This window comes from Pantoea sp. BR_17, assembly GCF_041955125.1.
Taxonomy (GTDB): Bacteria; Pseudomonadota; Gammaproteobacteria; order Enterobacterales; family Enterobacteriaceae; genus Pantoea; species Pantoea stewartii.
The window spans coordinates 115,344-208,710 of the sequence record NZ_JAVAXT010000010.1 but is presented as its reverse complement, the minus strand read 5'-3'; the positions used below and the strand labels follow the sequence as shown (position 1 = coordinate 208,710).

The 93,367-nt window shown below is 53.2% G+C and carries 79 protein-coding genes and 3 pseudogenes; 35 read left to right on the top strand and 47 right to left on the bottom strand.

Going from position 1 to position 93,367, the window contains the following annotated elements; all coding sequences use genetic code 11:
- The 3 genes from RAC60_RS16355 to RAC60_RS16345 all read left to right on the top strand — a co-directional run.
- Positions 1-696, top strand: a 696-nt coding sequence (locus RAC60_RS16355; RefSeq protein ID WP_375094038.1) for an ABC transporter substrate-binding protein, incomplete at its 5' end; no start/stop codon positions are given.
- Between the two features lie 485 nt (positions 697-1,181).
- On the top strand, positions 1,182-1,592 hold the full coding sequence (locus RAC60_RS16350) for an ASCH domain-containing protein (RefSeq protein ID WP_375094037.1): 411 nt from the start codon (positions 1,182-1,184) through the stop codon (positions 1,590-1,592).
- Between the two features lie 556 nt (positions 1,593-2,148).
- Positions 2,149-2,433 (top strand): hypothetical protein, encoded by a 285-nt coding sequence (locus RAC60_RS16345; protein WP_205951030.1) that lies wholly within the window; start codon positions 2,149-2,151, stop codon positions 2,431-2,433.
- A gap of 273 nt (positions 2,434-2,706) precedes the next feature.
- Here RAC60_RS16345 and RAC60_RS16340 read toward each other — a convergent pair whose 3' ends face one another.
- Entirely contained in the window at positions 2,707-3,093 is a 387-nt protein-coding gene (locus RAC60_RS16340) for a nuclear transport factor 2 family protein (protein ID WP_375094043.1), read from the bottom strand.
- Here RAC60_RS16340 and RAC60_RS16335 point away from each other — a divergent pair.
- Both RAC60_RS16335 and RAC60_RS16330 read left to right on the top strand, forming a co-directional pair.
- Positions 3,016-3,447, top strand: a pseudogene (locus tag RAC60_RS16335) (hypothetical protein); the annotation flags it as partial. The gene RAC60_RS16340 and the pseudogene RAC60_RS16335 overlap by 78 nt on opposite strands.
- Positions 3,448-3,453: 6 nt before the next feature.
- Positions 3,454-3,976, top strand: a pseudogene (locus tag RAC60_RS16330) (AraC family transcriptional regulator).
- Between the two features lie 851 nt (positions 3,977-4,827).
- Here RAC60_RS16330 and ripA read toward each other — a convergent pair.
- From ripA to ripC, 3 genes are read right to left on the bottom strand one after another with little or no spacing between them, the layout of a single operon-like run.
- Positions 4,828-6,150, bottom strand: a complete 1,323-nt coding sequence (gene ripA, locus RAC60_RS16325; protein WP_375094036.1) for an itaconate CoA-transferase RipA/Ict — start codon at positions 6,148-6,150, stop codon at positions 4,828-4,830.
- A gap of 11 nt (positions 6,151-6,161) precedes the next feature.
- Positions 6,162-6,689, bottom strand: a complete 528-nt coding sequence (gene ripB / locus RAC60_RS16320; RefSeq protein WP_375094035.1) for a (R)-specific enoyl-CoA hydratase RipB/Ich — start codon at positions 6,687-6,689, stop codon at positions 6,162-6,164.
- Between the two features lie 21 nt (positions 6,690-6,710).
- On the bottom strand, positions 6,711-7,553 hold the full coding sequence (gene ripC, locus RAC60_RS16315) for an itaconate degradation C-C-lyase RipC (protein ID WP_375094034.1): 843 nt from the start codon (positions 7,551-7,553) through the stop codon (positions 6,711-6,713).
- A 91-nt stretch (positions 7,554-7,644) separates the two neighbouring features.
- On the opposite strand from ripC, the gene RAC60_RS16310 reads away from it, so the two are divergent.
- On the top strand, positions 7,645-8,523 hold the full coding sequence (locus RAC60_RS16310; RefSeq protein WP_375094042.1) for a LysR family transcriptional regulator: 879 nt from the start codon (positions 7,645-7,647) through the stop codon (positions 8,521-8,523).
- 343 nt (positions 8,524-8,866) lie between these two features.
- Here the strand turns inward: RAC60_RS16310 and dctA are convergent, their stop codons facing one another.
- The 11 genes from dctA to RAC60_RS16255 form a co-directional block, all read right to left on the bottom strand.
- Positions 8,867-10,216: a C4-dicarboxylate transporter DctA gene (gene dctA / locus RAC60_RS16305; RefSeq protein WP_375094033.1), complete on the bottom strand. Its 1,350-nt coding sequence runs from the start codon at positions 10,214-10,216 to the stop codon at positions 8,867-8,869.
- 68 nt (positions 10,217-10,284) lie between these two features.
- Positions 10,285-11,226, bottom strand: a complete 942-nt coding sequence (locus RAC60_RS16300; protein WP_375094032.1) for a D-2-hydroxyacid dehydrogenase — start codon at positions 11,224-11,226, stop codon at positions 10,285-10,287.
- Between the two features lie 11 nt (positions 11,227-11,237).
- Positions 11,238-11,621, bottom strand: coding sequence for a VOC family protein (locus RAC60_RS16295; RefSeq protein ID WP_375094031.1), 384 nt, complete (start codon positions 11,619-11,621; stop codon positions 11,238-11,240).
- Complete coding sequence (locus RAC60_RS16290) at positions 11,614-12,600, bottom strand: hydroxymethylglutaryl-CoA lyase (RefSeq protein ID WP_375094030.1); 987 nt, start codon at positions 12,598-12,600, stop codon at positions 11,614-11,616. The genes RAC60_RS16295 and RAC60_RS16290 overlap by 8 nt, the downstream gene beginning before the upstream one ends.
- Positions 12,597-13,784: a CaiB/BaiF CoA transferase family protein gene (locus tag RAC60_RS16285; protein WP_375094029.1), complete on the bottom strand. Its 1,188-nt coding sequence runs from the start codon at positions 13,782-13,784 to the stop codon at positions 12,597-12,599. The genes RAC60_RS16290 and RAC60_RS16285 overlap by 4 nt, the downstream gene beginning before the upstream one ends.
- 194 nt (positions 13,785-13,978) lie before the next feature.
- On the bottom strand, positions 13,979-14,899 hold the full coding sequence (locus tag RAC60_RS16280) for a LysR family transcriptional regulator (RefSeq protein WP_375094028.1): 921 nt from the start codon (positions 14,897-14,899) through the stop codon (positions 13,979-13,981).
- A 315-nt stretch (positions 14,900-15,214) separates the two neighbouring features.
- Positions 15,215-16,114 (bottom strand): LysR family transcriptional regulator, encoded by a 900-nt coding sequence (locus tag RAC60_RS16275; protein ID WP_375094027.1) that lies wholly within the window; start codon positions 16,112-16,114, stop codon positions 15,215-15,217.
- Between the two features lie 367 nt (positions 16,115-16,481).
- Entirely contained in the window at positions 16,482-17,834 is a 1,353-nt protein-coding gene (celB, locus tag RAC60_RS16270) for a PTS cellobiose transporter subunit IIC (RefSeq protein ID WP_375094026.1), read from the bottom strand.
- 29 nt (positions 17,835-17,863) lie between these two features.
- A complete protein-coding gene (locus tag RAC60_RS16265; RefSeq protein WP_375094025.1) occupies positions 17,864-19,177 on the bottom strand; it encodes a 6-phospho-beta-glucosidase in 1,314 nt (437 codons plus the stop codon).
- Positions 19,170-19,511: a PTS lactose/cellobiose transporter subunit IIA gene (locus RAC60_RS16260; RefSeq protein ID WP_375094024.1), complete on the bottom strand. Its 342-nt coding sequence runs from the start codon at positions 19,509-19,511 to the stop codon at positions 19,170-19,172. Before RAC60_RS16260 ends, RAC60_RS16265 begins: the two co-directional genes overlap by 8 nt.
- A 60-nt stretch (positions 19,512-19,571) precedes the next feature.
- Positions 19,572-19,877, bottom strand: a complete 306-nt coding sequence (locus tag RAC60_RS16255; protein ID WP_375094023.1) for a PTS sugar transporter subunit IIB — start codon at positions 19,875-19,877, stop codon at positions 19,572-19,574.
- A gap of 290 nt (positions 19,878-20,167) precedes the next feature.
- Here RAC60_RS16255 and RAC60_RS16250 point away from each other — a divergent pair, with 290 nt between their 5' ends.
- Complete coding sequence (locus RAC60_RS16250; RefSeq protein ID WP_375094022.1) at positions 20,168-21,130, top strand: MurR/RpiR family transcriptional regulator; 963 nt, start codon at positions 20,168-20,170, stop codon at positions 21,128-21,130.
- Between the two features lie 961 nt (positions 21,131-22,091).
- On the top strand, positions 22,092-22,796 hold the full coding sequence (locus RAC60_RS16245) for a nitroreductase family protein (protein WP_375094021.1): 705 nt from the start codon (positions 22,092-22,094) through the stop codon (positions 22,794-22,796).
- 518 nt (positions 22,797-23,314) lie between these two features.
- Here RAC60_RS16245 and RAC60_RS16240 read toward each other — a convergent pair.
- Positions 23,315-23,722, bottom strand: coding sequence for a DoxX family protein (locus RAC60_RS16240; protein ID WP_375094020.1), 408 nt, complete (start codon positions 23,720-23,722; stop codon positions 23,315-23,317).
- A 262-nt stretch (positions 23,723-23,984) separates the two neighbouring features.
- Positions 23,985-25,105, bottom strand: a protein-coding gene (locus RAC60_RS16235) for an IS3 family transposase (protein ID WP_375094019.1) whose coding sequence is annotated in 2 segments (ribosomal slippage) — positions 23,985-24,847 and positions 24,847-25,105 — 1,122 coding nt in all. Because the reading frame shifts where the segments join, the coding sequence is not laid out codon by codon here.
- A gap of 454 nt (positions 25,106-25,559) precedes the next feature.
- Between RAC60_RS16235 and RAC60_RS16230 the strand changes: the two genes are divergently transcribed.
- Positions 25,560-27,497, top strand: a complete 1,938-nt coding sequence (locus RAC60_RS16230; protein ID WP_375094018.1) for a methyl-accepting chemotaxis protein — start codon at positions 25,560-25,562, stop codon at positions 27,495-27,497.
- Between the two features lie 796 nt (positions 27,498-28,293).
- Here the strand turns inward: RAC60_RS16230 and RAC60_RS16225 are convergent.
- The 13 genes from RAC60_RS16225 to RAC60_RS16165 all read right to left on the bottom strand — a co-directional run bounded on the left by RAC60_RS16225 (position 28,294) and on the right by RAC60_RS16165 (position 43,823).
- Positions 28,294-29,547 (bottom strand): STY4528 family pathogenicity island replication protein, encoded by a 1,254-nt coding sequence (locus tag RAC60_RS16225; RefSeq protein ID WP_205951023.1) that lies wholly within the window; start codon positions 29,545-29,547, stop codon positions 28,294-28,296.
- Positions 29,548-29,625: 78 nt separating this feature from the next.
- Complete coding sequence (locus tag RAC60_RS16220) at positions 29,626-29,856, bottom strand: hypothetical protein (protein WP_164482831.1); 231 nt, start codon at positions 29,854-29,856, stop codon at positions 29,626-29,628.
- A complete protein-coding gene (locus RAC60_RS16215; protein WP_205951022.1) occupies positions 29,856-30,452 on the bottom strand; it encodes a DUF2857 domain-containing protein in 597 nt (198 codons plus the stop codon). The genes RAC60_RS16220 and RAC60_RS16215 overlap by 1 nt, the downstream gene beginning before the upstream one ends.
- 84 nt (positions 30,453-30,536) lie before the next feature.
- Positions 30,537-31,280: a DUF2786 domain-containing protein gene (locus tag RAC60_RS16210; RefSeq protein WP_205951021.1), complete on the bottom strand. Its 744-nt coding sequence runs from the start codon at positions 31,278-31,280 to the stop codon at positions 30,537-30,539.
- Complete coding sequence (locus RAC60_RS16205) at positions 31,270-31,527, bottom strand: TraR/DksA C4-type zinc finger protein (protein ID WP_205951020.1); 258 nt, start codon at positions 31,525-31,527, stop codon at positions 31,270-31,272. The genes RAC60_RS16210 and RAC60_RS16205 overlap by 11 nt, the downstream gene beginning before the upstream one ends.
- Complete coding sequence (locus tag RAC60_RS16200; protein WP_375094017.1) at positions 31,520-33,232, bottom strand: ParB family protein; 1,713 nt, start codon at positions 33,230-33,232, stop codon at positions 31,520-31,522. Before RAC60_RS16200 ends, RAC60_RS16205 begins: the two co-directional genes overlap by 8 nt.
- The gene (gene dnaB-PI / locus RAC60_RS16195; RefSeq protein ID WP_205951018.1) at positions 33,229-34,593 is read right to left on the bottom strand and encodes an SPI-7-type island replicative DNA helicase; all 1,365 of its coding nucleotides are present in this window, start codon (positions 34,591-34,593) and stop codon (positions 33,229-33,231) included. The genes RAC60_RS16200 and dnaB-PI overlap by 4 nt, the downstream gene beginning before the upstream one ends.
- On the bottom strand, positions 34,583-35,500 hold the full coding sequence (locus tag RAC60_RS16190) for a ParA family protein (RefSeq protein ID WP_205951017.1): 918 nt from the start codon (positions 35,498-35,500) through the stop codon (positions 34,583-34,585). The genes dnaB-PI and RAC60_RS16190 overlap by 11 nt, the downstream gene beginning before the upstream one ends.
- Before the next feature lie 1,325 nt (positions 35,501-36,825).
- Positions 36,826-37,821, bottom strand: a complete 996-nt coding sequence (locus tag RAC60_RS16185; RefSeq protein WP_110268053.1) for a glycosyltransferase — start codon at positions 37,819-37,821, stop codon at positions 36,826-36,828.
- Positions 37,822-38,192: 371 nt separating this feature from the next.
- Complete coding sequence (locus RAC60_RS16180; RefSeq protein WP_039338998.1) at positions 38,193-39,497, bottom strand: oligosaccharide flippase family protein; 1,305 nt, start codon at positions 39,495-39,497, stop codon at positions 38,193-38,195.
- Positions 39,494-40,492, bottom strand: a complete 999-nt coding sequence (locus RAC60_RS16175) for a glycosyltransferase (protein ID WP_133745494.1) — start codon at positions 40,490-40,492, stop codon at positions 39,494-39,496. Before RAC60_RS16175 ends, RAC60_RS16180 begins: the two co-directional genes overlap by 4 nt.
- 773 nt (positions 40,493-41,265) lie before the next feature.
- Complete coding sequence (gene feoB, locus RAC60_RS16170) at positions 41,266-43,599, bottom strand: Fe(2+) transporter permease subunit FeoB (RefSeq protein ID WP_375094016.1); 2,334 nt, start codon at positions 43,597-43,599, stop codon at positions 41,266-41,268.
- Positions 43,599-43,823 carry a FeoA domain-containing protein gene (locus RAC60_RS16165; protein WP_033739127.1) on the bottom strand — a complete coding sequence of 75 codons (225 nt, stop codon included), beginning with the start codon at positions 43,821-43,823 and terminating at the stop codon, positions 43,599-43,601. The genes feoB and RAC60_RS16165 overlap by 1 nt, the downstream gene beginning before the upstream one ends.
- A gap of 609 nt (positions 43,824-44,432) precedes the next feature.
- Here RAC60_RS16165 and RAC60_RS16160 point away from each other — a divergent pair.
- Positions 44,433-46,094 carry a methyl-accepting chemotaxis protein gene (locus RAC60_RS16160; protein WP_375094015.1) on the top strand — a complete coding sequence of 554 codons (1,662 nt, stop codon included), beginning with the start codon at positions 44,433-44,435 and terminating at the stop codon, positions 46,092-46,094.
- A gap of 43 nt (positions 46,095-46,137) precedes the next feature.
- Here RAC60_RS16160 and RAC60_RS16155 read toward each other — a convergent pair whose 3' ends face one another.
- The 3 genes from RAC60_RS16155 to RAC60_RS16145 are packed head-to-tail and all read right to left on the bottom strand — an operon-like array spanning position 46,138 to position 47,908.
- Positions 46,138-46,464, bottom strand: coding sequence for a YciI family protein (locus RAC60_RS16155; protein WP_058702368.1), 327 nt, complete (start codon positions 46,462-46,464; stop codon positions 46,138-46,140).
- 16 nt (positions 46,465-46,480) lie between these two features.
- Positions 46,481-47,107 carry an FMN-dependent NADH-azoreductase gene (locus RAC60_RS16150; RefSeq protein WP_054688366.1) on the bottom strand — a complete coding sequence of 209 codons (627 nt, stop codon included), beginning with the start codon at positions 47,105-47,107 and terminating at the stop codon, positions 46,481-46,483.
- A 24-nt stretch (positions 47,108-47,131) separates the two neighbouring features.
- Positions 47,132-47,908 carry an alpha/beta fold hydrolase gene (locus RAC60_RS16145; protein ID WP_375094041.1) on the bottom strand — a complete coding sequence of 259 codons (777 nt, stop codon included), beginning with the start codon at positions 47,906-47,908 and terminating at the stop codon, positions 47,132-47,134.
- 116 nt (positions 47,909-48,024) lie between these two features.
- On the opposite strand from RAC60_RS16145, the gene RAC60_RS16140 reads away from it, so the two are divergent.
- Positions 48,025-49,029 carry a GlxA family transcriptional regulator gene (locus RAC60_RS16140; RefSeq protein ID WP_375094014.1) on the top strand — a complete coding sequence of 335 codons (1,005 nt, stop codon included), beginning with the start codon at positions 48,025-48,027 and terminating at the stop codon, positions 49,027-49,029.
- Here the strand turns inward: RAC60_RS16140 and RAC60_RS16135 are convergent, their stop codons facing one another.
- On the bottom strand, positions 49,030-50,136 hold the full coding sequence (locus RAC60_RS16135; protein WP_262959767.1) for an endo-1,4-beta-xylanase: 1,107 nt from the start codon (positions 50,134-50,136) through the stop codon (positions 49,030-49,032).
- A 347-nt stretch (positions 50,137-50,483) separates the two neighbouring features.
- Between RAC60_RS16135 and RAC60_RS16130 the strand changes: the two genes are divergently transcribed.
- The 5 genes and pseudogenes from RAC60_RS16130 (at position 50,484) to RAC60_RS16110 (ending at position 54,723) form a co-directional block, all read left to right on the top strand.
- A complete protein-coding gene (locus RAC60_RS16130; protein ID WP_262959766.1) occupies positions 50,484-51,446 on the top strand; it encodes an aldo/keto reductase in 963 nt (320 codons plus the stop codon).
- A gap of 211 nt (positions 51,447-51,657) precedes the next feature.
- Positions 51,658-52,992: a carbohydrate porin gene (locus tag RAC60_RS16125; protein ID WP_033739112.1), complete on the top strand. Its 1,335-nt coding sequence runs from the start codon at positions 51,658-51,660 to the stop codon at positions 52,990-52,992.
- A gap of 175 nt (positions 52,993-53,167) precedes the next feature.
- Positions 53,168-53,479 (top strand): cupin, encoded by a 312-nt coding sequence (locus RAC60_RS16120; RefSeq protein ID WP_006121617.1) that lies wholly within the window; start codon positions 53,168-53,170, stop codon positions 53,477-53,479.
- A gap of 87 nt (positions 53,480-53,566) precedes the next feature.
- Positions 53,567-54,138: pseudogene (locus tag RAC60_RS16115) on the top strand (AAA family ATPase).
- Positions 54,139-54,198: 60 nt separating this feature from the next.
- Positions 54,199-54,723: a GNAT family N-acetyltransferase gene (locus tag RAC60_RS16110; protein WP_375094013.1), complete on the top strand. Its 525-nt coding sequence runs from the start codon at positions 54,199-54,201 to the stop codon at positions 54,721-54,723.
- A 36-nt stretch (positions 54,724-54,759) separates the two neighbouring features.
- Here RAC60_RS16110 and RAC60_RS16105 read toward each other — a convergent pair whose 3' ends face one another.
- Positions 54,760-55,572, bottom strand: coding sequence for an IclR family transcriptional regulator (locus tag RAC60_RS16105; RefSeq protein ID WP_006121620.1), 813 nt, complete (start codon positions 55,570-55,572; stop codon positions 54,760-54,762).
- Positions 55,573-55,891: 319 nt separating this feature from the next.
- On the opposite strand from RAC60_RS16105, the gene RAC60_RS16100 reads away from it, so the two are divergent.
- The 13 genes from RAC60_RS16100 (at position 55,892) to RAC60_RS16040 (ending at position 69,089) form a co-directional block, all read left to right on the top strand.
- Positions 55,892-57,418 (top strand): sugar ABC transporter ATP-binding protein, encoded by a 1,527-nt coding sequence (locus RAC60_RS16100; RefSeq protein ID WP_039339008.1) that lies wholly within the window; start codon positions 55,892-55,894, stop codon positions 57,416-57,418.
- A gap of 22 nt (positions 57,419-57,440) precedes the next feature.
- Entirely contained in the window at positions 57,441-58,541 is a 1,101-nt protein-coding gene (locus tag RAC60_RS16095) for an ABC transporter permease (RefSeq protein WP_006121622.1), read from the top strand.
- A complete protein-coding gene (locus RAC60_RS16090; RefSeq protein WP_033739103.1) occupies positions 58,538-59,638 on the top strand; it encodes a substrate-binding domain-containing protein in 1,101 nt (366 codons plus the stop codon). Before RAC60_RS16095 ends, RAC60_RS16090 begins: the two co-directional genes overlap by 4 nt.
- A 14-nt stretch (positions 59,639-59,652) precedes the next feature.
- Positions 59,653-60,483 carry an SMP-30/gluconolactonase/LRE family protein gene (locus tag RAC60_RS16085; RefSeq protein WP_006121624.1) on the top strand — a complete coding sequence of 277 codons (831 nt, stop codon included), beginning with the start codon at positions 59,653-59,655 and terminating at the stop codon, positions 60,481-60,483.
- 246 nt (positions 60,484-60,729) lie between these two features.
- Complete coding sequence (gene yiaK / locus RAC60_RS16080; RefSeq protein WP_033739101.1) at positions 60,730-61,743, top strand: 3-dehydro-L-gulonate 2-dehydrogenase; 1,014 nt, start codon at positions 60,730-60,732, stop codon at positions 61,741-61,743.
- Positions 61,740-62,207 carry a YhcH/YjgK/YiaL family protein gene (locus tag RAC60_RS16075; protein ID WP_054634626.1) on the top strand — a complete coding sequence of 156 codons (468 nt, stop codon included), beginning with the start codon at positions 61,740-61,742 and terminating at the stop codon, positions 62,205-62,207. Before yiaK ends, RAC60_RS16075 begins: the two co-directional genes overlap by 4 nt.
- Positions 62,208-62,221: 14 nt before the next feature.
- Positions 62,222-63,517, top strand: a complete 1,296-nt coding sequence (locus tag RAC60_RS16070; RefSeq protein WP_375094012.1) for an MFS transporter — start codon at positions 62,222-62,224, stop codon at positions 63,515-63,517.
- Complete coding sequence (locus tag RAC60_RS16065; RefSeq protein WP_039339013.1) at positions 63,514-64,995, top strand: FGGY-family carbohydrate kinase; 1,482 nt, start codon at positions 63,514-63,516, stop codon at positions 64,993-64,995. Before RAC60_RS16070 ends, RAC60_RS16065 begins: the two co-directional genes overlap by 4 nt.
- A complete protein-coding gene (ulaD, locus tag RAC60_RS16060; RefSeq protein WP_162286140.1) occupies positions 64,992-65,648 on the top strand; it encodes a 3-keto-L-gulonate-6-phosphate decarboxylase UlaD in 657 nt (218 codons plus the stop codon). The genes RAC60_RS16065 and ulaD overlap by 4 nt, the downstream gene beginning before the upstream one ends.
- Positions 65,645-66,505, top strand: a complete 861-nt coding sequence (locus tag RAC60_RS16055; RefSeq protein ID WP_006121631.1) for an L-ribulose-5-phosphate 3-epimerase — start codon at positions 65,645-65,647, stop codon at positions 66,503-66,505. The genes ulaD and RAC60_RS16055 overlap by 4 nt, the downstream gene beginning before the upstream one ends.
- A complete protein-coding gene (araD, locus tag RAC60_RS16050) occupies positions 66,502-67,200 on the top strand; it encodes an L-ribulose-5-phosphate 4-epimerase (protein ID WP_172913040.1) in 699 nt (232 codons plus the stop codon). The genes RAC60_RS16055 and araD overlap by 4 nt, the downstream gene beginning before the upstream one ends.
- 34 nt (positions 67,201-67,234) lie before the next feature.
- On the top strand, positions 67,235-67,753 hold the full coding sequence (locus RAC60_RS16045) for a DUF1440 domain-containing protein (RefSeq protein WP_058707847.1): 519 nt from the start codon (positions 67,235-67,237) through the stop codon (positions 67,751-67,753).
- 262 nt (positions 67,754-68,015) lie between these two features.
- The gene (locus RAC60_RS16040; protein WP_033739089.1) at positions 68,016-69,089 is read left to right on the top strand and encodes an acyltransferase; all 1,074 of its coding nucleotides are present in this window, start codon (positions 68,016-68,018) and stop codon (positions 69,087-69,089) included.
- Positions 69,090-69,199: 110 nt separating this feature from the next.
- Here RAC60_RS16040 and iutA read toward each other — a convergent pair whose 3' ends face one another.
- The 5 genes from iutA to iucA are packed head-to-tail and all read right to left on the bottom strand — an operon-like array spanning position 69,200 to position 77,166.
- Complete coding sequence (gene iutA / locus RAC60_RS16035) at positions 69,200-71,395, bottom strand: ferric aerobactin receptor IutA (protein WP_375094011.1); 2,196 nt, start codon at positions 71,393-71,395, stop codon at positions 69,200-69,202.
- A gap of 27 nt (positions 71,396-71,422) precedes the next feature.
- Entirely contained in the window at positions 71,423-72,757 is a 1,335-nt protein-coding gene (gene iucD, locus RAC60_RS16030; RefSeq protein WP_375094010.1) for an NADPH-dependent L-lysine N(6)-monooxygenase, read from the bottom strand.
- A 3-nt stretch (positions 72,758-72,760) separates the two neighbouring features.
- Positions 72,761-74,494 (bottom strand): aerobactin synthase IucC, encoded by a 1,734-nt coding sequence (iucC, locus tag RAC60_RS16025; protein ID WP_205952504.1) that lies wholly within the window; start codon positions 74,492-74,494, stop codon positions 72,761-72,763.
- Complete coding sequence (iucB, locus tag RAC60_RS16020) at positions 74,494-75,441, bottom strand: GNAT family N-acetyltransferase (RefSeq protein WP_033739081.1); 948 nt, start codon at positions 75,439-75,441, stop codon at positions 74,494-74,496. The genes iucC and iucB overlap by 1 nt, the downstream gene beginning before the upstream one ends.
- Positions 75,442-77,166, bottom strand: coding sequence for an aerobactin synthase IucA (iucA, locus tag RAC60_RS16015; RefSeq protein WP_375094009.1), 1,725 nt, complete (start codon positions 77,164-77,166; stop codon positions 75,442-75,444).
- A 132-nt stretch (positions 77,167-77,298) separates the two neighbouring features.
- Here iucA and RAC60_RS16010 point away from each other — a divergent pair, with 132 nt between their 5' ends.
- The 3 genes from RAC60_RS16010 to RAC60_RS16000 are packed head-to-tail and all read left to right on the top strand — an operon-like array spanning position 77,299 to position 79,879.
- Positions 77,299-78,504, top strand: a complete 1,206-nt coding sequence (locus tag RAC60_RS16010) for an MFS transporter (protein ID WP_375094008.1) — start codon at positions 77,299-77,301, stop codon at positions 78,502-78,504.
- A gap of 15 nt (positions 78,505-78,519) precedes the next feature.
- Entirely contained in the window at positions 78,520-79,410 is an 891-nt protein-coding gene (locus RAC60_RS16005; protein WP_375094007.1) for a siderophore-interacting protein, read from the top strand.
- Between the two features lie 37 nt (positions 79,411-79,447).
- On the top strand, positions 79,448-79,879 hold the full coding sequence (locus RAC60_RS16000) for a GFA family protein (protein ID WP_039339024.1): 432 nt from the start codon (positions 79,448-79,450) through the stop codon (positions 79,877-79,879).
- Between the two features lie 72 nt (positions 79,880-79,951).
- Here the strand turns inward: RAC60_RS16000 and RAC60_RS15995 are convergent, their stop codons facing one another.
- Positions 79,952-80,830 carry a LysR family transcriptional regulator gene (locus RAC60_RS15995; protein WP_205954027.1) on the bottom strand — a complete coding sequence of 293 codons (879 nt, stop codon included), beginning with the start codon at positions 80,828-80,830 and terminating at the stop codon, positions 79,952-79,954.
- A 98-nt stretch (positions 80,831-80,928) separates the two neighbouring features.
- On the opposite strand from RAC60_RS15995, the gene RAC60_RS15990 reads away from it, so the two are divergent.
- The 3 genes from RAC60_RS15990 to RAC60_RS15980 all read left to right on the top strand — a co-directional run bounded on the left by RAC60_RS15990 (position 80,929) and on the right by RAC60_RS15980 (position 82,807).
- On the top strand, positions 80,929-81,435 hold the full coding sequence (locus RAC60_RS15990; RefSeq protein ID WP_033739073.1) for a phenolic acid decarboxylase: 507 nt from the start codon (positions 80,929-80,931) through the stop codon (positions 81,433-81,435).
- 502 nt (positions 81,436-81,937) lie between these two features.
- On the top strand, positions 81,938-82,363 hold the full coding sequence (locus RAC60_RS15985) for a YeeE/YedE family protein (RefSeq protein WP_375094006.1): 426 nt from the start codon (positions 81,938-81,940) through the stop codon (positions 82,361-82,363).
- Between the two features lie 15 nt (positions 82,364-82,378).
- On the top strand, positions 82,379-82,807 hold the full coding sequence (locus tag RAC60_RS15980; protein ID WP_039339027.1) for a DUF6691 family protein: 429 nt from the start codon (positions 82,379-82,381) through the stop codon (positions 82,805-82,807).
- A 170-nt stretch (positions 82,808-82,977) separates the two neighbouring features.
- Here RAC60_RS15980 and RAC60_RS15975 read toward each other — a convergent pair whose 3' ends face one another.
- The 6 genes from RAC60_RS15975 to RAC60_RS15950 form a co-directional block, all read right to left on the bottom strand.
- A complete protein-coding gene (locus RAC60_RS15975; RefSeq protein ID WP_033739070.1) occupies positions 82,978-83,994 on the bottom strand; it encodes a substrate-binding domain-containing protein in 1,017 nt (338 codons plus the stop codon).
- A 29-nt stretch (positions 83,995-84,023) separates the two neighbouring features.
- On the bottom strand, positions 84,024-85,433 hold the full coding sequence (locus RAC60_RS15970; RefSeq protein ID WP_375094040.1) for a sucrose-6-phosphate hydrolase: 1,410 nt from the start codon (positions 85,431-85,433) through the stop codon (positions 84,024-84,026).
- A complete protein-coding gene (locus RAC60_RS15965; protein WP_033739068.1) occupies positions 85,433-86,803 on the bottom strand; it encodes a sucrose-specific PTS transporter subunit IIBC in 1,371 nt (456 codons plus the stop codon). The genes RAC60_RS15970 and RAC60_RS15965 overlap by 1 nt, the downstream gene beginning before the upstream one ends.
- Before the next feature lie 66 nt (positions 86,804-86,869).
- The gene (locus RAC60_RS15960) at positions 86,870-88,408 is read right to left on the bottom strand and encodes a carbohydrate porin (protein WP_033739066.1); all 1,539 of its coding nucleotides are present in this window, start codon (positions 88,406-88,408) and stop codon (positions 86,870-86,872) included.
- Between the two features lie 238 nt (positions 88,409-88,646).
- Positions 88,647-89,891: an MFS transporter gene (locus RAC60_RS15955; protein ID WP_375094005.1), complete on the bottom strand. Its 1,245-nt coding sequence runs from the start codon at positions 89,889-89,891 to the stop codon at positions 88,647-88,649.
- Positions 89,892-89,941: 50 nt separating this feature from the next.
- The gene (locus tag RAC60_RS15950; protein ID WP_375094004.1) at positions 89,942-93,028 is read right to left on the bottom strand and encodes a beta-galactosidase; all 3,087 of its coding nucleotides are present in this window, start codon (positions 93,026-93,028) and stop codon (positions 89,942-89,944) included.
- Positions 93,029-93,367: the final 339 nt, after the last annotated feature.

Below are 93,367 nucleotides of genomic sequence, written 5' to 3'. Positions count from 1 at the left end.
AAGGGATATGGCCTTGCATTTTGGGGCAATCAGACGGGGTTTGCATATGATCCAATGCAAATGAAAAATCAGAAACTTCCGCAAACGCTGGACGAGCTTCAGGTTTTCATTGACAGCAACCCAAAACTTTTTGGATACAATGATCCTCAAAATGGCGGAGCCGGTGAAGCTTATATACAAAGAGTTCTTACGCTAAAAGGAGAGGGTAAATATAACCTTGCAGATAAAACAGACCCTGCCATTTTGCAGCAATGGGAGAAAGGATGGCAATGGTTTATTAATAATAAAGATAAGATAACACTTACAAAATCCCAGGCTGACAGCCTGACCCGCATTAATGACGGAGAGCTTGCTCTTGCTCCAGCCTGGGAGGATCATTTGTTAACCCTTCAAAAAACAGGAGCAGTGACGTCACGTATCAAGTTTTACATACCTGATTTTGGCATGCCCGCAGGTGCTAATATTGTCGTTATGGCAAAAAACTCAGCGCACCCTGCCGCCGCCGCACTTTTCATAAACTGGTTAGTAAGTGAAAAGACGCAAAGTGAACTCAAAAATGTGTTCGGTTCCGTCCCTGTGAATAAAAAGGTCAGTAACGAATTCGAAAAAGCTCAAGAGAGGGTCAGCTTTTATAACAGTGCTTACAGCATTGAGCTCAGAAAAGAGTTTTCGAATCGCGTATTACTTGGGCAATAAAAGATTCCAAAAGGGATTTATCGGGCATACTGAAATCGCAGGAATTCGGAAAACCTAACCCCGGGCCTACTTTAAGTTAAAGAACAGTAACAGCCAACAGAGCGACGCCACTTGACCTGCTCCCGGTTGCGTGCGCTTCACAAAGAGCTGAACTCAGTTATTGTCTTTTTTACACCTTCCCTAGGAACGGTAATGCGGGAAGATTGGATTACCAGCAGAGGAATGAATGAGGTGCTAAGAAGCCTTACGATAATTTTACATTAGATGGAAACAGCTAAATATCTTTCGACACCTAAAGGGGACAGGAGTGTTCGATTACAGAGATCAGCACAACTACTTGCTGAAGCAGACTTATATAAGGTCAATGTCAGCTATGAGCCAGATGGAAACCCCTACACCCGAGTGAAAGCATCACTTTTAATGCCCGGAAAATTCATGTTAAAACTCTGTATGACATTTTTCATATACGATAAAAAGTGCTGTTAATGGCTACAGTTGAGGTATTAAAAGTAAAGTATCCAGGAGCAGTTGCCTGGCAGTTTGGTGACAACCCAGAGCTGGCAAGCAATCTGGCTGACCTGATTAAAAAAGGGATCAAAACGGCCTCCTGCTGCTCTCTTATCTCTTACCAGCAGGAAGAGCCTGCCCCGAAAATTGGTAGCTATAACATCATCCTTGATGGACAGAACGTCCCGGTCTGCGTGACCAGACTGGTTTCAATGAAACTGGTTCGTTTTTGTGATGTTACTGAGGACTTTGCCCGCAAAGAAGGTGAAGGCGATTTAAGTCTTGAATACTGGCAGCAAGAGCATAAGAGGTTTTTCTCGAGTGTAGGACATTTTTCTGACGATATGGAACTGATCACAGAAGAATTTGAGGTGGTTGAGTCGCTGTAAGATTCAATTAATACTCTGGCGTTTCAAACCTTATCATTTATTACAATGTCCGCTTCTGGCACAAAGCGGACTGACGCGGGAATGAAGTCTGCTAAGAGCGATCTGCGGACATTGCTGACAGTGTTCTGTATGAATCAACGGGGAGCAAGCATGTCACGGTCTGCAACGTGTTCCTCTTTAAAGTTATTTCTGTTGCACACCGCCTTCATACTTTCTCTTGTGCCGGACGGCGCGTTACAGCTTCCCTCTGGGGCGCTGTTCTGCACCCGCGCCATCTGGCCGTCCAGTCAAGTTCTCACTGCGCAATTTAATCAGGTCGATTTTTCAAACGGGTTCTTCTTAAACAAATTGATTTTCAGAGCCTGGGCAGTTCCTCAGCTAAACAGATTCAGAGCCTGAGCAGCGTCAAAGGTGGCGACAAGCTAATCAATATCCACCCGTATACAGCTAAACCGTTTCTGTTTGTAGGTATGACAGCATTTCATTCATCATCAATTTGTACGCTGCTTTAAAACGAACAACTCAGATGCATAACCCGAAACGTAAGGATGTACCTATGTCAGATACCGACGACGAGATTGAAAAACTGCAGAATTACAGTACGGTGCTCCGCAGTGCCGTTCTGGACAGCAATGAAATGCTAGGTTTAGGCATTGAAGTGCTCACGCTGGTCAAAAACGATATTGATAACGGCGCAGCTAAAAACATGGAAATTCAGACGCAATATCAGGTTAGACAAACGCTGATGTACATGAAAGAGCATAAAAAACAAAATGAGCAGTTCCGAGAGGACGGAGACCCGCCACCACGCAACTTCCAACAGATCGAGCATCCTTTTTAAATGAATGACCGCCTGCGGGCGGTTTTATGACATTATGCAGCGCTATAGACTTGCTCATGGACGACAATCTTTACCCTTTACTGTGATGAGAAAAATCTTTAAGGCGCTTTTCCTCCAGCTACTTTCAAGAGCATTTACCCCGGAGAAATTACGCCTTTGTGACCGGCTCCCCGTCAATCATAACAGAGTGGTTCTGGTTTCTTCCGCTAATGGCACGAACCGGACGCTTTTTTCAGGCCCGCTTTGAGCGAGAAGCGGACATTAAAAACTTTATTACTTGGCGCTACCTAAGTCGCGGTCACTTTCCAGACCTTTAAGCATAAGTGTTGCTTCTTCGATACGAATAAATCGCCCTGAATCATCTGTTTCAGCAAACATGTAAACCTCCATATCTACTTTTTCACCATTGCGCTTGTTTAACAGAACACGATGGCGGGTTGCATAGAGATTCCCATCACGTAGTTCGTCGTGCACCTCAATTTTACCGGAAGCCAGGATTTCCCGAAGTTTACGTGCATGGCGGGCAAAGCTATCTAAGCCCTCCCACTCGTTATCAGTGCGTTGCCGATAACCGGGACTAAAATGGCGATTGAGTATCACTTCCAGTGGCATCTCCTGTTTGTTGATAATCTCATCCAGTACGGTAGTAATCGAAATCATTGTCATGGCCAGTCCTCAGTGAAAGTTATGAGAACTCTACAATCGACTCAATGGCTTCGGTACGGTATAAAAGACAACAAATACCTCAAGTACGCCAATATGACCGATTCATTAATTCCATTAGCCCGGGCTCTTTCTTCAGATGGACCCACTTTGATTGTCGCGGCTCGCCAGTCTGAAGCAATAAGGCAAACACCAAGGCATCATCACACTCGCGGACAGTTGCTTGGCGCTGAGCATGGGCTGCTTACTATCGATGCCGAACATTGTCGCTGGGTCGTACCGGCAACGCATGCCGTATGGATACCGCCAGATGTTCCGCATGGTCTTCGCTCGCACGGCCCCTATTCAGGATGGAGTATTTATATATCTGTCTCTGCCTGTGATGAATTACCGGATAAGCCTGCAGTCCTCTCAGTCACAAATCTGCTGCGTGAAGCAATAACACGAGCGGCTTCATGGAAGAATGCAGAGCTTAATGCGCCTCAAAAACGTTTATGTGGCGTTATCCTCGATGAAATAGGAACTCTTCCTAAGGTTAATCTTGGGCTGCCAATGCCGCAAGGATATTCGGCTCCTCAGAGTTGCACAGGCGCTGTCAGATAACCCAGACGACGGCCGGAGACTGGAGGAATGGGCATACTGGGCTGGAGTGTCATCACGCACACTTACACGTCGATTCAGTGCTGAAACCGGTTTTAGCTTTAATGAATGGCGACAGCGCATACGGTTACTCAAGGCTCTTGAACTCCTGGCTGCGGGTAAGCAAGTGACGACAGTTGCACTGGAGCTTGGGTATGACAATGTTAGTGCCTTTATTGCGTTATTCCGCAGGGTATTTGGCACCACCCCCGCACGGTTTAAAGTTAAATATGTAAGCTGATAGCTAATGTCTGTTTTGTACCAAGAGCGGAAGGTTTAACTGAGCGATAAATGATCCAAGTGCAGTGCTTCAAAATTTCGTTCTCCGCTTAATAAGAACAAATTTTTTGAGTAAAATAGTATGTGTGCTCATTAAAAAAGCAGATGATTTAATTCGTATTGTAGACGTGAGGAGGAATCCAGACGAATCTGGATGCAGCTTATGTTTGCGGTTATTTCAGCTGTTCTGCCTGTCTGCCTGCCTATTCGCGAATTTCGCTGGCTATAACTGAAAAGCCCCTACGCGATGATACTGAGCTAATGGTCGAACCTGTGACTGGCTGTACGACCTGTGGCTGGCCAACTCTACCCGCAGTCTGCCGTGGAAGGCGCTGAGCAGTAATATCCAGGCTATGATGGATGGCCTTTGAAAGCAAAATCATTTCGACTGGTCAGGCGTAAAATGGGCGACCTTGAGTGAATGTCGGAACCAGGTCTGCCGTGGTGCCATTGCAGACGGCACGGCTGAGTCTGATATGCCCCTGCTGCTTTCTGCGCGTCCTGATGTGGAAATTAACGACTTTAAAGGTGGCCGGATGCAAGGAGTGCCGGGCGGCTATAAGTCTTATATCACGCAATATGGCGTGAGGTGCCCATGAGGTTATGCTCCGGAGGCGAGTAACAATCAATGAAATATTAGAGGGCCTCTAAGAGACCCTGATTTGTTCATATCGCACAAAAACACTTTTGATTTCTCTGTGACATCTGATTAGCTTTTGAGCATGACTCAGGCTCTCTGCCACATTGCTGATAAAACGTTTAGCATTCAATGAAGAGTTCTGGTTATCACCAGTTCAGGTCATTACCAATATCTTAAATCAGATACATTTTTCTGGCTGCAAGGGTCAGCTCATCCCTGAAATCAGGATGGGCCAGTTCGATGATACGCAGGGCCCGCTCCGTTGATGACAACCCCTTAAGGTTAGCACTGCCATATTCAGTCACAATGAAGTGTGTGTCTGTACGCGGTGTCGTAACCGGACCATCCAGCTGGGGAACTATGCGGGAAACAGCTCCTTTTGCCGCAGTCGACCGGGCCGCAATTATGGATCGACCACCTCTGGAGGCATATGCCCCTCTGACAAAATCAAGCTGCCCGCCTGATGCACTGTACTGATGACCGAGCATGTGTTCCGAATTACAGGCACCGGTCAGATCAATTTGCAGGGTGGCATTAATCGAGACGACATTGTCGTTCCGGGCAATGATGCGTGGATCATTAACATAATCCACCGGCCGGCTGAATACGGAAGGATTACCGTCAAGATAGTCATACATTGCCTTTTGCCCCATAGCAAAGGTAAACACCGACTTGCCACGGTCAATATTTTTTCGCCGGTTCGTTACTACGCCAGCTTTTACCAGTTCAACCAGCCCGGGATTCAGCGCTTCAGTATGAATACCGAGGTCATTTCTTTCACGTAAAGCTGCGCAGACAAGGTTTGGTAACGCACCTACGCCCATTTGCAGGCAGGCTCCATCCGGAACAAGCCCTGCTATTATGTTACTGATTGCCTTATCTTCAGTACTGGCAGAACGTGTTGGCAGTTCGATAAGTGAAACATGGTTTTCAACGACCGCATCAACTTCTGAAATATGTATCTCTGCGCCGTCTCCCTGTACGCGCGGCATGTGGCTATTGACCTCAAGGATAAGTTTGCGTGCGGATCGGGCAATACGGGAAGAATAGTCATTACCTGTGCCTAAACTGAAGTAACCATGCTGATCCATCGGAGATACGGTATGCACGAACGTATCGATTCCAATTTCATCAGTCAAAAGGCGGGGGGCCTGATGGAAATTCGAAGGCACATAGTTAATGACCTTACGTCCGCCATCCTCCAGGCCACAACGAATAAGGGCACGTTCTACGCCAGTGATAAACATACTGTAAGGCTTTATCCTGTCGTTTAATTCGTAACGAAGGATGGTGTCACCAGCGATCTTAGCTGTTTCATAGTAATACACCCGGAGATCACCTACTTCGCCTCGCTCAGCCCTTTTTGCCAGAGCATTCAGTAAGGCGGGGGGTTCTCCGGCATACATTCCCATTGACAGGCGCGAGCCTGACGGAATGACACATACAGCTTCATCAGGCGTGGTAAGTTTCTCTGCATAGAGTGCATTGATGTCCATAAATGAACTCCTCAGTATCCGGTTGCTTCTTCAGGTGAATGGCCGCGACGATAAACCAGCATGGTGCGCTCAAAGCTCATGACTTCAGTGCCTTTCTGATTAATTCCGCGCGTACTCACTGTCACAATTCCCTGTCCGGGGCGGCTTTTAGAGACGCGTTTATCCAGCACCGTACTTTCTGCATAAAGCGTGTCACCCGCAAAGACGGGATGCGAAGCTTTGACATTGTTCCAGCCGAGGTTTGCCACTACTTTAGCACTCACTGTTCGCACGCTCATTCCGGTGAGAAGTGCAAGCGTGAAGGTTGAGTCAACCAGAAGCTTTTGCCATTCCGTTTTACTGGCATAGGCCGCATCAAAATGGACCTGCTGGACATTGAGAGTGAGAAGAGTAAACCACACATTATCGGTATCAAGCACCGTCCTGCCTGGGCGGTGTTCAAATACATCGCCAGGAATAAAATCTTCCCAGTAGAGACCAGAAGTTTCGCGGAAGCGACGTTCGCCCACCGCCTTATACGCAGGTAGTAAAGAGTCCATAATTTCTCCAGGTATTTGAAATCAGGCTGACAGGCCTGCACGGGAAAGAATGCGTCGCGCCTGACGTGCAACAGCCTCATCAACCATCATCCCGTTCAGGATGCCAACGCCTTTGGCGTTTTCGGTCAGAGCTGAACGTGCCCGCGTGATTTCTGCTTCTGTGGGAGTAAAAAGAGTATTGATGGCACTTATGTGAGCCGGATGTATGGCAGCCTTTGCGGTAAAGCCAAACATAATTGCTTTATTAACTTCAGCTTCCAGCCCTTTCTGGTCATGAATATTGAAGAAAGGTGCATCGATAGCGATGATACCGCTGGCAGAACAGGCGTTGACGATACGGCTTCGGGCATTCATCAGTGGTTCCCAGATTACAGCTGAACCAATATCGGCAGCCATATCAGCAGCACCAAACATCAGTCCTGTTAGTCTGGGGGTAGCCTTTGCAATAGTTTCTACTGCGTTCAGGCCTCGTAAAGACTCAATCAGACCGATTAAAGAAGTATGTGCTCCCGCGGACGTCAGCAGGCGGTCCAGTATCTGTAAATGACTTGCAGACTCCGTTTTAGGCAGAATCAGATAATCCGGTTGTGATCCATGGTTAAGCAGGTCACAAAGATCCTCAATTCCGGCCAGTGTATCCAGCCCATTAATCCGGAGCGCCAGTGGCAGGTCTTGGGAACGGCGGGATTTTATGTGCGTTATCGCAGTTTGTCTCGCCGCTATTTTGTCTGCAGATGATACGGAATCTTCCAGATCGATGATTGCAATATCGGCACCAGTTTCAGCCGCGTGACTAAAGCGTTCTGGTCGGGTGGCGGGTGTGAATAACCAACTACGCATAGGGTATTTCGGATGTTTAGACATAACGTTCCTCCTGTAACGTTAAGTCTGCGCCCAAGTTTGGCATCTATCTAATATATGATATAAGCATTCTTGATATCTTTTGGAGATGATGATGGAACTGCGTCATATTCGCTATTTTCTGGCAGTAGCAGAGGAGCGGCACTTTACCCGAGCGGCTACAAGGATGGGTATAGCCCAGCCCCCACTCAGCCAGCAGATTAAAGATCTTGAAAATGAACTGGGTGCGATTTTGTTCAGGCGCATGCCTTATGGAGCGGAGCTGACAGAAGCAGGCGAGGCGTTTCTGTCGGTTGTTAAAGACATACCCGGCATTGCTGAACGTGCCACCCGTGCTGCACAGAGGGCTGTACGGGGTGAGCTGGGTTTACTGAGAGTCGGTTTTACGGCATCTGCAGCGTTTAACAGCCTGGTTCCGTCCGCTATCAGAGCATTCCGGCGTACTTATCCTGAAGTACGACTCCAGCTGGAGGAAGGTAATACGACCAGACTGGTTGATGGTTTAAGTGAAGGTTCGCTGGATGCAGTATTTCTGCGACCCGGGTTTACAGGTAGCGACCGCTTTCAGTTACACCTGCTCTCTGAGGAATCAATGGTGCTGGTGCTGCCAGAAAATCATCCTGCTGCATCGAAGACATCAATTGCACTTAGCGCATTGCACGATAACGATTTTCTGTTATTTCCACGGGAGATTGGCCCCACACTTTATGATTCTGTTATTGAAGCATGCCGCAAATCAGGATTTGAACCCAATATCGCACAACTTGTACCTCAAATCGCTTCAGTAATTAATTTGGTTGCAGCAGAAATGGGGGTGTCAGTAGTACCTGCCTCAATGGCGCAGGTTAAGGTCAAGGGGGTCGTATTCCGTAAGATTGATAATGAAGCACCGGTGGCTAAACTGGCTCTTGCGTTCAGACGGGCAGACACTTCTCCGGTGCTACGCAATTTTGTATTAAAGACTCTTGTGTGAGGCAGTAACCATATGGCCTGGCACAGTCGTGTTAAGTCAGGAGGGCGAACTGAAGCGTGCGATTCAGATTTGTCAGCCGGTATTGAACTATCTGGAAAAAATAATCGTATCAGTTGCTTGTTGCGTGAGTGCATTTTCAAAAGAAATTTACTGCGGCTCTGCGATGTTTCAGAGAGATTCCGGGTGACATACAGTGAAGACGGTGAACGGCAAACAGCCCCGTCGAAAGCGTTTCCCTGTATACCGGCCGGAAGTTAAGCGGGTTCAGGGATCAGCTTTCATATATGCATCAGAATTTTAGACAGCGATTAAGAAGTGGGGTTTCTGCTCATCAGGGCGATAATCAGTTCTCACCTTTAGAGTATTTATGCACCGATTCCGAGGTAACACAGTTTTTTTCAAGAGAACATCCCGCAACAGGGGTTCCCAGTTCACTGTGTAGTTTCGCTATATCAAGCGAGCCGTTCCACCGTGAGATCACGAGAGTAGCAATACCGTTGCCAATAACATTAATCAGCGCTCCGCCTTCGGAAATAAAACGATATACGCCAAGGACCAGTACCAGACCCGCAGCCGGAACACTATTCATCGACCCCAGAGTGGCGGCAAGCGTTATAAATGCGCCTCCGCTGACACTTGCCGCCCCTTTAGAGGTCAGCAAAAGAATAACCAGAAGGGAGATTTGATGCGAGATTGACAGGTGAATATCCAGTGCCTGAGCAATAAATACAACCAGTACTGTCATGTTGATACAGCTTCCGTCCAGGTTAAAACAATAACCAGAGGGAACAACCAGACCCACCACTGGTTTATCGCAGCCGAGTTTTTCCAGCTTTGTCATCAGGCGGGGCAAAGCTGATTCAGACGAAGACGTACCTAAAACCAGTGCCAGCTCTTCGCGAATGTATTGCAGAAAGCGCCACAAGCTAAAACCACATAGCCTTGCGACTAAGTTAAGTATCACAAAAACAAAAAACAGTCCGGTCAGGTAATAACATACCAGCAGCGCACCATAAGATGAGAGAGAGGCTACGCCATATTTACCGATGGTAAACGCCATGGCGCCCATAGCGCCTAGCGGAGCAACATACATCACAATTTTAAGCATGCGGAAAAAAGTTTTGGCAATCAAATCAATGGTGTTAAGCAGTGACCTGCCTGAATCTCCAAGTAGCTGAAGACCAAAAGCAAACAGGATCGAGATAAAAAGTACCTGCAGAATATTCCCTTCAGCAAACGCACCAAAGACGGTTTCAGGGATAATATGTGTCAGGAAGCCGGTAACAGATTGTTCATGGGCAGCTTGTGTATATGAAGCAATAGCTCCGCCATCCAGCGATGCGGGATTGATATGCATTCCCTTTCCTGGCTCCATCAGGTTAACACCGATTAATCCAATAATGAGCGCAAGCGTGGTCAACACTTCAAAATAAACCAGCGATTTCCAGCCTACCTGACCGACGCTCTTCAGGCTTTTCATACTGGCAATGCCGCTGACTATCGTACAAAAAATAATGGGGGCGATGAGAAGCCGAATCAGCTTTATAAACGTATCACCAAAGGGCTTTAAATCAACGCCAACACCAGGATAAAAGTGCCCTATTCCTATACCAATAATAATTGCAATGATGACCTGAATATATAGATGCTTATACCATTTATTTTTTTTCGAGGCAGCGATGTTCTGAGACATAATATTTCCTCGGGTGACATTGAATGTTTGTAGGGTAAATAAAAGGCGTGCCATGCACGCCTTTCTTTTCAGGCGACTCGGTTTTTTATTTTGCCTGCAAAAAAACCAGCCAGATTAAAATTAATTCCTTTAATAAGGTTATTTGCACCGGTCTGACTTGCCCAGGCAATATGGGGTGTAATTAAAAGGTTTTTATGCTTAACATGAAGAATTTTGTTGTCTGGACAGGGGGGCTCTTTATCAAGTACATCCAGTGCCGCACCTGCTATTTTCCCTTCGTTAAGAGCATCAGCCAGATCGCCCTCATTGATTAACGCTCCTCTGGCCGTATTTATGATCAGAGCACTGGACTTCATTCGTACAAGCACATCCCGATTGATGATCTGGTGCGTTTCGGCGGTGAGTGGGCAATGTAATGTCAGAATATCGCTCTGCGAAATTACGTCATCAAAAAGTGTATAGCCTTCCCGCACATTGAGCTGTCCGGGCCGTTCTGCAAATAACACATTCATGCCTAACGCTCTGGCGAGACGGGCAACTGCACAGCCGATATCTCCACGTCCGATAACGCCAAGTGTGGTCTCCTGAATATCGCCGATGGGCGACTTGTGCAGGCAAAAATGCGAAGACAGGCTCCACTCGATACGAGACGCGCAGTAATACTCAATAAGATGACGCCTGAGAGCAAAGACAGAAGCAATCACGCTTTCAGAGACGCTACGAGTGGAGTAGCCCGGTACATTACTGACCATGATTCCGTGCTCCCGGCAATAATCTGTATCGATACAGTCATAGCCAGTGGCTGCGACGCAGATAAAGCGCAGAGAGGGCAACTTCTCCAGAGAAGTTTTTCTTAGCGGGACTTTGTTGGTGATAACGATTTCTGCATTATCCAGTACCGAAACGACATCTTCTTCTCGTGTACTTTCCCGGTAAATCCAGCTATCGCAGCTCTCAGGTTTTTCTAACCGAACGGGCAATGTTCCGGCATCCAGTGTCACAATTTTCATACTGCCCCCGGTTACTGATTTTGATACCGAGAGATCTCAATCAGATTGAGGTCGGGATCACGAATATAGAATGACGTAATGGGGCCGCAAGCCCCAGTGCGCGTTACCGGCCCTTCAACAAGTTCCACGTCGAACTGTTCAAGATGAGCCTTTATTTTTTCAACGGGATAAGAACTTATCAGGCAAATATCCAGCGAGCCCGGCACAGGAAGGTGTGCTTTAGGATCTATTTCTTTGCCATATTCATGGACATTTATTTTTTGTTGGCCAAATGTGAAGGCAATTCTGTTTTCTCCAAACTGGTGCAGTTTCATGCCCAGTACGTGAGTATAGAAATGAGTACAGGCTTTGATATCCCGTGTGGTAATTACAATATGGTCAATATGGTCAAGCATGTTGGTCTCCCTGTTTTATACAGCTATTAAAATTTTGTTCCAGCGATGCAGGCATCTGATGTAAGTCAGAGCGCTGGCCGGCTTTTAGAACTGCGCCATGAATTTTATGACCAATAAGTGGCTCAAGGTCACGTGATATACCGAGAAGAGCAGACAAATCCACGTTGGTCTCATAACCCATCAGTTCAAGCATATGCACCATATCCTCTGTACAGACATTGCCGCTGGCGCCCGGGGCGTAGGGGCACCCACCGAGGCCACCTGCTGATGAATCAAAGCGGTCAATACCTTCAGATAGTGCAGCTACGGTATTAGCCAGCGCGAGTCCGCGAGTGTCATGAAAGTGCAGGGTTATTTCTAAATGCGGAAAACGCTGTTTTATCATCCGGCTCAGTAAAGCTACCTGGGTAGGAAACGCCATTCCCGTGGTATCACATAGCGTAACGCCGCGAACGCCAAGACTGGCGAAGCGGTCGACAAAGTTCAGAACTGTACTTTCCGGTACGTCGCCTTCAAACGGGCAACCAAAAGCAGCTGACAGGGAAACATTAATCGCAACAGACGTGTTACTCAGTTCGTGAATAACCTGGCTCAGCTGCAGGAAAGATGCTTCTCTGCCCATCCGAAGATTCGTATTGTTATGGCTCTCGCTCGCAGACATGACCAGGTTTGCTTCATCAATCCGGCATGCCAGGGCACGTTGCGCGCCACGAAGATTTGGTACCAGCACGCTGTACTCGACGCCTGACATTCGACGGATCCCATTCATCACAGCCTCAGCATCTTTCAACGCCGGTATAGCTCTAGGAGAGGTAAATGACGTTACCTCCACCTTAGCGAAGCCGCACTGACTAAGGCGATCGATTAACGCAATCTTGTCCTTAGTTTCTACAAATATGACCTCATTTTGTAACCCGTCCCGCGGACAGACTTCCTGTATATAAATGTGTCTGGCTGAAGATCGTTGATTCGGCGTCATATGACCCCCTTTTCTCTCAGAATGATGCATTGCTCCGCATCAATACCCAGTTCAGACAGTACAACTTGCGTGTGCTGACCCAGCTCGGGAGCCGCATGCCTGACGCTTCCGGGAGTGGATAACAGTTTAGGGATGACGCCAGGGAGAATAACCGGCTTGCCGTCAGGCAGTTTTGCCGATAAAAGCATGTCGCGCGCTTTATAATGAGGGTCATTAGCGATGTCTGCGGCGTCATAAATTTTTCCGGCCGGGATACCGCTCTCATTTAACGAGGTCAGCACTTCCTGGAGGGTGCGCTGATGAGTCCATTCTTCAATCGCCGCATCCAGCATTTCGACCTGCTTTACACGCCCGTCGTTGTGTGCCAGTGCCGTATCGGCAGCAAGATCCGGACGTTCAATGATTTGCATCAGGCGCTGAAAAATAGAGTCTCCATTTCCAGCAATAAGGGCGTATTTGCCGTCTTTACAGCGGTAAGCATTCGTTGGCGCTATACCCGGCAGGCTACTGCCGGCGGGCTGACGAACATGCTCAAATACAGAGTACTCAGGGATCAGGCTCTCCATCATGTTAAAGACAGATTCATACAGTGCTACGTCAACCTGCTGACCATTACCAGTCTTTTGCCGACTTTGCAGGGCAAGTAAAACGCCTATGACACCGTGCAGGGCGGAAAGAGAGTCACCGATGGATACACCAACGCGTACCGGCGTTCTGTCAGGTTCACCCGAAAGATGACGTAAGCCGCCCATCGCTTCACCAATTACGCCGAAGCCAGGCCGATCGCGATAAGGGCCCGTTTGTCCATAACCTGAAACACTCAAAACGATAAGGCCGGGGTTACTGGCGTGTAAGGTCTCCCAGCCGAGTCCCCACTTTTCCAGCGTGCCAGGACGGAAGTTTTCAATCAGTACATCAGCAGTGCTGAGCAGTGACATTGCAATCTGCTGGCCTTCTGGCTGCCGCAAATCCAGCGTAACTGAGCGTTTATTGCGCGACTGTGCTGCCCACCAGACAGATGTTCCGTTATGCAACATGCGCCACTTACGCAAAGGATCACCTTCGCCGGGGGGCTCAATCTTTATGACATCAGCACCAAATTCAGCCAGCATTCGGCCAGCCATCGGCCCGGCAATAAGCTGACCCATTTCAATAATGCGCAACCCTTCAAGTGGTAAAGCCATGCTTCCTCCATTCACGTTTCCGTAACATGAGAAAGCATTGCTCCTCGCATAAAGTATGAGAATTAACTTTTTTTCAGTAACCCTTTCCTCGATGGAAAGGCAGAAAAGGTTATTAAATTTGGTTTAAGTCAAAGTATTGATTTTTAGAGTATTAAAATAGAAAGATCTTCTTCTCACTTGTAAAAAAGGGAACTCTAGCGTGTTGCAGTAAATGCTGAATCTGGGACATTCATCAAAAACTCCAGAAGCTTACTGGCCTCGGGATGCAGTTTTTTTCTGGAATTAACGCCAATACGCAGCGTTCGTAACGCCCAGTCATCTTTCAGTGTGATGGCTTTCAGTGACGAACCAAGAAGGGCAGGCGTGATGGCTTGCAGAGGTAAAATACCTATACCTAACCCGGCCTGAATCATGCGGCACACTGCATCAAAACTGGTAACCTGAATGCTGACTTTTAATAAACGACCCATGCTAACGGCTGTGTCCGTTATCCGTCTGAGCAGTGAACTTCCCTGATTCAACGCTACATAATCCCAGGCAAGGGTATCTTCAAACCAGAGTTCGTCATTCAGGGCGAGAGGATGAGCTGTTGGCACTAAGAGAACAAGCCGGTCCTGGCGCCATGGAAAAGTCCTGAGCATCGTCGCATCAACGTTATCTGCGAAGATGCCGATATCTACACGGCCGGAATCAACTGAATTAACGATCGCATCGCTCAGTGCCTCCTCAAGATAAATTTTGATGCCAGTGTTTGACTCAAAGAATGCGGCTAAATCTTCAGGCAGATACTGGATAACGGCTGAAACGTTCGCCGCCACGCGCACATGACCTATCGCGCCCCGTGAATAATCATTAAGTTCGCTCGCCATTGAATTAACACTGTCCAGCAGGGCCCGGGCATGACGAAGAAGACCTAAACCAGCGGTAGTAAGTTCAATGCCGCGGGGATTCCTGATGAACAATTTACAGTTCACATTGCGTTCAAGATCAGTGATGCGTTTACTGACCGCAGAAAGCGTGATACTGCAGATTTCTGCCGTCCTGGTCAGACTTTTGCAGTCAGCGGCAGTAACGAACAAGCGCAGCGTGTGTAAGTCAAAATGACTGATGTTCATCAATTATTTCCTACTGGCAATGCGACTCAAAGTTAAGATCAGGTTTACAAAATACAGTTCAAATTTTACTACCAGACCCCGCGTATTCCTGTTCATGATAAAAAGTTGTTGAAAGCGGTGCCATGAGGATTGGTATACAGAGATTTCAGGCTAAAATGTAGATCGTTACCCAACAAGGTTTTCATCGTGCAGCCAGAAAACGCTACTGCACACAAAACAACGGTAGTACCCAGTCAGTAAGAGCGTAACTCTGTAGGACATCGAGCGCGCAGACTGAAAGGTTTATTAATGGTATTGAAATGATTTTCATAGTCCTTATGAGTCTGGATTCTCAGCATGCATTTCTTTCAGGAAATCTATAAACACACGGGACTTGTGCGCAATATACCTTGCCGCTGGGTAAACAACATAAAGCCCCAGAGGCGGCGCTTCATACTCTGCAAGAACCGTTGTGAGCTTACCTGTTTTAATGGCGTCACTGACAACGAACAGCGGGAGGCGGGAGATGCCTAACCCGGCTATGGAAGCGTTTAAACAGACTTCAGCGTTAGAAAACTTGAGCTTGCCCTGAACAGCCTGTACGACCTCCAGTCTGCCTTTATCCCGAAAAGGCCAGAGAAAAGGTTCGCGGAAGTTAGTATCAACAATGCAATTATGAGAACTGAGCTCTTCCCAGCTTTCCGGTATACCGCGTGAACTTAGATATGCGGGCGAAGCGACTAACACGATTCTGATGTTGCCAATTTTCCTGGCAACAAGACTACTGTCTTCTAAATTTCCGATTCTTAGGGCAAGGTCAAATCCCTCATCAATGATATTTACCAAATGATCAGCAAAACGTACATCGAGTTCTATATCAGGATATTGGCTGACAAACTTAATCAGCACATCAGGTAACTGTTGTGTTCCAAACGTAACGGGTGCAGAAATGCGTAAAACCCCAGAGGGGGCTTTGGAGGAATTTAGTATGGAGTCATTTAGAGCATCGTAGCTCGCAATTAACTGTCTTATTTGTTCATAATAGTCCCGGCCAACCTCGGTAGGTGCTAAAAATCGCGTGCTGCGGTTAATCAGATTGACACTTAAGTCACGCTCAAGACGCGAAATCATTTTTGAGGCCTGCCCAGGGCTGACATCAAGGCGCTTAGCTGCGGCCGCAAAACTGCCCGTCTCCATCACGGCAATGAACATACGGTCACAATCAATCCTTTCCATAAATCCTCAATGTAAATAAATTAACCTATCTGAGTAATGCTATAACGTTATACCCACCTACAATATTTCTCAATTAAAGAACTACAAAACAATGGCTTACATTCAGGTATTCAGGTAATTCTTATCAGGGACTACTTACAGACCGCGTTAAATTATGACACTCGGCCTCATCAGGATTATAAATTATCAAGAGGGAGTTGTTTCTCCTGCTCCCCCTCTTAATCCACAGTAGACAGTGTTCAAATCCCTTTGTCATCTACATCCCAAACTCTCTAGGTTCTGTGTCCACCGGTTTTAAGCACTTAATGAGAAGGCATATAAGCTTAAACACCCCCTGACATTTACAGGTTTTAACCAGTTACCTATTTCAGCTTTTACTTTCAGCCAGGTTTTGTGAAACCACCTCTGCTGTTTTTTGTTCTTCACGCAGTTTTAACTGATCCCATGCCCGAAAGAATGGATAGTAAATCACCATCGAAACAGTCAGATTAACGATCTGTAATACGGTGCCTGAAATGTGCCCGCCGGTTGCCAGATAGCCGCTGATAAATATTGGTGTGGTAAAGGGAAGCGCAATTCCAGCAGGAAGGGCAACAAGCCCCGTACTCATTGCCAGCCAGGAAATAATGACCAGTAGTACCGGTGTGATGATAAAGGGTACAAAAAAGTAGGGATTAAGAACGAGAGGAAGACCGAAAACGAGTGGTTCACTGATATTAAACAGTGCCGCTGGGCCGGCAATTTTCCCGAGCTGTCTGAGCTGACGACTGCGGGCACGAATAATCATAAAAATGGCTAAACCCAGTAAGGCGCCTGTCCCACCGGGCGCAATCCATAAATCATAGAACTGCTGGGTGAAAATATGAGGGATTGGCAGGTTATTCTGGAATGCCTCCAGATTTTCACTCATGTTTGATAACCAGACAGGCTGTATAAATACCAGTACGATCGCGTCGCCGTGTAAACCCAGCGTCCAGAGAATACCAATTAACAGTACGGAAAAAATCATTCCTGGAAGCGTTCCTCCGATATGATGCATCGGTATACCAATTACAGTCGTAACCAGGCTATTCACGTCACCAAATGGAGAAGCCTCAACAGCCAGCCGGATGAGTAAAACCACTGCCAGTACGCAAAAACCCGGAATCAGTGCCAGAAAGGATTTTGCCACAGCGGGCGGTACGCCTTCAGGCATGGCGATAACCAGGTTACGGTTATGAATGAACCGATAAATCTCGGTGGAGAGAATGGCATTCAGAATCGCAACGAATAATCCCTGGCTTCCGACCATCGCAATCGGCAGTACGCCAGTTACTAAGCTAGCCGGTGCGCCGACTACAGGTGCAAACAGCGTATGCTGCGGTATTGTCATTACAAATGCTACTAAAGACATCGCCCCGCTGGTCAGTGGATCCAGGGTACGGTATTTCTCTGCTAATCTGTAAGCAATACCAAAACTGGAGAGCAGCGCCATAATGTCATAGGTGGCTTTGACTGGGTAAAGCAGCTTGCTTTGCCAACTATCGCCAAAAAGATCAGCCATTAGATGCCCCCAGGCAGGTACGGGCAAATAGGCAAAAATGAGAAAGAAACTTCCTATCAGCATAAATGGCATGTTGAGTATGATGCCATCACGCACGGACAACAGGTGTTTTTGACCTGCAATTTTAAGCGCAACGGGTAACACATTACGTTCAATAAATGACTGACGACTGGACATGGCGCCTCCTCAGGGATCAGGGCCTGATATCAATGGGATGAGAACTGTGGAAGCCAGGCTTTGTTAAGCGTGAGTACTTCATCCAGTAGCGCTTCTGCACTGACAATGTCACCCACTAACGGGTTTCCTAAAAGAGCCAGAAGTGCCTGATGACGATCGCCATGTACAGCCGCCTCGATAGTTAACTGCTCAAAGGCCTTGATCTGCTGCGTCAGGCCATTCATGACGGGCGGTAATGAACCATAGGTGATGGGATGTGCTCCCTGAGCATCAACAATACAGTTAGTTTCCACTACAGAAGAGTCAGGAAGTCCCTGTATAGCGCCATTATTTCGGCAATTAACAACCAGATTTTGACCGCTATTATTATAAATAGAACTGATCACCTCTATTGCGACTTCTGAATAGTAGGCGCCGCCACGGAAGCTCAGCTGCTCAGGTTTATGGGCAAGATGAGGATCGGCATAAAGCTCAAACAATTCAGCCTCTACCTTCATAACCTGCTCAGCCCTTGTGCCCGGATTCCCGTCCTGTGCTTTCTTCTGCTCTTCAGCCAGCATTTGCGGAGTCTGCCAGTAATATCGGTGGTAGGGACAGGGTATCGCACCCAGCGCGCGCAGAAACGCTGGCGACCATGGCAGTTCTTTAATGTTATTCATAGTCAGTGATTCGCCATCACATAACCGTGTGATGACCTGGTCTGTCACATCCTCGCCACGCAATGTTACCTGTGTTACCCATACCAGATGATTGAGGCCTGCAAAGCGAAGATAAACTTCATCCCAGGGTGCTTTGAGCATATCGGCGATCATATGCTGCATGTTAATCGGTACATTACAGACACCAATAACCTTGGCTTTGCTATATCGGGAAACTGCTTCTGTGACAATGCCGGCGGGATTAGTAAAGTTGATGATGAAAGCATCCGGTGCAAGCATTTCCACTGTGCGTGCGATCTCCAGTAATACCGGAATGGTTCGCAGTGCCTTAGCAAATCCGCCGACGCCAGTAGTTTCCTGCCCCAAGAAACCATATTTCAACCCCAGACGCTCATCGACGGCGCGCGCAGCCAGCTGGCCTACCCGAAGCTGAGTTAATACAAAACTTGAGCCAGATATAGCTTCATCCAGTGAAAAATGAACGCTGACTTTTACGTGTCTGAGATTGTTTTTATCAAGCATGCGCTTCGTCAGATCGGCAATAATACTGACTTTCTCGCGTCCCTGCTCTGTATCTACGAGAGCCAGCTCAGTTACAGGTAACTGATGGTAGCGGTTAATAATTCCTTCTATCAGCTCTGGTGTATAGCTGCTGCCACCGCCAATAATAGCGATTTTAAACATGACTGCCTCCTGTTGCTGAACGACGGTAAAGTTCGATAATTTCAGATGCCAGATCCTGAATCAGCATTGCATTCATCAGATGGTCCTGAGCATGGACGAGAACCAGTGTGACCGGCAGTTTACCGCTACCGCCATCTTCACTTATCAGTGCGGTCTGTTGCTTGTGTGCAATACGAATGCTCTCTTTCGAGTCATTGAGCTGTAGCTGGGCTGCAGTAAAATCGTTATCACGTGCCAGACGAAGCGCAGCGAGTGCCGCACTGCGCGCAGCTCCTGCTTGCACGAGCAGAAGCATGATTGCTTCCTCAAGATCTAGATCATCATTCTCAGGCATGAACGTTCCCTCAGAAATTTAAAAATTAATCAGTTATATGCGGTTCGTTATCAGGGACCATCAGACCGTGTGAAGTGCCAGCGCTTTATCCAGCACCTTCTCGCCTCGCATCATTCCGTAGTCCATCATGTCAATGACGGCTACAGGCTTGCCCAGAGGAGCAGCAATTTCCGACAGACGTGCCGCTTCATACTGAACCTGAGGTCCCAGCAGAATCACGTCAGCTTCTTTGAACGAGCGTTCGAAATCAGCCACTGGAATAGCTCTTATATTCACTTCCAGCCCCCTGTCCCTGACAACGTCAAGCATCTTGCTTACCAGCATGCTGGTAGACATTCCTGCGGCACAACAAAGTAGTATTTCCATCTTTTGCTCCCTGTGAGTTGAGGGAGCTATTAGTGCTGGAAATCCGGACAGCTGTAAATCCCTTAACATCAGATCAATTTCCAATATAAAAATTATTCTTTAATAAATTCAGTTAGATAAATAGTTATATTTGTTGAAAAAAATTTTCATATGTGTGACATGCATCAACTGGTTTTGTTCACAAAACCTCGTTTTGAACTGGCTTAGCGGATAAAATGAGCTAAAAAAACCCACAGTGAAATTTTTTTTCAAGCACAATAGCAACTCAACTGAAGGTGGAGAGGCAGACAATGGACTTACTTTGGCATTTACAACAACCTTCGCAGAGTTTCGATGCTCAGGAATCGAAACTTGCACGGTTCATTCTGAGAAGTTTGCCTGAACTGGCCACGGCGACTCAGGAAAGCTTGTTAGTGCAGACAGGTGTCAGTCCGGATGTTTTATCGCGGTTTGTACTTTCCGCTGGATGCCGGGATTTAGATGACTTTTTACTTCAGTTGCGGCAGGCAGGTCAGGTTCGAGAGGATGAGCCTAAAGAGATACTTGACGTAATCCGCAATCGACAGGTTTTTTTAAGTCACCAGGAGAGTCGGGTAGCTAGCACAATCCTGAAGGATGTGGAATTTTCCGCATCAGCCACAATTGAGCAGTTGGCTGCTCGCGCTAAAGTAAGTGCCGCAACTATCACACGCTTCGCCCGCTCAATCGGTTGTGACGATATCCGTGATTTACGAATGCGTCTGGCCTTTGCAAGTGCTCAGTTGGAACGTGTAGCTAAAAACATATCACCACAGCTGGCGCGAATTAATGTTGCTCTTCAGCAGCAGTGGAATGCAGCGGATCATCGCTGCTGGCAAGATGCAGCCATAGTTTTGCGTAAAGCGCGAAGCGTACTTCTAATTGGCGCCGCGGGGTCTGATACCCCTCTGGCCGGGGAGGTGATACAGCGACTGAAAGATGCACAGCTGAATATTATATGGATTCCGGACGATAATCTTCTGCGGATGACGATAAGCCGGCTTCAGCCAGATGACTTATTACTTATACTGGCACCAGATATAAGCAACAATGACGTTGACCGCGCCGTCCATCATGCTCAGATACAAAATATACCTATTATCGCCTTATGTCCTCCAGGTGAAACGATCATTAATCACTGCAGTTACTGGCTGCCATTACCTGAGGATATATCCATGAGTAACTATGGAATTCTGTTTGCTCTTGATCAGCTTGAATCTGCGCTATTAAAATGAATTTTCAAATTCACGAGGTGTCTAAAGATAATTAATCAGTTTTTTTAATTTATCTTTATGGCTATTATGCAAAAGATGAACTGTAAAAATGAGATGGAGCTTTTTTATCTTGTTCGGGTTAAGTATTTATAAATCCCTCTTTAATTTTACCTGTTTTTATAAAGAATGAAATAATTAGCGATTAATTAGAATTGATCATCAACACCAAGGCCTTGCTCAAAGTAAGGTTTAAAACGATAGCATAACTTAATCAATTGATTATATGAGTTTTTATGCGAGGTGGTGGTGTGCAATCAATCAGTCATTAATTGTTTTCTAAAACGCAGGGCCAATGACTTGTCATGAAAAAACATAGGTTTTCTATTGATTTCCTGGTTCCCCTAGTAACAGATGCTGTCTCTTTCGGCTGTTTTTGGTTTATTTTAGTTGTTTTAATGTAAGGTTATGGAAAGATACTAATTCTAAACAGGAAGCCAAAATATCTAAGGTATCGTGTTAACCTGATGACGAACATGATTGAAAAATCCATGATGGATCTTCTCTAATCAAATATTGTTTCTGAATAGGCCCGGCAATTGTCTGGTCTTTAAATTATTACATTTTATTTGAATTTTCATATCGCGAGAAGTCGTAATCTATGAGCTAGCTATGGAAACCAAAAGGAAAATATTAATAAGGTGATTTTAGCATCTGTAATCAGTGTGCTCTTTCTGAGCGGTTCTTCACGGAGTATTACAGCAACGGACAGCACGCTGGAGAGTGCAGAAAAGCAGATAACTTCAAAAGTTAGGCAAGAAAATACCCTATATAAAATCATTGAGGCCAGTACGAACAACAGAACTCACATCACAGCTAAGCTTTATCAGATCGATTTGAAATAATGAAATATGCAAGTTAAAGGCGCAGACAATGAGTCCTTCCCGGGCTACATCAATTTAATTATATAACTATGAGGTAAATCATGAAAAGCTTTATGGAAAGGATGAAAGATATATTTGGCACCGGATATGAGTCTGCTCCAGAGGTAAACGATAGAAAAAAAGAGACAGATAAAAGCTCTTTTAACCCTGACTTTCTTAGCCTGGCGAAAAAACGCCGATCAATCTATAAATTAGGTTCAAAAATCACCTTATCGCAGCATGAAATAGGCAAAATTGTTGAGAGCGCTGTAAAGCATGCACCTTCTGCATTTAATTCACAAAGCTCACGAGTAGTCATACTCTTTAGTAAAGAACATGCCATTTTATGGAGCATGACCCGTGAAAAGTTAAGGAAGTTAGTTTCACCAGAAGAATTCGAAAGTACTGCTGAAAGGATTAACAGCTTTGCGAATGCTGCAGGTTCTATTCTTTTTTTTGAAGACCAGGTCACTGTAAAGAATCTTCAGGAGCAGTATCCCAGTTATTCCGATAGCTTTCCTGTATGGTCAGAGCAGAGTAGTGGGATGGCTCAATATGCAGTATGGATGGCACTGACCGAAAAAGGTATTGGAGCAAATCTGCAGCATTATAATCCTCTCATTGATGAAGAAGTACATGCAGGATGGAACGTACCTTTATCATGGAAACTACGTGCACAAATGAATTTTGGCGTAATTCTTAAGTATCCAGAAGAAAAAGATTATATGCTTGATAACCAACGTTTTATCATACCAGGAAGAAATTAATAACAAATAATCATTTGAACAATTCCGCAGAGAAAGTTATGCATCAGCGAATAATAAAAAAATAAACCACTTGGCTTAACGTTATAAAATTTATACGGCCGGGCGCTTATAATTAAGTGTCCGATTTTTTCATATGTTGTTAATGCATTGTCACAGAGCCATTTAAGGCTTGCTTATCTCACATAAATTTAGTAAATATCAGTGCCTGTAATGTTAATTTTATCATAATTTTACGCCGCCGCTGATTAGCTCTCAGGTTTTACGCTTTATAAAAAGCTAAAACCTAGTCAATAGCATGCGTTAATAAATTAAAAAAATAAGGGTGATTTAAAAAGCAAAGCACCACCGGTTAACATGCCTTTGCGGTTTTTATAGTATTTATTATCATGTGAATCCATGGGTTTTTAAAGCTTAGCGAATGATTGGATGATATTCTATTAAATACAATGTAGGTTTGAATGTGTGAGGGAGGAGCACATACGGACGCAGGGCGAACAATAGTTCGCCCTGGAGAGGGGTTATTTATTAAAAGTTGTTGGCTTCAAAGCGAATTTACCGTCTCCGGTCAGTGAAAGGGCGATTAAACCGACAATCCAGAATGCAGGAAATTCCCAGCCTCCATTAGTGTTTGTAAAGAAGAAGCCTGCTGCACCATGAACATTAAAAATTGCGCCTAACAGAATTGGAATCAATGCGATAGCAACGATTCGGCTGTAGATGCCAAGGATAAGTGCGAAACCACCAATCAACTCTACGGCCATCGTCAGATAAGCCAGACCTCCGGGCAAACCTAACGATTCAAAAAACTTAGCGGTTCCGGCGGGTGTAAAAATAAAAAATTTCAAACCAAAGTGTGCCAGAAATAAAATACCTAAAGACAGGCGCATCAGCAAAGCTGCATAAGGAGCTGTACGATTATCAGACATAAAATTATCTCAAGTAGATGGATGAAAGGACTATACGCTAATTTAAAATGCGCGAATATGTGTCTAATAGGAGTAATATTCTTTCCAAAATGAAAAAAATTTAATCTTTTAATTTCCAGTAGAAATGTGCTTTTATACATAATGTAATAATTAGCGTGCAATCCATGTTACTCAGGGTGTTGTTACCGTACAGACAAAAATTACTGGGTATCTGGTGTGACATATGCCGTTTATGACCTGCCCCCAGTATTAGATACAACCATCAGTTAGTAATGTCGGTTTGTTTACCTTCACATTTTCCATTCCGCCATCGTGCTGCAAACTCTGATGGCGTCTGATAATTTAGTGCTGAATGTGGACGACACTCGTTATAATCCTGCCGCCAGTCATTAATGACTTTCCTGGCGTGAACGATATCGCTGAACCAGTGCTCATTCAGACATTCATCGCGAAAGCGTCCGTTAAAGCTCTCAATAAATCCGTTCTGCGTTGGCTTGCCCGGCTGGATTAAGCGCAACTCAACACCATGCTCAAAAGCCCATTGATCCAGTGCGCGGCAGGTGAACTCCGGCCCCTGGTCAGTTCTTATCGTCGCCGGATAGCCTCGAAACAGCGCAATGCTGTCCAGAATGTGTGTCACCTGCACGCCTGAAATCCCAAAGGCAACAGTGACCGTCAGGCATTCCTTCGTGAAGTCGTCCACACAGGTCAGGCACTTGAGCCTGCGACCGGTGGCGAGCGCGTCCATGACAAAATCCATCGACCAGGTCAGGTTGGGCGCCGCCGGGCGGAGCAGCGGCAGACGTTCTGTTGCCAGCCCTTTACGACGCCGTCTGCGTTTTACGCCCAGCCCTCTCAGATGATAAAGGCGGTACACGCGCTTGTGATTAACATGAAGGCCTTCACGGCGCAGTAACTGCCAGATGCGGCGGTAGCCAAAACGCCTGCGCTCCAGTGCCAACTCAGTGATGCGCTCTGATAAATGCGCATCAGTCGCCGGACGCAGAGCCTCGTAGCGGCAGGTCGACAGGGACAAACCTGTCAGCCTGCAGGCACGACGTGGCGACAGACCGGTCGCATCACACATAAACTCAACGGCTTCCCGCTTCTGGTCTGTCGTCAGTACTTTCGCCCCAGAGCCACCTGGAGTGCCTCCTTATCCAGCATGGCTTCGGCAAGCAGCTTCCTGAGTCTGGCGTTCTCTTCTTCAAGCGACTTCAGGCGCTTAACCTCGGGCACCTCCATACCACCATACTTCTTACGCCAGGTATAAAAGGTGGCATCGGAAATGGCGTGCTTGCGGCAGAGTTCACGGGCAGAAACCCCGGCTTCAGCTTCGCGGAGGATACTGATGATCTGTTCGTCGGAAAAACGCTTCTTCATGGGGATGTCCTCATGTGGCTTATGAAGACATTACTAACATCGCGGTGTGTTAATCAACGGGGAGCAGGTCACTCGCAGCGATCAAAGCGCCTGCCAGGTCAGATAGTTTTGCTTCACCTTACACCCCCGAGACAACGTCCTTCGGCGACATATTAATAATACATGTGCGCGAACCGCATTTAGTTCAGCCGACTCATTCAAATCTCAGTAAAAATTCTCAGATGAAAATCCAGCAATGGCTAATGCCGCTGCGAACAGAACTTCATCCCGAGAAAAAATGATTATTTAGCTTAAGTGCTTTGTTTAACGTTACTTAAAGTTTATTCCGTAAAGCAGTAAATCAACAATGCGGTATAAAGTTAATGAAGGAATAACCGATAAAAAAGTTAAGGTGCTTTGCAAATGTATCTTTTGTAATTGTCACTATAACGAATTAATTCACCAGGAATTATAAATGAATAAGATTCTTAACAATATAAGTCTTACCGCTAAATTTGCCATTCTGGGCCTGTTTTCCCTTGTCCTGTTCTCAGTTCCTACCATGCTTTTTGTTTCCGAAGGTAATAAATACATTCAGGACAAGCAAAGGGAGGTAACAGGTGTACCCGTAGAAAATAGGATTTTAGCCCTACTCAATTTGATACAGCGCCATCGTGCAGAAACCGCCCTTGCCATTGCAACTAAAAATCCAGCAACACCGTCCCGCGTTCAGGTCAGGGATGAAATTGAAAACATCACTGACATTATTACTAAAGATATGGCCAAGACAGAAGGCAGCGCTGCCATAATCAGCAAAATTAATGATGTGCGCACACAGTGGAGCCAGTTACAGCAGAGAATCGATTCTTCACAACTGACTCTGACAGCCAGTCTTGATGCGCATGCCCTCCTCATCCGCAACCTTTTGAACGCGAACCGTGATGTGCTGGATTTTTACGGCCTTTCTCTCGATTCAGATATCAACACGTACCGTTTAATTACGAGTAATTTTTCATCATTGCCTGAATTGACCGAAAGCCTTGGGAAAATACGTGCATTCGGCACTTCCCTTCTTGCCCGAAATGAAAGCATAAGTGAAGCAGACTCTGTCCGTATGGAGTCCTTAATCAGTAATGGTTCGTATAACCTGAATTTGTTTGTTCAGGATTCTGAAAAACTGTTTTTATCTGATAACACACTTAAGCAAAAGTTCAGTGCAGATGCAGACTCAGCCGTTCAGGTGGCAACCAGTGCTCTCAAAACCGCTGAGGCGATTTTTATCAGTCATAGCATGGCTAATGAAAATCCTAAGGACTATGCAGCGCACTTTACGAAAGCTATAAACAAATTCAGCGACTACGCCATTGGCGGGGGTAATGAACTGAATGAAATGCTGAATGGGCAGATTAAGGAACACCGGTATGCACAATATGCACTACTGACCGTTCTTGTTTTTATCGTCCTGCTGGCAGTAATTTTTGCTCTGGTTATTATTCGCTCCGTTACCAGACCTGTCAGTGCAGCATCAAAGCTGGCGCTTGAAGTCGCAGGTGGTGACCTTACGTCAACATTTACGGTGACAGGACGTAATGAAACTGCCGGGCTGCTCAAGGCATTACTGCAAATGAGTCAGCGACTTACACTTACGGTTGAAAACATCAAAAGCAACGCTGTCACTATTGCTACCTCATCTGAAGAAATTGCTCGCGGAAATGGTGATCTTTCTGCGCGAACTGAACAACAGGCAGCCTCTCTGGCTGAGACTGCGGCCAGTATGGAGCAGTTATCGTCAATTATCGGCAATAATGCAGATAACACGCGCCATGCTGCTGAAATGGCCAACTCCGCTACCAGTGCGGCCTTAAGAGGCGGTGAGGCGATGGAGTCAGTACTGGATTCAATGGAAAAAATAAGCAACAGTGCGGGGCAGATTAAAGAAATCATCTCCGTTATTGACGGGATAGCGTTTCAGACGAATATTCTTGCTTTAAATGCAGCCGTTGAAGCTGCCCGGGCAGGTGAGCACGGCAAGGGCTTTGCTGTTGTTGCATCTGAAGTCAGGGCACTGGCACAGCGATCGGCTGGATCGGCGAAGGAGATCAAAGGACTGATTGAGCAGTCAGTTGAGCATGCCGAACAGGGAATTTCGATGGCCCGGGATGCCGGTGAAAAAGTTAAGCAAAGCGTGGAAGCTATTGAGCAAACATCTCAATTAGTCAGAGAGATTTCATCTTCTTCTGAAGAACAAAGTGCGGGCATATCTCAGATAAATATTGCGGTGACACAGATGGATCAGGTTACGCAGCAGAATGCCGTACTGGTTGAAGAGTCTGCATCATCTGCTGATGAACTTGCAAGCCGGGCCGCAAGCCTGAGGGATGCTGTCAGCGTATTCCGCACAAACGCTGTATAATTGGTTCAAATACTTTGGTTGTGTGCCATTTAATGCGGCAACATTTTTACAAAACTGCGTCTGTATTTGCATTTGATAAGCCATCTTCAGGGATGGCTTATCTCATTTAAAACCATGATAAAGTTATACTTTTGCACTTAAAGGCCCGGTGGACTAATTAAACGCCTGTTGAAATATTTGGCATTACCCCCCAATTGCCCATATGAGCTACGCTCATAACATCCGTTATGCAACCTGCAACGCGTTCCTCTTTAAAGTTGTTTCTATTGCAGATGGCCTTCATAATTCCTCTCGTGCCGGACGGCGCGTTACACCTTCCCCCTGGGGCGCTGTTCTGCACTCGCGCCATCCGGCCATTCAGTCAAATCTCTTACTACGCAGTTTCATAAATCAGACTTCAAATTTGAAAATGGCGATATGCAGAAAATCATTAGATGCGGGGTTAGCTGCATAGAGGCGCTGACCTGCTCCCGGTAAACTAACATTCCATGATGCAAGCAACGTCCGCTTTTGGCACAAAGCGGACGTTCGATGGAGGATAATTGGTAAGCGAAGAGCAGACGATTCGGATTATCAGTATTTAATTGCCTGTGGTTTAATTTATGGCCTGCTGTATCACCGTTTCACTGAGCACTCCCATCAGCACCGTAATGTTTTCTTCAATGGCATTCTCCACCTGCATAACGATAATCACGGGTATGCAGTCTCAACTGGCAAGCTGAGACTGAGCTTTAATCTGCTGCTTATTTTTTGAGCTTGCTGCGCCCCGCAGCAAGTTTACTTTTCAACCAGTTAATTACGGTTTTTTTACGAACTGCTGCCTGATGGTAGCAATAGCCGCGCTGACCTGCTCAGCAGACGCGCGATTTTCTGGCAGGAGGGGAGCACTGTTTTTTGACTCAGAGAACGATGCAGACCTTTCTGCGGAGCTACTGACGGGCTTTGCAGTCCGCAGCGCAGAAGGCATCGCAGGAACTTCAGACAGCCGGAACTCGCCCTGTCTGGCGCGTTTCAGCATGGTAAACATCCAGCCCGCCGGGTTTGCCAGGCGGCCTTTGCGCAGTTGCGCCTGCAGCAGGCTGCTCAGGCCTTCAGCCACCGGCACCGGCAGCACACCGAACTGCTGACTCACCATCTGGCGGTCTTCGTTGCTCAGCATGGCCAGAAAACTCTCAGGCAGAACCGGCCGGTCAGCAACGTACGTTTCTTTAATCACACTCTGTGTGAAAGAACGTACGTTACGGTTCGAATTTCGAACTCTGTTGTAAGTGACTGATTTATTACTTAGTTCGGATTCCGTACTCAGTGATTTTCGACCCTGCGCATGACTGAGTTCGGATTCCGAACTCAGTGTTTCAGGAGATTTTTCAGCAGTTTTCTGACTGAGTTCGTTTTTCGAACCCGGCCGTGCCGTGCCGCTTTTACGCATCATGGCCATCGGCTTTGACGGAGCATTCAGGCGACTTTCAATCAACGCCAGACGGCTGTGGCGGTGGCGCATACCGCTGTCCTGGAGTATGTCGTTAACAACGGCCAGCGCCGTCATGCGCACGGACTTGTTCTTACTCTGGCAGCTCTGCTCAACCAGCGTCAGCCAGTCCGGGTCGAAGGTCTCCGCATCACGGTAGCCCAGCGGCTCATCATGCTGGGCATAGATGTTGCCGCGAACCCGGCCGCCCTCGTCGCGCACCTTTTTGCACAGGCTTATCCAGCCCGTGAGCCGCAGCATCAGCAGCGTGCGGCTCACCGTTTCCCGCGAGGCCCTGTCGGAATGTGCCGAGGCCAGCTGCGCCTGCAGCTCGTCATAAGTCGGAAACACCGCCCCCTCATTCTGCTGTGCATAAAGGCGTATCATCACCCAGGCGGTTTTATCGAGCGGCGACAGACGCGTGTCGAGAAATAAACGGCGGGGAAACGCGTCGTGGACGTTGCCCATAAACAGCAGGCCGCTCCGTTCCTGACCGGCTTCACCGTTAACAGCCCTGCGCTCAAGGCTTTTCTCCATACGTGACAGCGTGTGTGCCACTATGCTGTCGGCGGGTATGTTCATTTTTTGCTCCCCTCTTATGCCTGAGACAGCACAGTGCCGGGATAAACCCGGCACTGTCTGGTCATCGCTGGTCGTCCGTTACCGACGTATTTCACGGTTATACGTCTCATGGTCCATCAGCCACCACTGTCGGCCCCCGTCCTTGCTGAGCATCCGCCAGTAGGGGCCGACATCAATTTTGAGGTAGCCATTGAGGGCGAGCCGCCGGAACACCTTTTTACCGCTGCAGACCGCAAGGAACAGTTGCTGAGCCCGGCGTCGCACCGACGGGGAGACCTGCTGACGCCGGGTGAAGTCACTTAATCTCATCAGGTCTCCTTACGCAGCAAAGGTAAAGTGGCAACCCGCTGTGATGCCTCACGGCACCACTGGCAGACCTTCGTCCACACGGCGGTCAGCGACAGGCCGTGAAGCTCTGCGGCCAGCATCATCGCCTCCAGCGCCTTGTGCGAGTCCGGCGACTCCAGACCGGCGTTTTTCCACTCGTTCCACAGGTGCGCATCCTGCTCCTCTGTCAGAGACTGCGTCCGGCCCTGACGGCTCTCGATGCCCATCAGCCGGCGACGGCTGCTCACGTCGGAGGGTGACATGCCAAAGTATTCGTCCATCAGCTCCATAGAGCCACCCAGCTCAAGGGCGCGGTCAATCATCAGCATACGGGCCTGCTCGTTGCGGGCCTGGTTGAGTATCAGCCAGAAGTTCTCGTGGTTGAATTTGACGTCCAGGACGGACACCTTCGACTGACCGATATAGTGCAGCTCGTCGAGGCTGAGGCCGCTGAGCGCCCGAATTTCCTCAACCGACAGGCCCAGCGATTCGCAGCGGCGGATATTTCCGCTCTTGAGGTCCATCAGTAGCGAGCTCAGAATGCTGGCTGTCGCGCCGGGAAGGTTTTGCTGGTTCACAGACCACCTCCCGTAGTGACCTGACTGGTCAGCTGGATTGCATCAAAGAGCCAGCCCGACAGGCAGGCACCCAATAAGAGTGTGTTAATCATTGTGCGTGCCTCCCGCCGTAAGCTGCTTATTAGCCTGCGCCCCTGCCAGGCCGTGACTGAGTTCGGCCTGACGGCCTGCGAACCATCCCGCCGTGCGTGCCGACATGTCGCCGCGACAGCTTTTCGCCTCGCGCGTGACGAGCGCGGAGAAAGCCTGTCCCGAATGCCGCTGCGCCAGCCAGCGCTGCAGCACCTGATTCTCACTGTCAGGCGTAGTGAAAGACTGCAGAACCTGCCAGACGCCGGAGACCCAGCCTTCACGGAACTGGTCGGCGCGGCCGCGCAGCGTGCTCCTGAGAATGCGGCGCTTGCGGTAAGTAGACATATGGCTGTCGGTTGCCGCCCGCAGCTTGCGCTGCAGGACGGTATAGATGTAGAGGGCCAGCTCGGGGCGCTCGCCGAAGCCGTAAAAATGAAGTGACCGGCGTATCATGCGCAGTCCGCCCGGATTCACATAGCCGTACCAGCCAAACCAGCACCGGCACTGCGTGGCCATGCACACCACCGTGGCCAGTGAATTCATCCAGGCAGGCACTTTCTCGGCGTTGCTGGTCAGCTGCTCACAGACCGACTCCCTGATTTCACTCATCGCCAGCTGGTCGTCAGTCAGGCCGTGACGGCGCATGAGGCGCTGGGCCAGCGCAACCGCCCGGGCGGCTTCATGGTCGTTGCTGTTCTGCGTCCCCAGCGCCATCAGGCGACGGATGCGCCGGGTGAGTTTTGACTTATCTGCCATGATGAGCCCCCCGGTAACTGCCAGCCATGTGTAGGGCCTTTTTCTCCTTCACGTCCTGACAGCCGGCGCAGAGTTTCACACCCGGCATCGCACGCTGGCGGCCATCTGGAATGTCAGCACCGCAGCACTCACAGAACTCGTTTGACGGCTCATCAGTACGGAGCTGCGATCGGGCGGCGTCAATGCCGCGCTGAATGAATAAAGCCGTACTGGCCTGTGCCATTTCGTCGTTCAAATCATCAGACATTTTCTCCCCCTTTTGTGGCAAGGCGCTGCAGCTCACGCAGGCGGCGAATGATGCGGATAAGGCGCATCATTTTTACCACCATGACGTCGTCAAATACCGGCGTGTCAGCCGGTTCCTGTGAACCAAAAAAATTCAGACAGAACATGAACATGTTGCACTGATGATTGGGCAGTCGGCCGGACAGGCCCGCAAGGAACAGGCTGAACTCGCGACTGCCGCCGGATATGGCAAAACCGGCAGACTCAGGGCTTTTGTCCTCACTGACGTCGCTTACACAGCCCATTCCCTCGGCAATTTCGTAGGCCAGCCGGTAGGCCATATCCTGAAGATGCTCAACATCATCCTGCATAGCCGGGATTAGCCAGATGTCGCTTACGGGCTCAAGGCCGGTTTCGGCAAAGCTCACTGACCCGGTGGATACCGGTGCCGTGTCGTCATGCTCGCTGAACGCAGAAACAAGGGAATGGCTGCCTGAAGAAACCAGATCGGCGGCGTGCTCACTGTTTGTGCTAACGGCATCACCGGTAATAACAGGACGGCCACCAAACAGAGCATTCTGGATTTCACTTCTGGGCAGGCTGTCGGCGCTGATGCCGGTACTGTCAGGCAGCACTGTAAGGCCAACTGACTCAGGAGCCGGTTCGGGGCGGGTTGAACCCGTGAGGGTGCCTGAGCGCAGGCCGGTGACGGGCCTGACGGCGGTCGGGTCATCCGGCAGAACGGTGACAGGGAGAGCCTTCCCGCCAGAACCTTCTGACAGGCGAGTGAGCGTCAGCGGCGGCATGGTCGGCGGCTCCCCAAACTGCTCGCGGCGTTTCTGCTCTTTGGGATCGAGCTCAATCAGCCAGCGGTCATAGTTGAGGCTGGGGTGTGGCAGAGCCTTCACCAGTTGCCCGATAAACTCATCCCTGAAAACTTCGAGGGAATAACTGTCAGGCTCATCAAATACGCGGCAGGTTTCGCCAAAAACTTCATCAAGATTGACGCTGGGGTTGACGTCGCCACTGAAAACTTTCCAGACTTTAAGTGCGGATGAACGCAGGCTGAGCAGAGGCATAACCTGACCCCGACTCATGCCGCTTTCCAGCATTCGGGGCATATATGGGTAAATATAATTCAGCGTGTCTTCCATTCTACTGACACTTGAATTATCAATTGGATAACCTTCTTTACCCAAAAGTTCCGACAGTTCCCTTAAGGTAACACTACGTCCTAACTGTTCTTCATAGATAACCCGAGCCTTATGAACACCAAAAGCTTTATCGATGAAGATGAGATCACCCCTGACCTCATTTTCAGCCAAATGACCAATGAGGCATTTCAGGCGACCTGGCCATGGTTTGAATATGGTGTGAACACGATAAAAGCGATCTTCACCCGTCTCCTCCCAGAGCTCACACAGTATTTGATAGCGGGTATTCCCACCATCGCTGAATATATAGACTCCATCACCGTCCGGATCTAATGTAACTTTAGGTACAGAGTCCAGACCACGAGCGCGTATAGAAGCCTTTATATCTTCGTAACGGGGGTTTCTTGCATTACGGGGGTTGTCCGGATTGGGCCGGAGCTGGTCAAGTGTCAGCACCATGGCCATCTCGCTAACCGGTACGTGAGGCGAGGCTGCACTGTCACTCTGCTGTACAGGCGATTTACCCCGCTTTAGCATCGCAGTGCCCAGGTTTAGGTTGCGCACGTTACTCATGCAGACCTCCTGGCATCGACCTGGAGATTTTCAAAGCGAGTATATCGGCCCTCGAAGCGCAGGCGCAGAGTGCCGGTTGGGCCCTGGCGCTGCTTGCCGATGATGAGTTCAGCCAGGCCTTTGTCCGGGGAGTTTGCGTTGTAGACCTCATCACGGTAAACAAAGATGATGACGTCTGCATCCTGTTCAAGGGCACCTGAGTCACGCAGGTCGCCGCAGTTGGGACGCTTATCGGCCCGGCTTTCAAGTGCACGGTTCAGCTGGGAAAGTGCCACAACCGGGCAGCCCATCTCTTTGGCCAGCGCCTTCAGCGAACGGGATATCTCTGCGATTTCCTGGGTGCGGTTTTCCTGGTCCGGACAGCGCATGAGTTGAAGGTAGTCGAGACCAATGATGCCAGGGTTACCGTAGCGGCGGGCATTACGTCGCGCACGAACGCGAAGCATGGCCGGCGTCAGCTCACTGGTGTCATCAATGAGCAGACGCTCTTTAATATCTTCTGTGAGTAACTTAAAGACATTCGATACGCGGGCCCAGTCCTCTTCGTCCATCATTCCGCTTTTCATACGGGTCAGGTCAACATTGCCAAGCGACGAGACCATGCGCATCAGAATTTGCTCTTTAGGCTGCTCCAGGCTGTAAAACTGGCCGTTGAATTCAGTATTTTTCATCAGAGAATTCATGATGATATTGATGAGGAACGCAGTCTTTCCCATGGAGGGGCGTGCGGCTACAAGAACAAGGTCACCTGGCTGAATACCGCTTGTGAAAGCGTCCAGCTCGTCAAACCCCGTCGGCGTGCCGGTGATGCCATCGGGAGTCTGGCAGCGTCGTTCCAGCTCGGCCGCCAGTTTTTCCAGTCCGTCTATGATGGTCACGCCCTGCTGGGGTTCAGCCCGCTCTGCCAGCTGCATGATTTTCTGCTCAGCCGTTTCCATCGCGGCGGCGATATCCGCGCCCGGCGCGGTGGCAGATTCATGTATCTCACTACCGATGGTTGCCAACTGGCGACCGCGACTGTAACGGGCCACGATGTCGCAGTAGTGCGTTATGTTGGCCACGCTCGGGGTGTTTTTGGCAAGCTCGGCCAGATAGGCAAAACCGCCCAGCTGTTCAAGCGAGTCTTTGCCGCGGCTTTCAATGCTCTCGGACAGCGTAAGCAGATCAATAGGCCGGCCGGCCGCCACGAGGTGCGACATTGACCTGAAGATTTCACGATGAACCTTACTGAAGAAATCATCGGCGCTGATGCGCAGTACAACTTCATCCCAGCAGTCATTGTCCAGCATCAGGCCGCCAATGACACCCTGTTCGGCATCCCTTGAGTACAGCCCGGGAATATTCCGGCCGTTATGAGACATGAGCACCTCCGCTAACAGCAAAGGCGTCAAAGCGATCTTTAAACTCGGGAAACAGTTCGCAGGCAAGTTTGTGCATAGAATCAAATGCTGAATCGCTGACGCGGGACGTTTTGCTCTCAAGACGGTGAACGGGGAGTCCGCTGGCATGGCCTTGCTCATAGACGGTGAGATCGTAAATGCGCGTCTGCAGCATGGATATGGCTATTTCATCAGCATGAGCGCTGTACTCTCTGCTGTTAATGATGGCTTCGGTCTGATCAAAGGTTGTTTTTGCAAGACTGGTATATTTCATGCAGTTAACGAGCATGCGTACAGACGGAAGTGTGATCCCGAATGCGGAGTAGGAGCGCAGGTCCTCCATCAGCGCGACCGTGCCGCGTAAAAACTCCCTTACATCTGGCAGAACAGGCTTCACCATGCCGATCATTTCGCCCGTCGAAGCCAGTATAATCAGCTCCAGCATCACTGATTTAGCTCCCTGAGAATCAATCAGGATCACGTCATAGCTTTTAAACAAAGGAGCTGAGAGCGCATTGCGCAGACGTACACGGCCATCTGGCACATTAAGCATGTGGGTCGGGAGAAGATTACGGGGATCGTTCGATGCAATGAGATGAAGGTTATCGATGGCGGTGCGGGAGATTATGTTATCAGCAACTGACAGGTCTGCATTCTGCATAAGCAGCTCATACAATCCGCAAGGGGCTTCATAAGTCAGAGGAAATATACTGCTGGCCGTTGGCTGGGCGTGATCGCCATCAATGATGAGAACCTTAAGACCGGCATCGGCCAGAAATCCACCAAGATTGGCTGTTTGAGTGGATTTACCTTCACCGCCCTTTGTCGAGACGACAGGGATAACTTTAACCCTTGATGGGTTTGAACAAATTATTGATTTTGAATGCATATAATCTTACCTGTTGTTAAACAGGTTCGATTTAACATATTGATAACTTATGGCTGCGAAATTTAACATTGAAACACGGGGATTGAAAATCCCCGTGTCCCTGGTTCGATTCCGGGTTCGGGCACCACAAATTTGAAACCCTCGCTTCGGCGGGGGTTTTTGCGTTTTAGCACTCATAATGCGCCTTAGCACCGCAAGAAAGTGAATTTTCTACGTTCATCATGACCAGTCGCCCTTTCTGCATGACAGCCTGCCTGTGATAGCGGTTGCATTCGCCATCTCCTCCTCTGTAGTCATGTGCCCTTTCCTGTATTGGATTCAGAGGCGTTGCCTTTTAACAAGAAAAAGCGATGATACATTTTTCACTGTTCAGGATTCGCCATGAACGCTTCGACCAGCATCAACATCGGCCTGCTGCTGTTCCCCGCAAAGACGCCTGGCGACGCAAGAAGCGGCGGCCAGGCTGGGTGATAACCGATTGGCGTAAGCGATGGCTTTCAATTGTGCGACAACAAACGCTGTCACTGCCGCAACCAGAAAGCCACCAGTCATCTGACCCGCATGTCGTTGACTTCCCCCCTGCTCACCGCTTCGTGACGCACGGGCATCGGTAAGAATGAAAAAGACATTCCCATGTTACTTACACTCAGAGTAGCATGTCGGGCTGACATCGTGCTGCTCAGCACGTTGAAGGCGCGTCTCTACGTCGAGCATTTCGGATGCCTCTGGCAATCCAGAGCTGAACTAAATGCGTTTTTTCATGGCGAACATGCAAAGACACCTGGGTGTGATCTTCAGTATGCTGGCGTTATCTGATACGTGGCAGAAACGGAGCGGCCGACGAGACGGATAAGCGTTATGGACAGCAGATATTTTCTGAGGTCGTCAGCACGATTCGGGCGCGTGGCCATAACTTCCACTCAGACGTGCTGAGAAGTTACACCCGGGCCTGCCAGTGCTGTGACGCGTCGGGAATAGTGCACATTAAAGGAAGCGCTTTTACGACAGCGACTCAGCAGGTTGCGTCGGCTATTCCGGGCCTGAAGGTCAATGCATAACGCCATCTCCAGCCTCGCCTTACGTTTGCACGCGGTCATCTTCGTTATGACGTTCACGATCAGGCTGCGGAAATGAATGCAATGCCTGCCACGCATCGGGGACCGGCGCGACAGTGAAAACGCGGCCCCTTTTCAGAATTGCGACATTTGACCCAACGTGGAATAGCAAAATACTGACGCGATAACAGAGCCCCCTACGGAAATTCACCTCGCCAAAATATGCGCCATTTCCGTCGAGGGCCCGACACTGAATGACAAAGCCGGAAGTTAAAAAAACCGTAATCTGAACAGCATATACAACACCAGATAAGCCACTCTGGCATTCACATTCATGACGTGGTACTTCACTTTCTCGCTTCTGTTTAATAATGCCAGTACGTTTGCCGGATAGCGTTTCTCTTTGATGCGTTTGATACTTTTCCGGATTTCATTAATGTTAAGCGTGGTGTAATACATGGCGGTAACGATTTGCATATCGAGGGTGAGCTTACGTTTGGTGACACCGGTAGAGAAAAGCGACAAATCCTCGTTTTTATATTTAACAAATAACCTTTCATACAGATCAGTCAGGTAACGCTTACGATCCAGCAATTCTTCATACGGGACGCGTCTTTTCGACAGCGAGTTTTCCACATCATCATAGTGATAAGATGCACTGTCAAAAATAAACAGGTTATCGACATAGTAAAGACAGTTGAGATTAAACAGCAGGTCTTCACTCATCGATATCCCTTTAGTGAAGCGGAGCTGGTGATCCTCAAGCAACTTTCTTCTGTAGCACTTGTTATGGAGATAGCCAATGTTATCACTTAACTCAAGCTCATCCAGCACAGCAGGAATAGACTGATGGCCGAAATGGCCGTAGGTGGAAAGGCTACCCACGCGCGAGCACCTGAGGTTCCCCACCAGTAAATCAACAGGTTGTGAAACGCTCTGAGAAAGGTGCTGATGAAACATAGCCAGAAAGTCATCATCAACCCAGTCATCAGCATCAACAAAAATAACGTATTCTCCCGTAGCCACTTCCAGGCCTGCATTTCGCGCTGCGCTGACGCCGGCATTACTCTGCGAGATAACATTAAAATTTTTATAGTGTTTAAATTCATCAAGAACAGAGGCGCAGTTATCTTTGCTGCCATCATTCACCAGGATAACTTCATAATCTTTGCATGTCTGAAGGAGAAGACTTTGCAGGGTACGCATAATCGTCTTTTCAGCATTATAAACAGGTATTATTATACTGAATAAATATTTATCATTCATTTCAAAACCTCGTAACCAGCCCTAATGCCTGCCGCCCTTAAAAAGGCGAAAAAGATAATGAAAATAAAAGCCTTTCCTTTTCCTGATAACCGAAAAGAAAATAAGCATCTAATTATTTATTAACCCACTCTAAGATTATAAAAGCGCGAAATTAAACTGACCGTAAACGGGCATTATTCGGATCATGAAGATACGCTTTCATTTTTATTAAGCGATAATTAAAAAAACGAACAGGCAGGGTACATCCTCCCGCCACATGGCAGGATATTAACGTTACTCACGCGCAGATAAAAAACGCGTTATATTAAAGATGCCGTTCAAGACGTTTTATTTAAACGTCTTACAACGCATATCTTTAAGAAATATCTGCATCACCGCCCAGAAAAGAGCGAGCGATTAATAAGAAACCACAGTTTTCCGGGTTGAATGAATATTTTGTGAATTTTCATCATCGGCTGCCCACGGAAGAAATAGTTTAACAGCGTAAAGGCCATAAACTCAGTAATCACCACACTTATGGCACCGCCAGTAATGCCGAAGGCTGGCACCAGTGTCACCGTCGTGATCAGACATACCGCCAGCACACAGAACGTTTTTTTGATCAGGTAGCGATAGCCATTGTATTTAATAATGAAGCGATCCATGACGCTGCTTAGTACACCAAACATGGCGCCGATGCTTAATAACACCATCGGGGCAATCGCTTCGGTGTAAGCTGCGCCGTAGAAATGCCGGATAAACCAGGGGCCGATCAGGGCGATACCGCCGATAACGGCCCCCGACACGGCAATGACCATTAGCTGTAACTTCTGCGCGCGGACAATCGCCACATCAGGATCACGTTCGGCAAACAACGCGGGATAAAACGAGGCAAGTAAAGCGTTGGGTAAAAAGACCCAGGCCACCGACAGCGTCATCGCGACAGAAAAGATGCCCGCCTCTTTTAACCCTAAGAACCATGAAACGCTGAGCTGGTTAAGCCGGGTATAAATCGTAATCGCAATCACCGACAGCACCAGGGATCGTCCGGCCTGCAAAATATACCCGCTGTAACGTCGGATATGAGTGAGTCGGGGAAGCGGCGGCTTCTCATGCGTACGTCGTTGGTGCCAGCTAAACACACAGAGTTTGATCAGAAAAGGAATGAAGGTAGCCAGCACAATGGGAATGGCCAGCAATTCCGGTTTGAGCTGGAACCAGGAAATCCCATAACGGATAGCCAGACTGATCAGGAGACCGGTAAGGTTAGCCATCACGTTCAGCTTCGCATTTAACACCGCTTCATTGTAGATGTTAACCAGATCGATAGCTGAGAACAGACAAGCCAGTGCCGCCGCGCAGATAAAGACAAACGCTTGCGAGTTCATCTCTTCCCGCATCACCACAATGCCAATGGTAGAGAGCACACAGTAAAGGCTAAACACCAAAATGACAGCCGGCACCATAAGGCGGATGCCAGAACGGTGATTCTGGGCAATGCGCTTGAGCAGGATGACGTCGCAGCCCATCATCGCCACAGACTGGATAAACTGAAATATCAGCATGGAAATGGCGATCACACCAAACGTGACAGGCCCGACGTACTTAGCGACGAAGGACGTTACAAACATCAGGCCAAATACCGCAACCAGCTTCTCAATGATCATCCATAACGAGTTTTGCAGCTTTTGTTTCACGAACGCGCCCTCAACAGAGTCTGTACGGCATGACGCAGCCCGGACACCAGGCGTGGAGACAGGTAGAAAAGCGTAAAATAAAGGCTCCAGGCATCTGGGAGCATGCCCGCGGCAATATAGGCACGATAGTTTTGCCGGTAAAGTTCAATATACTGCCTGACGAATGCCGCGCTGAACGTCCCACTATACAGGGCTTTATAGATGTGCGAGGCCGTAACCTTCAGAAATAAGAAGTAGTAATAGCGTTCCTGCGGCCGTAGCAAGACGCGTTTAATCCCTGTAAAAGCCCGGACGTAAGTGAAGTGTTTTTCTTTGAGCGCCGAGCGCGTTGCCGAATCGTGTGACTCAACATAGTGGTAGACGACCCGAGGGCTGAACACGACCTGTCCCTGCGGGGCACCGGACAGGTAGCTGATCACAAACAGCAGATCTTCAAAGTTGAAGATATCTTCCCGAAAGCGTAACTGCTGCTGTTGCACGATCGTCCGGCGGAAAAACTTGTCACAGATACCGTGTTTCGGCGTGTGGTAGAGCAGTTCACCGATCGCCTTATCAGCGCGCAGACTGCGCAGTGCGGTCTCTTCAGGCTCCCCGGACAGCGGCTCGCCGTCATGAGAAAAGGTGCGGGATTCGCCTACGGCCAGAATGACGTCTTCATTCATCAGCCCCAGCCAGGTATCCAGCACACCTGAAGGCAGAAAGTCGTCGGCATCGATGAAAGAGAGGAATGTGCCACGCGCAGCATCCAGACCGCAGTTACGTGCCGATGAAACGCCGCCATTGGGCTTATCTATAATCTCTACGCCAGGATAATTCTGGTATTTTCTCATTAGCTCAAGTGAATTATCACTTGAACCATCATTGACTAAAATAAGCTGGCAATGCTCAGCATGAGGTTGCTGAAGAATACTCTCGACGCAACGTTCAATAAACATCGCGCCGTTATAAACAGGCACGATAAATGACACTAAAGGGGCGTGTTGCTCATTAAACATATAACCTCTGGTGTGACATATTTATTAAAGTGTAGCGCAGGAAAAGTGTCGGTTAGTTCCAGCTATTTTTATTCGTAAAAATTTTTCGCTACTCTAAATCAGTCATCTGTATGCACATCGCCAATTTTTGTATCAAAATATGTATAGCATGAAACCAGGAAATAAAAGACAGCATAAACATGAGGATGACATCAAAACTAAGAGTATTCTGTAATTTAAAATGGCGTTACTGAACTCTGCAGAAATACAAAGAACCTGCCTGTGATACTCTACTCAGGCGCGGACCGTTTCCGCAATAAGCCACCTTAGCAATGTAAAGCGTAAAGAGAACATTCAGACAATAGCCAGTAAAGTGAAAAATGGAAGTCACTTTTCCCGGAAAAAATTAATAAGAACTTCCTTATAAAAATCGACATATTTCAGATAACACATTAATAAAAAACAACGCGTGTCCAGTAAAAATAAATAAACATGCCAGAAGAAACAGAAGTGTTTAATTAACGTTTAACTTTTTGGGGCATATAAAAAATCTCAGCGCCTGAAAATATGCGTGGACTGGCACACCCCGGGGCTGCATGGACTGGCTTTCTGCGGTGAGATTGATTCCGCCCGGGTCGCGGAGAGAATCGCTAAATATGCTTCCGGCATTGCCTCTTCGTTCAACGGCGACCGAGGAAGCCGTGCGATCAGACTGGTAACCTTATCGTCATTGCTTTCCGGCGGCTCCGTCTGCCCACGGTTATCATGGGCAGCCGCACGCATCCCCGTCGTCCTCAGTCGCTGGCGTGCCGGTGCTCAGCACATCCCGCACAGCCGCCACATCCTGTCTTACGCGATGAGGTGAGCGGTGCGGAAACCGGCTTCGTGCGCGCACGTCCACCTGCGTGGCGCAGCAGGCTAATGACCAGACCGTTAAGCACGACCACACTCATCAGGCACAGCGCGCTAAACCCCGGATGCAGGCGAAAACTGACACTCTGATAAAACAGCGTAGCAACGGAGTACGCAACGTTCAGGCCCCAGAAAAAGGAAAACAGCATCCAGTTTTTCCCGGCTTCCCGGGCTATTGCGCCCATCACCGATACGCAGGGAAAGTAGAGCAACACAAACAGCAAATAGCTGTACGCTGCGAAGCCGTTGCCGAATTTCGCACTCATCACGCCCATTTGCGTCGCATTGATTGTGCTGTCACCTTTACTCGCTTCAATAGGGTTGGCCAGCGCACGCAGGCTGAATGCGCTCTTCAGGCTGTCACCGGTTTCTTTCAGCGCGTCACCTAACTCACCCGACAGCGAAAAGTCCTGCGGGCGAAACGCGCCGCTTTGAACATCTTCGCCGACATAAAGACTGTTCAGCGTACCGACCACGACTTCTTTCGCCATGATGCCTGTCACCAGCCCGACCGTGGCCTGCCAGTTGTCTGATGTCACGCCGACTGGTCGCAGGGCTGGCGTGACGACTTTACTCACAGTAGCCAGCGCAGAATCATTGATATGGTCTACGGTTGCCCCACTAAACGAAAAGTTGCTGAGTAATCCGATCACCATGCTGACCACAATAATGACGCGACCTGCGCGTACGATAAACATCTTTAAACGTTGCCAGGTCTGGATCAGCAGGCTTTTCACATGGGGGCGATGGTAGACCGGCAGCTCCATAAGAAAAGGTGACGCTTCGCCGCGCAGCAGCGTATTTTTCAGGATAAGCCCAGTGACGATGGCCACGATAATGCCCAGCACGTACAGAGAGAAAACCAGGCTGGCGCGCCAGGCGCCAAAAAAGGTGGCGGCGAAAACCGCAAAAATCGCCAGCCGCGCACCGCAGGACATAAAGGGCGCAATTAGCACAGTAAGTAAGCGCTCACGGGGTGTATCCAGCGTACGCGTGCCCATTACTGAAGGCACGTTGCAGCCAAACCCGACAATAAGCGGTACAAAGGATTTTCCCGGCAAGCCCAGCGACTGCATCAGGCGATCAATTACAAACGCCGCACGCGCCATATACCCCGAGTCTTCAAGAAAAGACAGAAACAGGTACATCAGGCCGATCTGGGGCAGAATCGGCAACACCGTGTTAATCCCGGCCCCTATGCCCTGCGCAAGGAAGACCGTTACCCAGTCGGGAAAGTGGCAGGTATAGCCCAGCCACTGCGCGCCATGAATAAACAGCGCCACCGATCCGCTGTCGAACAAAGGCTGGAAGGCTGCACCGATGTTAATTGACAGCACAAACATCAGATACATCACGCCCAGAAAAACCGGTATTCCCAGGAACCGGTTCAGCACAAGGTTGTCCAGCCACTCAGTCAGCGCAGCGGGTGCGGCTTTATTGAGGTTACAGACCGCGGCGCAGAGCGCGTTGATAGCCTGATAACGACAGTTCACCACATGCATTGCCGGATCGCCGCCCGCCGCCTGCCTGATCGCCGGCAGTTGGGGGACGACTGTGGGACAGATGCGCTGACTGTTAATGTCACCCGCCAGCAGCTGTAGCGCCAGCCAGCGCTGCTTTTGCCTGGCGATGTCCGCAGGCATCATCGTTTGCAGGCGCGCGATGGCCGTCTCAATTTCACGAGGATAAACCAGAGGTTGTGGCGGTCTTTCTCCCTGCCAGTCGTCAATGGCGCGTTTAAGCGAGGCGATGCCTTCGCCACGTGTTGACGTCAGCGCCACGACCGGGCACCCCAGCCGGGCTGACAGCGCTGCCCTGTCGATGATGATATTCTGGCTGAGCGCGATATCCTGCATGTTTAACGCCACGATACAGGGCATGCCCAGCTCCAGTAGCTGAAAAGTCAGGAAAAGATGACTCTCCAGGTTTGAGCTGTCTACCACATTAATCACCAGGTCGGCGTGATCCTCAAACAGATACCCACAGGCGATACTTTCATCGATGGCGCTGTCCGCCGAAAGCGTTGTAAGCGAGCGCGTGCCTGGCAGATCAACCAGCCGTACATCCGTTTCAGCCGTAAAGAACTGCCCTTCCTTGCGTTCTACCGTCACGCCCGCCCAGTTCCCTACGCGCTGGCGGGCCCCGGTAAGCTGATTAAATAACGTGGTTTTACCGGTATTCGGGTTGCCGATCAGACCCAGGGTTAATGTTTTCATCAGCGGACTTCTTCCAGCAGAACCGAAGCCAGATCGCGTTGCCGCACCGCCAGACTGAGGCGACGCGTACGGATATGAACGGGATCGCCCAGTGGTGCAGTACGGATAATGTCAATCAGCGTGCCGGGCAGCACGCCCATGGTTAGTAATTTTTGCCGCCAGGCGGGATCAACAGAAGACTGGTAGCCTCTGACACGATAGGTGGTGTGTGTTTTGATTTTCACAGATATATCCCAACCGTTAACAACTAAGGCAGGAATTATACAAATGATAACTATTCTTGTTTCTTGATCTGGATGGGGGTGATGCGCAGGATAACGACAAAAACATGCTGATATGCCATTTCACCCTGACGGCCCGCTCGGGTTAAGGGCCATCCGGAAAGAAGCATTGCGGAAGATTGTCAGAAACGTCCCTCAGCGGCAAACAGGCTGAGCGGCCTCAGCGGTGGGCAAATAACAGATGGTGTTGCCATACCTATTTTCAGCCCCCTGTCTGTGAAGCACGGCTTATACAGCGAAGACGGACACAACGTCAGATTGCGGTCACGTATGAGGGCAGCGAAAAATAATAACGCGCAAATGTCTCATACAAGCCTTCATCTTATTATTGCGCGAAAAAAACGTAACTCCCGGTACATTTCTGCATAAACGGACCCTTGATCACCCCCGTTTTTGTGACTATGCCAAGCTATTAAAAAAACACGCTTTTCCTGAAAGCGTCATTTTATTTTTAAACTAATCGTCATAGATCACATTATTTATGGCGTCACTATTAAGGTAATCCGTTAAATACCGATATACCTGTATCCACGTTTATCAGGTATCGCCGCCATGTTTAAAAACCTTAAAATTACAACGGGCATTATTGCCGTATTGTTTTTGTTCAGTGCGCTGTTAATACTTACCGGGTCGCTTTTTTATTCGTCTGTCAGCCAGGCGGGACGCAACTTTTCTCACACTGAACAACTGACGCTACAACAACAGCAACTGAGCGACAGTGTGCAGACGCTGATAAAGACGCGTGTCACCGTCAGCCGGGTAGCTATTCGTTTTCTGAAAAACCAGAAGGATCCGGCATCTCTGGCCTCGATTGCCACACTGCTGGACACAGCGAAACAATCTGCTGAAAAAGCCGATGAGTATTTTTCAGCCTACAAAGCCGCCCCGCCCTTACCCGGACAGCATGCGGAACTGACCCAAAACGTGCAGACGGCTTACAGCAAAATGCACGATACCATGCTCGCGTCGGTCGAGTTCCTGCGAAATAACAACTATCAGGCTTACGGCAATCTTGATGCACAGGAAGCGCAGGATCAGCTGGATAAGGCTTATCAGGCCTGGCGGAGCGCTAACTATCAGCTGATGAAGGAAATCGCCGCAGAAAACGATCACAACTACACCAATATGCTGTGGACCTTGTTGATTATCGCAGTTATTGCTCTGGTGACCGTTGCCAGCGTATGGGCTGGCCTGCGGACACTGTTGCTGAAACCTCTGACTCTGGCAACCGACTACATGCGCGCGATCTCTTCCGGGGATCTGACCCGTGAGATCGCCAGCGACAGTCACAATGAAACCGGACGGCTCCTCAGCCAACTGGAAGAGATGCGCAGCGCGCTGGTGGTGACGATTCGTTCTGTCGATGATGCAACGCAGTCCATTTTCACCGGCGCAGCAGAAGTGTCGGCCGGCAGCATCGACCTCTCTGCCCGCACCGAGCAACAGGCGGCCGCACTGGAAGAGACGGCAGCCAGCATGGAGCAACTGACCTCGACAGTAAAACTGAACGCGGAAAATGCACAGCAGGCCACCGCGATGGCGAACGATGCCGCGGTGATGGCGTCGCAGGGCGGCCAGATTGTGGCGAAGGTGATTTCCAATATTGAGCAGATCAGTGAAAGTTCCAAACAGATTGCCAGCATCATCGGCATTATCGACAGCATTGCGTTCCAGACGAATATCCTGGCGCTTAACGCTGCGGTCGAAGCCGCGCGCGCAGGCGAACAGGGGCGCGGTTTTGCTGTAGTCGCCGGTGAGGTGCGTTCACTGGCGGGACGCAGTGCAAGCGCGGCGCAGGAGATCCGCACGCTGATTGAACAATCGACGCAGCGTGTCAACAGCGGTTCGACTCATGCCTCCGAAGCGGGTGATGTCATGGGAAGCATTGTGCATTCCGTTAACAGCGTGACCCAGTTGATGGCTGAGATTGCCTCGGCCTCGGCCGAGCAGACACGCGGTATTGAACAGGTGACGAAAGCGGTATCGGAAATGGACGGCGTCACGCAACAAAACGCGGCGCTGGTAGAGGAATCGGCCAGTGCGGCAGCCTCACTGGAAGATCAGGCTACGCAGTTACGTCAGTCGGTCTCCGTGTTTAACACGGGCAGAAAGCCGACCACAGGTCTGGCGACGTCCCGCAGCACAGCTTTGAAAAAACCCGTCATGACGCCTGTGCCTGCCGCACCGTCAGCGGATAACTGGCAGTCATTCTGATCGACCTGCCGCGGAGCGATGCCCTGCTCCGCGGCAAACGGCTTCAGGCGTGGTGGGCCATATCAACGACCTTCGTTTCACTGCCCCAGTCGGCGTCAAACACAGAAGAAACCAGGGCTGGATGAACGCCCGTAACAGCCACATCAACCAGTCCCAACGCCACAAAGGGATCCTCGGTCAACCTGTCGCGAACAGCCTGCTCATCAGAGGCGAGAAACAACACAACGCCGCCCTGCTGATTTTCCAGCGGTCCGGCCAACACCACCTCGCCCGTCTTGATGTGCTCCACCAGCCAGCTTTTATGACCCGCGCTGTGTTTTTCACGTTCGGCGGCGGCACCACGATAACTCAGCGTAACAATGTAAAGCATAAGGTTCTCCTGTGGATTACAACGCAAGTGACTGGATGAGCGTGCTGGCGGCATTAAACGCGTTGCCGATTTCACGCTGTTGAATGGCTTCCCCTTTTGAAGCCCCTTCTGCACGGATAACATGAATATGCTCAACGCCTAAAAACCGAAAAAATGCGGCCAGATACCGTTCCTGAAAATCCCACTCTTCAAGGGAACCGCCGTGGTAAAAGCCGCCTCGCGCCGAGGCCACGATCACGGTTCGCCCACCTGACAATCCCACCGGGCCTTGTGCCGTATAACTGAATGTTTTGCCTGCCTGCGCGATCCGGTCCAGCCAGGATTTTAGTTGGGCAGGCACCGAAAAGTTGTACATCGGCGCGCCGATGACTATCACATCACTGGCAAGAAACTCCGCCACCAGCAGGTCAGATAAGCGATGCTCTTTTGCTATGTACTCACTGACGTTGTCGTCGTTTCCCGCCCTGAAACCTGCCGCGATGGCCGCGTTAAGAGGACGGATTTCCTCGGCCACGACATCACGGTAAGTCGCCTGAGCAGCGGGGTACTTTGCCAACAGTTTTCTGACGATGTCCGCGGTAAGCTGCCGGGTAACCGACGGCGTCTGGAAAATACTGGCGTCAATATGAAGTAATCTGTTCATGGGATTCCCCTGAGAGTGATGGTGCTATGACGATGGAAGGGTTCTGGCCGCGCGATCGATAAACGCAGCCACCTGTTCAGTATGTGAAACCAGCGATAAATGACTAGATGCGAGACGCTGAACGCGTGCGCCAATATGCGCAGCAATGTCAGACTGGACACGGGGCGGCAGCGCCCGGTCTTGCGTGGTCAACAAATACCAGGTGGGTTTGCTTTTCCATGCCGCTCGCGTCACCTTGTCAGTGAAAGCGCTCGCCGCAACAGGTTGTTGTACCGCAGCCAGTTCGCGCACCCGCGCACCAGGCACGTCGCCGGCCAGCATTTCACCAAACTGTTGGGCATTATCCAGCCAGATCATCCCGTGTTTATCCGGCCTCATTGCCGTCATCGGGGCATGAAGTCGTTGCAACAGCCCGGCAGCAGATTCATTACTGTCGGGCACCAGCGCAGAGAGAAAAACCATGCCCCTTACGCGCGAATCGTTGCCAGCATCAGCCACTACCACACCGCCCCAGGAATGCCCAACCAGCAGCACCGGGCCTTGCTGACGCGCAATGACCGCCTCCGTCGCCTTTACATCATCCTGCAATGAGGTCAATGGATTCTGAACGGCGGTGACGTGATAACCTTTGTGCTGAAGGCGTGAAATCACCGCCCGCCAGCCTGAGCCGTCAGTAAACGCCCCGTGGACTAAGACGATGTTTTTCACCGTCGCCTGCGCAGCGAGCGGCACATTCAATAACGTCAGCCCCAGCAGCACCGCATGCTTTAATCTTTTCGCCTTACTGCTCTTTCGCCGCATCTCGCCTGTTCCTGTGGTCGTTTTCATGCGGACCATGGTAGATCGGGCGAAAAGAGCGTGTAAGATGGCGAATAAGACAACTAACAGGCAAAACTCGCCATAAGGAGTGACTGGCTATGCGCATAGCGATTGTGGCGCTGGAAGGCAGCCTGCCTTCTGCCGTCAACGGCTTTTGTGACACCTTATGGATTGCGCGCCAGGTGATTGCGTCTCGCCCCGATACTGCGGCGCAACTGACCCGCGCGCCGCTGGAGGTCCAAATCGTAAGTGCTGATGGCCAGCCCGTGCGCGATGCGCAGGGACGATGGCTACATGTCGATGCTGATTTCAGCCAGGCAGAGGCGTCAGATATCGTCCTGGTCGGGGGAATGGCGTTGGGCCGCGATCGGTTTCCGCACCATCCGGAGGCGGTCATACAGGCGGGGACCTGGATAAAAAAAATGTACCATCAGGGTGCCATCGTCGGTGCCGCCTGCGCGGGCTGTCTGGTGCTGGGCGAAGCGGGGCTGCTCAGTCGTCGGCGTTGTACCACCACCTGGTGGCTGTTTCCGACCCTGCGGGAGCGCTATCCGGATGCGCGTCCGGTATGGGGACAAACGCTCGAACAACAGGAAAATATCATTACTACAGGTGGCCCACTCTCGTGGAGCGCGCTCACGTTGCATTTGCTGCACAGGATACTGGGAGCGGACGTGTCCAGACAGGTTGCTGATATGGCCGTTGCCGATGCCCAGCCCGTGTCGCAACGTTTGTATGCGCCGCCCGGGTTTATTAACACTCAGCACCCGTTGCTGATGCGGGCGGAAGAGATTATTCGCTATCAACAGCCAGGCATCACGGCAGAACGGCTGGCCTCTGCGTTACATACCAGCGAACGTACGTTGCACCGTAAAATGAAAATGCTGACCGGCGAAAGTCCTAAGGCGTTTATTACCCGGGTCCGCATTGAAGGTGCCTGTCTTCTCCTGGAAAACCCCACCGTAAGCATCCGTAAGGTGGCCGCCGATTGTGGCTATTCTGACGAAAGCAGCTTTCGCAAAGCGTTTGATCAGGTGATGGCGATGACACCCGCGCGTTATCGACAGTGGATTGCCGCCAGAGCGGCGCCCGCAACGCGTTAATCAGCGTAGCGCATGCAGCGCTGCCCAGCTGGCGTCTTTGATTTGGCCGTCTTTAGCAAACAGCAACGGTCCGGTGGCCAGCCCATCGCTTGCCTTCGGCGTCGCCGCCGTCCGGTGGGGCGTGTCCCAGACACCCCACGTGAGCACTGCGTCGACACCGGCTTCCAGCACAAGCGAAAGATAGCGCTTATAGGTGCTGGCGACCGCCATGGCGCGGCGCGCCATCGGCAGGCGGCTGTCATCAACATCCAGTTCGGTGATATACACGGCCAGGCCCAGCGCTTTCACTTCACGAATAAATGTCGCCAGTCCCGGACCAGACGCGTACTGCGGACCGGCCTTGAGATGAGACTGAATGCCCAGCGCACCAATGGGGATCTGTCTGTCCTGCAAATTGCGCAGCAGCGCCAGCACAGCGTCGCGTTTTCGTTGCGCGTTGTCATGGTCGCTTTCCAGCCCGTAATCGTTATAGCAAATGACGGTGTGAGGATCGGTCTGATGCAGCGCGTCACAGGCGATATCCAGATAACGCGTCCCCAGACGTTGATACCAGAAACTGTTGCGCCATCCGCCAGGCAAACCGTCAGACAGGTTGATAATCTCGTTCGCCACGTCCCAGCTCTGTATCTGTCCCCGATAGCGCCCCGCGACGGTATGAATATGGTCTCTCAACACTTTTTCCAGCTGCGTGGCATCGCGAATCGCCAGCAGCCAGTCCGGCACCGCGCGGTGCCAGCAAAAGGTATGCCCGCGTAGCAGCAGGCCCTGCGCTCTGGCAAAGGCGGCAAGCGTATCCGGGCCAGAAAAATCGTAGCGATTCTGCTCAGGCTGAACGACCACCCACTTCAGCGCGTTTTCCGGAACAATAATACTGGCCTGGCTGGCCACAAACTGCCGGTAATGCGCATCGGCCCGCAAACGCTCGGGCCGGACCGCGAACCCAAACAGAAGATGACGCTGCGCGGCTATGCGCTTTAAGGGGGGGAAAGCCGGTTCGGCCGCGAAGGCCGGTATCGGCAATGCGGAACCCAGCAACAGCGCCGCGCTGCGTTTTAAGAACCGACGTCGCGGCGTGGATGTGAAGCCAGACAGATTATGAGGTTTCATCAGTGCCACGTCTCCTGTGACGTTTTGCCCGATCATCGTGAAGGTCGCATCACACCAGCCCGGTATTCTTATAACCCCAAGCCCTAAGGCCCGTCAGCAACGATTTTGTCCACGTCGGTAAAGCCAGATTTCTGAATGTAAAATCCCTCGCTTTACGGTATCGGGTTTTCTGGCATTCGCGGGGCTGTGTGCCTGCATGTTTCAGGACGGGCGCTGCCGTGCCAGCGGTAAAAGTGACCTTTGCTACCTTGTTATGCCGCACTGGCGGACAAACCGAATGAAAAGCTGTCGATTTACCTTTGCTAAGCTGATAAGTACACCTGATACGTTTAATAAAGGAGAATGCTATGACGCAGCCTGAAACCCGCCCCCTCGGCAACAGCGGCCTCTCTGTGCCGCTTCTGACCTTTGGCGGCAATGTCTTTGGCTGGACGGTAGACGAGAAAACCTCGTTTTCTCTGCTCGACGCGCTGGTGGAAAAAGGCCTGTTCTTTATCGATACCGCCGATGTCTATTCACGCTGGGCGCCCGGCAATCAGGGGGGCGAATCCGAAACCATCATCGGCAAATGGCTGAAGAAAAGCGGTAAACGCGACAGGATAGTGCTGGCGACCAAAGTCGGCATCGAAATGTCACCGGAGAAGCAGGGACTGAAACCTGGGTATATTCGCCAGGCCGTCGAGGACTCGCTGCGCCGTCTGCAAACCGACGTGATCGACCTCTATCAGGCGCATCGCGATGATGAAACCACGCCACTGACCGACACATTAACCGCCTTTGACGCCCTGATCAAAGCCGGCAAAGTCCGGGCTATTGGGGCCTCCAACTACAGCGCCGCGCGACTGCAGGAGGCGCTGGACATCAGCAAACAGCATGGGCTGGCGCGTTACGAAACCCTGCAACCGCTCTACAACCTTTACGACCGTGAAGAATATGAAAGCGAGCTGGAGCAGGTAGCGCGAGAGAATCAGCTTGGCGTGATCAACTACTACGCGCTGGCCAGCGGCTTTCTCAGCGGCAAATATAAAAAACCGCAGGATGCCAGCAAGAGCGCGCGCGGTCAGGGTATTGTAGATAAGTACCTGAATGAACGCGGTAAACGCATTGTTGAAGCGCTGGAAGACGTGGCAGCGTCACATGATGCGTCAGCCACGCAGGTGGCGCTGGCCTGGCTCATCGCGCGCCCGAGTATTACCTCCCCTATCGTCAGCGCGACCTCCTTGTCGCAGCTTGATGAACTGGTCAAAGCCACTGAGTTGACGCTGAGCAAGCAAGAAATTGAAGAGCTGTCCCAGGCCAGCAAGCCATAAAACCTCCGGGGATGCCGCGGCATCCCTTTTACTTTGCCTCGCAATAAATGCCTTTTTAGCTATAAAAATATTCATTCAGCGATAACTGTCACAATTGCGTTAATTCCTTACCACTTTGCAGTTACATACGCACAGATTTGCAAAAATTGACATTTAGTCAGCATTATTCTCTGCCCTGTCTTTTCCTGTCATTTCATAAAGAATAACGCTGATGAATACAAAAAAAGCAGTGCAGTTTATGCCTCGCCTGGCCGCTGGCAGCCTGATGTTTGCGATGCTGAGCGCCTCCGCGCTGGCCGCCGATGCCTTTAGCTATGACTCACCTTACCTGTTTGGCGACTGGGGCGGTAACCGAACGCAGTTAGAAAACGACGGCATTAAGTTAGATGTTAACTACACCATGGAAAGTGCCGCCAATCTGGGTGGCGGAGCTGACAGCCATACCTCGATGCGCTACAGCGACCAGTGGGCGTTTGGTGCCAATTTCGATCTGCAAAAACTCCTCGACTGGCAGGATACGCAGTTCCAGGTCACCATTACCGATCGCAATGGCCGCAACATCTCCGATCAGGTGGCCGATCGCCGCACCGGGATGCTTTCTTCCACCCAGGAGGTGTACGGTCGTGGCCAGACGTGGCGCCTGACGCAGTTCTGGTTAAGCAAAGGCCTGTTCGATAACACGGTCAATCTGAAAGCCGGACGCGTTACCGTCGGCGAAGACTTCGATAACTTCGACAGCAAGTTCCAGAACCTGGCGTTTGGCAGCGGCCAAGCCGGTAACTGGCGCGGCGATCGCTGGTTTAACTGGCCGGTTTCGCAGTGGGGCGGCAGGCTAAAAGTCAACGTTACGCCAGAGGTGTTTTTCCAGGTCGGTTTCTACAATCAAAACCGTGCGAATTACGACCGTGGCGATGGTTTCCGGCTGGATACCAGCAACTCAGAGGGGAATCTGGTGCCGGTCGAGTTAGGCTGGAAACCGACGTTAGGCCCCGACAAGTTGCCGGGTAACTATCGTATCGGCTATTACTACTCGTCCGCAAATGGCGACAACTATGGCAGCTGGCGTGACGGCGCTTACCAGCGCAAAAATCATGCTTACGGCGGCTATGTCCTGTTGCAGCAGCAGTTGACGGCGCAGGGCGGCGATGCCAGCCGGGGTCTGGGCGTGACGGTTCAGGCGGTGATGAACGACCATAAAACCTCGAAAACCGATAATTATCAGTCCGTCAGCTTCACCTGGAAAGGACCGTTCGATGCCCGTCCGCAGGATGAGATTGGCATCGGCGCGGCGCGTATTCACGTCAACAGCGCCTACACGCGTTCGCTGCGTGAACAGAACGACGCCAGCGGGCAGACCGATTTTAACAGCCCGACCTATCTGCCTGTTCAGGACGGTTCGGAGTACAACTATGAAATCTATTACAACGCGCAGCTGACCAAATGGCTGCAACTGCGTCCTAACCTGCAATACGTTGTTGCGCCGGGTGCCGTTAGCGACGTGAAAGATGCCTTTGTCGGCGGAATCAGCGCTAACGTGAATTTCTGATCCGCCCTTCAGACCTGCCCGCAGGGCAGGTCTGCTTTCCCGCCTGCCCTGACGCTTTCATCCCGTACCTGCTCTGTTGATTCGCCTCAGTTTTCCGCAATTTTTTGCAAGCCCTGCCCCACTTCACGCGGTATAACCTCATCCATGTCTTACCACTGCGCATAACGGAAAAACCATGAAAACCTATATCAGCAAAGCGTTCTCAGCCGACCGGGCCTGGGGTGCACTCGACATCGCTAACTTTGATGGCACAACCGTACGGCTTCACTGGACGGATCAACCCTACAAGTGGCACATCAATGACGGTCAGGAAGTTTTTGCGGTGATGGATGGCTGTGTAGAGATGCACTACAAGGAAAACGGAGACATCAGGACAGTGCGCTTGCAGACAGGGGATATTTTTTATGCCAGCGTGGGCACGGAACATGTTGCCCATCCACAGGGCGAAGCGCGCGTACTGGTGATCGAGAAAGCGGGATCGGTCTGACCCCGGCCAGCCCTGAGGCACGATGGCTGGCGCACATTTTCCGCGTATACTGAGGCGCAAACACAGCCTTGAAGGAGGTTTCGCCTGATGACACCGTTGCCGCCGCTTGCACATCTGGGTCCGCGCATTTGTATCATGGGCCCCTCAAACAGCGGTAAATCTACCCTGGCCGTGGCGATTGCGGAAAAGCAGTCGCTGCCCGTTATTCATCTCGATCAGCTTTATCACCAGCCCAATACCGACTGGCAGCCCAGAGAGCACGCCGTGTTTTTACAGCTTCACCGCGAGGCAATCAGTGCAGAACGCTGGGTTATCGAAGGCCTCGCTGCCTGCCCGAAAGACTGGCGCGCGCAACAGGCTATATCCTGCTGGATCTCGCGATGCCTGTCAGTTTACTGCGTTATATCCGGCGTTGCTGTGCCACCACGCCGCGTGCCGGGGCGCTGCAAGGCAGCACCGATCACATCAATCTCGCCATGCTCAGGCATATCACCTGGGTGACGCCGGGCAATCGCCGTCGCTATCACCTCCTGTATCAGGGACTTAGCCTGCCCAGGTGCCGTCTGGTAGCTGCAAAAGCGATAAACCGCGCCTGGCAGGAGTGGTGCCTGACGCCCCGTCCTGCGACAGGGATCTTACCCGGCAAAACAGGCCGGTAGCCTTTCCTGCCTGTCTTTTGTATTGTCATGATCCTTACTGGCTCACTCCGGGATCGCAGAATGCACATCACGCCCGCGCAGGATGACCACATTCCCACCCTGCAACAGATTTATGCTCACCATGTTGTGCATGGCACGGGCAGTTTTGAACTGGATCCGCCTGATGAAGCCGAACTCGCCAGCCGGTTAGAAAAAATCCGTGCCGCCGGGCTGCCCTGGTTTGTGGCCATCGAAGACGGCCAGGTTTGCGGTTACTGTTATCTGGGCTTTTATCGTCCGCGCCCGGCTTATCGTTTTACCCTGGAAGATTCCCTTTATATCCATCCGGCTTTTCAGGGGAAAGGTGTGGGTAAACGCCTGCTGGCGCACGCGATTGACTGGGCAGAAAGCCGGGGCTTTCGCCAGATGGTCGGGAATGTGGGCGACAGCGCCAACGTGGCCTCCATCGCTCTGCACCGATCGGCGGGCTTCACCGTGGCCGGTACGCTAACCTCCGTAGGCTACAAACACGGGCGCTGGCTGGACACGGTATTGATGCAGCGGACACTTGGCGCGGGCGACAGTATCCCGCCTGAAAACGGATAGCGCAGGATGCGTGCCAGGCGGGCCGCTGCCCAGGGCTCAGGCGGAAGCGCCCAGCTCGTGTGAGATCGCCTGGGCGGTCGCTACCACCTTCGCCATCAGGTTTTTTGCCCCAATCTGTTGCAGCTTGGCCGTCGGCAGCGAGACCGACACCGCATAGGGAACGCGCTGCTGAATATCAAATACCGGCGCGGCGATACAGGTCACGCCCAGTTCGTTCTCTTCGCGATCCATCGCGGTGCGCTGCTGCAGAATATCTCTCAGTTCCTGCTGCATCTCGGGCAAGGTGGTGATGGTGTTTTTTGTCAGTTGCTCAATGCTGTCCTGATGGCTTTGCCAGTAGTGCAGCAGGTACTCTTCACTGCCCCAGGCCAGAAAAATTTTGCCCATCGCCGAGCAATAGAGCGGCATATGCTGCCCGATGTAGGCGCGTGTGCGCATCATGCCGGTGGTGGGTTCCAGTTTATTGATCAATACAACATGATCGTCTTCACGGCTGGAAAAGTTAACCGTTTCGCCCACGTCCAGGTTGAGCTTTTCCAGATGCGGTCCGGCTACGTGGATGATATTGAGCGATGACAGCGCTTTCTGACCGACCGAAATAAATTTGGTCGTCAGGCGATAGCTGCCAGGCGACGGGGCCTGGGTGACATAGCCACTGCTGTGCAGCCCCTGTAACAGGCGGTGGACGGTACTTTTATTCATGCCGGACAGCTCAGCGAGATGGGCCAGCGGGCAACCGTTCGGGAAATTGCTCAGTAACTCAATTAACTGAAGGCCACGAAACAGACTCTGTGTTCCCAACGGCTTATCGTTTTTATTTTCCTTCGCTTTATCCACTTTACCCACCATCCGCCGATCCTCTCCGTTTCTGACTTCCTGAGCGCACTATCGCATGATGTTAACTCATGGCATAACAACTGGGAATCTTTCGCTTTTTTAGTGTGGCCTGGCGATCGCATTCCGCCTGGCAGGAATTGCGCTGTTCATCACAATTTCAAAACAATATTTTAACTCCATGTTTCTACTGAGGAAATAGTCGCCTCGCTTCTTTGCTTTTCCGCATTTTCAGGGATAGTATTTTTTGGAATAGTATTTCACATGTTGAAATCAGCAAAAGCGCGTCACCACGCTTGCTGCCACTACTCACCAGGCGTCACGGGAGGCTGGAATGCAAACTAACCCGGATAAACCGGTCCTGACACTAAGCCATATCACCAAACGTTTCGGGGGAAACCCTGCCGTCAATGACGTAAGCCTGGATGTCTTTCCGGGCGAAGTGGTCGCGCTGTTAGGTGAAAACGGTGCGGGTAAATCGACGCTGATCAAGGTACTGGCCGGCGTTTATACCAGCGACGAAGGCCAGATAACCTTTAATGGTAACCCCATCCCCTCAGCGGCCGCGCTAAAAACCGCCACCAGCCAGCCTGTCGCCTTTATTCATCAGGATCTGGGGCTGATCGAGTGGATGACGGTGGCGGAAAATATGGCACTGATCATGGGCTTCAACCGTCGCCTGGGCCTGATTAACTGGCGGGCCGTGCGTGAACGGGCACGTTTAGCGCTGGAAGACGTCGGTATTCAGCTCGATCCCGATGCCCGCGTATTTGAACTGTCACGCACGGAAAAATCGCTGCTGGCCATTGCCCGCGCGGTAGCCGTCAACGCGCAAGTACTGGTACTGGACGAACCGACCGCCTCGTTACCCGCCAATGACGTACGGCATCTGTTTAGCGTGATAGAACGCCTGAAAAGTCGCAACGTCGGCATGATTTACGTGACTCACCGTCTGGATGAGGTGATTGAAATTGCCGATCGCATTTGTGTGATGCGGGACGGTAAACGCGTCGCAGAGGGCAACACGGCAGACTACAGGTTGCACGATCTGGTTGAAATGATTGTCGGCGAAGCGCTGGAAAGCAATCAGCGCCTTGTGCTGCCTGAGGGGCGTCCGCCCGTGCTGTCACTGGATCAGCTCTGCATCGATGAAGTGGGCCCGGTCTCGTTCAGTCTGCAACCCGGCGAGATGCTGGCGCTGGCCGGCCTGCGTGGTGCCGGTCAGGAGGAGATTGGCCGGATGCTGTTTGGCCTGAAACAGGCTACCCAGGGCCAGGTCATTTTTCGCGACAAGCCCTGCCATTCCCGATCGCCTCGCGAGGCTATGGCGGCAGGCATCTCGTTTGTGGCAGGCGATCGCACCGGTGAAAGTCTGGTTATGTCGATGAGCGTGCGTGAAAACCTGTTTCTCAACCCCTGCGCGAGCGGGCACCGGGTGATGTCCCATTATGGTCGCCGCGCGGAGGTGGGTGCCAGCTGGTGGAAAGTGCAGCTTTTCGACGTGCGCCCTAAAAACGTTGATCTGGATATCAGCGCCCTGTCCGGTGGCAACCAGCAAAAAGTGGTGATGGCCCGCTGGATGCACCTCAATGCCCCGTTGCTGATTCTTGAAGATCCCACTGCGGGCGTCGACGTGGGCGCGCGCGAAGAAATTTATCACCTGCTCAACAAAGCGCTGGCAGACGGCGTGGCAGTGCTGGTGATCTCGAATGACCTGGAGGAAATCGCGCATATCTGTAACCGCGCGCTGGTGTTTAACCGGGGCCAGGTAGTGGGTGAACTGAAAAACGAACAGGTTACTTTTGCTAATTTACTGGAGCTGGCCTCAGCCAGCTCTGCTGCCCCCTTCGCTACCGTCTGAAAAGGCAGTCAGGAGAAACGCTATGTCTAAAACCTCGGTGAAATCTACTGCACTTGAACAACGGGTCAGCCTTGCTCAGCATGGTTTTGCGCCGTGGTCGATGCAGGTCGTCACCCGCTACGGATTACTGTTGTTATGTGTGCTGCTGGCGTTACTGTTTTCAGTACTGTCCCCGACTTTCGCATCCCTGCTCACCGTGCAGGCCATTCTGTCCAGTAAGGCCAAAATCGCCCTGCTGGCGCTGGCCGCCACCTTGCCGATGATTGTGGGCAAAATCGACCTGAACGTCGGTTTCGGGATCGTGCTGTGGCACATCCTGGCCATTACGCTTCAGGTGGAATACGGCTTTTCCTGGCAGATGGCGGTGCTGACAGTGCTGGTCTTGTCGGCGCTGTATGGCCTGCTGAACGGCATTCTGGTGGCGCTGGCGGATATCGACAGCTTCGTCGCCACGCTCGGTTCCGGCACGGTGCTTTATGCCATTGCGTTGTGGCACTCCGGCGGTCGCCAGATCGTTGGTGACTTACCGGATGCCTTTAGTGCGCTGCACAGTACCGAAGTGTTTGGCATTCCGATTGGTGCCTTCTATGTGCTGGGCCTGGCGCTGGTATTGTGGCTGATCACTGAGCACACGCCACTGGGAAGGTGCATGTATGCCGTGGGCGGTAACCCCGTCGCCGCGCGCCTCAACGGTATTGCCGTGAATAAATACGTGATCGGCGCGTTTATCGCCTCCAGTGTGATCACCGGCTTCAGCGGGGTGCTGATTGCGGCGGAACAGGGCGTCGGCCAGGCCAGCGTCGGGATGGATTACCTGCTGCCTGCGCTGGTCGGGGCTTTTCTGGGCAGTACCACCATTCGTCCGGGACGGGTAAACGTCTGGGGCACCGTGGTCGGCATCGCTATCCTGGCTATCGGGATTGCCGGTATTCAGCAGTTTGGCGGTGCGTTCTGGGTGGAGCCGCTGTTTAACGGTGCCACGCTGCTGCTGTCGATTACGCTGGCCGGCTACGCTCAGCGCCGCCGTATGTTGAATCAAAAAGCCGTCGTGCGCAGTCAGAGCACGCCGGCGACCACACCTGACTCACAGCAAAAAACCATCACACCAGGGAACTCATTATGAAAAATCCGGTATTTGGTCTTTCTCTCATCGCCATGCTGGTCGCCACCTTACCAGCCCATGCAGACAGCTATCTCGATCAGGCGACAGCGGCCGTGGCTAAAGCGACGGCCAGCGCCACGACCTGGGACGGTCCGACGACCGGGCCAACGCTACAGCCTAAAAAGAAACTGATCTTTATCGCCTCGGATATGAAAAACGGCGGTGTGCAGGGCGTTCAGCAAGGCCTGAGCGAAGCGGCGAAAGTGGCTGGCTGGACGCTGGATACGCTGGACGGCGCAGGCTCTGTCAAAGATCAACTGGCGGCGCTGAATCAGGCGATTGCCCAGCGCCCTGACGGTATCGTTATCGGCGGCTGGAACCCGAACGTCGCCAAAATGCCGCTGAAAAAAGCCCTGCAGCAAAAAATCGTGCTGATGGCCTGGCACGCAGAGCCTCAGCCGGGCCCGATTAAGCAGTACGGGATCACCGATAACATTACGTCCGATTCTAATGAGGTTGCCCGTCTGGCGGCGCAGTACGCCATTGTGAAGTCAGGCGGCAAAGCGCAGGTGATTATCTTCACCGACTCGCTGTACAAAATCGCGCTGGATAAAGCCAATGCGATGAAGCAGGAAATTGAGAAGTGCAGCGAGTGTAAAGTCATCGACTTTATTGACACGCCGCTGGCCGATACCTCTAACCGTATGCCGTCGCTGACCTTTAGCCTGTTACAGAAGTACGGTGACCGCTGGCAGTACTCACTGGCGATTAATGACCTTTATTTTGACTTTATGGCACCAGCGCTGAAAACCGCAGGGAAAGGCGGCAAAAACGCGCCGTATAACATCTCGGCAGGCGATGGCTCGGTGTCGGCCTTCCAGCGCATTCGCAATGGTGAAAGCCAGGTCGCGACCGTCGCTGAACCGTTGAAACTGCATGGCTGGCAACTGCTGGATGAGTTCAACCGCGCCTTCGCCGGACAGCCCCCGTCAGGCTATGTCACGCCTGCGCACCTGATTACACCGGAAAATATCAGCCGGGATGGCGGACCGCAGAACCACTACGATCCGGAAAACGGCTATCAGGACCATTACAAAGCTATCTGGGGCGTGAAGTAACGGAGGCCAGCATCATGCAGGTAGAAAAACTGTGCTCCCCTGCCACCTGGGCCGAAGGCCCAGTCTGGTTACCGGCGCTGGATGGGGTGGTATTTAGCGATGTCAAAGGCAACCGTATGTACTGCTGGCAGCGCAATGGCGAGCTGAGTATCTGGCGTCATCATTCTCACTATGCCAATGGCAATGCCCGCGACCATCAGGGACGCGTGGTCAGTTGCGAACACGGTCGCCGGGCTATCAGCCGGACAGAAACAGACGGTACGGTGAACGTGCTGGTGGATAAAGTCGAGGGCAAGCGGTTTAACTCGCCTAACGATCTGGCGATCCGCTCCGACGGCACCATCTGGTTTACCGATCCGCCTTACGGGATCGTCAGCGATCATGAGGGTTACCTGGCTCCCAGCCAGGTGATCGGCTGCTATCTCTACTGTTTTGATCCGGAAAGCGGGCAGCTCAGCATTGCCGCCAGCGATCTGCAGCGGCCAAACGGGCTGGCGTTCTCGCCTGATGAAAGCGTGCTGTACGTGGCGGACATGTCGGTGGTGGATTTCCCGACGCTCGGCCGCCATGAGCTGCGCACCTATAAGGTGGACGGTCGCACGTTGTCTGCAGGGCAATTTTTTGCCGATGTCTCACCCGGTTTCCCGGACGGATTTTGTGTGGATGCCAACGGCGATATTTACTGTAGTTGCGCTGACGGCGTGATTATTTTCGACAGCAGCGGAAACCGTAAAGGCAAAATCCCGATTCCTGAAACGGTATCCAACTGCACCTTTGGCGGACCGAATAATGATGAACTTTATATCACAGCCAACACTTCACTCTACCGGGTAACGCTGCGCTAACGCCCCTGCACAGGCAGGGCGAAAAGCAGAGCAAAACAGGTCAGCTGTCTCTCAGCTGACCGGCCTGACTGTGGCCGGAATCGGGCAAAAAAGCCCAAGATCACAGAAGTCAGAATTAATTACATCCTGTTGATTTAAATGAAATAATTTTTGAGTCATTTCTTTGACTCGCTGCATTTTTCCCCATAGCATTTAGTTGAAATGACATTCCACATTATGAAATAAGACGCGGGGAGTATCAGTCAGATGAGAATCAGCTATCAGCAGTTGTATCAGGAGTTTCTTCGCGTACTCCTCAGCCGCAACGTGCCTCAGGCCAAAGCCGAGGCCTGCGCGCGCATGTTTACTGAAACCAGTCTTAACGGCGTCTATTCCCATGGCGTTAACCGCTTCCCGCGTTTTATTCAGCAACTGGATGCCGGCCACATTATTCCCGATGCGGATGCGCAAAAAGTCCTGTCGCTGGGTGCGATTGAGCAGTGGGATGCGCAACGCGCCATTGGCAATATCACCGCCCATAGCATGATGGAGCGCGCGATGGCGCTGGCCACGGAACACGGCATTGGGCTGGTGGCCTTACGCAATGCCAATCACTGGATGCGCGGTGGCAGCTATGGCTGGCAGGCGGCGGAAAAGGGCTTTGTCGGCATCTGCTGGACCAACTCCATTGCCGTAATGCCGCCCTGGGGCGCAAAAAGCTGCGCGATCGGCACCAATCCGCTGATTATCGCGGTACCGGGCGAGCCGGTTACGATGGTGGATATGTCCATGTCGATGTTCTCCTACGGCATGCTGGAAGTGAATCGCCTGGCGGGGAAAAGCCTGCCGGTCGATGGCGGCTTTGATGATGAGGGCAACTACACCCGCGATCCGGCCACGCTGGAAAAAAACCGCCGCATTTTACCAATGGGTTACTGGAAAGGCTCAGCGCTGTCTGTGGTGCTGGATATGCTGGCCACCCTGCTCTCTAACGGCGCCTCCGTGACTGAAGTCACTCACGACAACGGCGATGAATTTGGCATTTCTCAGGTGTTTATCGCCATCGACGTCGATCGGCTCATTCCGGGCGAAACCCGCCAGCAAAAACTCGATCGTATTCGCGCATCCATCACCGGTGCGGAACCGGCTGACAGCACACAGGCGATTCGCCTGCCGGGTGACAAATTCCCGCCACTGCGTGAAGAAAACGAACGCCTGGGTATTCCGGTTGATGAGCGCGTCTGGGCGCGCATTCAGGCGCTACAGGAGAAGGCATCATGATTACCGGACACCTTGCCAATACCGATCCCCGTCACTATCCCGCCGCGATTGCTCATGCTCTGGCCTACCTCGCCGGTCATGATCTGGCAAACATGGCCGCCGGCCGTTATCAGGACGAAGAAACCGGCTGGGTCGTACAGGTGTTAGATCTGCACACGGTTCCCGCCGCAGAGAATTACCCGGAGGCGCACCGCTATCACATCGACGTGCAGTATCTGGTGGCAGGCGAAGAAGTGATCGGCGTCGCCACACAACCGCTGGATCTGGCGGTGCATCAGCCTTACGACAGCGAACGCGACATCGTTTTTTATCAACATGCCCCCGATGAAACCCTGGTACGGATGCTGCCCGGCACGTTCGCCGTATTTTTTCCTCAGGATATTCATCGTCCTAACTGCGCGGTCAGTCAGCCCGGTCCAATCCGCAAAGTCGTGGTGAAGATCCCCACGCGCGATCTGGTGTAAGGCAGGGAGGCACGATGAGCATCACCACAAGCGCTGTCAATCATGAAAAGGTCCCTGCACTGCGCTGGCTGCGGATCATTCCGCCGATTCTGATTACCTGCATCATTTCGTATATGGATCGGGTCAACATCGCCTTTGCGATGCCGGGCGGCATGGATGCTGAACTGGGCATCAGCGCCTCGATGGCCGGGCTGGCAGGCGGCATTTTCTTCATTGGCTACCTGTTCCTGCAGGTGCCCGGCGGCAGGCTGGCCGTTTACGGCAACGGTAAATGCTTTATTGGCTGGTCGCTGCTGGCCTGGGCGGTGATTTCCATACTGACCGGCATGGCCACCAGCCAGTATCAGCTGCTGGCGCTGCGCTTTGCGCTGGGGATCGCCGAAGGCGGCATGTTACCGGTGGTGCTGACGATGATCGGCAACTGGTTCCCGGATGCGGAGCGCGGTCGTGCAAATGCCATCGTGATCATGTTTGTGCCGATCGCCGGGATCATCACGGCTCCGCTCTCAGGCTGGATCATTACCGGCTGGGACTGGCGCATGCTGTTCTACGTGGAAGGCGCGTTATCTCTGGTCGTGATGGCCCTGTGGCATTTCACGATCAGTAACCGCCCGCAGGAAGCGAGATGGATTTCGCCAGCCGAAAAACACTATCTCATCACCACGCTGCATAACGAACAGCTGATGATCAAAGGGCAGAACGTGCGCAACGCCTCGCTGATGCGCGTGATGCGCGAACCGGTTATGTGGCGGCTGATTCTGGTCAATTTCTTCTATCAGACCGGCATTTACGGCTACACGCTCTGGCTGCCCACCATCCTGAAAGGACTGACGCACGGTAATGTGGAGCAGGTGGGCTTTCTGGCCATTCTGCCCTACGTCGGGGCGATCGTCGGCATGTTTTTGTTTTCTGTTCTGTCGGACGCGACCGGACGGCGCAAGCTGTTCGTGGCGCTGCCGCTGGCCGGCTTTGCGCTGTGCATGGCGCTGTCGGTGTTACTGAAAGCGCATATCTGGTGGTCCTACGCGGCGCTGGTGGGCTGTGGCGTCTTTATCCAGTCTGCGGCGGGCGTGTTCTGGAGTATTCCGCCGCGCCTGTTTAATGCCGAGGTGGCTGGCGGCGCGCGCGGCCTGATCAACGCGCTGGGCAACCTGGGCGGCTTCTGCGGTCCCTACATGGTGGGCATTCTGATGGCGTTTTACAGCCGGGATGCCGGGGTTTACAGCCTTGCCATTTCACTGGCGATTGCCGCCCTGCTGGCGATGACGTTGCCCGCACGCTGCGATTCCCCTCAACAGGAGGCATTATGAAACGCTGGCTGGGACTGGACTGTGGCGGCACCTTTATTAAAGCCGGGCTGTACGATATACAGGGCCGCGAGCTGGCCGTCGCCCGGCAAAACCTGCCGGTTGTTGTACCGGAACCGGGTTATGCCGAACGCGATATGACGCTGCTGTGGCACCAGGCGGCAGCCGTCATCCGTGAGGTGCTGACCACCAGCGGCGAGGATGCGGCGTCGGTCGCCGGTATGGGCATTTCCGCACAGGGTAAGGGGCTGTTTCTGCTGGACAAACAGCACCGCCCGCTGGGCAACGGCATCCTCTCCTCCGACCGCCGCGCCCTGAGCCTTGTGCAACAGTGGCAACGGGAAGGCTTGCCGCAGAAACTCTATCCGCTGACCCGACAAACGCTGTGGACCGGCCACCCGGTGTCGCTGCTGCGCTGGATCAAGCAGCATCAGCCACAGCGCTATGCGGCGATTGGCAGCGTCATGATGGCCCATGACTATCTGCGTTTCTGTCTGACCGGCGAGCGGGCATGCGAAGAAACCAATATCTCTGAGTCCAATCTGTATGACATGCAGGCAGCCGACTGGTCGCCTGCACTGGCAGAGATGTCAGGTATCCCGGAGATAATATCGGCACTGCCGCCGATTATCGGCCCGACGCAGATTGCGGGCTATGTTACCGCCGGGGCCGCTGCCGAATGCGGTCTGCTGCCCGGTACGCCCGTCGTGGGCGGCCTGTTCGATGTGATGTCAACAGCGCTGTGCGCGGGCCTGAATGATGCGACGCGCCTGAACGCGGTGATGGGAACCTGGTCAGTGACCAGCGGCATTACCGACTGCATCAGCGATGAAGCAGACTATCCCTACGTTTATGGTCGTTATGCCATTGAGGGTCAGTACCTTATCCATGAGGCCAGCCCGACGTCGGCGGCCAATCTGGAATGGTTTTGTGACCAGTGGGGCATTAAGGACTACAGCCAGCTTAATGCGTGGGTAGCAGCGCTGGCCCCCGCCAGCAGCAGTGTGCTGTTTCTGCCTTTCCTGTATGGCACCAATGCCGGCGCCGATCTGCACGGCAGCTTTTTTGGCCTGCAGGCAGGTCACACGCGCGCCCATCTGGTTCAGGCCATCTACGAAGGCGTGGTGTTCTCACATCTGACGCACCTCAACCGTATTCTGCAACGTTTTCCTCAGGTTACCGCCCTGCGTCTGAGCGGTGGGCCTACGCGCTCTGCGCCCTGGATGCAGATGTTTGCCGATGCCAGCGGCCTGACGGTTGAAGTTCCGCAGATCAGTGAGAGCGGCTGTCTGGGCGCGGCGCTGGTGGCATTAACCGGTACCGGGGCTTATGCCTCACTCCAAGCGGCCCAGCAGGCCCTGGCCCCTGACATCGTGTGCTGGCAACCGGACAGCACGTGCTATGACCGCTACCAGCAAAAGTATCAGCGTTATCAACATCTGATTCGCGTCCTGCGCGACGCCCAGGGAGACCTGCCATGAGCCTGCCCTTACTCCAGCTGGCGCTGGATCACACCACGCTGGATGCCGCGCTCACTACCGCCCGGCAACTGCATCCGCATGTCGACATTATCGAAGCCGGTACGCTTTTGTGCCTGAGCTGCGGTGTTGAAGCCGTACGTCATCTGCGCCAGCAGCACCCGGAAAAAACGCTGGTCGCGGATTACAAAGTGGCGGATGCCGGCGGCACCCTGGCGGAGATGGCTTTTGCGGCAGGGGCTAACTGGATGACGGTGATCTGTGCCGCGCCGCTGGCAACCTTTGCCAGCGCGCTGGCGGTGGCGCAGCAGTACCAGGGGGATATTCAGATCGAACTGTTTGGCAACTGGACGCTGGATGATGCCCGGCAGTGGCGAAAGCTGGGTCTGACCCAGGCTATTTATCACCGTGGACGGGACGCACAGGCCAGCGGGCAACAGTGGAATCAGCACGATCTGGATACCATGAAAGCCTTATCAGACCTGGGTTTTGCCCTGTCCGTCACGGGCGGTATCACCCCGGATGACCTTTCTCAGTTTCGCGATATCGATGTGAAGGCGTTTATTGCCGGCCGCGCCCTGAGCGATGGCGAGAACGGCATTGCATGCGCCACCGCATTTCACCAGGCCATTGGCCGCCATTGGGGGACAGTATGAAACGCCTGCACCCGTTAGGGATTTACGAAAAAGCCCTGCCTGCGAATCTCACCTGGCCAGAACGTCTCGCGCTGGCCAAAGCCTGCGGGTTTGATTTTGTGGAAATGTCGGTCGATGAAACCGATGAACGGCTGGACCGGCTGAACTGGAGCAAAGAGCAGCGCCTGTCGCTGGTCAACGCGACCATCGAAACCGGCGTCACCATTCCTTCCCTGTGCCTGTCCGGCCATCGCCGCTTTCCCTTTGGCAGCCACGATCCGGCGATCCGCCAGCGCGCAGACGATCTGATCGATCAGGCCATCCAGCTGGCGAAAGATGTGGGGATCCGCACGATTCAGCTGGCGGGCTATGACGTCTACTACGAACCGCATGATGCAGGCACGGTCGCGCGGTTTGCCGAGGGCTTGTCACGCGCAGTGCAGCGCGCAGCAGCGGCGCAGGTGATGCTGGCGGTGGAGATCATGGATACCGAATTCATGAACGCCATCAGCAAGTGGAAAGCCTGGGAACAGCAGCAGGCTTCTCCGTGGTTTTCCGTTTATCCGGATGTGGGCAATCTCAGCGCCTGGGGCAATGACGTGACTGCCGAACTGACGCTGGGCATTGATCGCATCGCCGCCATTCATTTGAAAGATACCCAACCGGTCACCGCCCATTCGCCGGGGCAGTTCCGCGATGTGCCCTTTGGTGAAGGCTGCGTGGATTTCGTTGGCGTGTTTCGCACGCTCAAAGCGCTGAATTATCGCGGATCGTTCCTGATTGAGATGTGGACCGAGAAAGCCGAGGAGCCGGTTGCCGAGATCGTACAGGCACGGCGCTGGATTGAACAGAAAATGCAGGAAGGAGGCTTACTATGAGCATTGCCATGATGAAAGAGCAGGTGCTGGCGGCAAACCTGGCGCTGCCGCGCCACCATCTGGTGACGTTTACCTGGGGCAACGTCAGCGCCGTCGATCGTGCGCAAGGGCTGATGGCGATTAAGCCCTCCGGCGTGGAATACGACGGCATGACGGTAGACGATATTGTGGTACTGGAACTGGCAAGCGGCCGCGTGGTGGAGGGCACGAAAAAGCCTTCATCGGACACGGCCACCCATCTGGCGCTCTATCGGGCCTTTGAGGACATCGGCGGCATTGTGCACACGCATTCGCGTCATGCCACCATCTGGGCGCAGGCGGGCCAGGATCTGCCAGCCTGGGGCACCACGCACGCTGACTACTTCTATGGAGCCATTCCCTGCACCCGACTGATGACGGAGGCCGAAATTATTCACGATTACGAGCACAATACCGGCGAAGTGATTATCGAAACCTTCCGCTCACGCGGCATCAGCCCGACGGCCATTCCCGCCGTGCTGGTTAATGCTCACGGGCCGTTTGCCTGGGGGAAAGACGCAGATAATGCCGTGCATAACGCAGTCGTGCTGGAGGAAATCGCCTATATGGGGATTTTTTCCCGCCAGCTGACGCCTGATATCACCCGAATGCAGCAGCCGTTACTGGATAAACACTTTCTCAGAAAGCATGGAGCAAACGCCTATTACGGCCAGTAATTCTCTTCTTTTTACTCAGCGGGAGCGGTGAAAAATGAAAACAGGGTTTTATCTGACGTCCCCGGCCGATCGGCATTACGGTGCGGCGCTGTGGGCAGGGTTTTGGGGCGGTAACGTCGCCAGTTTTGTCAAATGGGGCACGGAGAATCCGTTTCCGCCCAGAACGCCGGACAGGGCAATTCCCCCCGCCGAGATGCTCCAGGATATGGGAATCAACGTCAGCAACCTGGTCTATCACTATTCCGGTCATGTGGTGAACTGGGGCGTGGCCGGTGTTCATCATATGTTCTCGATTTTCTTTGCCCTGCTCTACTGCGCCCTGGCCGAGATTATCCCGATCATTACGCTGGGTCAGGGCGTGGCGTTCGCCCTGATCATTACCGTGGCCTTTCACGCCGTGATCCTGCCCATAAACGGCTGGGCACCGCCCTTATGGCACCTGCCGCTGGCGGAAATTGCCTCGGAAACGCTGGGACATATTCTGTGGATGTGGACGATAGAAATCTTTCGGCGCGCCCTGGGTGGACACGTATCGCCGCGCCGTGCTGCATGAGTCTGTTGCGCATGTAAGTTATCAATTTTGGTTAAGAACCCTCTGAAATCCTGATGGCGCACTTTTCTCCTTGTGCGCCCAACAGCCTCGATCGCCGCGCTTTATTCAGCAAAAATACGCTATCGTTTGGAAATGTATTTTTCTGCCCGATAAACGGCGGTTGACCATTGTTAAGTCATTTTTACAATACGGCCTACGCTTAACCGTATCGGCTCGCCCGCGCGACTGCCGCTAATGAGTCAACCGACAGGCTGTAACATTCATGAAAATCGTCTCAATCCAGTATCTGCGCGGCCTTGCTGCGTTACTTGTGGTACTGGCGCACAACTCATCGCTGTTAGAGGGTCACTGGACCCGACACATTCCAGGCGCGCTGGGCGTGGACGTGTTCTTTATTATCAGCGGCTTCATCATGACCTTCATTACCCATCAGTTTAACGAAGCCCCGACCTCATTCATGGTGAAACGCTTTTTCCGCATCTGGCCGGTCTTCTTTGTCGTCTGGCTGTTGTCTTTCGCGGTGGTGTATCACGATCGCTCTCTTCACGATATGTCCTGTGCGCTCTATTTCTGTCTGCAGGATTACAGCAGCGCCGGACCGACGTTTGGATTCAGCGCGTTAGGGCCGCCCTGGACGCTGTCTTACGAGATCCTGTTTTACGCCGTTTTCACCGTAGCGATGTGCATCAACTACCGCTATCGCAGCTACCTTTGTGCACTAATTTTCATCGTCTCCAGTGTGGGATTTCAGCTTTACTACAACGGCAGTTTTGACTTTTCCTCACAGGTTTCGCCGCATCTGACGGTGACGCACTGGTGGCAGGCGTGGATTAAGTTAATCAGTAACACTATCTGTATGGAGTTCATCCTGGGGATGCTGCTGGCAGAATTGCTGGTGAAGCGTAAGCTACCGGAACTGGATAACAGAATGCGCCGACTGCTTCAGGCAGGGCTGGTGCTGGCGGTCATTACCGCCCTGATTACAGGACCTCAGCCCTTTGGCCTGCACGGCGGTTTCTGGCTGGCCGCCGCCATCATGATCATGACGGTGATGCTGAGCTACCGTGCCGACACCGGTCACAACCGTACGCTGATTTTCCTGGGGGATATCTCATATTCGCTGTATCTCATCCACTATCCGCTCATGGTACTGCTGATGAACAGCCTGGCAGATAAAGCCTGGACAGATAACCTTATGATTTTCGTACTGTCGGTCAGCGCCAGCGTGGCGCTGGCGTCGGTAATGTTTTTCTACATTGAAAAGCCCGCCATCAAAGCAGGTAAGCGCGTCGCCCGCTGGTTGTCTGCCCCGCTGACGCTGCATCGCAGTTCGTAATCCGGTAAACACAGTGGCCTGAACCGGTCACTGTGTTTGTTGTACTCAACACGCTGCCAGGATAACGGGCGTGAGGCTTGCCCGGCGCAACACCGGGCAAGAATACCGACTCAGAACAGCACGGAGTAGTTCAGACCAAACGTCCGTCCCCGGCCTTTGTACTGATACAGCGACGGTGAACCATAGGTCGGGCTGTAGTACAGCGGCGCGCGCTGGCCCCATACCGTGGTGTAATCACGATCCAGCAGGTTTTCCACGCTGAAGCTCAGCTTGCCGACAGGCAGTTCATAGCTGCCAATGAAATCAACAGTGGTGTAGCCGTTGATGTTGTAGCCCGCGTCGTCGCTGAGATTAAACGAGGTAGTGCTCTGCACCTTCAGGCTCCACGGATCCGGCGACCAGCCAACATAGGCGGTCGCTTTTGACGGGCTGGCGACTTTCACGTCATATTTTCGCCAGCTGCCATTCACTTTGGACTCGGTTTTGAGCACGTTGAAGTTCGCTCCGGTGCTCCAGTCGGTGTCCGGGATAAAGTAATCCACGGCCCCTTCCACCCCGTAAATGCGGCGCTTATCGTCAACCACGCTGATCGTCAGGTCCTGATTCTGCTGCACATTCTTGTCTGACAGCGAGTAATAGGCGCTGAGCTGCGTACGCAGATTATCGCCGGTATAGCGCCAGCCCAGTTCCCATGAATCGACTTTGATGCCCTGCAACTTGCTGGCATCCACATTAACGCTGTTGGTCAGCGGGAGATTGCCGTTAACCGCCCGGCCATAGGTGCCGCGCCCGTAATATTTGCCTGGATCGGGCAGCTCAACGCCCTGCGAGAAGTTAAACCAGGCCTGCTGCCGCGCCGTGATATGCATCAGGATACCGGCGTTATACAGGAAGTTATCGTAATCGGTAGAGCCGCCTGGAATCGCATCGGCCGAGCGCGCGGTACCGTTGGCAATCGCCTGCTGCTGAGCGTAACCGACGAAATCATCCACCTTGTTTTCGGTGTACTGATAGCGCACACCGCCACTCAGCGTAAACGTCTCATTGATGTCGTAGCTGGACTGCAGGAAGGTCGCCAGATTAGTAATGTCATAACCCGGATAACGGCCCGTGGTGTAGATGCTCTGGTTGTTCAGCCCGCCCGAGGCGGCCGACTGGCCCAGATCAAAGAACATCTGGTTGGAACTGAAACGCTCATGATCGGCGTCTACGCCGTAGGTCAGCTGCAGCCCATCGACCGGCTTACTGGTGATCGCCAGCTTACCGCCGTACTGATCGGTGTTCTGCTCTGAGGAGGACAAACTGGTGACGCGTCCGCCGGACACCGTGGGGAACGGATAAAACGCCAGTGACTCGTCCCGGTAGTAAACCTGCCCCACCAGCTCCTGACCAAGAAAATCAGTATTGGAGTACTGCAGGCTGACCAGATGGCGTTCGGTGCCGGGAAGGCGGTCGGAGTTCAGCCCTTTGCGGGTGTACGCGGTGCCTCCGCCCGTTACTGCGGAGAAGTTACGCCCAAGATAGAGGCCATAATCGTCATCGCCCTGACTTTTGTAGTACTGCGTGACCAGCTGCAGTTGCTGGTGGTCATCAATCTCCAGCGTGCCGGTGCCCATAATATCCAGACGATCGGAATACTGCAGGCCCGTCTGGGTATTGTCCATCAGCAGTGAGTCGCCCTTGCCATCATACCAGCCGCCAAACTTTTGGTAGGCAACGGACAGGCGTCCGGAGGCACGATCGGTGCCGCCGGAGAGGACAGCCGCCACGCGTTCATCATGGTCTTTGCTACTGTTGAATCCGGTTTTGGTGCCGGTTTCAAACTCAAACTGGGTCCCTGGCTGGCCTTTTTTGGTCACGATATTGATCAGGCCACCGGTACTGCCGCCGCCGTATAGCGAGGTGGAACCGGAGATCACTTCAATATGATCGATATTAAACGGATCGATGGAATCCAGCTGACGGCTGTCGGTACGCGAGGAGTTAAGGCGTACGCCATCTACCAGCACCACAATAGCGCGACCACGCATGTTCATACCGTAGTTGGTGCGGCCCTGGCTACTGACGTCCAGGCCCGGTACCAGCTGTGCCAGCGCATCTTTAAACTCTTTTCCGCCCTGGACCTGTTGCTCCAGTTCGGCCCCTTCAATCACCCAGGTGGTCTGTGCCATTTCCGCCACGGTGCGGTGCGTACGGCTGGCGGAGACAACCATTTCATTCTCACTGGTTTGCTGTGCCACCGCCGGTGCCATCATGGCTAATAACAGCGGATTAAGCAGCCAGATATTTTTGTTTTTAGTCTTCATCGTCGTTCCTGCATGCGAGGTTAAGGTTTACCCCAAGGACTCGGTATAGTTTTGAGTGGATGCAGCACCCTGCTGCGGTTTTTCCCGGCTCGCGCTGCGCCACTGAATCAGGGCAGGCGGCGTGCTGAGATCGAACAAATCACGCCCCAGCGCGCAATTCAGAATACGGGCGGAACGCCAGGCCATCAGGCTGAGTTGCGGTTCAGCGATGCCGTGCGTTTGCATACTGGCGTTGACCGCAAAGATGTTAGTGTCCCTGGGTCCGTTCCACTCCAGCGTGAAATCTTCGCGCACGCTGAACGTGCACTCGTCTTTCATGGTCAGGCGGCTCATCAGCGGTGACAGTAGCTCGGGCAACGCCGGGCGATAACCGGTGGCAAAAATCACCACGTCGCACTCAATCAGGTCATAACCCTGATCGAGCTGATGCTGTAACTGTAGCTGCCAGCATTGCTGATGGCGGGTCAGTTCCACCACCGAGCGGCTGGGAAGCAGATGCGCATTGCGCGGCTGCCCCAGCACCTCAAAGCGATGATACAGCTCGCGATAAATCGTCAGCAGCGACGCTGCCGTAATGCCATCCGAAGTCATCTTTTGCTCATCCAGCATGGTCTGGCGCGCCTTCTCACTCAGGCCGACAAAGCTGGATACGTACTCAGGGGTGAAATATTCATTGGCAAAGGCCGCTTCATCCAGCGCGTTAAAGTTATTGCGGCGCGACACCCAACTGACATTCGCCGGTTCACCCCACTCTCCCCGGAAGGCGTTCAGGAACAGATCGGCACCGCTCTGCCCTCCGCCAATCACGGCAACGCGTTTGCCGCGCAGATCGGGCTTGCGCAGGCTCATCTCACTGGCGTGGAAACAGGTCGCACTGATGCGGTTGACGCACGGCGGCAGATAGGGTTGTTTACCAATACCAAGACAAATATTGCGTGCGTAGCGCTCACCGTCATGGCTGTGAATCACGAAACGCTGTTTCGTGTCGTCAAACTCGATGCGCTCCACCGTGTGATTAAAGTGCAGGTTATCCATGCCCTCGGCGGCCCAGCGCAGATAGTCAGAAAACTCATCCCGCGATACGGTTCGCAGCTCTGCCGTCATAAAGCGGTAGAATTTCTTACGCTTCACAAGGTAGTTCACAAAACTGAACGGGCTGGTGGGCGCAACTGCCGAGACCAGATCCTTTAAGAACGAGGTCTGCATATGGCAGTCCGGCACCAGCATGCCGGGATGCCAGGCAAAATCCGGCCGACTGTCTAAAAACGCACTGGTAAAACCCTCGGCTTCGTGTGCCAGCGCCGCGATACTCAGGTTGAACGGGCCAATACCGATGCCAATAAAATCAACAGTGTTTGTCATGATTCAGTCCTTGGTGACCAGCCACAGCGGGTTTTGCAGATTTTCCAGGTAAGTGGGCAACATACGGCTCCCGCCATCCTGATCGGGCCAGGTGAGCTTTACCGGGTTCAGCACGACGCGAATGATTTGTGGCTTGAAGAGGGAGAAAAGCGCAAAGCGCGCCGACAGCTGCGGGTGCGCCTGCATGTAATCGCTCAACACTGCGGCAAGCAGTTGGTAAAAGCGCCGCTCGGGTACGCCAAGGCGCGCCATCAACGGCGAAATAAAACGCAGAACCGTGACAAAATGTCCGGTTTGCAGGTCATGAATCAAATAGTCCGCGCTCAGGCGGGCCGTGACATCACGGACCGCCTGAGGCAGAGAGGCCATCTCGGGAAAATCGTCCTTCACCAGCCGCATGTCGCCCTGAAAATCCTTCAGCAGGACGCGCTGCGGAATACTGTCTTTCATCGCCAGAGTAATATTTTGTCCGTGCGCGATCAGCGCCACGCCGTAACGGCACAGCAGGTGATACAGCGGCACGACGACCACGCGAAACATCTGACTGAGCCAGGCCTCGGCGCTCAGGCCCGAGCGGGCAATGTAGGCACCGATAAGCGGCTGTCCCTGCTCATCGCACTCCATCAACGTCGCCATCAGAATCGGCGTTTCGTCCTGATGCAGCCAGCGCGCAGGATTTTCGCGCCAGATCACGCCCAGCATTTCCTGGTAGCGATAGGGGGCTTCGGCCAGCGCGGCGTAACCTTGATGAGCGACATAGCCTGCGGCCGGTTCGCCCAAAATCACCGCCCCGCTTTGCTGCAACGTTGCATCAGTGGCGAAGACATGTTGTAACCAGCGCGAGGCCAGCGGGCCCGCCGCGATATATTTGCCAGGAATGCCGCGATAGCAGGAAGTGTTGTAGATCGTCAGCGGCAGTTTGATATCCAGTCCGCCCTGACGGCTGGCATTGGTCAGCGTGCGCAGTGACTGCTGTGCCAGCCACCGATCGCCAAACTCGCCCAGCGAGACCATTTTGCCAGTGGCCAGATCCGCGACAAAATCGAGTGCGATTTTTTGCTGCCATTGCCAGGGATGAACAGGTAACGGCAGCCAGCTGTCGTCCAGTCCCTGTGCCTGCCAGGCCTCGGTGAACCGGGCGTATTCGCCGTCATCCATCGCGGCATGCAGCAGTTGCTGGATGTCCAGCGCGCTGTCGCAGCGCCAGACCAGATGCTCACGCTGAACCGCCAGCCAGTGCAGGCGGAACGTGTTCAGGTATTCCGGGGCGTAGCGCGCCAGTGCCGCCAGTCCCCAGCCGCGTCGACCTTTGTTGAAGACAAATTTGGGATGGCCGCTGAGCAGGCACTGCAGGCGGTCGGCATCCAGATCGATAAGCGCGTCCGCGCTCATTCCCTGACGCGCCTGCATAAGCTGAAGATCGCCGCGCAAGGTGGCGTAGAGATCCTGCATATGCTCCGCTACCGTGGCATCGCTCATCGACAGCACCGGCTGTAACTGGCAGAGCAGGGTCTGGGCCAGTACCGGCGTATCCGCACAGCGCAGGCTTTGCGCATCGATCCATAGCCAGCCCCAGATGCCGCGCTCGGCGGTGAAGTGCCACTCAGCGCCCGGCAGGCTGATGCAGTAACGGTTATCGCCCTGCGCCTGGGCCTGAAAGACCTGCTCGTACTCCAGCTCGGCCAGCATTTTCGCCACCAGCTGACGGTTCACGGTTTCCCATGCGTGCGAATTCATCACAGGCCCACCTCGCTGAAGAAGCGGGCACGCCGGGTCATCACCAGGCGAGAGCGCTTGTGAGGGAAGTCGAACTCTTTAACGGTGGCATAGCCCGCAGGTGCCAGATGACGGAACAGGCGCTGATTATCAGCGCGTGGCTCCAGCACCAGCCGCTGGGTGTGCGGGTTATCCAGGAACAGGTAGTGGCTGATACCGCGCAGCCAGCTCTGTACATAGTGCGGTCCACGCCACTGCGATTCGCCCACCAGCAGGTGCAGGCCGCGGTCATACGGCTGCCAGCTGTAGTGGCGTCCGATACGGTCTTCGGCGGCCCAGTAGATTTCAAAGTAGCTGAAAGGCGCATCATCAAAGCAGCCAATCAGCGGAAAGGCATAGCTGCTGGTGAGCTGGCGTTGCAGGTAGGCGGTCTGCACCGCCAGCGATCCGCTCTGCTCCCAAAAATAATCCACGCGCGGATCGTTCATCCAGCGGGTGAACATCTCGGCATCCCGCGCAGGATCGGCCACGCGGAAACTCAGCGTCCGGCGCACGCGCGGATCGTAACGGCGATAGACTTCGCCTTGAGGACGCGGCGGACGCTGGGGGAAGTAAATCTCACGTTCGGCATCAAAGACCATCTCGCCGGACGCCTGCTGAGGCGGCGTGGACAGCCACAGCGGCAGTTGCCAGAAGGCCTCGCGGTGCACGATATCGCTTTTCAGCGCGGCAAACAGGGCCAGCGCCTGCGGCTCTTCCCGCCATTCGGCATAGGGCAACACAATGGCGGAAAGCGACGGAGCCGCGATAAACATCTGATCCAGCGCATCACGCAACCAGCCTTCGGCAAGCGGGCCGGTATAATGCAGGACCGCACTGTTGTCCTGTCCCCAGCCCAGATTCAGGGCCTTACCAGACTTCTCGCAGCGCAAACCGTGGCCGCTGTGAACAATCGTTGCCTGAGACATTTAGCGCTCCTGGGACAGAAGGGGATTGGTGAAGTTGAAGTAGATTACCGACGGATCGACGATGCTGTTTTCATTGTGATCGTGCAGGTAACAGAAGAAGTTGCCTTTCACATTCCAGTGCGGACTTTCCAGCACGTAATCGAGACAGTCCGTGTGCGTGACCTCGCAGCGCAGTGCAGACAGCGCATCACGTACGCGCGCCATCAGGTGCGTTTCGCTGTCCATGCCCGCCGCGCCCAGTGCCGCCGTGACCGCGAACGTGGAATTCACTAACAGGTAATAGGGGAAATAGCGCAGCAGCTGTTCGCGGCTAAAGACGTTTTCTGCCTGCGCTTCGCTAATCTCATCCAGCCAGCCTGCGGCGTGCGGCATAAAGGCGCTGCCCTGGCAATCGCGATAGATCAGGCCAACCGGCAGGTCTTGTGCCATTTCCACCAGGATATTTTGCTGATGCGCTAACAGCACCAGTCCGTAATCGGCTTCGGCCGTAAACAGCGGTTTCAGCACCTGCTGGCAGTATGCGTCCACCCAGGCATGGGCGGCCTGTTGTTCGCTGATACGCAGGCGCTGGCTCAGGCGCTTAACCGCCGCCGTCAGCAGTGCGTCGCCGCCGTCCGGCGCGGACTGCGTCAGGGAGACCAGCACGTTGGTCTGACTCTGCGGCTGGTCGACAATCAGGTTTTCACGCAGTGCGAACAGGCTCTCTTCCCTGATCGTGCCCTGCATATCACGCAGCCCGGCCCAGCCGTCTTCCTGCATCACACGAAACGTCGGGAAACGCGCCTGCATCGCCTGCCAGCGCGCGGTCTGCGCCAGCCGCGCCAGCCGCATGCCGCGTTTGACTTCTTTCACCGATAAAGTGCGGACGGAGTTAGTGAGTCGCACGCTCAGCGAGAACTTGATCATGTCACGACTGGTCGCGCAATAGAGCGAGCGTGATGACGTGGTGGGCAGCCAGGATGTTCCCGCCTCACCCAGATCCTGTAGCAGCCCTTTATCCATCAGTTGCTGACACCAGCTCTGCTGCAGCAAATAGTCCGCCTGCCAGGGATGCAGCGGGAATAACCACCGCTGGTCCGTCAGCGCATGTAGCAGCTGCGGTGCGTTCTCGACCGCAAAACGCGTCAGGCGCTGCTGTAAGTTCAGTTTCAGGCTGTCGCCCGCCAGGTAATCTTTATCCACCGCGAACCAGCGCAGCGGAAAATGCGGGGCAAAATCGGGCAGGTAGCGTCTGGCCTGCTGCGGCGTGAAAGGTTCGTGCGATTTGGGGGCAGGATGGAAAGCGTGCCCGACCAGCAGCGCCTGTTCAGCCTCGGCAAAATTGAGTGCGTTTTCGCGCAGGCCGCACCAGTCATGACGGGACGCCGCCGCTTCGCGGGTGTGGGCATGACTTTGCATTACGCGCTGGTAAAACGCCTCGCAGCCTGCGACGGGCAGCGCGTGCTGGTGTTGTAACTTATCGACAATCAGCCTGGCGACGGTTTCAAACGCCACCGGCTGGCTGCCACGCTGCGTCACCAGCCGGGCCGGAAAGACAAAACGGTGGTGCTGCGTCGGAGAAAAGTAAGCCACCTTAAAGTGTAAGGTCTGCTGTTCATCCAACGGGATCGTCAGTTCGGCGGGGTCACCCTGGCTCAACTGCCAGTCCCTGGTTTCACGGATCAGGGCGTTCAGGAAGCATTGTGCCGCCACGTCCCAGGCCCCGTCATGCGTTGATTGTATCATTATCAAACAATTTCCAGTCGTTATGATAATGCGAATTCTGCCGATAACAGTTCTCATTATCAACGACAATTGTTAGAATTGGCAGAATAAATTTTACAAATACATACAACAAAGATACGGGTTAGCAACATCGTGACATCTCCTGAACTGGCCATGACGCAAAAAAAAGCTTTAGTAAACTGGCCTTTAGCCATCAGCGCCGGGTTGCTGGGTGTGGGACAAAATGGCCTGCTGGTCGCGATTCCGGTGCTGGTTGCTCAGACCAGCCTGAGCCTGTCGGTGTGGGCAGGACTGTTAACGCTCGGCTCCATGTTGTTTTTGCCCGCGTCGCCGTGGTGGGGAAAGCAGATTGCCCGTCAGGGAAGTAAACCGGTGGTCCTGTGGTCGCTGGCCGGTTACGGCACCAGCTTTTTGCTGCTCGGTCTGGGCTGTGCGCTGCTGTCTGTGCAGGCCGTCAGCGCACCGATTGGATTAGGCATATTAATTATTGCCCGGGTTTTTTATGGTTTGATGGTATCGGCCATGGTGCCCGCCTGTCAGGTATGGGCGCTGCACCGGGCGGGCGAAGAGAAGCGCATGACGGCGCTGGCGACCATCAGCTCCGGCCTGAGCTGTGGCCGACTTTTTGGCCCCCTCTGCGCGGCCGGAATGCTGGTGATTCATCCGCTGGCCCCGCTGGCGCTGTTGGTGGTGGCGCCGCTGCTGGCGCTGGCGCTGTTGCTGCCGTTACAACGTTCGGCCCCGCAGCCAGCGGTGACGCGTAAAAACGCCCGCCTGCGCCCTCATTGCCTGCCCTACCTGTTATGCGCCCTGCTGCTGGCGGCCACCGTCAGCCTGATGCAACTGGGGCTGTCTCCGGCGCTGGCCCGACAATTTGCCGGGCAGACGGCGGCGATAAGCCATCAGGTTGCCTGGCTGCTGAGCGTTGCCGCCATCGCGTCGCTGAGTGCGCAGTTTCTGGTGTTGCGTCCGCAGTTACTGACGCCGCTTTCACTGTTAATCAGCGCCGGGATCCTGATGACGCTGGGCCTGGGCATGATGCTGACCACGCCGCTCTGGCTGTTTTATGTCGGCTGTGCCGTGATGTCGTTCGGTGCGGCGCTCGGCACACCCGCCTATCAGTTGCTGCTCAACGACACGCTGGCAGACGGCGCCGGAGCAGGCTGGATCGCCACCAGCCATACGCTGGGCTATGGCTTGTGTGCCCTTCTGGTGCCAGTGATCACGCACTCGCACGGCGAAGCCGCGCTGATTGCCGCCGCACTCACTGCCGCCATGCTCTTTATTGCCCTGTCGGGGCTGATCTGGCGTTCACGATCAGCCTTATCGGCTCATTAACCACAAGGAACGACGATGGCTGACGTCCCTGCTTACCGCCTTTTTGAGGTCAAACTGGCCCGCAAACATCACCTTTCACCTTCGATGCTGAGCCTGGTGTTTAACGGGCCCGACGTGGCACAGATGAAATCGGATGCGCCCGACCAGCGGATTAAGATTTTGCTGCCTGCCGAAGATGGCAGCCTGCCCGACCTGCCCAATAACGATGAGTGGTACCAGACGATTCTGTCGCTGCCCAAAGCGCAGCGGCCGCTGCTGCGCACCTATACGCTGCGCCACCTGGATGTCCAACGTGAGGAGCTGACCATTGAGTTTGTCAGCCACGGTACAGAAGGCCCGGCCTCGGCCTGGGCCATCAACGCGAAACCGGGCGACAGCCTGGTGATCGTTGCGCCGAATGCGGCTTTTGAGGCCGACAGCGGTGGCTATGAATGGACGCCGCCAGACGGCCTGCGCAATGCGCTGCTGATTGCCGATGAAACCGCCTTGCCTGCCGCGAAAGGCATTCTGGAATTGCTGGCCCGCCAGCCCCATCCGCCCTGGGTTCAGGCTTTTTTTGAGGTGCCGGATGCTGAGGATTGCGTCGATTTACAGGCGTACGCGTTTGCCGACATTGTGTGGTTGCCCCGCAAACCTGCGTTTGCTTCACATGGTGAATGCCTGATCGCGGCAATTCAGTCCCAGGTCAGCGTACCCGATGGCGGCCAGCAGCAGGCCGTGCAGGAAGAGGAAGACGGTGAGTTACTGTGGGATCGTGCGCAGGCGCGCAACAATGAATTTTACGGCTGGGTGGCCGCCGAATCGACCGTCGTGAAACTGCTGCGTCGCCATCTGATTGGCGAGCGCGGCGTTGATCGCGAAGCGATTAACTTTATGGCGTACTGGGCCAAAAAGCGGGCACACTAAGCGTCTTCTTAACCGCATTTTATTCAGGGAAGCCAGCATGATTTCAGGACGTTGTTTATGCGGAACGGTGGTATTCAGGCTGACACAAAAGCCCAGTCATTTTTACCGCTGCCACTGTTCGCTGTGTCGTCGCCAGACCGGCACGGGCCATAATCTGGCGACGATCGTTAATGCAGACCACTTTCGCTGGTTGGCCGGTGAAACCTTTATCGCCAGCTGGCGTCGCCCGCAGGGATACCGCAATGACTTCTGCAGGAACTGTGGATCCACCGTGCCGAACGACTTACGTGACCGGCCGCTGATCTGGCTGCCGATTGGCCTGCTGGATGACGATCTTGATCTGCATTGCGCCGGCGACTATTGCCTGGACGATGCCCTGTCGTGGAGCGGTCATCCGGTTGAAAACCGCCATCAGCAGGCTCCTGACTCGCTGGATGCCCTGCTTCACGCCCTGCACGTCACACCGTAAATCCAGTCCGCCGCGTAACTGGCGCACGAAAGCTGTGCCGTGGCGGATCGTCTGCCCGGCCCGTGGCGCCCGTTACGGTACGTCCGTTTGCGGTGCCGTTTTCAGCAGGTCAAGTAAGGTCGCGATGGGCGGATCCAGCATGATAATGTCTTTTTTAATCAGCAGATGCAGCGTGGTGGCGCGGCGCACCCCATGCCGAAGCGGCAATATCTTCAGGATGCCCTGTGCCAGTTCGTGACGGATGCGCGCCTGCGGAATCCAGCCATAGCCCACCTGATGCATTACCGCTTCTACCGCCGCGTCAATGGTTGAGAAAGACCAGTAATCGCCACTGCTGCTTTCATTCTGCACTGTAAAATGTTCGCGATCCGCAATGCGAATCAGCGGATACCGCGCCAGTTGTTCCTCATCCAGGTCTACGCCGCATTGATGCAAGGGGTGATCGCGGTGCGCCACCGCGACAAAATCCACGTTCATCAACCACTCGCCCCGCCCGGCCATATCCTGACGCTGGGTTACCACCATCACATCGGCCTCAGCATAATCGGTATCGGTTTCGAGCACTTCGGTGAGATTAATTTGCGTGTGTGGGTGGCGTTGCTGAAAGGTTTTCAGGACAGCGAACAGGCGGCGGCGCGGAAAGATGCTGTCCACCACCAGATCCAGTTTGGTTCTGACGCCGCTGCGTATGGCGCCCGCATACGCCTCCAGCGAATGAAACGCCTTAAGAAGCGGCCGCACCTGCGCCAGCAGCAATTCACCGGCGGGCGTAAGTACCGCTTTGCGCCCCTCAATGTGCAGTAAGGTGATGCCAATACGCTGTTGCAGCATGGCAAGATTGTAACTGACTGAGGACTGGCTGCGGTTGGTCAGGTCGGCGGCTTTTGCAAAGCTGCCTTCTTTCATAACCTTATCCAGCAGGCTCCATTGTTCCAGCGTGGTTTTATGCATCATCAATCCATTTTTTGAATGGTTTTCATCATAAATTAGCGTTTTTAATTCATAAAGTGAATGACTAAGCTGGACTCACCAACAGAGGAGAACGAAAGATGAGCAGCTTCGACAAACACAATCTTGACGGTTTCACAGGTAAACATCTGGTTTATACCTACGACAACGGCTGGAATTATGAGCTGTACATTAAAAACGAAGACACCATTGATTATCGTATCCACAGCGGGATGGTGGGTAATCGTTGGGTCAAAGACCAACACGTTTATATCGTCAGAGTCGCGGAAAATAGCTATAAAGTGTCCTGGACCGAACCTACCGGCACCAGCGTCAGCCTGATTGCCAACATGAGCGACAAGCTGTTCCACGGCACCATTTTCTTCCCACGCTGGGTCATCAATAATCCTGAACGTACCGTCTGTTTCCAGAACGACCATCTGGACGAAATGGCGAAATACCGCGATGCGGGCCCAACCTACCCAATCGAAGTGATCGATGAGTTTGCCACGATTACCTTTGTACGGGATGCCGGAAAAAATAACGAAGACGTGATTGCCTGCGCGGCAAGCGAGCTGCCGGCGAATTTCCCTGAAAACTTAAAATAATCACCAGGCAGGAAAGGGGCTAAGCCCCTTTTTGTTCACCAAGACGCACACAGCAATACGATTCCGCCAATGCAATATGGCCCGGTTGATCTTTACTGGCGGTTATCCCTGACCGGTTCCTTTCCCTTATCACGCCTCTTTTATCCTGTCCGGACATCCACCTCTGTCCGTACCCTCTCCCCGTACACCTGGCGCAAAACAGATCTGTGCACAGAACTTTTATGTGCCTCACACGAAGCCGATTGATAAAGACGGCAGATGCCGTCATCCTGCTTTAAAAGCCGGTAAGCACAGTTCGTCAACTGTGTGAAAATAGCCTGTGACAGTCGTCAGCAGAAGATATTGCCCGGCCACCGCAGCGCGACCACGTTATTTGCGCTGAGGCGCATGGCGTTGCAGGTAAAGCGCAATCGCGGTCGTTCACCTGAGAGCGACGGTGAACGCTAGCTGGAACAGGGCGTGTTTAAAGCACGCATTGGCAGATCACAAGGAGTCAACGGTAATGCATATCGATCTGGACCATTTTACGCCGATTCAGAGTCTGGCAGGTGGCCTGCTGATTGGCGCAGCGGCGGGTCTGTTAGTGATATTTTGTGGCCGCATCGCCGGTATCAGCGGCATTCTGGGCGGCCTGCTGAAACGTCAGTCGGCTGACAAGCCGTGGCGGTTCGCGTTCATTGCGGGCCTGGTGTTGTCACCGCTGGTGTTTCAGTTATTCAGCGCGCTGCCCGCTATCGACATTGACGCCTCATGGGGACGCCTGGTGCTGGCCGGCTTACTGGTGGGCCTGGGCGCGCGCCTGGGCTCGGGCTGTACCAGCGGTCACGGCGTCTGTGGTTTATCGCGACTGTCGCCGCGCTCACTGGTGGCGACACTGGTCTTTATGTTAACCGCCATGCTGACCGTCGGCATGATGGGTCACGGGTAAACATCAGGAGGCACGATGGTCGTTTTATTTTCTCTGCTTAGTGGACTGTTGTTTGGCACGGGCTTGCTCGTCAGCGGCATGGCGAATCCGGCGAAGGTTTTGGGTTTTCTGGACATTACCCGCGCCTGGGATCCCTCTCTGGCGCTGGTGATGGGCGGCGCGGTTATCGCCGGGCTGGTAACGTTCTGGCTGGCTTCCCGACGCAAGCGGCCCGTCTTTGAGGAAACGTTTTATCTGCCTGGCAACCGCACACTGGATAAACGGCTCATCAGCGGCGCAGCCCTGTTTGGCATCGGCTGGGGACTGGCGGGCATCTGCCCCGGCCCGGCGCTGGTCCTGCTCGGCGGCGGCGTGCTCAAAGGCATTGTCTTTGTCCTGGCGATGCTGGCAGGCATGCTGCTTTTTGAGTGGCTCGACAGCCGCACGTTATCGCGTGGTCAGTAATCCCAACTGGCCATCATGAAAACGTTCAGATGGCCACATGGCGAGGCACGGCCTGATGCCGTCCCCGTTTCGTGAGCCCTGTCCGTAATCTGGCCCTGATGCAGAAACGGAGTGGCAACAGCACGGGATCGGTTACCTGAACCACGCTTGTGGCCTGCCGCTGAACCGGATCACCCCGCCAGCGAGGAGCGGTAGCGCAGCCTGGCGGGCAAAACGATCTGCCGCTCCGCCAGGTCCTGCCCCTGAATCATTTGCGTGATGACCGAAAAGCACTCCTGCGCCAGGCGCGGCACATCCTGCTCTACGGTATCGATATGCAGTGACAGCGAGTCATATAAATAGTGATCGTCGAAACTGGCGATATGGATATCACTCTCCAGCAAATGGTGCTGGCTCATGTAGCGCAGAACCCCTTCCAGTAAGCCACAGGCGGCGGTAAACACGGCTTTCGGCGGCCTGCCTAACCGCGCACAGAGCGCGGCAAACATCTCATAGCCGCTGCTGGGGTGGTAGTTGCCCTGGATGATCCATTCCGGTCGCGGCGTGACGCCCGCCCGCGCCAGGCCCTGCATAAAGCCAGCCAGCCGATCTTTCGTCGGTGACAGGCGCGGCTGCCCACCCAGAAAATAAACCTCATCAGGATGCGCGCGCGCCAGACGTTCTACCAGCTCGGCAGTTGGCGTTAGTGAATCCGTTATCACCAGCGGCAAACTGCTGTTATTTACGTGGCGGTCAAACAGCACGACCGGCAGTTGCTCGCTCAGCTTCAGGTAGTCGCTGTCGCTCTGCTGACTGGAGGCGACGATCAAACCATCCACCTGACGCGAGACCAGATTGTTGACCACCAGGGTTTCCTGACTGGCATTTTCATCGGTGCAGGAGATCAGCAGTTGCAGACCCGCTTCACGGCACAGGTTTTCCAGCGCGTGAGAAAACACGGCGAAACCATAGTTGGTGATTTCAGGCACCACCAGCCCCAACGTATGGCTGCGATTTTCACGCAGCAGACGCGCGTGGATGCTGGGCTGATAGTGATGTTGCTGAGCAAGGGCCATGACGCGTTCACGCGTTTCCTGCGCCACGCGCAGTTCTTTACCGCGCCCGTTAAGCACCAGGCTGGCCGTGGCTTTTGACACCCCGGCCAGCGCAGCGATATCACTGATGGTAACGCGCTTTGTTTTTTTCACGACGGTGCTTCGGTTAAGGAAACAAGGGCTTATTCTACCATGCAGGATCGTAACGACCAGTAGCAGGCCGTGACTTCTGCGCTACCGCGCAGGCGTAACTCCGCCGGATGCGTGGGAAAGTAACGGCTACTCATCACGCCTTCTCCGTCATTGATAAAAATCTCTACGCTGGAGTGGTCACACAAAATATGCAGTTTGTGCGCCCGCCCGTTCCAGTGGCGGTACAGCCATTCGCCGGTTTCCAGACTGCGGCGCGCCAGGCACAATGCATCCGCATGCCAGGTCAGCAGCAGTGAACCGGCGAAATCCAGCGTGATCCCGCCGCCTGATTCCAGCATCAGCTCAAGCCGTTGTGCAGCGAGTAACGGAGCCTGACTGGCGTTGCCGTGATAGCGCTGCGTCTCGCCGCGCAACGCCTGCAGTTCCGCCACCGGTTGCTGGTACAGTTTACCGTCGCGCGCGCTCAGTTCCCGGATACAGGTCATTTGATGAATCCAGCCGAATTTCACGGTAGGCTGATGCATCTCCTCCCCGTCCGGGACGCCCATCCAGCCCACCAGCAGCCGACGGCCATCCTCGGTCAGCGTGGTCTGCGGCGCATAGAATTCAAACCCCGCATCCAGCTCAGTGAACCCCCCGTGCGTATAGCGGGCGTTTTCATAATCCAGCGTGCCGCTGAGACAGGCGCAGGGATGGCTGTTCAGAAAGCGTTTCTCTTCCCGTTCAATGCCCTGAGGACAGCAGATCAAAAACGTCGATTCTCCCAGGGTGAACATGTCCGGGCATTCCCACATATAACCGGCTTCGCCCAGTCCACCCAAACCGCTACCGGCAATTTCGCCGAGGTTTTCCCAGTGGTGCAGATCGCTTCCGCGCAGTAGCAGGACTTTGCCCTTGAGCTGCTTGTCCTGCGCGCCCAGCACCATGTACCAGTGTGCGCCATGACGCCAGACTTTCGGATCACGAACATGGCCGGTGTAGCCCGCCGGCAGGGGAAGCACCGGCCCCAGCTTATCGAATCCCCCGTCAGGGTTCTGCACCGCCAGGCACTGCCAGGCGGTACGGGAGCCGTCGGCAAACTTAACGTTGCCGGTATAACACAGGGTTAAGGTGCCATTATCGTCTACCGCGCTGCCTGAATAGCAGCCGCTCCGGTCGTACTCTTCGTCTGGCAGCAAGGCGACAGGTTCATGCGACCAGTGCAGCAAATCCGCAGAGCGCCAGTGGCCCCAGCATTTATGCTTATGCTCACAGCTCAGGGCGTTCCACTGGTAGAACAGGTGATAGTGCCCGTCGAAATGGATAAACCCATTGGGATCGTTAAGCAGCCCGGTGACCGGTGCCAGGTGCCAGCCCGGATAGTGGCTGTCCTCGCGTGCTTTAGGCTGGCCTTTCATTACCGCCTTCAGCATGGCGGGCAGCAGAGTGTTGTTAGCCATCATTCAGAGTCCGTTTTGTATTTCAGCAGGAAGGCGATCACAAAGGCGACGCTAAAGGCGATAACCATACCAATAATATAATTCAGCAGCGAACTGGCCTGAACGATCGCCATACCGGGTAAGCCCGTCAGGCCCACCGCCGTCATATACACTTTCATCGACACCACCCAGGCACCGCCGATGGCTCCCCCGATCAGGCCGGCGATGAAGGGCTTCATGAAGCGCAGGTTAATACCAAAGATGGCCGCTTCGGTAATGCCCAGCAAGGCAGAAAACGCAGAGGGCAAAGTAATCGCCTTGATTTTGGCATCCTGCGTTTTGAACCACACGGCCAGACATGCGCCGCCCTGTGCCACGTTAGCCATCGCCCATATCGGCAACAGGAAATTGACGCCGATAGACGGGTTACCCAGCAAGCCAGCTTCAATCGCGTGGAAACTGTGATGCACACCAGTAATCACGATAACGGAATACAGCCCGCCAAACAGCAATCCGGCCAGCCAGCCTGCATGGGCAATCAGGGTGCTGAGCACAAAGGAGATACCATCCCCCAATGCGCGCCCTGCCGGGCCAATGATGAGCAGTGCCACAAAGCCAGAGATGATCACTGTCAGGAAGGGCGTCAGGATCAGATCGAGCGCATCCGGGATGATGCGGCGCAGCTGTTTTTCCAGCAGACTCATAAACCACACGGCCAGCAGGACCGGAAAGACCGTGCCCTGGTAGCCAATCATCGCCACTTCGATACCAAAGAAGTTCATGGTATGGAAACCGGCCGCCACGCCCCAGGCATTAGTCAGCGCAGGATGCGTCAGAATACCGCCCAGCGTAGCGCCTAAGAACGGGTTACCACCAAACTCACGGGCCGCCGTAAAGCCAATCAGAATCGGCAGAATGATAAACGCCGCCGAACTGCACATATCCAGCATGATATACAGGGCGTTTTCCGGGTTAACCCAGCCATAGGTTTTGACCATGCCCAGCAGGCCCATCAGCAGGCCGGAGGCAACGATCGCCGGAATAATCGGGACAAAAATATTCGACAGCAACCGGGCGATACGCTGGAAGGGATTGAGCTTACGGGCCGCAATGTCGGCCGCTTCCGATTTACTGGACTCGCTGATGCCCGCTTCCGCCACAAACGCCGCATAGACTTTGTTGACCACGCCTGTCCCAAAAATGACCTGCAGCTGGCCCGCGTTGCGGAAACAGCCCTTCACACCGTCGATTTTACCGATCGCGGCGGTATCCGCTTTGGCATCCTCGACCAGCACCAGCCGGAGCCGGGTTGCGCAATGGGCTGCGCTGGCAATATTTTCTTTGCCTCCCAGCAGCGGCAGTAATGCGCGGGAGATTTGTACAAAATCCATAAAAAACCTCTGTGTTGTCGTGTAATGTTGTCAACCCGGTTGAAACGGCCCTACAGGGCCGCCCGGTCAGAACCAGGTTTCCATTTGTACGCCGAAGTTCCATTCACCGCCGGCTTCAAAGCCGCTGCTGCCAAACGCATCGCCGCGCGCATAGTTGTCCAGTCGGTGATCCCAGTCCATCCAGGTGGCGAAAAGGCGAATTTCCGGACGTTTCAGGAATTCTCCTACGTTGCTGGCTTTCAACGTAGGCGCAACGGTCAGTTTGTAGAAGTTACCACTTACTGCGCTACGCTGATTGAAGCCTTCCGGACGCAGATCCATATATTGATAGGTGGCTTCGTACTGCATTTCGAAATTCTCCGTCAGCCCCTGAATCAGGCGCATGTTGGCGGTCGCCCACTGATAGCTGTCGCCTTTGACGTAACGATCTTTACTGCTCTGCGCCAGCACCGCCGGAGCGATATGCCAGCCGCCGCCCAGTGGGGTGATCCCGTAGCTGGCCAGACGCCAGGTATCCGCATCCGGCAGCAATGCGCCGTCGGACCCAATGGCTTTGACCTCTGCACCTAAGCCGTGACCATACAAGAGCGCGGTTTTCGCCGTTCCTTCACGCAGACCATAAAAGCTGTCGTTGTGCAGCCCCACCAGGGCATGCAGACCGGTATTCGCAGCATCGCCTTTCACTTTCAGGCCATTCACGTCCAGCCGATCGTCATTGTCTTTGGCGCGCATACCGCTGAGCATCAGCTGGAACGGGCCGTAATAGTTGTTGGCTGTCAGAATGTAGTTCTGTGCGGTGTTATCGTTGTTTTCGATATCACCAAAGGTGCGCCCGTAGAGCGACAGGTTGCTGTGAGCCTGATCGCTCCACTTCATGTCGTAAATACCGGCACCGGTCCCGGCGAGGAACACGACGTCGGAGTCGATCCAGTGAATATCGAAATTGTCGCGGTCAAAGCGTTTCCCCGCCCAGACGGTGGTGTCTTTGAACGCGCCCGTAAAGGTGGGCAGTTGACCGAGTTCCACAAACGCCTGCCGCAGGTTGAGATCGCTACTGGCGGCCGTCCAGTCGTTATAGGTCCGCTGACCGTCGGCCAGCATGGCTTTAAAGCGGGTGGTCGCCCCGTTTTCCAGCGTTTGCTTATGTTCCAGATTCAGTTCGACATAGGTATCCGGTTCGTTGCCTAAGCGCCCGACATGCCCACCGGTTTCCCCTGCCGGCGTCACGGTCGGGCCGCCCTGCGTTTTGGCCGCCGAGCTGTTCATTAATAAGCCAGAACGCGCATAGCCGTGAAATTCAAAGCCCCCGTCATCACTCGCCTTCTGTTCCAGTTTCGCCGTGCGCTGTTCCACCTGGGTGGCAGTGGCCTGGGTTTGCTGTTGTGCGCTGGCAAGCTGCTGGGCCTGTTTTTCTGCTGAAGCGGCCTGTTTTTCTGCGGCGTTTGCGCGACGTTCGGCGGCGTCAGCACGCTGCTCAGCCGCCTGCAGGCGCTTTTCCAGCGCGGCCAGCCGGGCTTCGATACTGCTCATGCTCGGTTCCGCAGCCAGAGCCGGGCCTGCGCAGAGCAACAATCCAACGGTTGCAGCAAGTCTCTTTTTTCTCATCGTTTTGCCATTCCAGAAAGGTTCAGGTCGTGGTGTTGTCATTTTGCTAAACCGGTTTAGGTTTTGGATAATATTGATCGCCGGATTTCCAGGCAAAGCAATTTGCTAAACCGTTTTTATGATTGTGAGTCAGTTCGCAAAACGACACGATGTGGTGGGAAAGGAAGCGGCAAAAAGCGGGGAGCGCGGACAAAGCAATGGGCAGTCTCCTGCCCAGTGTTAAGGGGATAATTGTGCGTCAGACAGGCTGCTGACGTAACGCTGTCAGCGGCCCTGGCCCGCTGAGCGTGAAGACGGAAAGCAGCGTGAAGGCCAGTGCAATACAGCCCAGCACCAGATACGCGCCCTGGAAGCCAATGCTTTCGTACATATTGCCCGCCAGTACCGACATAAAAATCATCGCTAACTGCTTAAAGAAGCAGAAGCACACCAGATAAATCGTGGCGGAGAAGCGCACCTCAAACTGGCTGGTGATGTATTTAAAACAGCCGACGATCAGGAAAGGGATCTCAAACATATGTAATGTTTTCAGGATCACCACCTCCACCGCCGTGGTGGCAAAAGAGGAGCCCATAATGCGCACAGACATGATCATGCCCGCCAGCAACAAGGCATTTTTGCCGCCGATACGGTTAACGATGAGCGGCGCAAAAAACATGATGCAGGCGTTCAGCAATTCGCCCAGCGTGGTGACGTAACCAAAGACGCGCGTGCCCTGCTCACCCGACGTAAAAAACGAGGTAAAGAAGTTGGCAAACTGCTGATCAAATACATCGTACGTACAGGAAACGCCCACAACATATAGCGACAAAAACCACAGTTTGGGTTGCTTAAACAGCTCCAGTGCCAGCTTCAGACTGAACGCGGACTGGTTCGCCCCCACGGCCTGCGCCACCGTGGCAGATGAGGAATTGCTGGTGCGTGAAAAGAACAGCAGCAGCGCCAGGATCACGGCACAGCCAGAGCCTAACCAGAAAACAAACTGGTTATTAATGGTGAACATGATGCCGACGATAGAGGCGCACAGTGCCCAGCCAACGCAGCCAAACATACGGGCCCGGCCAAATTCAAAATGGCTGCGGCGACTGACTTTCTCAATATAAGCTTCAATTGCAGGTGCCCCCGCATTGTAGATAAAGCCCAGATAAATACCGCCCACAACCGAACCCGCCAGAATATTCACCTGCAGGAGCGGGCCAAATACATAAATAAAGAAAGGGGCGAACATCACCAGCATGCCGGTGATCACCCATAACAGGTGTTTGCGCAGCCCGAGTTTGTCGGAAAGCAGCCCAAACAGCGGCTGGAACAGTAACGAAAACAACGAAATACTGGCGAAGATAATGCCGGTGTCCCCTTTGCTGATGTGATTAATATCATGCAGCCAGATGGGGAAGAACGGGAAATAGGCACCCATGATGAAAAAGTAAAAGAAGAAGAAAAGGCCAAACAACCAAAAGTTAGTATTTTTTAAATAGTACATAGCGGACTTCCTTATGCGAGAGTCAGGCAGGCCGGAGCCTGCCCGCTAAGTTACTTTTGTTGCCCCCAGGTAAACTGGTAGCCATAACGTCCGGCACTAAGCAGGAATTCAGGGGACACCGACGGACTCCAGGAGTCATCGCCGCCGACGCCCATATGGAAGCCATCAATGTTGAGCCAGGTGCCTGCTTCAGGCTGCAAAAGGTGACGGTGGCTGGTATCCATCAGCTGTTTCTGGCTGTAGCGGCTGATGTTGAACTGAAAATCACCGCGCCACTGATGGACACCGTACCGCAGTTCACGCGTGCCACAGCGCAGGCCGTTCTCGGTGGGGAAGACATACGGCGTGTACATGTCGTCCAGCGATAAATCCCAGCGATCAAAGCAGGCCGCGGTCAGGCGATCCGGGTAGTTTTCATGGGGACCCAGACCTAACCAGTTCACCCGATCAGCCACCTCCGCTAACTGGCAACACATCCCGATGCGGGCCGGATACGGCGTATCGCGGGCGACCTCGACATTGACCGTCACCTGCATCTCACCAAAGCCATCGATACGGTATGTTTTGCGGCTGACAAACAGGGTCTTGCCCTGGAACTGCCAGGCATGTGCGGTGGTAATCAGTACGGCATCGGTGAGCGTTTCCGCGCTGCACTGCAGGGTGATAACGTCCGCCTGGTAATGCCCCGCCGCTTTCCAGCGCTCAACCCAGGCGTTGGGATCGATACGGGTGGCCTCGCTGACACCGATATCGTTATCCAGTGGCGCGCGGGTGAACTGGTCCGTCAGCGGCGACAGTAACTGTGCTTTTTCATCAATCCAGTACTGCGTCAGGACGCCCTGATCCCGACTGAACGCCCAGCGCTGGTTATTCACCACCACGCTAAAGCGGTCTTCGCTGCGCTCAAGCACGGGGGCGCTGGCGGCCACAGACGCAGGCGCGATATCAAGAATCGTCTCCAGCGGCCACTGCTGCCAGGCACTGATGTGTCCGGCTTCGGACCAGGCGGTAGGTTGCGGCTGCTCTACGCGCACCGTTAACCACAATTGCCCTGCGGATTCTGGCAGTGGCATGGCGGGCAGGGTAATACGCTGACGGCCCTGCGGTGCGATGTCGAGCGTGACCTCACCTGTCGCCAGCAGATTACCGTCCTGGGCCACGGACCAGTGCAGAATTTCATTGTCACTATGGCGGAACAGGTATTCGCTGGTGACCTCCAGCGTGCGCTCACTGCCGGGCAGCAGGCTGAACTGGAAGAACTGCTGTGCGTGGCGCGCTTCATACAGCGACGGATGCGGCGTCCGGTCGGCAAAAACCAGCCCGTTCATGCAGAACTGACGGTCGTTGGGCGTATCGCCAAAGTCACCGCCATAAGCGGACCAGGCTTCGCCGTTCTCATCGTACCGAATTAAAGACTGATCGACCCAGTCCCAGACAAAACCGCCCTGCAGGCGGGGATACTGACGGAAGGCCTGCCAGTACTTCGCATAGCCGCCCAGGCTGTTGCCCATCGCATGGGCGTATTCACACAGAATCAGCGGCCGCTGCTCGCCCGGCATCGACAGCCATTTCTTAATCGACCATTTTGGCACCGCCGGGAACGGCTGGTCCTGATCAACGCGCGCATACATCGGGCAAATGATGTCAGTGGCCGCCGTGTTGGCGCCGCCGCCTTCATACTGCACCGGACGGGACGGATCTTCGCTTTTCAGCCAGCGGTAGAGCGCATCATGGTTGGCACCATGGCCTGATTCATTGCCCAGAGACCAGATAATAATGCAGGGGTGATTGCGGTCACGCTGCACCATGCGCGTAACGCGCTGGCTCATCGCGGGCAGCCAGGCCGGATCGTCACTCAGGCGATTCATTGGCACCATGCCGTGGGTTTCGATATTGGCTTCATCCACCACATACAGCCCGTAATAATCACACAGGCTGTACCACAGAGGATGATTGGGATAATGGGAGCAGCGCACGGCGTTAAAGTTATTCTGCTTCATCAGCAGAATGTCCTGCACCATTGTTTCGCGATCCATCACCTGGCCGTGGACAGGATGGTGCTCATGACGGTTGGTGCCGCGGATAAGCAGTGGCTGGCCATTGAGTAACAACAGGCCGTTCTCAATACTGACGTGACGGAATCCCACATCGCAGGCTTCCGCTTCAATCAGCGTGCCGTCCACCCGATGCAACTGCACCACCGCCCGATAGAGATGCGGCGTTTCCGCGCTCCAGAGCGCAGGATTGTTCACGCGGAGGGACAGCGTTGTCCGATCGTTCCAGGCGCCGCGCTCGTCAACGATCGCACTGCCCAGTGGCGATGTCGCGTCCCCCACCAATTCACTGCCTGCAAAGAGCTGTATGCTCACCTGTAAGTCGTCATCCAGCGTGCCGGCGACGCGCACCTCGGCGTCCAGCCGGGCACGGCTGAAATCGTCATTGAAATGTGTGCGGATACGCAGATCGCGGATATGGGTGGCCGGTTTGTGCAGCAGGGTGACATCGCGGAAAATGCCGCTCATGCGCCACATGTCCTGATCTTCCAGGTAGCTGCCATCGCTCCAGCGTAACACCATGACGGCAAGACGGTTTTCACCCCTGACCAGGTACTCCGTCAGATCATACTCCGAGGGCAGACGACTGTCCTGACCATAGCCAACCCAGCGGCCGTTGCACCACACATTAAACGCTGAATTCACACCGTCGAATACCACTCGGGTTTGTCCTGACACCAGCCACCCGGCATCCACATTAAATGTGAGCGAATAACATCCTGTGGGGTTTTCAGCGGGAACGAAGGAGGGATTTACCGGGATGGGATAGGTGACATTGGTATAGATGGGAACATCATAACCCTGCATCTGCCATACCGACGGCACGGCTATCGGCGCGGCCTCGGCCAGATCCTGCGTCCGCCAGCTCTCCGGTACGGCCTCGGGCGCGGTGAAATAAGCAAATTGCCACTCGCCATTCAGACATTTAACATGCGCTGACTGATGCTTCTCACGCGCTGCTTCTGCACTGCGCCAGCTGCAAAAAGGGGGATGGGCTTCCAGCCGGTTACGTTCGCTGATGCCAGGGTTTTCCCAGTCGCGCCGGGCCAGTACGGCAGCCAGTGAATCTCTCTCCAGGGCCATGTTACTCTCCTGCGTAAAATTGTTATCCGCTCACATAAAAATGACATTACGAGCCAGGTCAGCGCTTGTAAAGCAGGGAAAGGCGAATGAGTGAACTGCCTCACAGCAAAGCGCATTCGGGCATAACGTAGCGTCGGGGGCCTGGCGAAGCAGGACAAAGCGGGCGCGGTCAGGCAACGTCGAAGCCGTCACAGGTCAGTGAAATCAGCCGGGAAACTGATAAGGCCAGCGCAACGCGGTGAAATGATACGGCAGGAGAAGGGGGGCAGGTTCGGGTGCGTAATCCGTCGTGGTCGCCAGGGTGACGGAACGCGCGCATCTGGGCGTTCCGCCAACGGT

Bases quoted from the DNA above. Each gene is read 5' to 3' on its own strand.
- RAC60_RS16350 (WP_375094037.1), top strand. From the start codon at position 1,182: ATGGCTACAGTTGAGGTATTAAAAGTAAAGTATCCAGGAGCAGTTGCC.
- RAC60_RS16345 (WP_205951030.1), top strand. From the start codon at position 2,149: ATGTCAGATACCGACGACGAGATTGAAAAACTGCAGAATTACAGTACG.
- RAC60_RS16340 (WP_375094043.1), bottom strand. From the start codon at position 3,093: ATGATTTCGATTACTACCGTACTGGATGAGATTATCAACAAACAGGAG.
- ripA (WP_375094036.1), bottom strand. From the start codon at position 6,150: ATGGACATCAATGCACTCTATGCAGAGAAACTTACCACGCCTGATGAA.
- ripB (WP_375094035.1), bottom strand. From the start codon at position 6,689: ATGGACTCTTTACTACCTGCGTATAAGGCGGTGGGCGAACGTCGCTTC.
- ripC (WP_375094034.1), bottom strand. From the start codon at position 7,553: ATGTCTAAACATCCGAAATACCCTATGCGTAGTTGGTTATTCACACCC.
- RAC60_RS16310 (WP_375094042.1), top strand. From the start codon at position 7,645: ATGGAACTGCGTCATATTCGCTATTTTCTGGCAGTAGCAGAGGAGCGG.
- dctA (WP_375094033.1), bottom strand. From the start codon at position 10,216: ATGTCTCAGAACATCGCTGCCTCGAAAAAAAATAAATGGTATAAGCAT.
- RAC60_RS16300 (WP_375094032.1), bottom strand. From the start codon at position 11,226: ATGAAAATTGTGACACTGGATGCCGGAACATTGCCCGTTCGGTTAGAA.
- RAC60_RS16295 (WP_375094031.1), bottom strand. From the start codon at position 11,621: ATGCTTGACCATATTGACCATATTGTAATTACCACACGGGATATCAAA.
- RAC60_RS16290 (WP_375094030.1), bottom strand. From the start codon at position 12,600: ATGACGCCGAATCAACGATCTTCAGCCAGACACATTTATATACAGGAA.
- RAC60_RS16285 (WP_375094029.1), bottom strand. From the start codon at position 13,784: ATGGCTTTACCACTTGAAGGGTTGCGCATTATTGAAATGGGTCAGCTT.
- RAC60_RS16280 (WP_375094028.1), bottom strand. From the start codon at position 14,899: ATGAACATCAGTCATTTTGACTTACACACGCTGCGCTTGTTCGTTACT.
- RAC60_RS16275 (WP_375094027.1), bottom strand. From the start codon at position 16,114: ATGGAAAGGATTGATTGTGACCGTATGTTCATTGCCGTGATGGAGACG.
- celB (WP_375094026.1), bottom strand. From the start codon at position 17,834: ATGTCCAGTCGTCAGTCATTTATTGAACGTAATGTGTTACCCGTTGCG.
- RAC60_RS16265 (WP_375094025.1), bottom strand. From the start codon at position 19,177: ATGTTTAAAATCGCTATTATTGGCGGTGGCAGCAGCTATACACCAGAG.
- RAC60_RS16260 (WP_375094024.1), bottom strand. From the start codon at position 19,511: ATGCCTGAGAATGATGATCTAGATCTTGAGGAAGCAATCATGCTTCTG.
- RAC60_RS16255 (WP_375094023.1), bottom strand. From the start codon at position 19,877: ATGGAAATACTACTTTGTTGTGCCGCAGGAATGTCTACCAGCATGCTG.
- RAC60_RS16250 (WP_375094022.1), top strand. From the start codon at position 20,168: ATGGACTTACTTTGGCATTTACAACAACCTTCGCAGAGTTTCGATGCT.
- RAC60_RS16245 (WP_375094021.1), top strand. From the start codon at position 22,092: ATGAAAAGCTTTATGGAAAGGATGAAAGATATATTTGGCACCGGATAT.
- RAC60_RS16240 (WP_375094020.1), bottom strand. From the start codon at position 23,722: ATGTCTGATAATCGTACAGCTCCTTATGCAGCTTTGCTGATGCGCCTG.
- RAC60_RS16230 (WP_375094018.1), top strand. From the start codon at position 25,560: ATGAATAAGATTCTTAACAATATAAGTCTTACCGCTAAATTTGCCATT.
- RAC60_RS16225 (WP_205951023.1), bottom strand. From the start codon at position 29,547: ATGAACATACCCGCCGACAGCATAGTGGCACACACGCTGTCACGTATG.
- RAC60_RS16220 (WP_164482831.1), bottom strand. From the start codon at position 29,856: ATGAGATTAAGTGACTTCACCCGGCGTCAGCAGGTCTCCCCGTCGGTG.
- RAC60_RS16210 (WP_205951021.1), bottom strand. From the start codon at position 31,280: ATGGCAGATAAGTCAAAACTCACCCGGCGCATCCGTCGCCTGATGGCG.
- RAC60_RS16205 (WP_205951020.1), bottom strand. From the start codon at position 31,527: ATGTCTGATGATTTGAACGACGAAATGGCACAGGCCAGTACGGCTTTA.
- RAC60_RS16200 (WP_375094017.1), bottom strand. From the start codon at position 33,232: ATGAGTAACGTGCGCAACCTAAACCTGGGCACTGCGATGCTAAAGCGG.
- dnaB-PI (WP_205951018.1), bottom strand. From the start codon at position 34,593: ATGTCTCATAACGGCCGGAATATTCCCGGGCTGTACTCAAGGGATGCC.
- RAC60_RS16190 (WP_205951017.1), bottom strand. From the start codon at position 35,500: ATGCATTCAAAATCAATAATTTGTTCAAACCCATCAAGGGTTAAAGTT.
- RAC60_RS16185 (WP_110268053.1), bottom strand. From the start codon at position 37,821: ATGAATGATAAATATTTATTCAGTATAATAATACCTGTTTATAATGCT.
- RAC60_RS16175 (WP_133745494.1), bottom strand. From the start codon at position 40,492: ATGTTTAATGAGCAACACGCCCCTTTAGTGTCATTTATCGTGCCTGTT.
- feoB (WP_375094016.1), bottom strand. From the start codon at position 43,599: ATGAAAACATTAACCCTGGGTCTGATCGGCAACCCGAATACCGGTAAA.
- RAC60_RS16160 (WP_375094015.1), top strand. From the start codon at position 44,433: ATGTTTAAAAACCTTAAAATTACAACGGGCATTATTGCCGTATTGTTT.
- RAC60_RS16155 (WP_058702368.1), bottom strand. From the start codon at position 46,464: ATGCTTTACATTGTTACGCTGAGTTATCGTGGTGCCGCCGCCGAACGT.
- RAC60_RS16150 (WP_054688366.1), bottom strand. From the start codon at position 47,107: ATGAACAGATTACTTCATATTGACGCCAGTATTTTCCAGACGCCGTCG.
- RAC60_RS16145 (WP_375094041.1), bottom strand. From the start codon at position 47,908: ATGCGGCGAAAGAGCAGTAAGGCGAAAAGATTAAAGCATGCGGTGCTG.
- RAC60_RS16140 (WP_375094014.1), top strand. From the start codon at position 48,025: ATGCGCATAGCGATTGTGGCGCTGGAAGGCAGCCTGCCTTCTGCCGTC.
- RAC60_RS16135 (WP_262959767.1), bottom strand. From the start codon at position 50,136: ATGAAACCTCATAATCTGTCTGGCTTCACATCCACGCCGCGACGTCGG.
- RAC60_RS16130 (WP_262959766.1), top strand. From the start codon at position 50,484: ATGACGCAGCCTGAAACCCGCCCCCTCGGCAACAGCGGCCTCTCTGTG.
- RAC60_RS16125 (WP_033739112.1), top strand. From the start codon at position 51,658: ATGAATACAAAAAAAGCAGTGCAGTTTATGCCTCGCCTGGCCGCTGGC.
- RAC60_RS16120 (WP_006121617.1), top strand. From the start codon at position 53,168: ATGAAAACCTATATCAGCAAAGCGTTCTCAGCCGACCGGGCCTGGGGT.
- RAC60_RS16110 (WP_375094013.1), top strand. From the start codon at position 54,199: ATGCACATCACGCCCGCGCAGGATGACCACATTCCCACCCTGCAACAG.
- RAC60_RS16105 (WP_006121620.1), bottom strand. From the start codon at position 55,572: ATGGTGGGTAAAGTGGATAAAGCGAAGGAAAATAAAAACGATAAGCCG.
- RAC60_RS16100 (WP_039339008.1), top strand. From the start codon at position 55,892: ATGCAAACTAACCCGGATAAACCGGTCCTGACACTAAGCCATATCACC.
- RAC60_RS16095 (WP_006121622.1), top strand. From the start codon at position 57,441: ATGTCTAAAACCTCGGTGAAATCTACTGCACTTGAACAACGGGTCAGC.
- RAC60_RS16090 (WP_033739103.1), top strand. From the start codon at position 58,538: ATGAAAAATCCGGTATTTGGTCTTTCTCTCATCGCCATGCTGGTCGCC.
- RAC60_RS16085 (WP_006121624.1), top strand. From the start codon at position 59,653: ATGCAGGTAGAAAAACTGTGCTCCCCTGCCACCTGGGCCGAAGGCCCA.
- yiaK (WP_033739101.1), top strand. From the start codon at position 60,730: ATGAGAATCAGCTATCAGCAGTTGTATCAGGAGTTTCTTCGCGTACTC.
- RAC60_RS16075 (WP_054634626.1), top strand. From the start codon at position 61,740: ATGATTACCGGACACCTTGCCAATACCGATCCCCGTCACTATCCCGCC.
- RAC60_RS16070 (WP_375094012.1), top strand. From the start codon at position 62,222: ATGAGCATCACCACAAGCGCTGTCAATCATGAAAAGGTCCCTGCACTG.
- RAC60_RS16065 (WP_039339013.1), top strand. From the start codon at position 63,514: ATGAAACGCTGGCTGGGACTGGACTGTGGCGGCACCTTTATTAAAGCC.
- ulaD (WP_162286140.1), top strand. From the start codon at position 64,992: ATGAGCCTGCCCTTACTCCAGCTGGCGCTGGATCACACCACGCTGGAT.
- RAC60_RS16055 (WP_006121631.1), top strand. From the start codon at position 65,645: ATGAAACGCCTGCACCCGTTAGGGATTTACGAAAAAGCCCTGCCTGCG.
- araD (WP_172913040.1), top strand. From the start codon at position 66,502: ATGAGCATTGCCATGATGAAAGAGCAGGTGCTGGCGGCAAACCTGGCG.
- RAC60_RS16045 (WP_058707847.1), top strand. From the start codon at position 67,235: ATGAAAACAGGGTTTTATCTGACGTCCCCGGCCGATCGGCATTACGGT.
- RAC60_RS16040 (WP_033739089.1), top strand. From the start codon at position 68,016: ATGAAAATCGTCTCAATCCAGTATCTGCGCGGCCTTGCTGCGTTACTT.
- iutA (WP_375094011.1), bottom strand. From the start codon at position 71,395: ATGAAGACTAAAAACAAAAATATCTGGCTGCTTAATCCGCTGTTATTA.
- iucD (WP_375094010.1), bottom strand. From the start codon at position 72,757: ATGACAAACACTGTTGATTTTATTGGCATCGGTATTGGCCCGTTCAAC.
- iucC (WP_205952504.1), bottom strand. From the start codon at position 74,494: ATGAATTCGCACGCATGGGAAACCGTGAACCGTCAGCTGGTGGCGAAA.
- iucB (WP_033739081.1), bottom strand. From the start codon at position 75,441: ATGTCTCAGGCAACGATTGTTCACAGCGGCCACGGTTTGCGCTGCGAG.
- iucA (WP_375094009.1), bottom strand. From the start codon at position 77,166: ATGATACAATCAACGCATGACGGGGCCTGGGACGTGGCGGCACAATGC.
- RAC60_RS16005 (WP_375094007.1), top strand. From the start codon at position 78,520: ATGGCTGACGTCCCTGCTTACCGCCTTTTTGAGGTCAAACTGGCCCGC.
- RAC60_RS16000 (WP_039339024.1), top strand. From the start codon at position 79,448: ATGATTTCAGGACGTTGTTTATGCGGAACGGTGGTATTCAGGCTGACA.
- RAC60_RS15995 (WP_205954027.1), bottom strand. From the start codon at position 80,830: ATGCATAAAACCACGCTGGAACAATGGAGCCTGCTGGATAAGGTTATG.
- RAC60_RS15990 (WP_033739073.1), top strand. From the start codon at position 80,929: ATGAGCAGCTTCGACAAACACAATCTTGACGGTTTCACAGGTAAACAT.
- RAC60_RS15985 (WP_375094006.1), top strand. From the start codon at position 81,938: ATGCATATCGATCTGGACCATTTTACGCCGATTCAGAGTCTGGCAGGT.
- RAC60_RS15980 (WP_039339027.1), top strand. From the start codon at position 82,379: ATGGTCGTTTTATTTTCTCTGCTTAGTGGACTGTTGTTTGGCACGGGC.
- RAC60_RS15970 (WP_375094040.1), bottom strand. From the start codon at position 85,433: ATGGCTAACAACACTCTGCTGCCCGCCATGCTGAAGGCGGTAATGAAA.
- RAC60_RS15965 (WP_033739068.1), bottom strand. From the start codon at position 86,803: ATGGATTTTGTACAAATCTCCCGCGCATTACTGCCGCTGCTGGGAGGC.
- RAC60_RS15960 (WP_033739066.1), bottom strand. From the start codon at position 88,408: ATGAGAAAAAAGAGACTTGCTGCAACCGTTGGATTGTTGCTCTGCGCA.
- RAC60_RS15955 (WP_375094005.1), bottom strand. From the start codon at position 89,891: ATGTACTATTTAAAAAATACTAACTTTTGGTTGTTTGGCCTTTTCTTC.
- RAC60_RS15950 (WP_375094004.1), bottom strand. From the start codon at position 93,028: ATGGCCCTGGAGAGAGATTCACTGGCTGCCGTACTGGCCCGGCGCGAC.